General features: G+C 68.9%; 106 protein-coding genes and 2 pseudogenes (2 of these 108 running past the window's edge). 76 read left to right on the top strand and 32 right to left on the bottom strand.

What is annotated here, in order from left to right; all coding sequences use genetic code 11:
* The 4 genes from secF to C8258_RS02175 all read left to right on the top strand — a co-directional run.
* A protein-coding gene (gene secF, locus C8258_RS02190) for a protein translocase subunit SecF (protein WP_106953613.1) crosses the window boundary here: on the top strand, positions 1-558 show its final stretch. It extends 645 nt beyond the left edge of the window; 558 of the gene's 1203 nt are visible here — the last part of the coding sequence; its start codon lies beyond the left edge, outside the window; it ends in the stop codon at positions 556-558.
* Positions 558-2294, top strand: a complete 1737-nt coding sequence (locus C8258_RS02185; protein WP_106953612.1) for an ABC transporter substrate-binding protein — start codon at positions 558-560, stop codon at positions 2292-2294. The genes secF and C8258_RS02185 overlap by 1 nt, the downstream gene beginning before the upstream one ends.
* Before the next feature lie 50 nt (positions 2295-2344).
* Positions 2345-2902, top strand: a complete 558-nt coding sequence (locus tag C8258_RS02180; RefSeq protein ID WP_369974701.1) for an adenine phosphoribosyltransferase — start codon at positions 2345-2347, stop codon at positions 2900-2902.
* 148 nt (positions 2903-3050) lie between these two features.
* Positions 3051-3464 carry a hypothetical protein gene (locus tag C8258_RS02175; protein ID WP_146161133.1) on the top strand — a complete coding sequence of 138 codons (414 nt, stop codon included), beginning with the start codon at positions 3051-3053 and terminating at the stop codon, positions 3462-3464.
* A gap of 36 nt (positions 3465-3500) precedes the next feature.
* Here C8258_RS02175 and C8258_RS02170 read toward each other — a convergent pair whose 3' ends face one another.
* Complete coding sequence (locus C8258_RS02170) at positions 3501-3803, bottom strand: hypothetical protein (RefSeq protein ID WP_051024720.1); 303 nt, start codon at positions 3801-3803, stop codon at positions 3501-3503.
* A gap of 157 nt (positions 3804-3960) precedes the next feature.
* Here C8258_RS02170 and C8258_RS02165 point away from each other — a divergent pair, with 157 nt between their 5' ends.
* From C8258_RS02165 to C8258_RS02155, 3 genes are all read left to right on the top strand, one after another.
* Positions 3961-4404, top strand: a complete 444-nt coding sequence (locus C8258_RS02165; protein WP_106953609.1) for a nitroreductase/quinone reductase family protein — start codon at positions 3961-3963, stop codon at positions 4402-4404.
* Positions 4405-4591: 187 nt separating this feature from the next.
* Positions 4592-6196 carry an ABC-F family ATP-binding cassette domain-containing protein gene (locus tag C8258_RS02160; RefSeq protein ID WP_106953608.1) on the top strand — a complete coding sequence of 535 codons (1605 nt, stop codon included), beginning with the start codon at positions 4592-4594 and terminating at the stop codon, positions 6194-6196.
* 295 nt (positions 6197-6491) lie between these two features.
* A complete protein-coding gene (locus tag C8258_RS02155; RefSeq protein WP_269750183.1) occupies positions 6492-8783 on the top strand; it encodes a bifunctional (p)ppGpp synthetase/guanosine-3',5'-bis(diphosphate) 3'-pyrophosphohydrolase in 2292 nt (763 codons plus the stop codon).
* Here the strand turns inward: C8258_RS02155 and C8258_RS02150 are convergent.
* Positions 8759-9637, bottom strand: a complete 879-nt coding sequence (locus C8258_RS02150; protein WP_106954007.1) for a DMT family transporter — start codon at positions 9635-9637, stop codon at positions 8759-8761. The genes C8258_RS02155 and C8258_RS02150 overlap by 25 nt on opposite strands.
* 914 nt (positions 9638-10551) lie before the next feature.
* Between C8258_RS02150 and C8258_RS02140 the strand changes: the two genes are divergently transcribed.
* From C8258_RS02140 to C8258_RS02075, 14 genes are all read left to right on the top strand, one after another.
* The gene (locus C8258_RS02140) at positions 10552-11694 is read left to right on the top strand and encodes a hypothetical protein (RefSeq protein ID WP_106953606.1); all 1143 of its coding nucleotides are present in this window, start codon (positions 10552-10554) and stop codon (positions 11692-11694) included.
* Between the two features lie 13 nt (positions 11695-11707).
* Positions 11708-12580: a hypothetical protein gene (locus tag C8258_RS02135; RefSeq protein WP_106953605.1), complete on the top strand. Its 873-nt coding sequence runs from the start codon at positions 11708-11710 to the stop codon at positions 12578-12580.
* Positions 12577-13221: a hypothetical protein gene (locus C8258_RS02130; protein WP_030513930.1), complete on the top strand. Its 645-nt coding sequence runs from the start codon at positions 12577-12579 to the stop codon at positions 13219-13221. The genes C8258_RS02135 and C8258_RS02130 overlap by 4 nt, the downstream gene beginning before the upstream one ends.
* Positions 13222-13327: 106 nt before the next feature.
* Positions 13328-13624, top strand: coding sequence for a hypothetical protein (locus tag C8258_RS02125; protein ID WP_030513931.1), 297 nt, complete (start codon positions 13328-13330; stop codon positions 13622-13624).
* Positions 13621-13884 carry a hypothetical protein gene (locus C8258_RS02120; protein WP_306304678.1) on the top strand — a complete coding sequence of 88 codons (264 nt, stop codon included), beginning with the start codon at positions 13621-13623 and terminating at the stop codon, positions 13882-13884. Before C8258_RS02125 ends, C8258_RS02120 begins: the two co-directional genes overlap by 4 nt.
* A gap of 99 nt (positions 13885-13983) precedes the next feature.
* Positions 13984-14817 (top strand): hypothetical protein, encoded by an 834-nt coding sequence (locus tag C8258_RS02115; RefSeq protein ID WP_106953604.1) that lies wholly within the window; start codon positions 13984-13986, stop codon positions 14815-14817.
* An 80-nt stretch (positions 14818-14897) separates the two neighbouring features.
* Complete coding sequence (locus tag C8258_RS02110; RefSeq protein WP_063064405.1) at positions 14898-16373, top strand: hypothetical protein; 1476 nt, start codon at positions 14898-14900, stop codon at positions 16371-16373.
* On the top strand, positions 16370-17860 hold the full coding sequence (locus tag C8258_RS02105) for an SCO6880 family protein (RefSeq protein ID WP_036502826.1): 1491 nt from the start codon (positions 16370-16372) through the stop codon (positions 17858-17860). Before C8258_RS02110 ends, C8258_RS02105 begins: the two co-directional genes overlap by 4 nt.
* Before the next feature lie 6 nt (positions 17861-17866).
* On the top strand, positions 17867-21259 hold the full coding sequence (locus tag C8258_RS33075) for a hypothetical protein (protein WP_233224820.1): 3393 nt from the start codon (positions 17867-17869) through the stop codon (positions 21257-21259).
* A gap of 35 nt (positions 21260-21294) precedes the next feature.
* Positions 21295-21564, top strand: a complete 270-nt coding sequence (locus tag C8258_RS02095; RefSeq protein ID WP_227463133.1) for a transposase — start codon at positions 21295-21297, stop codon at positions 21562-21564.
* 10 nt (positions 21565-21574) lie between these two features.
* The gene (locus C8258_RS02090) at positions 21575-23278 is read left to right on the top strand and encodes a M23 family metallopeptidase (RefSeq protein WP_106953603.1); all 1704 of its coding nucleotides are present in this window, start codon (positions 21575-21577) and stop codon (positions 23276-23278) included.
* Positions 23275-23895: a hypothetical protein gene (locus tag C8258_RS02085; RefSeq protein WP_233224819.1), complete on the top strand. Its 621-nt coding sequence runs from the start codon at positions 23275-23277 to the stop codon at positions 23893-23895. The genes C8258_RS02090 and C8258_RS02085 overlap by 4 nt, the downstream gene beginning before the upstream one ends.
* A 36-nt stretch (positions 23896-23931) precedes the next feature.
* Complete coding sequence (locus tag C8258_RS02080; RefSeq protein WP_106953602.1) at positions 23932-25767, top strand: type IV secretory system conjugative DNA transfer family protein; 1836 nt, start codon at positions 23932-23934, stop codon at positions 25765-25767.
* On the top strand, positions 25764-26150 hold the full coding sequence (locus C8258_RS02075) for a DUF4913 domain-containing protein (protein WP_233224818.1): 387 nt from the start codon (positions 25764-25766) through the stop codon (positions 26148-26150). Before C8258_RS02080 ends, C8258_RS02075 begins: the two co-directional genes overlap by 4 nt.
* 88 nt (positions 26151-26238) lie before the next feature.
* Here the strand turns inward: C8258_RS02075 and C8258_RS02070 are convergent, their stop codons facing one another.
* Both C8258_RS02070 and C8258_RS02065 read right to left on the bottom strand, forming a co-directional pair.
* Positions 26239-26808, bottom strand: coding sequence for a hypothetical protein (locus tag C8258_RS02070; RefSeq protein ID WP_106953601.1), 570 nt, complete (start codon positions 26806-26808; stop codon positions 26239-26241).
* Positions 26809-27007: 199 nt separating this feature from the next.
* Positions 27008-27874 (bottom strand): peptidylprolyl isomerase, encoded by an 867-nt coding sequence (locus tag C8258_RS02065; protein WP_106953600.1) that lies wholly within the window; start codon positions 27872-27874, stop codon positions 27008-27010.
* Between the two features lie 165 nt (positions 27875-28039).
* Here C8258_RS02065 and hisS point away from each other — a divergent pair, with 165 nt between their 5' ends.
* From hisS to C8258_RS02045, 3 genes are all read left to right on the top strand, one after another.
* The gene (gene hisS, locus C8258_RS02060) at positions 28040-29317 is read left to right on the top strand and encodes a histidine--tRNA ligase (protein ID WP_106953599.1); all 1278 of its coding nucleotides are present in this window, start codon (positions 28040-28042) and stop codon (positions 29315-29317) included.
* Between the two features lie 91 nt (positions 29318-29408).
* Positions 29409-30065 carry a hypothetical protein gene (locus C8258_RS02055; protein ID WP_106953598.1) on the top strand — a complete coding sequence of 219 codons (657 nt, stop codon included), beginning with the start codon at positions 29409-29411 and terminating at the stop codon, positions 30063-30065.
* A gap of 703 nt (positions 30066-30768) precedes the next feature.
* Complete coding sequence (locus C8258_RS02045) at positions 30769-31776, top strand: malate dehydrogenase (protein ID WP_106953597.1); 1008 nt, start codon at positions 30769-30771, stop codon at positions 31774-31776.
* A 25-nt stretch (positions 31777-31801) separates the two neighbouring features.
* Here the strand turns inward: C8258_RS02045 and C8258_RS02040 are convergent, their stop codons facing one another.
* The 3 genes from C8258_RS02040 to C8258_RS02030 all read right to left on the bottom strand — a co-directional run bounded on the left by C8258_RS02040 (position 31802) and on the right by C8258_RS02030 (position 34875).
* Positions 31802-32671, bottom strand: a complete 870-nt coding sequence (locus C8258_RS02040; RefSeq protein ID WP_106953596.1) for a TIGR03619 family F420-dependent LLM class oxidoreductase — start codon at positions 32669-32671, stop codon at positions 31802-31804.
* 209 nt (positions 32672-32880) lie between these two features.
* Positions 32881-34548 (bottom strand): hypothetical protein, encoded by a 1668-nt coding sequence (locus tag C8258_RS02035; protein ID WP_106953595.1) that lies wholly within the window; start codon positions 34546-34548, stop codon positions 32881-32883.
* A gap of 3 nt (positions 34549-34551) precedes the next feature.
* On the bottom strand, positions 34552-34875 hold the full coding sequence (locus C8258_RS02030) for a type VII secretion target (RefSeq protein ID WP_106953594.1): 324 nt from the start codon (positions 34873-34875) through the stop codon (positions 34552-34554).
* 176 nt (positions 34876-35051) lie between these two features.
* Here C8258_RS02030 and C8258_RS02025 point away from each other — a divergent pair, with 176 nt between their 5' ends.
* From C8258_RS02025 to C8258_RS02010, 4 genes are all read left to right on the top strand, one after another.
* Positions 35052-36044: an NAD-dependent epimerase/dehydratase family protein gene (locus C8258_RS02025; RefSeq protein WP_106953593.1), complete on the top strand. Its 993-nt coding sequence runs from the start codon at positions 35052-35054 to the stop codon at positions 36042-36044.
* Between the two features lie 90 nt (positions 36045-36134).
* The gene (locus C8258_RS02020) at positions 36135-37175 is read left to right on the top strand and encodes an Rv2578c family radical SAM protein (RefSeq protein ID WP_106953592.1); all 1041 of its coding nucleotides are present in this window, start codon (positions 36135-36137) and stop codon (positions 37173-37175) included.
* A 171-nt stretch (positions 37176-37346) separates the two neighbouring features.
* The gene (locus C8258_RS02015; protein WP_106953591.1) at positions 37347-39299 is read left to right on the top strand and encodes a 2-oxoacid:acceptor oxidoreductase subunit alpha; all 1953 of its coding nucleotides are present in this window, start codon (positions 37347-37349) and stop codon (positions 39297-39299) included.
* Positions 39296-40375, top strand: coding sequence for a 2-oxoacid:ferredoxin oxidoreductase subunit beta (locus C8258_RS02010; protein WP_106953590.1), 1080 nt, complete (start codon positions 39296-39298; stop codon positions 40373-40375). Before C8258_RS02015 ends, C8258_RS02010 begins: the two co-directional genes overlap by 4 nt.
* 90 nt (positions 40376-40465) lie before the next feature.
* On the opposite strand, the gene C8258_RS02005 is transcribed toward C8258_RS02010, so the two are convergent.
* The 3 genes from C8258_RS02005 to C8258_RS02000 all read right to left on the bottom strand — a co-directional run bounded on the left by C8258_RS02005 (position 40466) and on the right by C8258_RS02000 (position 42737).
* Positions 40466-41011 carry a hypothetical protein gene (locus C8258_RS02005; protein ID WP_106953589.1) on the bottom strand — a complete coding sequence of 182 codons (546 nt, stop codon included), beginning with the start codon at positions 41009-41011 and terminating at the stop codon, positions 40466-40468.
* A gap of 322 nt (positions 41012-41333) precedes the next feature.
* Entirely contained in the window at positions 41334-41687 is a 354-nt protein-coding gene (locus C8258_RS32155; RefSeq protein ID WP_146161132.1) for a hypothetical protein, read from the bottom strand.
* A 135-nt stretch (positions 41688-41822) separates the two neighbouring features.
* Positions 41823-42737 (bottom strand): neutral zinc metallopeptidase, encoded by a 915-nt coding sequence (locus C8258_RS02000; protein WP_106953588.1) that lies wholly within the window; start codon positions 42735-42737, stop codon positions 41823-41825.
* 225 nt (positions 42738-42962) lie between these two features.
* Between C8258_RS02000 and aspS the strand changes: the two genes are divergently transcribed.
* Positions 42963-44744, top strand: coding sequence for an aspartate--tRNA ligase (gene aspS / locus C8258_RS01995; RefSeq protein ID WP_106954003.1), 1782 nt, complete (start codon positions 42963-42965; stop codon positions 44742-44744).
* Between the two features lie 116 nt (positions 44745-44860).
* The gene (locus tag C8258_RS01990; RefSeq protein WP_106953587.1) at positions 44861-45832 is read left to right on the top strand and encodes a DUF389 domain-containing protein; all 972 of its coding nucleotides are present in this window, start codon (positions 44861-44863) and stop codon (positions 45830-45832) included.
* A gap of 6 nt (positions 45833-45838) precedes the next feature.
* Here the strand turns inward: C8258_RS01990 and C8258_RS01985 are convergent, their stop codons facing one another.
* A complete protein-coding gene (locus C8258_RS01985) occupies positions 45839-46891 on the bottom strand; it encodes a hypothetical protein (protein WP_106953586.1) in 1053 nt (350 codons plus the stop codon).
* A 249-nt stretch (positions 46892-47140) separates the two neighbouring features.
* Between C8258_RS01985 and C8258_RS01980 the strand changes: the two genes are divergently transcribed.
* Positions 47141-48310 (top strand): phosphotransferase family protein, encoded by a 1170-nt coding sequence (locus C8258_RS01980; protein WP_030513960.1) that lies wholly within the window; start codon positions 47141-47143, stop codon positions 48308-48310.
* A gap of 1 nt (position 48311) precedes the next feature.
* Here the strand turns inward: C8258_RS01980 and C8258_RS01975 are convergent, their stop codons facing one another.
* On the bottom strand, positions 48312-49271 hold the full coding sequence (locus C8258_RS01975) for a TauD/TfdA family dioxygenase (RefSeq protein WP_106953585.1): 960 nt from the start codon (positions 49269-49271) through the stop codon (positions 48312-48314).
* A gap of 67 nt (positions 49272-49338) precedes the next feature.
* On the opposite strand from C8258_RS01975, the gene C8258_RS01970 reads away from it, so the two are divergent.
* The 7 genes from C8258_RS01970 to C8258_RS01940 all read left to right on the top strand — a co-directional run bounded on the left by C8258_RS01970 (position 49339) and on the right by C8258_RS01940 (position 57710).
* On the top strand, positions 49339-49929 hold the full coding sequence (locus tag C8258_RS01970) for a TetR/AcrR family transcriptional regulator (protein ID WP_106953584.1): 591 nt from the start codon (positions 49339-49341) through the stop codon (positions 49927-49929).
* 29 nt (positions 49930-49958) lie between these two features.
* Positions 49959-51302, top strand: coding sequence for a replication-associated recombination protein A (locus C8258_RS01965; protein ID WP_106953583.1), 1344 nt, complete (start codon positions 49959-49961; stop codon positions 51300-51302).
* A gap of 62 nt (positions 51303-51364) precedes the next feature.
* Positions 51365-54031: an alanine--tRNA ligase gene (alaS, locus tag C8258_RS01960; protein WP_106953582.1), complete on the top strand. Its 2667-nt coding sequence runs from the start codon at positions 51365-51367 to the stop codon at positions 54029-54031.
* On the top strand, positions 54031-54639 hold the full coding sequence (gene ruvX / locus C8258_RS01955; RefSeq protein ID WP_106953581.1) for a Holliday junction resolvase RuvX: 609 nt from the start codon (positions 54031-54033) through the stop codon (positions 54637-54639). Before alaS ends, ruvX begins: the two co-directional genes overlap by 1 nt.
* On the top strand, positions 54632-56356 hold the full coding sequence (gene mltG, locus C8258_RS01950; protein WP_106953580.1) for an endolytic transglycosylase MltG: 1725 nt from the start codon (positions 54632-54634) through the stop codon (positions 56354-56356). Before ruvX ends, mltG begins: the two co-directional genes overlap by 8 nt.
* A complete protein-coding gene (locus C8258_RS01945) occupies positions 56346-57188 on the top strand; it encodes a shikimate dehydrogenase (RefSeq protein ID WP_106953579.1) in 843 nt (280 codons plus the stop codon). Before mltG ends, C8258_RS01945 begins: the two co-directional genes overlap by 11 nt.
* A 48-nt stretch (positions 57189-57236) precedes the next feature.
* A complete protein-coding gene (locus C8258_RS01940) occupies positions 57237-57710 on the top strand; it encodes a B-4DMT family transporter (protein WP_233224817.1) in 474 nt (157 codons plus the stop codon).
* 60 nt (positions 57711-57770) lie between these two features.
* Here the strand turns inward: C8258_RS01940 and aroB are convergent, their stop codons facing one another.
* The 4 genes and pseudogenes from aroB to C8258_RS01920 form a co-directional block, all read right to left on the bottom strand.
* A complete protein-coding gene (aroB, locus tag C8258_RS01935) occupies positions 57771-58907 on the bottom strand; it encodes a 3-dehydroquinate synthase (protein ID WP_106953577.1) in 1137 nt (378 codons plus the stop codon).
* Between the two features lie 656 nt (positions 58908-59563).
* Positions 59564-60079, bottom strand: a pseudogene (locus C8258_RS33070) (shikimate kinase); the annotation flags it as partial.
* Between the two features lie 56 nt (positions 60080-60135).
* A complete protein-coding gene (aroC, locus tag C8258_RS01925) occupies positions 60136-61356 on the bottom strand; it encodes a chorismate synthase (protein WP_106953576.1) in 1221 nt (406 codons plus the stop codon).
* Positions 61357-61400: 44 nt separating this feature from the next.
* Complete coding sequence (locus C8258_RS01920; RefSeq protein ID WP_233224816.1) at positions 61401-61973, bottom strand: prepilin peptidase; 573 nt, start codon at positions 61971-61973, stop codon at positions 61401-61403.
* A 165-nt stretch (positions 61974-62138) separates the two neighbouring features.
* Between C8258_RS01920 and C8258_RS01915 the strand changes: the two genes are divergently transcribed.
* The 5 genes from C8258_RS01915 (at position 62139) to C8258_RS01895 (ending at position 65452) form a co-directional block, all read left to right on the top strand.
* Positions 62139-63275, top strand: coding sequence for a Xaa-Pro peptidase family protein (locus tag C8258_RS01915; RefSeq protein WP_106954002.1), 1137 nt, complete (start codon positions 62139-62141; stop codon positions 63273-63275).
* Positions 63276-63355: 80 nt separating this feature from the next.
* Entirely contained in the window at positions 63356-63919 is a 564-nt protein-coding gene (efp, locus tag C8258_RS01910) for an elongation factor P (RefSeq protein ID WP_036502667.1), read from the top strand.
* Positions 63920-64018: 99 nt separating this feature from the next.
* Complete coding sequence (gene nusB, locus C8258_RS01905; RefSeq protein WP_051024705.1) at positions 64019-64528, top strand: transcription antitermination factor NusB; 510 nt, start codon at positions 64019-64021, stop codon at positions 64526-64528.
* A complete protein-coding gene (locus C8258_RS01900) occupies positions 64528-64785 on the top strand; it encodes a YciI family protein (protein ID WP_106953574.1) in 258 nt (85 codons plus the stop codon). Before nusB ends, C8258_RS01900 begins: the two co-directional genes overlap by 1 nt.
* A gap of 109 nt (positions 64786-64894) precedes the next feature.
* A complete protein-coding gene (locus tag C8258_RS01895; protein WP_036502719.1) occupies positions 64895-65452 on the top strand; it encodes a hypothetical protein in 558 nt (185 codons plus the stop codon).
* A gap of 14 nt (positions 65453-65466) precedes the next feature.
* On the opposite strand, the gene C8258_RS01890 is transcribed toward C8258_RS01895, so the two are convergent.
* On the bottom strand, positions 65467-66444 hold the full coding sequence (locus tag C8258_RS01890; protein WP_106953573.1) for a zinc-binding dehydrogenase: 978 nt from the start codon (positions 66442-66444) through the stop codon (positions 65467-65469).
* An 89-nt stretch (positions 66445-66533) separates the two neighbouring features.
* Here C8258_RS01890 and C8258_RS01885 point away from each other — a divergent pair, with 89 nt between their 5' ends.
* Positions 66534-67106 carry a TetR/AcrR family transcriptional regulator gene (locus C8258_RS01885; RefSeq protein WP_106953572.1) on the top strand — a complete coding sequence of 191 codons (573 nt, stop codon included), beginning with the start codon at positions 66534-66536 and terminating at the stop codon, positions 67104-67106.
* On the opposite strand, the gene C8258_RS01880 is transcribed toward C8258_RS01885, so the two are convergent.
* Both C8258_RS01880 and C8258_RS01875 read right to left on the bottom strand, forming a co-directional pair.
* Complete coding sequence (locus C8258_RS01880) at positions 67096-68340, bottom strand: SLC13 family permease (protein ID WP_106953571.1); 1245 nt, start codon at positions 68338-68340, stop codon at positions 67096-67098. The genes C8258_RS01885 and C8258_RS01880 overlap by 11 nt on opposite strands.
* 65 nt (positions 68341-68405) lie before the next feature.
* Entirely contained in the window at positions 68406-69548 is a 1143-nt protein-coding gene (locus C8258_RS01875) for a serpin family protein (protein ID WP_106953570.1), read from the bottom strand.
* 295 nt (positions 69549-69843) lie between these two features.
* On the opposite strand from C8258_RS01875, the gene C8258_RS01870 reads away from it, so the two are divergent.
* A complete protein-coding gene (locus C8258_RS01870) occupies positions 69844-70395 on the top strand; it encodes a DUF4334 domain-containing protein (RefSeq protein WP_106953569.1) in 552 nt (183 codons plus the stop codon).
* Between the two features lie 4 nt (positions 70396-70399).
* On the opposite strand, the gene C8258_RS01865 is transcribed toward C8258_RS01870, so the two are convergent.
* From C8258_RS01865 to C8258_RS01855, 3 genes are all read right to left on the bottom strand, one after another.
* Complete coding sequence (locus C8258_RS01865) at positions 70400-71140, bottom strand: HD domain-containing protein (protein ID WP_106953568.1); 741 nt, start codon at positions 71138-71140, stop codon at positions 70400-70402.
* 48 nt (positions 71141-71188) lie between these two features.
* On the bottom strand, positions 71189-71815 hold the full coding sequence (locus tag C8258_RS01860; RefSeq protein WP_106953567.1) for an alpha-ketoglutarate-dependent dioxygenase AlkB: 627 nt from the start codon (positions 71813-71815) through the stop codon (positions 71189-71191).
* Between the two features lie 81 nt (positions 71816-71896).
* The gene (locus C8258_RS01855) at positions 71897-72763 is read right to left on the bottom strand and encodes an alpha/beta fold hydrolase (RefSeq protein ID WP_233224815.1); all 867 of its coding nucleotides are present in this window, start codon (positions 72761-72763) and stop codon (positions 71897-71899) included.
* 208 nt (positions 72764-72971) lie between these two features.
* Between C8258_RS01855 and pyrR the strand changes: the two genes are divergently transcribed.
* The 14 genes from pyrR to C8258_RS33065 all read left to right on the top strand — a co-directional run bounded on the left by pyrR (position 72972) and on the right by C8258_RS33065 (position 89126).
* Entirely contained in the window at positions 72972-73634 is a 663-nt protein-coding gene (pyrR, locus tag C8258_RS01850) for a bifunctional pyr operon transcriptional regulator/uracil phosphoribosyltransferase PyrR (RefSeq protein ID WP_036502651.1), read from the top strand.
* Positions 73631-74596, top strand: coding sequence for an aspartate carbamoyltransferase catalytic subunit (locus C8258_RS01845; RefSeq protein WP_106953565.1), 966 nt, complete (start codon positions 73631-73633; stop codon positions 74594-74596). Before pyrR ends, C8258_RS01845 begins: the two co-directional genes overlap by 4 nt.
* Before the next feature lie 109 nt (positions 74597-74705).
* Positions 74706-76046 carry a dihydroorotase gene (locus tag C8258_RS01840; RefSeq protein ID WP_106953564.1) on the top strand — a complete coding sequence of 447 codons (1341 nt, stop codon included), beginning with the start codon at positions 74706-74708 and terminating at the stop codon, positions 76044-76046.
* Positions 76046-76561, top strand: a complete 516-nt coding sequence (locus C8258_RS01835) for a hypothetical protein (protein WP_036502645.1) — start codon at positions 76046-76048, stop codon at positions 76559-76561. Before C8258_RS01840 ends, C8258_RS01835 begins: the two co-directional genes overlap by 1 nt.
* A 37-nt stretch (positions 76562-76598) precedes the next feature.
* Positions 76599-77717, top strand: a complete 1119-nt coding sequence (gene carA / locus C8258_RS01830) for a glutamine-hydrolyzing carbamoyl-phosphate synthase small subunit (protein ID WP_063009054.1) — start codon at positions 76599-76601, stop codon at positions 77715-77717.
* The gene (gene carB, locus C8258_RS01825; protein WP_106953563.1) at positions 77717-81043 is read left to right on the top strand and encodes a carbamoyl-phosphate synthase large subunit; all 3327 of its coding nucleotides are present in this window, start codon (positions 77717-77719) and stop codon (positions 81041-81043) included. Before carA ends, carB begins: the two co-directional genes overlap by 1 nt.
* Before the next feature lie 14 nt (positions 81044-81057).
* The gene (locus tag C8258_RS01820) at positions 81058-81441 is read left to right on the top strand and encodes a hypothetical protein (protein ID WP_106953562.1); all 384 of its coding nucleotides are present in this window, start codon (positions 81058-81060) and stop codon (positions 81439-81441) included.
* Entirely contained in the window at positions 81438-82262 is an 825-nt protein-coding gene (gene pyrF / locus C8258_RS01815) for an orotidine-5'-phosphate decarboxylase (protein ID WP_036502638.1), read from the top strand. The genes C8258_RS01820 and pyrF overlap by 4 nt, the downstream gene beginning before the upstream one ends.
* Before the next feature lie 614 nt (positions 82263-82876).
* Positions 82877-83197 (top strand): integration host factor, actinobacterial type, encoded by a 321-nt coding sequence (gene mihF, locus C8258_RS01810; protein ID WP_030513994.1) that lies wholly within the window; start codon positions 82877-82879, stop codon positions 83195-83197.
* A gap of 7 nt (positions 83198-83204) precedes the next feature.
* The gene (gmk, locus tag C8258_RS01805) at positions 83205-83786 is read left to right on the top strand and encodes a guanylate kinase (protein ID WP_039779181.1); all 582 of its coding nucleotides are present in this window, start codon (positions 83205-83207) and stop codon (positions 83784-83786) included.
* A gap of 63 nt (positions 83787-83849) precedes the next feature.
* Positions 83850-84125, top strand: a complete 276-nt coding sequence (gene rpoZ, locus C8258_RS01800; RefSeq protein ID WP_106953561.1) for a DNA-directed RNA polymerase subunit omega — start codon at positions 83850-83852, stop codon at positions 84123-84125.
* 53 nt (positions 84126-84178) lie between these two features.
* On the top strand, positions 84179-85396 hold the full coding sequence (gene coaBC, locus C8258_RS01795) for a bifunctional phosphopantothenoylcysteine decarboxylase/phosphopantothenate--cysteine ligase CoaBC (RefSeq protein WP_063063006.1): 1218 nt from the start codon (positions 84179-84181) through the stop codon (positions 85394-85396).
* A gap of 200 nt (positions 85397-85596) precedes the next feature.
* Positions 85597-86811 carry a methionine adenosyltransferase gene (gene metK, locus C8258_RS01790; protein WP_036502629.1) on the top strand — a complete coding sequence of 405 codons (1215 nt, stop codon included), beginning with the start codon at positions 85597-85599 and terminating at the stop codon, positions 86809-86811.
* Between the two features lie 74 nt (positions 86812-86885).
* On the top strand, positions 86886-89126 hold the full coding sequence (locus tag C8258_RS33065) for a primosomal protein N' (protein ID WP_233224814.1): 2241 nt from the start codon (positions 86886-86888) through the stop codon (positions 89124-89126).
* A 43-nt stretch (positions 89127-89169) separates the two neighbouring features.
* Here C8258_RS33065 and C8258_RS01780 read toward each other — a convergent pair whose 3' ends face one another.
* Entirely contained in the window at positions 89170-90009 is an 840-nt protein-coding gene (locus tag C8258_RS01780; protein ID WP_106953999.1) for an NAD(P)H-binding protein, read from the bottom strand.
* Between the two features lie 73 nt (positions 90010-90082).
* Between C8258_RS01780 and C8258_RS01775 the strand changes: the two genes are divergently transcribed.
* The 6 genes and pseudogenes from C8258_RS01775 to C8258_RS01750 all read left to right on the top strand — a co-directional run bounded on the left by C8258_RS01775 (position 90083) and on the right by C8258_RS01750 (position 95616).
* Positions 90083-90664, top strand: a complete 582-nt coding sequence (locus C8258_RS01775; protein ID WP_106953560.1) for a TetR/AcrR family transcriptional regulator — start codon at positions 90083-90085, stop codon at positions 90662-90664.
* A 99-nt stretch (positions 90665-90763) separates the two neighbouring features.
* Positions 90764-91420: a PadR family transcriptional regulator gene (locus C8258_RS01770; protein WP_369817501.1), complete on the top strand. Its 657-nt coding sequence runs from the start codon at positions 90764-90766 to the stop codon at positions 91418-91420.
* Between the two features lie 54 nt (positions 91421-91474).
* Positions 91475-92346, top strand: a pseudogene (locus C8258_RS33550) (esterase/lipase family protein).
* Positions 92347-92413: 67 nt separating this feature from the next.
* On the top strand, positions 92414-92974 hold the full coding sequence (gene def, locus C8258_RS01760; protein WP_106953559.1) for a peptide deformylase: 561 nt from the start codon (positions 92414-92416) through the stop codon (positions 92972-92974).
* The gene (fmt, locus tag C8258_RS01755) at positions 92975-93898 is read left to right on the top strand and encodes a methionyl-tRNA formyltransferase (protein WP_106953558.1); all 924 of its coding nucleotides are present in this window, start codon (positions 92975-92977) and stop codon (positions 93896-93898) included.
* 335 nt (positions 93899-94233) lie between these two features.
* Positions 94234-95616, top strand: a complete 1383-nt coding sequence (locus C8258_RS01750; RefSeq protein WP_106953557.1) for an RsmB/NOP family class I SAM-dependent RNA methyltransferase — start codon at positions 94234-94236, stop codon at positions 95614-95616.
* A 13-nt stretch (positions 95617-95629) separates the two neighbouring features.
* Here C8258_RS01750 and C8258_RS01745 read toward each other — a convergent pair whose 3' ends face one another.
* Complete coding sequence (locus C8258_RS01745; RefSeq protein WP_106953556.1) at positions 95630-96829, bottom strand: YeiH family protein; 1200 nt, start codon at positions 96827-96829, stop codon at positions 95630-95632.
* A gap of 103 nt (positions 96830-96932) precedes the next feature.
* Between C8258_RS01745 and C8258_RS01740 the strand changes: the two genes are divergently transcribed.
* Positions 96933-97856: a LysR family transcriptional regulator gene (locus tag C8258_RS01740; protein WP_106953555.1), complete on the top strand. Its 924-nt coding sequence runs from the start codon at positions 96933-96935 to the stop codon at positions 97854-97856.
* Here C8258_RS01740 and C8258_RS01735 read toward each other — a convergent pair.
* Positions 97830-98756, bottom strand: a complete 927-nt coding sequence (locus C8258_RS01735) for an RNA polymerase sigma factor SigF (protein ID WP_106953554.1) — start codon at positions 98754-98756, stop codon at positions 97830-97832. The two genes, C8258_RS01740 and C8258_RS01735, sit on opposite strands and share 27 nt — an antisense overlap.
* A complete protein-coding gene (locus C8258_RS01730) occupies positions 98756-99178 on the bottom strand; it encodes an anti-sigma factor (protein ID WP_036502614.1) in 423 nt (140 codons plus the stop codon). Before C8258_RS01730 ends, C8258_RS01735 begins: the two co-directional genes overlap by 1 nt.
* Positions 99179-99301: 123 nt before the next feature.
* Between C8258_RS01730 and rpe the strand changes: the two genes are divergently transcribed.
* Positions 99302-99964 carry a ribulose-phosphate 3-epimerase gene (gene rpe, locus C8258_RS01725; RefSeq protein ID WP_036502611.1) on the top strand — a complete coding sequence of 221 codons (663 nt, stop codon included), beginning with the start codon at positions 99302-99304 and terminating at the stop codon, positions 99962-99964.
* Here the strand turns inward: rpe and C8258_RS01720 are convergent.
* Positions 99936-100403, bottom strand: a complete 468-nt coding sequence (locus C8258_RS01720) for a hypothetical protein (RefSeq protein WP_063009045.1) — start codon at positions 100401-100403, stop codon at positions 99936-99938. The genes rpe and C8258_RS01720 overlap by 29 nt on opposite strands.
* Positions 100404-100893: 490 nt before the next feature.
* Between C8258_RS01720 and C8258_RS01715 the strand changes: the two genes are divergently transcribed.
* The 4 genes from C8258_RS01715 to C8258_RS01700 all read left to right on the top strand — a co-directional run bounded on the left by C8258_RS01715 (position 100894) and on the right by C8258_RS01700 (position 103863).
* A complete protein-coding gene (locus C8258_RS01715) occupies positions 100894-101514 on the top strand; it encodes a riboflavin synthase (RefSeq protein WP_106953553.1) in 621 nt (206 codons plus the stop codon).
* Positions 101515-101595: 81 nt separating this feature from the next.
* Positions 101596-102846 (top strand): bifunctional 3,4-dihydroxy-2-butanone-4-phosphate synthase/GTP cyclohydrolase II, encoded by a 1251-nt coding sequence (locus tag C8258_RS01710; protein ID WP_036502604.1) that lies wholly within the window; start codon positions 101596-101598, stop codon positions 102844-102846.
* Between the two features lie 29 nt (positions 102847-102875).
* Positions 102876-103355, top strand: coding sequence for a 6,7-dimethyl-8-ribityllumazine synthase (gene ribH / locus C8258_RS01705; protein ID WP_036502603.1), 480 nt, complete (start codon positions 102876-102878; stop codon positions 103353-103355).
* Positions 103356-103359: 4 nt separating this feature from the next.
* Positions 103360-103863, top strand: coding sequence for a PH domain-containing protein (locus C8258_RS01700; protein ID WP_083870829.1), 504 nt, complete (start codon positions 103360-103362; stop codon positions 103861-103863).
* Between the two features lie 4 nt (positions 103864-103867).
* Here the strand turns inward: C8258_RS01700 and ggt are convergent, their stop codons facing one another.
* Complete coding sequence (ggt, locus tag C8258_RS01695; RefSeq protein WP_106953552.1) at positions 103868-105811, bottom strand: gamma-glutamyltransferase; 1944 nt, start codon at positions 105809-105811, stop codon at positions 103868-103870.
* A gap of 100 nt (positions 105812-105911) precedes the next feature.
* On the opposite strand from ggt, the gene C8258_RS01690 reads away from it, so the two are divergent.
* On the top strand, positions 105912-107381 hold the full coding sequence (locus C8258_RS01690) for an amino acid permease (RefSeq protein ID WP_106953551.1): 1470 nt from the start codon (positions 105912-105914) through the stop codon (positions 107379-107381).
* A gap of 27 nt (positions 107382-107408) precedes the next feature.
* Here the strand turns inward: C8258_RS01690 and C8258_RS01685 are convergent, their stop codons facing one another.
* Positions 107409-107822, bottom strand: a complete 414-nt coding sequence (locus C8258_RS01685; protein WP_106953550.1) for a DUF3291 domain-containing protein — start codon at positions 107820-107822, stop codon at positions 107409-107411.
* Positions 107823-107910: 88 nt separating this feature from the next.
* Positions 107911-108714, bottom strand: a complete 804-nt coding sequence (locus C8258_RS01680; protein ID WP_106953549.1) for an ABC transporter ATP-binding protein — start codon at positions 108712-108714, stop codon at positions 107911-107913.
* Positions 108715-108964: 250 nt separating this feature from the next.
* Between C8258_RS01680 and C8258_RS01675 the strand changes: the two genes are divergently transcribed.
* Positions 108965-111013: an MFS transporter gene (locus tag C8258_RS01675; RefSeq protein ID WP_106953548.1), complete on the top strand. Its 2049-nt coding sequence runs from the start codon at positions 108965-108967 to the stop codon at positions 111011-111013.
* A gap of 100 nt (positions 111014-111113) precedes the next feature.
* Here the strand turns inward: C8258_RS01675 and C8258_RS01670 are convergent, their stop codons facing one another.
* A complete protein-coding gene (locus tag C8258_RS01670; RefSeq protein WP_106953998.1) occupies positions 111114-111812 on the bottom strand; it encodes a haloacid dehalogenase type II in 699 nt (232 codons plus the stop codon).
* Positions 111813-111977: 165 nt separating this feature from the next.
* Between C8258_RS01670 and C8258_RS01665 the strand changes: the two genes are divergently transcribed.
* Both C8258_RS01665 and C8258_RS01660 read left to right on the top strand, forming a co-directional pair.
* On the top strand, positions 111978-112697 hold the full coding sequence (locus tag C8258_RS01665) for an MBL fold metallo-hydrolase (protein ID WP_106953547.1): 720 nt from the start codon (positions 111978-111980) through the stop codon (positions 112695-112697).
* 147 nt (positions 112698-112844) lie between these two features.
* A complete protein-coding gene (locus C8258_RS01660) occupies positions 112845-113411 on the top strand; it encodes a hypothetical protein (RefSeq protein ID WP_106953546.1) in 567 nt (188 codons plus the stop codon).
* On the opposite strand, the gene C8258_RS01655 is transcribed toward C8258_RS01660, so the two are convergent.
* On the bottom strand, positions 113408-115114 hold the full coding sequence (locus tag C8258_RS01655) for an FAD-binding dehydrogenase (protein WP_106953545.1): 1707 nt from the start codon (positions 115112-115114) through the stop codon (positions 113408-113410). The two genes, C8258_RS01660 and C8258_RS01655, sit on opposite strands and share 4 nt — an antisense overlap.
* A gap of 91 nt (positions 115115-115205) precedes the next feature.
* Between C8258_RS01655 and C8258_RS01650 the strand changes: the two genes are divergently transcribed.
* Positions 115206-115343, top strand: the beginning of a protein-coding gene (locus tag C8258_RS01650) for a winged helix-turn-helix domain-containing protein (RefSeq protein ID WP_106953544.1). 1149 nt of this gene lie beyond the right edge of the window; the window shows 138 of its 1287 coding nt (coding positions 1-138); it begins with the start codon at positions 115206-115208; its stop codon lies beyond the right edge, outside the window.

The raw sequence follows: 115343 nt of genomic DNA, 5'->3' as shown, positions 1-115343 counted from the left end.
TCGATCGTCGGCTTCGAGGTGACGCCCGCCGCGGTGATCGGTCTGCTGACCATCCTGGGCTACGTGCTCTACGACAACGTCGTGGTGTTCGACAAGGTCGAGGAGAACACCCGCGGCGTCCTGCATCTGACCCGGCGCACCTACGGTGAACAGGCCAACCTCGCCGCCAACCAGACGCTGATGCGTTCGATCAACACCACGGTGATCGGCATTCTGCCCATCGTCGGCATGCTGGTGATCGCGGTCTGGCTGCTCGGTGTGGGCACGCTGAAGGATCTCGCGCTGGTGCAGCTGGTCGGCATGATCGTCGGCGCCTACTCGTCGATCTTCTTCGCCGTGCCGCTGCTGGTGTCGATCAAGGAACGCTTCGGCCCGGTGGCCGCGCACACCCGCAAGGTGCTCGCCAAGCGTGCCGCCGGCGAGTCCGGCCGCACGGGTGAGACGCCGGCCCGTCGCGCTTCCGGTGTCCCGGTGGCCACCCGCACCCGCGACAGCGGTTCCGCCGCACCGAGACCCGGTGCCCGGCCCACCGGGAAGCGGCACAAGAGAACCCACTGATGAGGCGAAGGGGGTCGGATCGCGTGCGGCGGACGCTCCGGCGGACATTCGGTGTGATCGCGGCCGGTGCACTGGTCACCGGCGTGATCGCGGGTTGTTCCAGCAAGAACCAGGTGCCATCCATCGGATATGCCGTCGACGCGGTGCCGGCCACCTACAACGGCGGAAGTTCTGCCGGTGTCGCGGGCGGTTCCGCGGCGCTGTTCTCCCGCGTGCTGACCGGGTTCTTCTACACCGGTCCGGACGGCCAGCCCGTCGCCGACACCGATGTCGGCACCGCCAACGAGGTGGCCGGCGAGGCGCAGACCATCCGGTACCGGCTCAACCGGGACGCGGTCTACTCCGACGGGGTGCCCACCTCGTGTGACGATCTGGTGCTCGAATGGGCCGCGCGCAGTGGGCGGTTCACCAAACCCGGCCCGGGTGGCGCGATTCCGCTGTTCGACGCCGCCTCCACCACCGGCTATTCCGATATCGAGCGGGTCGAATGCCAGCCCGGCTCGAAGGACGCGACCGTGGTTTTCCGGCCCGACCATCACTTCCTGGCCTGGCAGACGCTGTTCAACGCCGGTGATCTGATGCCGGCGCACATCGCCGCCAAGGCCGCGGGTGTGCCGAATGTGGTGGCGGCTGTACAGTCCGGCGACCAGGCCGCACTCGATCGGCTGGCGCAGTTCTGGAACACCGGCTGGAATCTGAAATCCGGTGACATCAACGCCGATCTGCTGCCGTCCTCGGGGCCGTACCGCATCGAGTCCTACAGCGACGGCGACGGTTTGGTGCTGGTGAAGAACGAGAAGTGGTGGGGCAACAAGCCGGCCACGCCCCGCATCGTGATGTGGCCCAAGAACGCCGATCTGAAGAAGAGGATCTCCGACAACTCCGTCGAGGTGGTCGATATCGGGGCGGGCTCGGTGAAAGACCTGAGCCTGAACAAGTTCTCGGTGAATCAGGAACCGGGTCGCGGTGCCGAGCAGCTGGTGCTGTCCACCGCGGGTGTCTTCGCCTCCGCCGACGCGCGGCGCGCGTTCGCGCTGTGTGTCCCGCGGCAGGCGTTGTTCGACACACTCGGGCATCCGGGTTTCGACGACAAATCCGGCCTGGGCTCCGGCCCGCTGAATTCTCGTACGGTACAAGCTGATTCGGTGTACTACCCGGCGATCACGGGGCCGGCGGACAAATATCGCGTGGGCGACGCGCCGGGTGCGCAGCGGGGTCTCGCGGCGGCCGGGGTAGCCAACCCCACGATCCGCATCGGTTATCGCAGCCCGGACGATCGCCGTGCCCGCACCGTCGCGATGATCGGTGATGCCTGCAAGGCGGCGGGTGTGACCGTCGTCGACGCCGGTGCGGCGGACTTCACGCCCGCGGAACTGGGCGCCGGCAAGGTGGACGCCGTACTCGGCGGCACCGCGGCGGCCGTGGGCCCGGCCGGTTCGCTGCCGGGGATCGAGGCGACCGCGGCGCTGCGCACCGGTCAGGGCGTGAATTTCGGGCGCTTCGGCAACGGGCGTTACGATGCGATCGCGGATCAGCTTGCGGCGGACGACAATTCGGTGACGGTGTTGAATCTCGACACCGAGGCCGAGAATCTGCTGTGGAACGAGATGCCGTCGATCCCGCTGTTCAACACGCCTCGGACCGTCGCGTTCGGGAAGGGCCTGGAGAACGGGGTCGCGAGCCCCACCAAGGCCGGTGCGGGCTGGAATATGGACCGCTGGGTGTTGCGGCGGTGAGCGTCCTCGGACGCTGGATGAGGGAGCGGGTGTAGATGAGTAAGCACACGATGGTGGAAACGGCCGAAACCGCGGAGGAGAAGGTCGCGCGGACCGCCGAGGTGGTCGGACGACTGACGCGCTGGCACGACGATTTCCCCACCCCCGGTGTGCGTTTCGCGGACCTGACTCCGGTGTTCGCCGACGCCGAGGGCTTCCACGCGGTGATCGAATGCCTGGCCGCCTGCGCTCCCGACGCCGATCTGGTGGCCGGGGTGGACGCGCGCGGATTCCTGCTGGGCGCCGGTGTGGCGGCGCTGCTCGGGACCGGTGTGGTGGCGGTGCGCAAGGGCGGCAAACTGCCGCCGCCGGTGCTCTCCCGCGAGTACACCCTCGAATACGGCTCCGCCGCATTGGAGATTCCGGCCGACGGCATCGAACTCACCGGCCGCAAGGTGTTGCTGCTCGACGACGTTCTCGCCACCGGCGGCACGCTGGCCGCCGCCGCGGAACTGTTCCGCACCGCCGGGGCGCAGGTGGCCGCGGCCGCGGTGGTGCTCGAGATCGGCGAACTCGGCGGGCGTGCTCGCCAGGGCGACTATGCGCTGACCTCGATCGTGCAGGTGTGAGTCGCGTGTCGGTTGTAGGGCGCGCGCGGGGATCGTTATGCTGACGCGCGGCAAGGGACCCGGATGAACGACCGACGGACGATCGCATGAACGAGTACCGCAGTGCGCGCGACAGTGCCGGAACAGGACACGCCGACCGGTGGTGGCGATGAGCCGCAGCCGGCGTACCCGCATCGGGGCAGCGCTCGCGGGTGCCGTGGGCGTCGCGTTCGTCGTCGGCGGCGCGACCGCTGCGGCTACTCCTTCGGTGGCGCTGCGGGGCGGCGCCACCATCACGGCCCGGGTCACGGGGGAGAAGGCCGGGCAGACCTGCCGGATCACCGGTTCGGGCATCGATATGCCCTGGCGTACGGTCGGTTCCGACGGCTCGGTGGAACTGGACAGCGGACCCGTTCCATCGGGGCGGCACAACGCTCGGGTCGTCTGCCGGGATCCGCGCACGGGCGCGGCCTCACAGCATGCGGTGGGTAAGGAAGAGGACGTCTTCACCGGCCATTGGGCTCCGGCCTTCGAATTCCTCCACCATCATCGGATGGAATTCCTTACCCCGCACGAACGCTGATACCTTCCGACGTCGAGTCGATCCACTTCCGCGGGCTCAGATCCGCGCCAGCAGGCGCGCGATGATCCCGGTCACCACGAGCCAGAACACCGCTGCCAGGCCGTAATTGATGATGACGTCCCAATCGTGGGAGCCGGTGTTGAACAGGCCCGGGAAGAACAACGCCAGCGGTTCGGCCAACCCTTTGATGAAGGTGAAGAACCGGTTGGTCTGGTTGGCGTCGAAGATCTGCAGCAGGATGTAGACGATCTCGATCAGTGCGAGGACACCGCCGATCGTGCTGACGATCGCCGCCAGCCCACCCGTGCGGTTTGTCCCATAGGTTCTATATCTGTACATGTCGGCCGAATACCCGCTTGACGGCGTTGAACGCAGCCGATTTTGTCCAGAGGTCTGGACTGTTCAGAAATGTGAGCGCTGCTCTTGACAGAGGGGTGCCGGTGCACGATGATTGAGTCATCGAAGAGAGCATTGCTCACAAAAGCGAGGAGTAGTCATGAACGCCACCCGGTACATCGCGCCCACCGGTATCGACCCGATCATGAATCGGATGTTCAACGTCCTGCCGAAATGGGGCATCAGCGTGATGGGATCCCGGCTGCTGGCCGTGCGCGGTCGCACCTCCGGGGAGTGGCGGACCACGATGGTCAATGTCCTGCAGGATGCGGACGGGACCCGGTATCTGGTCGCTCCTCGTGGTCGCACCCAGTGGGTTCGCAATATCCGCGTCGCCGGCGGCGGGGAGCTGCGGCTGGGCCGCAAGACCGAGGTGTTCACGGTGACCGAGGTCGCCGACGCCGACAAGGTGCCGGTGCTGCGGCTGTATCTGAAGAAGTGGGGCTGGGAGGTCGGCAAATTCTTCGAGGGCGTGACCGCCGATGCCACCGACGCGGAACTCACCGCCATCGCACCGGGCTTCCCCGTCTTCCGGATCAACTGAGCCACAACGCCTTCCGTCGCCGGTGACGGATATCACCGGCAATGTGATCTTGCGACTCCTTCGCCGGTTCGCTAAAGTTGTCGAGTCTTGTTTCCGTTGATCGGAGTCGTGCCGTTGCTCTTCTGAGGTAGCCATCGCGTGGCCCGCACTTCTGCGCGCCATTCCCGCCGCCCTCAGGAGCACGCATATGTCTATTTCGGCGATTGCGCTGTCCGATCTCACCTTCACCTGGCCCGACGGCACCCCGGTGTTCGACGGTCTCGACGCGGTGCTCGGACCCGGCCACATCGGTGTGGTGGGGAGTAACGGAGCCGGGAAATCCACCCTCTTGCGGCTGATCACCGGGGAATTGCGCCCTGTCCGCGGTTCGGTGACGGTCGCCGGGCGGCTCGGATATCTGCGCCAGGACCTCGGGTTGGCCGCAGGTCAGCGCGTCGACGCCGTCCTCGGTATCGGTGGCGTGCGGGCCGCGCTGCACCGCATCGAATCCGGCGCCGGTACCGACGCCGATTTCGACCGTGTCGGAAACCGCTGGGATGTCGAGGAATCGGCGATCGCGCTGCTCGGCCGGCTGGGCCTGAACTACCTGGCCGACGATGTGGCACAACTGGATCGGCGCCTGGAGACCCTGTCCGGTGGCGAGACGATACTGCTCGGACTGGTGGCCGAACTGCTGCGCGAGCCCGACGTGCTGTTGCTCGACGAACCCACCAACAATCTGGATTCCGTTGCCCGCCAACGGCTTTACGATGTGGTCGAGGGCTTCGCCGGCACCGTGCTGACCGTCAGCCACGACCGCGAACTGTTGCGACGGGTCACCACCGTCGCCGAACTGCGCCGCGGTGAGATCCGCACGTTCGGCGGTAATTTCGACGATTACGAGCAGATCGTCGAGGCCGAACAGGAGGCCGCTCGCGCGGCGATCCGCGATGCCCGCAGCGATGTGCGCAAACAGTCGCGGGAACTGGTCGAGGCCAGGATCAAACTGGACCGGCGCCTGCGCTACGGGCAGAAGATGTGGGACACCAAGCGCGAACCGAAGATCGTGATGGCCGAGCGCAAACGGCAGGCGCAGGTCTCGGCCGGCAAACTGCGCAACAACCACATCGCCAAGGTGGATGAGGCTCGATCGACCCTGGAACAGGCCCAGGAACTGCTACGCGACGATCGTGAGATCCGCGTCGACCTGCCCGGAACCAGGCTGTATCCCGGTCAGGACGTGGTGGCGTTGGAAGAGGTGCGGCTGGCCAACGGGCCGGTGGTCACGCTGCGGGTGAACGGTCCCGAACGTATCGCGCTCACCGGGCGCAACGGCGCCGGTAAGACCACGCTGCTGCATCGGCTCGTCGCGGAACCGCCGAAGGTGCCGTGGCGGCTGCTGCCGCAGCGGCTCGACATCTTCGACGAGCGGTTGTCGGTCTTCGACAACGTGTCCGCCGCCGCTCCGCACGCCGGTGCCGAACGGATTCGCGCACAGTTGGCGCGGTTCCTGTTCCGCGGCGGCGACGCCGATGTCGCGGCGGGCGCGCTCTCGGGTGGTGAGCGGTTGCGGGCCGCGCTGGCGATGCTGCTGCTCGCCGAACCGGCACCGAAACTGCTGCTGCTCGACGAGCCCACCAACAACCTGGACCTGCCCAGTCTCCGCCACCTCACCGAGGCGCTGACCAGCTTCGAGGGGGCGATGATCGTGGTCAGCCACGACCCGCGCTTCCTCGACGAGATCGGCGTCACCCGCCGGCTGGACCTCACCGCGGACGGGTTGGTGGATGAAACGGGCTCCGGAACCGGTTGAACGAACGGGGCGGGTCGAGCCGGACCGGTGCGCGCACGGGAAAACTCCTACTAAAGTGGGTGTTCTGGGCTGTTGAAGCGGTCGGCTAGGGTGTGGCGATCGAGGCGTGAGAGGTGGTGGCATGACTCAGCATCTGGAGAAGGCGAATGCCGGGAATTCGGCGGCCGGTGATGCCGCGCCGGCTGCCGCACCGGCGACTCCGCCGGCCGCCCCCGCCGCACCGCGTCCCGCTGCGCCGAAGTCCGGCGCCGACCGAGGCGGTCAGCCGCCGGCCTCGTCCCCGTCCCCGCGCAACATGCCGATGAAGCAGCCGGGCACACCGGCCGCGGTGCCGAGTTCGGCCTCGCGGCGGGTGCGGGCCCGGCTGGCTCGCCGGATGACCGGGCAGCGGGGTATCGCCGCGGTCAAGCCGGTGCTGGAGCCGTTGGCGACCGTGCACCGGGAGCTGTATCCCAAGGCGAATCTGCAGTTGCTGCAGCGCGCCTTCGACGTGGCCGACGAGAAGCACTCCCACCAGTTCCGCAAGTCCGGTGACCCGTACATCACCCACCCGCTGGCGGTGGCCAACATCCTCGCCGAACTGGGGATGGACACCACCACGCTGGTGGCCGCCCTGCTGCACGACACCGTCGAGGACACCGGCTATTCGCTGGACGAGCTGACCGCGGATTTCGGTTCCGAGGTGGCCCATCTGGTCGACGGCGTGACCAAGCTGGACAAGGTCAACCTGGGCGCGGCGGCCGAGGCCGAGACCATCCGCAAGATGATCATCGCGATGGCCCGCGATCCGCGGGTGCTGGTGATCAAGGTCGCCGACCGGCTGCACAATATGCGCACCATGCGCTTCCTGCCGCCGGAGAAGCAGGCGAAGAAGGCGCGCGAGACGCTGGAAGTCATTGCGCCACTGGCACATCGGCTCGGTATGGCCACGGTCAAATGGGAGCTCGAGGATCTGGCGTTCGCGATCCTGCACCCGAAGAAGTACGACGAGATCGTGCGGCTGGTGGCCGACCGGGCCCCGTCCCGCGACACCTACCTGGCGCGGGTGCGGGCCGAGATCGTCAACACGCTGGCGGCGAGCCGGATCAACGCGATCGTCGAGGGCCGGCCCAAGCACTACTGGTCGATCTATCAGAAGATGATCGTCAAAGGTAAGGATTTCGACGACATCCACGACCTGGTCGGCATCCGGATCCTGTGCGACGAGGTGCGGGACTGCTACGCCGCGGTCGGTGTGGTGCATTCGCTGTGGCAGCCGATGGCGGGCCGGTTCAAGGACTACATCGCGCAGCCGCGCTACGGCGTGTACCAGTCGCTGCACACCACGGTGGTGGGCCCGGACGGCAAACCGCTGGAGGTGCAGATCCGCACCCAGGACATGCATCGCACCGCCGAGTTCGGCATCGCCGCGCACTGGCGCTACAAGGAGACCAAGGGCAAACATTCCGGCGACGCCGCCGAGGTCGACGATATGGCCTGGATGCGGCAGCTGCTGGACTGGCAGCGGGAGGCCGCGGACCCCGCGGAGTTCCTGGAGTCGCTGCGGTTCGACCTGAAATCCCCGGAGATCTTCGTGTTCACGCCGAAGGGCGATGTGATCACGTTGCCGCAGGAATCGACTCCGGTCGACTTCGCCTACGCCGTCCATACCGAGGTGGGCCACCGCTGCATCGGCGCGCGGGTCAACGGCCGGTTGGTGGCGCTGGAACGGCAGCTGGAGAACGGTGAGGTCGTCGAGATCTTCACCTCGAAGGCGCAGAACGCCGGTCCGAGCCGGGACTGGCAGAACTTCGTGGTGTCGCCGCGGGCGAAGGCCAAGATCCGGCAGTGGTTCGCCAAGGAACGCCGCGAGGAGGCGCTGGAGGCCGGTAAGGAGCAGATCTCCAAGGAGGTCCGCCGTTCCGGTCTGCCGCTGCAGCGGCTGATGAGCGTGGACGCGATGTCCGCGCTGGCGCACGAGCTGCACTATGCCGACATCTCCGCGCTGTACGCGGCGGTGGGGGAGAACCAGGTTTCGGCGCATCACGTCGTGCAACGCCTGATGGCGCAGCTCGGTGGCGTCGGCGACGTGGAAAACGAACTGGCCGAACGGAGTACGCCGTCGACGCTGCCGGCGCGGCAGCGCACCATCGGCGACGCCGGCGTCGAAATCCCCGGTGCCCCCGGTACGGTCGCGAAGCTGGCCAAATGCTGTACCCCGGTGCCGGGCGACGAGATCATGGGCTTCGTGACTCGCGGCGGCGCGGTGAGTGTGCACCGGACCGATTGCACGAACGCGGATTCGCTACGCGCGCAACAGGAACGGATCATCGAGGTCAAGTGGGCGCCGTCGCCGTCGTCGGTCTTCCTGGTGGCGATTCAGATCGAGGCGCTGGACCGCACCCGGCTGCTGTCGGATGTGACCAAGGTGCTGGCCGACGAGAAGGTCAACATCCTGTCCGCGTCGGTGATGACCTCCGGTGACCGGGTGGCGATCAGCAAGTTCACCTTCGAGATGGGCGATCCCAAGCATCTCGGGCATCTGCTGAACGTGGTCCGCAACGTGGAGGGCGTCTACGACGTCTACCGGGTGACCTCGGCGGCCTGATCCGCGGGCGGCAGTTCCGCCTGGGCTCGCGACAGCTGGACCGCGGCCACGCACATCACCAGTACCGAGGCGATGACGACGATGGTGCCGGCCGTACCGGTCCGTAGTCGCTCGTCCAGCACGGTGAGTCCGAGGAACGCGGCGCCGAGCGGTTCGGCGACGGTGAAGGCCGGTAGCGAGGCCGACAGCGCCCCGACCTGGTAGCCGCGCTGTTGCAGATAGAGCCCCACGATGCCCGCGGCCACCAGGGTGTACGTCTGCCAGCTGGTGAGCGCCGTGGTGAGACCGTGTCCGAACAGCTGGATGACGTGCTGGGTGAGCGCGGCGGAAACGCCGAACAGCAGACCGGCCGCGGTCCCCAGCATGAGTGCCTGCAATCCGGTCACCCGGATCACCACCGCGATCACGACCGCCGCGGCGACCACGCCGAGAACCAGAATCAGCGGCCACATCCAGGTCGACCACGGCGCGTCCGAGATGCCCTCGGTGGGATCGCCGACGACGAGGAAGCAGGCCAGTGCGGCCGAGAGCGCGACCGCGTGCGCCCACATGACCGGCGTGACCGGGCGGCGGCTGTAGTGCGCGGCCAGCGGTAACGCGAAGACCAGTGCGGTCACCAGAATCGGCTGCACGATCAGCACCGATCCCAGCGCCAGCGCGACGACCTGGAACACGAAGCCGCCGGCGTCGCCGATGATGCCGGCCCACCAGCGCGGATTGCGAACGAGCTGGGCAACCAACGCGTCACCGGCCGGCACGTCGGCCGCCGCGCGTTGCTGGGCGACCGCCGACACGGCGAACAGCACGGCGCCGATGAAGGCGCAGACGACCGCGGCGACGGGAAAGTTGCTCACCCGATCAGTCTGCCGCCCGCGACCGGCGGCCACGGCATCGGGCTCGGTGAACCGATCCGGGCGGTGTGATGCGGGGCCGGTGAAAGGCCCGGGGGAGCGCGAGACAGGCGAATGCACCGGCATCGGGCGGCGCGGTCCACCGGAATAGCCGGAATGCCCGGAACGGGTGAATGGCAATTGTTCGGCAACCTATTTCGCGGGGTGTCCGGAGTTGCGGCGAGTTGCCCTCGGCCAGGCCCGAATTGCGCATTCGCCGCGGTGTTGCCGAGGCTTCGGACGGCGGTCGATCCCGGTCGGTCGGCCGGTCCGCAGCGAATCCTTCGCGCAGGTAGGAAGGTTCGGCGACGGCGATCGCGGATGTGCTCGCGCACCGACGGAGGACCTGCACTCCGAGCCGGATTCTGTTACGGTTTATTGCGTTTCGGGGTGCGCGCGATGTTCGGCGACAACTCGAATCCACATGATGATCGCCGGACGGGTCGCAGTGGCACTCGACCCTCAGAACTGTTGCAGACAGCGGGTTTAAAGGGGGTCAGATCGTGCTGACCGTGCTGACATGCTCGGCGGCGACCGTACCGGTCGCCTCGGGCCTTCGCCGCGGATGTGGCGCACCCACATTCGCGCCGGCCCTCGATCGGGCGTTCGAGATATCCCGGTTCACACCCCTTGAACTGCGTGGATATGGTATCGCCCGAATCTCGGCGGCGTCGGACGGCGCGTCGAGTTCGCCGAATTCGTCGGGTACGGGACAATTTCCGTTCGGGAAGGGCCTCGGTGACGCCGCACCCGGTGGTGTGCCGTCGGCGCCGTCCCACGGCGGTACCGCTGACAACAACTACCCGTTCTCCACGAACTGATCGCCGAGAGGGTCCGACGATGCTGTACGACGTGCCCGGCTCCGCGGGGATGAGGGAATGTTGAAGCCGTACAAAGAAGTCCAACGGTGGTTCCCGGCGCTGGAACCCGAACACGCCGTGCCCGCGGCCGCGCCGGGGGAATCCGACGCCGTCGACGACGAGGCGGACCCTGGAGCGGCGCGGTATCCGCACTACATCCGCGACACCGAGCCCGAACCGTTCGACATTCCGTTCGCCGACGAACCGACCACGCGACGCAGCGAATTCGTCGGGGGCTGGACCGACTGGGTCGGCAGCCACGCGCCCGGACCCGACGACGACTATCCCGTCCACGAGGGTGAGGTGCTGCGCCTGCCCCGCGACGCCGAGAGCGGCGAGGGCCGGACCCGTGGCCGCCGCCGGACGCGGGCGGCCGGTGCCGACGGCGACGATGCGGAGGGATCCGGGGCGCGTTCGCCGGTGGACGATTCCGACGAGCGCGACGACGTGGACACAGACGACGTGGACACCCCCGAGTGGATTCTGCCGCCCCGGCGCGAGCACGGCGACGGCGGCGCGGGCCGGATCGTGCGCCGCGCCCCGGGCCCGGCCTCTCCGGCCCTGCGCGACTACATCCGCCCGAGCCGGTTGCGGGTCGCGCTCGTCCTCGCGGTAGCCGTGTTATTGCTGGCGGTCGCAGCCGTTTTCGCGCTGTACCTGCTGCGCTCCGGTGACGACGGGAAACAGTCGATGGCGCCGCTGCCGGTACGGCCGGCGGTGGGCGAAGAGGCACCGATGCTGCGGCTCACCTCGGCGTTCGGCGCCGATTCCGGCGCGCGGGTGGGTTCGGCGGCGCACTGCCCGACTGAACGGTCCGCGCGCGTGGTGCGCGGCGCCGAGGTCGGCGGCACCGATTCCGGGCCGGACGCGATCATGTGGTTCCAGCACGCGTTCTACGTCGAACGCTCGGCCGAGCGAGCGCGCGAGGTGGTGGCGCCGAACGCGGCGGTCTCACCGGCGCCGGTGATCCAGCGCGGCATCGCCTCGGTGCCGCTGGGCACCGACTATTGCGTGCGGGTGGTCACGTTGGACGAGAACAGGTATTCGGTGGAGGTGACCGAACGGCGGCCGGGCGCGACCCCCGCCACCTACGACAAGCAGTTGGTGACCACCGCGGTGGTCGGCGGCCGCACCCTGATCACGGGCATCACGGCCGGGTAAGAGGAGAGCTGAGATGGGACAGGACTGGAGCCGATGGCTCGACGAGACGTCCGACGCGGACGTCGCGGCGAGCTCGCGACCGCGTGGACGGGCGCCGGTGGTCCGGTTGCGCAAGGGTCGGCGTGACGACGGCGAGGGTGGCGGCCTGCCGCGCCCGATTCTGGTCGTCGGCGGCTGCGGAGGGGCCGGAACCACCACCACCGCACTGGGACTCGCGGGTGAACTGGGCGCGGAGGCCGCGGCGGTGGCCGTGGACGCCACCGTCGCCGGCAGCGATCTGGCCCTGCGCGGCGCCGACGAACATCTGAGTCCGATCAGTCTGCAGCAGTGGCTGTACGGCCGCGGTGACGACGAACCGGCGCCGCTGAAGGAATGTCTCTCCCAGGCGAGCTCCGGTATCGGCCTGCTATGGCGCGACGCCTCCCCGCTGCGCCGCCGCGCCACCTATCTGACGGTCGCCCGGGCCGTCGCCGACGCCGGCTTCACCCCGGTGTACGACGGCGGCAGCCCGATCGCCGCCCGTCAGCTGCGGCCGCTGCTCGAGGACGCGGAAGTGGCTCTGGTGCTGTCGATTCCGGCGCGCGCCGACGCGGCCAACCGTTTGCGGGTCACGCTGGAATGGCTCGACGACGAGTTCGGCGGCCACGCCGAGGGGCAGGGCGGTGGCATCGTCGGCGACACCACCATCGTGATCTCACATCAATTGCCCGGCAACGACTCTCGAGTGGCCGATCACCTGCGCGAACATCTCACCGGCTGGGTCCGCGACATCCGCGAGATCCCCTACGACACCCACCTGGCGCGCGGAGAGCTGGTGCGCCACAACGCACTCGACGCCGAAACCCGGAGGGCGTACCGGCGGCTGCTGAGTGGGATGGCATCATGACCGCGGCCATGAAGGAACCTCGCTCATCCGAAAACCCGCCTGCGGCAGGCGTTGTCGCACCGGCGGAGTCCCGTCGCGCGCCCATCTGGGACCGCCCGGTGCCGGGCGCCGGGCGGGCGCCGCTGGTGTGGTTGCTGGGGGTGCACGGCGGCGCGGGAGCCAGTACCCTCGCGCATGTGCTTGCGCCTGCGGCGGATTCGCACCGGCGCTGGCCCGGTGTGTTCGAACGCGAATCACCTTTCGTGGTGCTGGTCGCCCGCGAGACCATCGCCGGGCTGACCCGCGCCCATGATCTGCTGCGCCAGCACCGGGCCGGACTCGCCGGGCCGAGCGAGGTGCTGGGCCTGGTGACCGTGGCCGCGCGCCCGGGCCGGATCCCGGCCGAGATCCGGCGCTACCGCGATGTGGTCGGCGCATTGGCCGGGGAGGTGTGGCAGATGCCCTGGATCGAGGAGTGGACGCTGGTCGAACCCGATCAGCTGCCGGTGTGGTCGCCGAGCGACCCGCCGCCACAGCAGCGCAAGCGCAAACTCGATCCGCTGCAAGAAGTTCCGCACGAGGTGGACGCGCTGGGAATGAGCATCGTCGACCTGGTGCGGGAGACGGTCGGCGCCGGTTCGCAACAGGAGGAGCAACGATGATCGTGCCCGGACGTTGTGCTGCCGCGACCACGCCGACAGCTGTTTCCGACGGTGTACCTCCGGTACCCGGCTTTGTATTCCGATCACCTATTGAGAAGGACGCTCGATGAGTACCATCCTGGCCGCTGTACACGAGACGTACGGCGTTGTTCTCGCTCAGGTCGGGAACCCGACACCCGAGACGCCGCCGGCCGCCGACAAGCTCATGAAACTGGTGCGCTACTTCACGTGGTTCGTGCTGCTGTCGGGCATCCTGGGCATCACCTACGCCGGTGGCCGCTTCGCCTGGGAGAAGTGGACCGGCGGCGGGCTGGAGTCGCCGAAGATGGTGGCGGGCGCCATGATCGGCGGCATCGTCGCCACCAGTGCGGGCACGATCATGAACGCAGTCATCGGGTCGTGAGGGGCGCCGCGATCGTGCTGGCCTACAAGCAGATGCCCGCGGACGTGATCGAACCGATCATGCAACTGATCAACTGGTTACTGTGGTGCGTGCTGTTGCTGTGCCTGGCCTGGATGATCATCTCCGCGGGCCGGCTGTGGTCGGCGATGCGCGACGACATGGCCGTCAACGACGCCTCGCACGGCATCGTGATGAGCCTGATCGGCGCCATCGTGGCCAGTTCGGCAAGTGCGATCGCATTGACCCTGCTTCCTGCGTGAGCCGGTGACAGATTTCCGCATGCCCGCCGATGACACCACGGCGACAACCACATTCGACGAAACGACAGTCGACGACGACCCGCGACGGGAGGTGACGGTATGAGCAACAAGGACACCTACGACGAGCGCAGCGGCATCTCCTTCGGTGTCATCGTCTCCGCGGCCGTGATCGCCCTGATCGTGATCGTCGGCGTCTTCGTCTACGTCGGCCGTGACACCTCCTCTTCCGATGCCCGGCAAACGGATCCGCCGCCCTCGCCCGTCGCGGGCTCGGGTGCGACCGGATTCGCCGAACCCGATACGGACCTGTTCCGTCGCCGCGTCGATATACCCAACAATCCCGCGGGACAACCACTTCCGCAGAACCCCGCACAGCAGCACGACTCGTCGGATCCGGACTGGCTGACCGCGGCACCCGCCGGCACCACCGAACCACGTGGCTGGCAGCGGGTCTACGGCGCCTCGGTGCCGTTCTCCACCAGCGACGGTCCGACCCGGATCGACGACAAGGGACTGGCCGTCGGCTATTCCCACACACCGCAGGGGGCGGCATTGGCGGCGGCGCAGATCACCTATCGGCTCAACGCACGGCCCGGCGACCGGGATCTGTACGTGCGTCAGGTGCGGGTCTCGGCCCAGCAGGTCGCGGCCTACGACAAGGCGCGCGGTGACGGCAAACTGCCCGATCAGCAGCCGGCGCGGATCACCAAGTACCTGGTCGCCCCCGACGCCTTCCAGATCGAGAACTACGCCGACGATATGGCGATCGTGCGGCTCGCCGCCCGCGGGCCGGTCAACGACGGCAAACAGATGTGGGCGGCGATCCGGCTGGTCATGGTGTGGGACAACGGAGATTGGCGACTCAAACCCACCGACAGCAGAGCCACGCCGAGCGAATACGTCGACACCCTGCAGGGGTGGACCCGATGGTGAGCACAGCGATTTCGAGAAAGGCACGAGAGTCAGCCGATGGTCCGGATCGATTCCCTGCGACGCATCGAGGAGTGGATCTCATGGTGAGGCGCATCGTCACGATCTTCGCGGTCGTGTTCACCGTCATGATCGCGACCCCGACGGTGGCCTACGGGCAGACCTACGGATTCGACCCGACCTGCAACGAGATCCACGACGATCTCGACGGTCTGGGCCTGCCCGGCATATCGCTCGGCGACGCCGCCTCCGCGGCGTGCAAGGCCGGCAATGCCGCCACCCATCCCGGTGATGCCGCGAACGCGGTGAAGGACAAGGCGTGGGATTCCACCTTCGGCAAGGTGGTCGACTCGTTGATGAACGGTCTGGGCGAGGCGCTGATCCTGGCGCTGACCTTCTGGATGAAGGTGCCCAACGATCGCATCAGTGACGGCGGAGCGCTGTTCCAGAAGATCAACGACTACACCTATCAAGCGCAGATCCTGCTGCTGATCGTGTCGGTGATCCTGTCCGGCGCCAGACTCGCCGAAGCCAGACGCGGTGCGGCACTGAGCGAGGCCGCGGAATCGTTCCGGATGTTCGCCCGGGTGATCTTCAGTTCCTGGATGCTGGGCGCCGTGGTGGTCGCGGGAACGCAGGCCTCGGATCGCTTCTCGCAGTGGGTGATCGAGGACGCGACCAACGGCAATGCCCGCAGCCTCGCCGAGCTGATGGTGAAAACGTCCAAGCTACAAGCGTTTTCGCCCGGCCTGGTGCTGATCATCGCGATCGTCGGCCTGCTCGGCGCGCTGGCGCAGATCGTGCTCGCGATCGTGCGCCAGGGCATGCTGGTGGTGGCCGCGGGCGTGCTGCCGCTGGCCGCGGCGGCGTCGGGCACCAGTACCGGACGGCAGGCATATCCGAAGCTGATCGGCTGGATCATCGCGTTCATGCTGTGGAAACCGGTCGCCGCGATCGTCTACATGATCGCCTTCGTCACCGCGGGTGACACCAACTCGACCACGCCGACCTCGGGTCTGCCCGACGCAGATCAGGCGCAGCGGATGCTGGTCGCGATCGTGCTGCTGTGCAGTGTCGCTTTCGTCCTGCCCGCTCTGATGCGACTGGTCACCCCGGCGGTGGCGATCGTCGGCAGTGGCGGTTCGGGTCTGGCCGCCACCGGTGGTCTGCTGCTGGGTGCGGCGGCGCTGGGTGCGGTCGGCACCAAGGCGGTCGGAGTGCGCGGCCAGGCGGCGGCCGGCGCGCCGGGATATGTGGGCCGCAACGGCGGTCAGCGTCCGCCCGGCGGTACCGGCCGCGGCGGCAGTCCACGGCCCGTGCCGCCGCGCGGCCCGCGCCCGGGCGGCGGTGGCGGGGGTCAGCAGGCGCCCGCGAGTCCGCGCGCCCCCGGCGGTGCGGCGGCGGTACCATCCGGCGCGTCGCGAGTCATGAACAACATCGCGACGGCCCGGGCCGCGGGCGCGCATCTCAACCGCGCCGACGAAGCCATGGGCGATATCGCCGGTGACCGCTGGGCCAACCGCGCACCCGACCTCGGCAGGAGCACCATTCCGCGATGACGACGACCGACACCTACGAGCGCCGCTCGTACGGGCTGTGGCAGAAGCCCCGCAGCGCAGGCCTTTTCGGGTTGCGCTGGGGGGAGACGGTGCTCGGCTTCGTCGTCGTCATCACCGCCCTGATGACGGCGCTGGTCGCCGGGCCGAAACCGGCGCTGTTCGTCGCGATCATCGGCCTGGTCGTGATGGTTCCACTGGTGTGGCGGACGGGGGGCCGCTCCGGTTACGAGACGGGATTGATGATGTTCCATTGGTTGCGCGGCCGCAGCAAGGGCGAGCACGTCTATCGCGGCGGCCGGTTCTCCCGCATTCCCGGCGGCGTCGCGCGCCTGCCCGGACTGATGGCGCCGTCACGGCTGTACGAGGGAATCGACGCCGGCGGCTACAGCTTCGGGATGATCCATCTGCCGCAGTTCGCGCAGTACACGGTCGTGCTGCGGGCCTGGCCGCAGGGACACGAGGCGGTCGACCAGCCGGTGATCGATCGGTGGGTGTCCGCCTGGGGCACCTTCCTGGCCTCGCTGGGACAGACCTCCGACATCGTCGCGGTGGTTCCGGTGATCGACACCGTCCCGGAGACCGGAAACCGTTTGCTCACCGAGGTTTCCACGATCACCCGGCCGGAATCGCCGGCGCTGGCCCAGCAGGTGATGTACGAGCTGGCGACCGAATTGCCGCAGGAGCGCGTGCAATTGCTGCCGCGGGTGGCGCTCACGTTCAAGGCCACCACCGCCGAACGACGCAAGAATCCGGCCGAGGAGGCCGTCGAGATCGGCCGCCGATTGCCGGGGATCTGCGCGGCGCTGGCCGAAGCGGGCGTACGCGCGCAGCCGATGTCGGCCGACGAGGTGATCTCGTTCATCCGCCGCAGCTACGACCCGGCCGCGCAGGCCGATCTGGAAGTGGCCGCCGGCGAGATCGGCGGGCACGGGCTGGATTGGGCCGACGCGGGCCCGATCTCGCACGAGGAACGCTGGGACCAGTTCATCCACGACGGCGGCCGCTCGGTCACCTGGGAGATGGACGCCGCACCCGAGGGCGCGGTCGACGAGCGGGTGTTGCAGCGGCTGCTGGCGCCGAATCCGGAGGTCCCGCGCAAGCGGATCGCGATCGTCTACCGGCCGCATTCGGCCGCCGACGCCGCCGAGATCGTGGACGACGACTACAAGAACGCGCTGGTCGCGCAGCAGAGCGAACGGGGCGTGGTCTCCGCCTCGGCGACGCTGCGGGTCGGCGCCACCCAGCAGGCGCGCGAGGAACAGGCGCGCGGCCATGGTGTGACCCGGTTCGGCGCGCTCGTCACCATCACCGAACCGCTGCGCGGTGATCTGCCGCGGATCGAAGCGATTACCCGCGACCTGTCCACACAGGCCCGGTTGAAGATCCGGCGTTGCTACCGCTACCAGGCGGCGGCCTTCGCGGCCTCACTCGGCTGCGGGGTGATCCTGCCGGAACACGCGAGTATTCCCAAGGCATTGGCGGGGTGAGCGCAGATGGCAGGTGAGCACGAGCCACCGGTCCGCTACCGGGGCGAACCACCGCGCTACAGCGAGCGGGTGGTGGATCCGGAGAACCCGGTCCAAGCCCGGCCGCGCACGCGGACGGCCCACGACGACGAGTGGGGCGTCGAGGCCTACGCGCCCGGCTTGCCCCGCTCGGAATACGGTGGCGCACCTGCCGATTGGGACGACGTACCGCTGCGCCCGGCGCGGCGGCGAGCACGACGCGAGGAGGGCGAACACGCCCGCCCGGACCCCGCTGCGCCGCCGGAACGCGGTGGGCGTGCGACGGGGCACTCGCGCACGGGTGCCGGTGTCGACGGTGCGGGACGCACCCGAGGCGCCGCGGCTCCCCGGCGGGAGACCGAACGCCGCCCGGCGCCCGAATCGGGTGCGGGCGAGGGTGCGCGCTCCACGCGCAATACCGAATACGATGCGCCACAACGCCGTCCGGGCGGTGACCGGATCTCCGACGAGCGCGGCTCGGGAAGCCCACGCCGGCGCGGTGACGACGCGGCGAGGCCCGGATCCGCCGGCGAGCGTTCGATGCGGCGGGCCGAGCCGGAGCCCGGCCGCCGTCGTCCGGCGAACGGCGACCGGGACGGATCGGTCGGGCGCGACGAGAACCGTCGCGGGGCAGGCGATGCGAGTGGCGCCCGCGGCCGTGCGGGCGGGGATGCGATCGAGTCCGAGCGGAACCGAGGCGGCCGGTCGACGTCGGAGTCGGCACGCAACCGGTCGGCCGACGGCCGGGAAGCCGAACGGTCGAGCACGCGCCCGCGCCGTGCTGCCGGATCGGACGGCAGTTCAGCGCCGCGAAGGGCGTTGCCGGAGAACGCCGAGACGGGCAACGACGTCGCGACGACCGGCGCGACGGGGCCGCGAACCAGCAGCCGGGCCGCGCGCGTGCAGGACAGCGCAGATCGCGAAGGCCATGGGGCCGAACGCGATACGGTTACCCCGCCGACAGCGAACGGCCCTCGACGGCAGGGGGCCGGTGCGACCCAGCCCTCGCCGGGCAACGCGAACTCGCCGACCGCGACGCGCCCGGTGCCGAGCCACCACGACTCGCCGGACCAGGGTGCGGATCTCGTGGACGGCGACCGCGCCGCGCGGGCCGAGGAGGCCGAGCGGGGCGAGTCGCCCGCTGACGACTTCGCGGACAGCGCCGAATCCGTGCGCTCCCGTGCGAGCGGTCCAGCCGACACGGCCGGCGGTGTCTCCGCCGACGACGGGATCGCGGCCCGCTCCGGCGGTGAGCCGACTGCCACGTCATGCGGCGCCGACGACGATGCGGCGCACGACAATTCGGCCGGGGCACGTACCCGGCGCCGGGTGGGCGGGCCGGAGGACCGGCCCGACGATCGAGAGATGTCCTATGCGCATGGCACCCCGCAATCGGCCGAGCTGCCGGCCGGATTCGACCAGGTATCGCCCGAGACGCGCGGAGGGCGCTACATGACCGGCGACTACGAGCCGGCGCCGCGGCGGAGTACGCGTACCGAATACGGCGCAGGAACGGCGCGCCGGCGCACGGAGACGCCGCCCGCCCGGCGCACGGGCCGGGGTCAGCGCACACTGCGTGATCGCAACGGCTCGAAAATGGCCTCCTACGAACAGCTGTCGCGGGCGTCCCGAGCGGATGCCGAGGCGGGCAACCGGCGGGATCGGCGCAGCAAACCGGTCAAGAAGAAGAATCAGGGCCCGCCTCTGCTCGACGATGCGGCCCGGGCGCGGCTGGAGGCGGTGGCCCGCGAGGGCGCCGGATTGCGCGCCGCGTGGGCGGCGTTCCGGATCCGGACCGACGACCTGCGCCGCGTCAACGCCGCGGCCCGCATCGAATCGGTCGTCGAGGACGGATTCGACCGTGGCACGGCACAATTGACCGATCGCGGCTATGTCGGAGCCGGCGGCGGCCGGATGAACGTGGTGGGCCGCCCCGTCGAATACCGCGCCACCACAGCGCAGGTCGCCGGCCTGTGGCCGTGGTCGGTCGGCGCCGGCGCACCGCTGATCGGCACTCCGCTCGGCTCGCATCTGCACACCGGCGCGCCGGTGTGCTTCGACCCCATGAACTGGTTCATGCGCGGCAGCTTCATCACCGCGCCGAGCCTGTTCGTGCTGGGGCTCAACGGTTTCGGTAAATCCTCGCTGGTGCGCCGCATCGTGCTCGGCGGTGTCGCCCAGGGGATCACGCCGCTGATCCTGGCCGATGTGAAACCGGACTACCGCAAGCTGGTGGAGATGGTCGGCGGCCAGGTCATCGACCTCGGCTACGGGCACGGCAAACTGAATCCGCTCGCGGGTGGTGTGCTGGGCTCGATCGTCCCGTTGCTGGACGACCTGCCCCAGTTGCAGTTGCAGGTGACCCAGGAACTGCGGGCCCGCCAGGTCACGTTGATCGCCGGTCTGGTCGAACTCGTGCGTGGCGCCCGCGTGCGTGACTACGAGGAGACCTTGATCTCCACTGCGCTGCGCATCCTGTACCGCGAGGGCAGTGGCTTCGCGCCGGAATCACCGCCCATCATGGAGGATCTGCTCGAGGTGGTGGTCGGCGGCGGCCAGGAGCTGATGCTCGACGCCGGCGCCGACAACACCGAGGAATACCACGAGGCCACCAAGGGTTTGCGGCGGTCGCTGCGGGCGCTGACCCAGGGGCCGTTCGGTGCGGTCTTCAACGGTCAGACCACCACGCCTATCGACACCTCCTCGGTGGCGGTCTGCATCGACGTCTCGCACATCCCGACCGGGGACAAGAAGCTCAAAGCCGGTGTGATGCTCGCCTGCTGGGCCGACGGGTTCGCGTCGGTGGAGGCCGCGCACGTCCTCGCCGACGGCAAACTGGGGCCGCAGCGGTATTTCCAGGTCGTCATGGACGAGCTGTGGCAGGTGCTGGGACTCGGTGACTTCATGGTCGACCGCGTCGACGAACTGACCCGACTGCAGCGCGGCATGGCGACCTCGCTGATCATGATCAGCCACACCATCAAGGACCTGCAATCGCTCGGATCCGAGGCTGCGATCGCCAAGGCGCTGGGCTTCCTGGAACGCGCGCGCGCCAAGATCTTCGGCGCGCTGCCCCCCGAGGAGATCAACCGGCTGGACTCGACGATCCCGTTCACCTCCGCCGAGGAGGAGATGGTCACCAGCTGGTCGGCCCCGCAGGCGCTGACCGGCGAGGCGCTCAAACCGGGGCAGGCCCGCCCGCCCGCGCCCGGCACGGGAAAGTTCCTGCTCAAGATCGGTGAGGATCGCCGCCCCGGCATCCCGTTCCACATGGAGTTCACCGTGTCGGAAAAAGAGAGCGGAATCCACGAGACCAACCAGCGTTTCAGCGAATTCACCGAATCCACGGCCCGGCGGGGCGACGAGGGGAGTGCCGCGTGATGCCGCACAGGTCATACCGGAGAGTGTCGCCGCAGGTGCGGAAGGCGGCGGTGGAACAGGTCGTCGCGCTCACCGACAAACTGCGCAGCGAGTCGGAGGCCTGCCGGGTCGTCGCCGAACAGATCGGCGTGCACACCAATTCGGTGCGCAACTGGGTGCGTGCCGCGGAGGGGCCCAGCCTGGAACGGATGGACGCCGTGGCCCTGCGCCGCAAAGTGGCGCTGCTGCAACAGCAGTTGGCGGCCGCGGCGGAAATGAATCGCACCCTGGTGGAAACCCTGAACGAAACTCGCCGCGCGACATGACGGGTGCGCGGTGAACGCGAGAACCCTCACCGCCCTCGTGCTCGGCGGTGTCGTCTCTCTGATCACTCTCGTGGTGGTGATCGTGCTGCCCTCCTCGGAGGATCTGTGCGCCGATCAGCCGACCACGCCCGGTTCGGGACTGCCGGCCACCTCCGGCGCGCCGTGGGCGGCGCGGGCGCCGGAGTCGGGTTCCACCACACCGACGGCGACTACCGACCCGCGCGGCTCGACGACGGCGACCCCTAGTGTGGCGGACGTTCCTGCGGCACAGGCAAATCCGAGTGTGACGGGCGCGCCGTCGCTGGCCGCGGGAATCGCGCCGATCCGGCGCACCTGGCCGCTGCCGGGTGGATCCTTCACGGTGTCGGACACGTTCGGCGCCCGTGGCGGCACCCATCTCGGCGTGGATCTGGCCGCGCCGGACGGCACCCCGGAGTTCGCGGTGGCGGACGGTGTCGTCGTCGCCGCCGGTCCCGCCTCGGGTTTCGGCAACTGGATCGTGATCGACTCCGTCGACGTCAACGGCCGCCCCTTCTCCGCCGTCTACGGCCACGAGTGGGCGAGCGGGGTGAAGGTGCGGGTCGGGCAGCGGGTGCGAGCCGGTCAGGAGGTCGGCGCGGTCGGATCGGCGGGCGAATCCACCGGTCCGCACCTACATTTCGAGATCGTGCCCGGCGGGCGCCTGACGGGCGGGCATCAGATCGATCCGCTGCCGTGGCTCGACGGCGCGTTGACGCCCAGCGGTGGTGGCGCGTTCCCGTATTCGGCGAACCCGCTGTGCAGCCGGGGATTCGGCAGCGCCGGCGGTGCACTCGCCGACGGCAAGGTGCCGCCGGAGCTCGAAATCTGGTATCGCCGCGCGGGTTCGCTGTGCCCGGAGATCACCGCCTCGGTGCTGGCGGCGCAGGGCCGTCAGGAATCCGGATTCCAGCGCGGGCTCACCTCGCCCGCCGGCGCCGAGGGGCTGGCCCAGTTCCTGCCCACCACGGCCCGGGCCTCCGATCCCGACGACGGGCGCCCGTACCTGCTCGACGCCGACGGCAACGGGCAGGCCAGCCTGTGGGACGACGGCGACGCGATCATCGCCCAGGGGCGTTACATGTGTTCGATCGCCCATCAGGTCGAGCGGTGGATCGGCGAGGGCAAGGTGCACGGCGATGTGGTGCCGCTGTCGCTGGCCGCTTACAACGCCGGCGAGGGTGCGGTCCTCGCCTCGGGTGGAATGCCCAATCAGGTGGCCGCGCACTTCTCCGAAACCCGGCCCTACGTCACGAATATCCTCGCCATGGAGGCGCAGTACCGGGCGCCCGGATCGATGGGCCGATTCCAGCCCGGCCACGGTTCGGCGGGCGCCGACATCCTCGCCGCGGCCCAGCAGTGGATGGGCGCCCCGTACGTGTGGGGTGGCGGTGGTCCGCAGGGGCCGACCGGCGGTGGACTCGACGGTCCGGGCCTGACCTCGGCCGCGGTGTTCGCGGCCTCCTCGGGCGCGAAGACGTTGCCGCAGACCGCGGAACAACAGTGGGAGGCGGGGGCCGAGGTGCCGATGCGCAACGCCCAGCCGGGCGATCTGGTGTTCTCCCGCTTCGGGTTGCGCGGCCCGGCCGAGGTCGGCATCTACGCCGGCGGCGGCCGGATGATTCGTGCCGCCGATCCCTCGGGCGTGAGCGAGGCGCCCGTCCCCGGTGACGCGCGGTTACGGAGGGTGTTGTGACGACACGACGCGGTGCGGGACCGATAACCTGGAGACAGCGCCCGGCGTTCCGGGCGCCGGGCCGCCGACCTACGGCACGGGCCGTCTACGCGAACCTGGTGGTGATGCTGGTGGTGAGCGTCGCACTGCTGTCCGGCTGCGCGGGAGGGTCCGAGCAGGCCGGACCACCGGCGTCGGCCACGTCGACGCCGCGTCAGCTCGAGGCCGCTCCGGCACCGGATCCCGGCACTCCCGACGGTGTCGCCGTCGCCGCCCTGCGCGAGATCTTCACCTGGTATCCGGCCACCGAGACGCAGGGAGCGTCGCTGGCCCGGGCGCGGAAGTGGCTGGGCCCCAGCCTGCTTCGCACGCTCGACGCACCGCCGGGCCAGGAGACTCCGAAACCGACACTGCGCTGGGCCGAATGGGGGCGTTCGGGCGTGCGCGTGGAGGCCTTCACCTTCGCCTCCGGCGAACAGGCCCCGGGCAACGGCGATTCGGACCACCAGCAGTTCAAAATCGGTATCGAGCAGACCGCCGTCCACTCCGACGGTTCCCGCGAGACGCTACCCCCCACGACGGTGATCGCCACCGTCGTCCGCACCCCCGACGGCTGGCGGCTCGACGGATTCCGTTGAGCCACGGCCACATACTCGGTCACCTCAGGAGGCGAGATGGCGAAGAAGGTGAAGGACCCGGCCGATCCGGGACCGGACCTCGCCCTGTATCTGATCTACATCGGTTTCGCGGTGGTCGGCACCCTCTGGGCCGCACTGCATCTGGGCAACAAGCTGTCGACGGTACCCCAGGACGTACCGATCAACCCGATCGCCTGCATCGCGAAGATCGCCCGCGGACAACTGGAGTGGCCGACCGCCTCGACGGTGATCGTGCTGCTCGTCGTGCTGGTCGTCGCCGGCATCGTGTTCATGCGGCGGGAGATGAAGAAGCGCCGCAGCCGCGGGAAGCTGCCCGTCGACGACAAGGCGCAGTACATGGGCAGCGGCGGCGCGATCGCGGCACTCACCGAGGCCGGGGTCCGGGACAAGGCCCGGCAACTGGGCGTGCGGCTCGGCTACGAGGATTCGCCCGGCGTGCCGATCGGTGTCGGGGTGATCGACGGTGTGATGCTGTTCGGCTCCTACGAGGATCTGCATCTCGACATCTGGGGTCCGCGCCAGGGTAAGACCAGCGCCCGGGTGATTCCGGCGATCCTGTCCGCGATCGGCCCGGTACTCGTCACCTCCAACAAGCGCGATGTGGTCGACGCGACTCGAGATGTGCGTGAGAGCAAGGGGTCTCGTACGTACGTCTTCGACCCGCAGGGCGTGGCGGGCGAAGAGCATGCCCTCTGGTATTGGGATCCGCTGGGCTGGGTGGACGCCCGACACGAAGGATGTGAGATGCGCGCGGCCCGGCTCGCCGGTCACTTCGCCGATGCCGACGATGGCGGTGACGGTACCCCCGACAGCTTCTTCGACCCGGAGGCCGAAGATCTGCTCGCGGGTATGTTCCTCGCTGCGGCCGTGGCCAACCGGCCGATCACCCAGATATGGGACTGGGTGACGGATCCGACTGACACCGAGTCGGTCCAGTTGTTGCGCGCTGCCGGGCACCATTACGTGGCCTCTGGTCTCGCGCAGCAGTACAACGCCTCCGAACGCGTCCGTGACAGCATCTTCGGCACGGCGAAGAAGATGGTCCGTTGTCTCAAGTTGTCCAATGTGCATCAGTGGGTGACGCCGGGCGCCGACCGCTACGCATTCGATGAGTGGGACTTCCTGAACCGCAACGGAACCCTGTACTGCCTCTCGTTGGAGGGACGCGGTTCGGCCGGCCCGTTGGTCAGTGCTCTCACCGAGGCGGTTGTCGACGTCGCGATGCGCAAGGCGACCCATGAACACCTCGGTCGGCTTTCCATTCCCTTGCTCGCGGTGCTCGACGAGGCGGCCAATATCGTGCGCTGGAAGGATCTGCCCAAGCAGTACAGCCACTTCGGATCTCGCGGCATCGTCGTGATGACCGTCCTGCAGTCTTGGGCGCAGGGCGTGCGCTGTTGGGGACAGCCCGGGATGGAGGCGCTGTGGGCCGCCGCCAATATCAAGGTCCTCGGACCCGGCGTGGACGACATGGGGTTCCTGGCCGCCCGCTCCGAGGCGATCGGCGACTATGACTCGATATCGTCGTCGGTCTCGGAATCCAAAGGCGGAAAGAGTTATTCGCGTTCGCTCGGCTCCTCGCGAACCCTCAACGCGAATGCACTGGCAACCCTGCCGCGCGGCCGCGCCGTGGTGTTCTCCTCTGGTGCGCCTGCGGTTCTCGTGCGCACCGTGCCGTGGTGGGAAGGGGAGTACGCTGCCGAGGTGCGCAAGTCGATCGAACAGCATGATCCGCAGCGTCGCACCACGATGAGCGACCTCGTGGGCGAGCGGACCGTACTCGACGGCGGTTCGATGCCCGGTGAGCCGCCCGCAACTTACGGACAGCCCGAGGAGGTTCGCCCGCTGTGAACGACCAGCCCGAGGAAATGATCTACTCGAATGTGGTCGAGTTCGTGGAGAACTTCCTGAGCCTCATCTATCGGCGCCAGGTCACCGACCTCACCGATACGGTGTGGTGCCCGGAGTGGTGGAAGCACGCAGAGGCGGCCATGCGGCTCGAAGCACTGTGGCGCGCATGGGAATACCTGCGCCAGGACGGCCAGACCGGGATGAGTGTCTGGTTTCTCGAACATGCCGACCCACATATGAACAAGCTGTTCGATCCGCGCGGGCCGTTCAAGTACTGCAGTGTGCGCAACGGCCACAAGGATATGCTCAGCCCCCTCCCGCTCACTCCGCCCCAGCAGGGCATGTTCGGTGAGCCCAGCGCGGCCGATCCGAACAAAGGCTGATTCGCCGCCCCGGCTGATCTGCCCGGGCTTCGGGAAAAGACTGTGCCGCCACCCCTCTCGGGGTGGCGGCACAGTCGTGAGCGAGAGGTCAGCGGGATCGATCGCGGCCGCGTTCGCGTTCGCGTTCGCGGATCCGCTCGTCGTGTTCGCGCGCCCGGGTGACCCGAGGTGGCTCCGAGGGCCGGGTGCGAACGGCGGCTTGCGGTGGCTGGGCCTGGCTGACATCCATGAGCATGCGCACCGCTGCCAGTTCGGGCGCGACTCCCACCCGGGACAGATGGGCCGCGAGCGCCTGCCGACGCTCGGGGGAGTCGTACCGGGTGAGTTCCCGTTCGCGCGCCGGCCGGCGCTCGGTATGGGTGCGCGCGACACGCGCACGTTCACGGCCCTTCTCCAGCGAGATACCCCGTTCCAGAGCGGGGCGCTCGAGCATTCGGGCCAGTTCCAGGTTGCGCGGATCCTTCGCCTTGGCTTCGCGGGCCTCGCGCAGCAACCGCTCGCGGGTCTCCTTGACCCGCTCCTGGGTGACCTTCACGCGCGCTTCGGCTTCTCGCTGACCACGTTCGCGGGTGCGCAGTGCGACCAGTGTCGCAAGCTGCAACATTTGCCTCATCAAAGCCGCTGTCTCGCGGCCGATGTCGTCGAGTTCCTCGGCCATTGCCTGCTCCCCGATGCTGCAGTTGTCTCTGTGGACGATTCTGATGCTTCGTATCGGACTCCGCCACACGAACGGTCGATTCGCTGCGGCGGCGCCCCACCTTCAGCGCAGTCCGTTCTACGAGATTACCAGCGCGGAGCAGGGCAGCCTAACCCCGGATCCGGTCCATCGCAGGCGGATCCGGGGCCGCGCCGGGGGTTCAGCTCAGTTGCATCGTCTTCACGGTGACCGGCTGCTTCGGCGCGCCGTCGCCGGTCGAGGGATCCTCGACACCGTCCTTGGCGATGGCGTCGAGCGTCTTCAGCCCGGCCTCGTCGACGGTGCCGAAGATGGTGTACTGCGGCGGCAGCTGGGAATCGCCGTAGACGAGGAAGAACTGGCTGCCGTTGGTGTCGGGGCCGCTGTTGGCCATCGCCACCACGCCGCGCTTGTATTGCACCGGAACGCGCTGCGCGTTGGGGTCGCCGGGGGCGAATTGGTCGGTCGGGTATTCGTTGGGGAAGGCGTAGCCCGGCCCGCCGTTGCCCTGACCGCTGGGATCGCCGCACTGCAGCACCTTCAGCCCCTCGCCGGTGGTCAGGCGATGGCAGGGGGTGCCGTCGTAGAACTTCTGCTGCACCAGGCTCACGAAACTGTTGACCGTGCAGGGGGATTCACCCGCGTTGAGCGAAATGCCGATCGGCCCGCGGTTGGTGTCGACGGCGACCTTCGGGGAGCCGGTGGTCGAGACCTCGGTCTGCTCGGGCTTGTGCACCGGTTTGGCGGCCTGCCCCCCATCGGCGTAGGAGCAGCTCACCGTCGCGGTCTTCGGCTTGGCCTCCGGCGGCGCCGCGGCCTGCGGGGTGGACGAGAGCGAGGCGTCGGGGGTTTTCGCCGCGGCGTTGGGGGTGTCGTCGCCGCGGGTCAGGTAGTAGATCCCGACGCCGGCCGCGACGACCACGACCACACCGAGCGCCGATCCGGCGATCGCCAGCTGCTTACGCTTGCGCGCACGCTGCGCCTGTCGCTCCAGTCGGCGTTCCAGCTTGCGCTTGGCCGCCGCTCGTCGCTGTTCGTTGGTCGGCACTGCCCGGTCCTCCCGTGTCGGTTGCGTATCGGCATAAGAGTGTGCCATCACTTCCTGAGACGACCCCTAACTTCCCCCGATCGTTCCGTACAATTGCCCAGCTCGGCTCGGTGGAGGGCGAACCGGTTGGACTTGCCGTGTCCGGGTGGGGGAAACTGGACCATTGTGACCAAGACCAGCAGCTTCACCGCCCCGAAAGGGATTCCGGATTATGTGCCGCCCGCCTCGGCGGAGTTCGTCGCCGTACGGGACGGCCTCGTGCGCGCCGCGCGACTGGCCGGATACGGGCATGTGGAGTTGCCGGTCTTCGAGGACACCGCGCTGTTCGCGCGTGGGGTGGGCGAATCGACCGATGTGGTCACCAAGGAGATGTACACCTTCGCCGACCGCGGCGAACGCAGTGTGACCCTGCGGCCGGAAGGCACCGCGGGTGTCATGCGGGCGGTGATCGAACACGGACTCGACCGCGGCCAGCTGCCGGTCAAACTGTGCTATTCCGGCCCGTTCTTCCGCTACGAGCGGCCCCAGGCCGGTCGCTACCGGCAGTTGCAGCAGGTGGGCGTGGAGGCGATCGGCGTCGACGATCCGGCGCTGGACGCCGAGGTGATCGCCGTGGCCGACGCGGGCTTCCGGTCGCTGGGACTCGAGGGCTTCCGGCTCGAGATCACCTCGCTCGGCGACGAGACCTGCCGGCCGCAGTATCGGGAACTGCTGCAGGAATTCCTGTTCGCGCTGCCGCTGGACGAGGACACCCGCCGGCGCGCCGAGATCAACCCGCTGCGGGTGCTCGACGACAAGCGCAAGGAGGTCCGCGCCCTGACCGCCGACGCGCCGCTGATGCTCGACCACCTCTCCGACTCCGCGAAGGCCCACTTCGAGCAGGTACTGGGCCACCTGGACGCGCTCGGCGTGCCGTACGTGATCAATCCGCGCATGGTGCGTGGCCTGGACTACTACACCAAGACCACCTTCGAGTTCGTCCACGACGGCCTGGGCGCGCAGTCCGGTATCGGCGGCGGTGGCCGCTACGACGGGCTGATGGCGGAACTGGGCGGCCAGCCGCTGTCCGGAATCGGGTTCGGTCTCGGCGTCGACCGCACCATGCTGGCGCTGCAGGCCGAGGGTAAGGCCGCGGCCGAACCGGCACGGGTCGACGTGTTCGGCGTGCCGCTGGGGGAGGCCGCGACGGCCCGGCTGGTCGTGCTCGCGGCCGAACTGCGCGCGGCCGGGATCCGGGTCGATCTGGCCTACGGTGGACGCGGCGTGAAGGGCGCGATGAAGGCGGCCGACCGGTCCGGTGCGGCGTTCGCGCTGGTCCTCGGCGACCGTGATCTGGCCGACGAACAGGTGGGCTTGAAGGACCTCGGCTCCGGCGACCAGCGTCAGATCCCGCTCGCCGAGGTCGTGGAGCAGGTGTCGGCGGCGCTGGCCGGGCAACGGTAGTACGGTCCGAGGATGTCTCGAATCCCGTGGCGCACATCGGTTTCCGGTCAGCGGCCGGTCCGGCCCGGCGCACGCGGATGAGCGCGGCCTCGTGAACGACGCGAATTCCGCGGCGCCGCAACCGGTCGGCCTCGACCTCATCGCCCCCGAGCTGTACGCGCCGATGCTGCGGCGGCTGGCGCTGGGCGCGATCGGCGCGGGTGTCGTCGTCGGCGTGGTGGTGGGGCTGGTCGTGAGCTGGCCGGCCGGTGTCGTGGTCGGCGGGGTGCTCGGCGCGCCGACGGCGATCTACGCGCTGGCGGTCCGGCGGCGGCGAATGTGGTTGTCGGGCACGGTGATCGAGGCTCGGACGCTGGTGGGCCGGCGACGGCTCGACGTCGCCGCGGCGACGGGTGTCGAGGTGCTCGTGTACCCGGGGCGGCTGAGCCGGATCGCGCTGCGGATCACCGCCGGTGGCCGGACCCAGACCGTGCCGCTGGCGATGTACACCGATGCCGGCAGCGGACGCGAACTGCACATCCTGGGGTTGCGCACGCTCGCCGACGCGCTCTCGTCCGCGGAGCTGGCCGCCGCGCTGGCATTGTCCGGATTACTGGTCGGGCAGTTGCGGGCCGAGGCTCGTGACGCCGGGCTGGAGGAGCGGCCGCTGTATCGGGCGGTGCAACTGGTGCGGGCGCGCGACATCGTGCAGCCCGTGCGGCTGAGCGACAGCGATATCGCGACGCTGAGCCGCGACACCACCTCCTGATCGCTGTTCGGGATGAATCGGACATAATTCGTCGCTCGGGGGGCGGTGCGGACGATATGCGGTCACGGTTTCGTAACGGGGTCGCGAACGGATGAATGGAAGCGCGTTTCAGCATTCCTCCCGGTGGGCAATCTTTCGGCTTACTTCGCTGACCCTGAAACTGGGCGTCTGGCCAGGTCTGTGACCACACCGGTATCCCGCAATCCCTGGTTGACGCTTTTCATGTCTGGAAATACTGGGGCGCACAGCGAACACTGAGAGTCGCAAGTTTATTCAGGATCGGAGTAGTTCGAAAACGAAGGGTTCGCCATGCATACCATCAAATTCCGCAAAGCAGCCGCGGTTGCCGCCATCGCAGTGGCCCTCGGTGCTGTCGTAGCCCCCGCCGCGTCTGCCGCGACCCCCTCGGGGACCTCTCCGACGGCGAGCGACATCGACGGTTCCGTCGCGATCTGCTTCCCCTTGGGCAGTGTCGTCTGGTGCATCTGAGCTGTCGCGAGAAGGGGTGCCGCCGGAGGGGTGGCACCCCTTCCGCGTGTGCGGGGACGGACGAGCCCGCCGGACGGATCGTCGAAAACGATTGCGGGACGCCAGGGAACCGCTCGAGCTGTCTGGTTGCTCACGGTGCGGGGGTCGGGCCGGTGAAGGTCGCTAGGGTGAAGATCGAATCCGGCCGTCGAGTTCTCGTGAACAAGGAGTTGTCGTGAGCAATGCCGCCCGCACGCCCGTGACCGTCACCGTCACCGGAGCCGCCGGTCAGATCGCCTACGGGCTGCTGTTCCGCATCGCCTCCGGCGCCATGCTCGGGCCGCGGACACCGGTGCGGCTGCGGTTGCTGGAGATCCCGGCGGCCGTCGGCGCCGTCGAAGGGGTGGCGATGGAGCTCGAGGACGGCGCTTTCCCGCTGCTCGACTCGATCGACATCAGCGACGATCCGTGGGTGGGATTCGACGGCGCCTCGGTCGCCGTCCTGGTCGGCGCCCGCCCGCGCACCGCCGGGATGGAGCGTTCGGATCTGCTGGCGGCCAACGGCCCGATCTTCACCGATCAGGGGGCCGCCATCAACGCCAGTGCGGCCGACGATGTGAAGGTGCTGGTGGTCGGAAATCCGGCCAATACCAACGCCTTCATCGCGATGAGCAATGCGCCGGACGTGCCGGCGGCGCGCTTCACCGCGCTGACCCGCCTCGACCACAACCGGGCCATCGCCCAGCTCGCGGCGCGCAGTGGCGCCCCGGGCTCGTCGATCACGCGAATGACGGTGTGGGGCAATCACTCCGCGACGCAGTATCCGGATATCAGCCACACGCTGATCGGCGGGCGGCCGGCCGATCGCGTGATCGACGATCCGGCCTGGGTGCGCGAGACCTTCATCCCCACCGTCCAGCAGCGCGGTACTGCGATCATCGCCGCACGCGGAGCGTCCTCGGCGGCCAGTGCGGCGAGTGCGGCCATCGACCACATCCACGATTGGGTGCTGGGCACCGCGGCCGGTGACTGGGTGTCGATGGCGGTGCCCTCCGACGGCTCCTACGGGGTGCCGGAAGGGCTCATCAGCTCGTTCCCGGTGACGTGCGCCGGTGGTGAGTACTCGATCGTGCCGGATCTGGAAATCGGCGAATTCTCGCGTGAGCGTATCGATCTCAGCGTCGCCGAACTCGCCGCCGAGCGCGAGGCGGTGATCGATCTCGGCTTCGCCAAGCGCGGCTGAGCCGATCGACCGCTCGCGCCGCCGATCACACCTTGGCGATGACCTTCTCCGCGTACTTCTCCAGATGCGCGATCTTGTCCGCGAGCGGTTCGGTGTCGTCGCCGGCGACGTACGGGTAGCGGAAGCCGACGATCACATCGGTGACGCCCTTGTCCTCGAGCCGCTTGATGCCGTCGGTGGTGTAGGCGTCCAGCGAGGCCGCGTGGATCTCGAACGGCGTGGATGCGTCACGCTCGGAACGCAATTCGTTCAGCCGGGCGAGCATGCGGTCGAGATCCTCGGGATCGCCGCCGGCGTGCATCCAGCCGTCGCACAGGCGCACGGCGCGTCGCAGCGCGGCATCGCTGTGCCCGCCGACCAGGATCGGCAGCGGTTCGGTGGCGCCCGGGGTGATCTTGATCTTCGGGATGTCGTAGAACTCGCCGTGGTATTCGAAGTACTCGCCGCGCGAGAGGCCGCGGACGATTTCGATGCATTCGTCCATGCGCTTGCCGCGCCGCTCGAACGGCACGCCCATGATCTGGAAGTCCTCGGGCCACGGGCTGATGCCGACGCCCAGCGAGAAGCGGTTGCCGCTGAGGTAGGCGAGAGAGGCGGCCTGTTTGGCCACCAGCACCGGCGGGCGGATCGGCAGCTTCACCACGAAGGGCGTGAACCGCAGCGTCGTGGTCACCGCGGCCAGCGCAGCGGAGAGGATGAACGCCTCGATGAACGGCTTACCGTCGAGGAATTCCCGGTTGCCGTCCGGGGTGTACGGGTAGGTCGAATCCGACTCCGCGGGATAGGCGACGCTGTCGGCGATGGTCATACTGTGGAATCCGGCCGCCTCCGCGGCCTGTGCCAGCGGTCCGTAGTGCGCCGGATCGGTCATCGCCTCCGCGTAGGTGAAACGCATCGGTGGTCCTCTCGGGTGTTGCCGATATGAAACTAGAACAGATTCTAGTTGTGCTGGCGATCCTAGTGGGATAGGCAGTGCGTTGTCCCGAGTTCGGCCACTGATCGGTCGAATGAACCTGTTCTAAGTCCGGCTCCGGGCGCGGAATGGCCCGGACCATGCGGTCCGGGCCATTCCGGTGCGATGATGCGGCTGCCACGCCGCGGCGATCAGAGCTGGTCGTTCTCGTAATCGCTGATGAGCTCGTCGGAATGGGTCTGGCCGATGACCTCGGGCGTGGTCTCTCCCAGCGGGCCGGTGAGGTCGGTGTTGCCGGTGAGGCTCTGATAGTTCTGCACCGTGCGGCCGCGATCGTCGTCGGCGTTGCGCTGCCCGGCAGCACCGGGTGTGCCGCCGCCCATGAAACCCGAACCGGGCGTGCCCTGGCCGGGCATACCGGGCATGCCGGGGCCGAACGGCATCCCCGGGATCCCGGGGCGGCCGCCCGGCACCGCGGACCCGAGGCCGGGCTTGGCCGCCGCGCCGCCACCGGACGCGGTGCCGCCGAGTCCTCCGGTGAGGCCGCTCAGCGCGCCACCGCCACTCATCGAACCCGGGTGCGCGCCGTTACCGCCGAAGGCGCTGGCATGCGTCGAAGTCCCCGACAGCCCGGAGCCGCTCAGGTCACCGAGACCGGCGGCCTGAGTGTCCGCGCCGCCGCCCGACAGCAGGCTCTGGGCCTGCTCCACGATCGGCTGGCCGACGTTCTGCGCCACCGCCTGCGCGGCATCGGCCGCCTGCGGTGCGTACTGGCCGGCGAGCTGGTTGACCACGTTCGCCAATTGGCCTGTGTAGCCGCCCAATTCGCCTCGGGTGGCGTTCACGATCGTGACCGCCTGGCCGAGATGTTCGGTGGCCGCTGCGATCAGCGTGGCCTGGCCCGGCGGAGTGAAGGCGACGGGAGCGAGCGCGCCGGCCTGGGTCGCGAAGGACTGGGCGACCTGAGTGAGCTGGACGTTGCCACGCTGCACCACCGCCGCGGCCTCGTCGGTGAGTTTCGAGATGTCGAAGCCACGCTGGCTGGCGTCCTCGCCGTGGGCCTGCACCTGCTGGCCCGCGGTCTGGGCGCTGGTGGCCGACTGGCCCTGCCAGACCTGCTCGACCGACTTCATCGCACCCATGCCGATCTGCATGGCGCTCTGGATGACCTGCGAGGACTGGCTGAGCAGATCGGCCGGATTGAGCGCTCCCATCACACCGGTGCCGAAACTCGACAGTAGGTCGAGGAACGGTTTGAACAGCACGTCGATCCCCGGCAGCGCGGGCAGCGCCATTCCGCTCATCAGCGCGGCCACCGGATCGGCGGGCATGGGCGGCAGATTCGCCGGCACTGCCGCGGCGACCGGGGCGGCGGCCTGCTGGACCGCGCCGGCGGCACCGCCGAGTGCGGCGGGCGCCTGATTCAGTGCGGCCTGGGCGCCGTCGAGCACGTGCTGCGCGCCGGGTACATCGCCGAGCGCACCGGCGGCCTGATGCAACACGTCGTGGCCCGCGCCGAGCAGTGGCGACGCGGCGTCGCCCAGCACTCCGGCGTGGCCGTCACCGGCATCGGGGGCGCCGGAACCCCCGCCGGGCAGGTGCGGAGCGCCGATTCCGTGGGAACCGTTGTCCTCGAACTCTTTCCGCGCGGTGGTGAAGGCCGGTGCCGAGGCGGGCGGCGTATCCGGCGGCAGCTGCGGTAGCGGGATATCGGTGATCGGGCCCTGCTGTGCGGCCGAGGCCGGCCCTGCGTCCGGGATGGAGGCCGGTGCGGCGGGCGCGATCGGCGAAGTGCCGGCCGCGGGGGCGGCCGGTGCGGCGATGACGCCGCTGTCGGTACCGGAACCGATGGTGTGCACCGATCAGCCTCCGATCGCGTTGCCGATGGCGCCCAGGGCGCCGGCGGCGGCTGCGTCGTTGTCGCCGAGGATCGCGACGGTGCCGAATGCGGACTGCCCCAAGTGATTACATTTGGCCGACAGGTCGTTGACATCGCTGCAATGCAGGACCTGCGCCGCGGCGAACATCGCCAGGTAGTCGGCGCCGATGAGCCCGAAAACGGGCGTCATCGCAGCTATGTGCGTCGCGGTGTCCATATCGGCCGCGCCGGCGATTTCGGTTCCGATGCTCTGATGTGTCGCCCCGAACGCGCTGATCGCGCTCTGGTCGGCGGTGAGATCGCTCATCGAACTTGCCCCCCAATCATCGTGGTCAACTCAGTCGTCAACGTCGAACAAGCCTCGGCGACCGGGCGTCGACCGGAGGCTGGGCTGGGCTCAATATAACCGACCCGGCCGACGCGATTCGAGTCCGAAAAACTAGAACTTGTTGCAAATTAGAACGGGTTCTATATTCTCGTCGCATGAAGGTCGCAGTCACCGGCGCAGCCGGCTTCCTTGGCACGAATCTGCTTCACCAACTGGTGGAGCGCGGTCACGAAGTGACCGCCATCGACCGGGTTCGGCCCTCCGGCGCAACGGATCCGAGTGTGACCTGGGTGAGCGGCGACGTACTGGACCCGGCGTCGATGCGTTCGGCTCTGGCCGGAGCGGAGGTGGTCTACCACCTGGTCGCCGTGATCACCCTCGCGCATCGCAACGACCTGGCCTGGCGGGTGAACACCGAAGGTGTGCGCGTGGTGGCCGAAGCCGCGCTGGCGGTCGGCGCCCGGCGCATGGTGCACGCCAGTTCGATCCACGCCTTCAACCAGTACAGCTGCGGCGGCCGCATCGACGAGAACGCGCCGCGCTCCGTCGATCCGGCGTTGCCCGTGTACGACCGCTCCAAATTCCAGGGCGAGGTCGAATTGCGTGCGGTCGTCGACCGCGGGCTGGACGCCGTGATCTGCAATCCGACCGGCGTCTACGGCCCGGTCGACCACTCCGACTCCCGGATCAACACGACGCTGTGGGATGCCGCGCGCGGGCGGGTGCCGGTGATGATCGGCGGCGGATTCGATCTGGTCGACGTGCGTGATGTCGCCACCGGCCTGATTCTCGCCGGCGAGCGCGGGCGCACCGGCGAGAACTATCTGCTTTCCGGGGCGATGGTGACGATGCTCGAGGTCACCCAGCTCGCCGCCCAGGTCAACGGGAAGCGGGGCCCGCGCTTCGCCATTCCGGCCAAGGTGATCTCCGGGGCGCTGCCGGTGCTGGAACCGATCGGGAAGATGCTGGGCAGCGACCGGGTCTCGCGGGCGGCGATGGGAGCGCTGCTGTCGGCACCCGAGATCGACGGGACCAAGGCGCGGACCGAACTCGGCTACCTGCCCCGGCCGACCGAAGAAACCGTGCGTGACCTGGTGGCGTTCTACAAGGGCGAGTCGGTGCGCACGGTCGCGAGCAGTATGGCCTGACGGTTCTTCCGGGACGGCGCCGCGGCAGGAACGGGGTGCGTGCGCGGCGCGGTCCTTGACATCGAATCGAACGGGTGTTCGACTGAACGGGTGCGATGGCAGAACCAGAACCCGGCAGCCGACGACGGCGCGCTCCCAGGGCTGGAGCGTGCCGGATTCGTTCGCAGCGTGCAGACGCCGGACTTCGAGGGCGTCACCTTCCACGAAGTGCTGTGCAAGAGTGCGCTGAACAAGGTGCCGCAGCGCTCGGCGGTGCCGTTCGAATGGACGATCAATCCGATGCGCGGCTGTTCACACGCCTGCAGGTACTGCTTCGCCCGTCCCACTCACGAATATCTGGACCTGGACGCCGGGCGTGATTTCGACACCCAGATCGTGGTCAAGACGAACGTGGTCGCGGTGCTGCGCCAGGAATTGCGCCGCCGTTCGTGGCGGCGCGACCCGGTCGCGCTGGGCACCAACACCGATCCCTATCAGCGGGCCGAGGGGCGTTACCGCCTGATGCCGGGGATAATCGCCGCCCTCACCGACGCGGAGACACCGTTCTCCATCCTCACCAAGGGCACGCTGCTGCGGCGGGACCTGCCGCTGCTGGTGGAATCGGCCCGGGTGGTCCCGGTGAGCCTGGCGGTGTCGATCGCGACGGTCGACGAGGACCTGCATCGCGCGGTCGAGCCGGGTACGCCCGGCCCCCGGGCGCGGCTGGAACTGGTGCGGTCGCTGGCCGAGGCCGGATTCGACGTGAATGTGATGGTGGCTCCCGTCATCCCGTATCTCACCGACGACGTCGACCATCTGGACCGATTGTTCGGCGCGATCGCGGCGTCCGGCGCGGCGCGGGCCACCGTGCTGCCCATGCATCTGCGCGGAAGTACCCGGGGCTGGTTCCTGGAATGGCTGGCCGAACATCACCCGGCGCTGCTGCGGCGATACCGGCAGTTGTACGGTCGTGGGGCGTACGTCACACCGGAGTACTCTGCGTGGTTACGGCAGCGAGTGGATCCGCTGCTGGCCCGGTATCGGCTCGATCGGCACCGGGACCTACCGGCGGGCCGGGCCGCGGGCCCCTCCGAACCGGACGGTGACGTGCAGGCAATACGGTCCGACCCGCAGTTGGCGTTGTTCGGTTGATCGCTCCGCCGGATACCGGCGGACCCACCGGCCCCTGGGGGCCCGGTCGCTCGCGGCCGAAATTCGTTGTACCGCATGCTCGCCGGGTTGTTCGTTCCACGAATTCTCCGGCGAGCCGCGGAGTAACTTGGCGTGTGGTACCTCATCCCTACGAGGAAGTGATGCAGGCGCATGGTGTCGAATCAGGGCGTTGACGGCCCCACCGGCAGCGAAAAATTGGAGAAGGTCGTCATCCGCTTCGCCGGTGATTCCGGCGACGGTATGCAGCTGACCGGAGACCGATTCACCCACGAGGCGGCCGCCTTCGGCAACGACCTCGCCACCCAGCCGAATTTTCCGGCCGAGATCCGCGCACCCCAGGGCACACTCCCCGGGGTGTCGTCGTTCCAGATCCAGATCGCCGACTACGACATCCTCACCGCCGGCGATCAGCCCGACGTGCTGGTGGCCATGAATCCGGCCGCGCTCAAGGCGAACATCGACGATCTCGCACGAGGCGCGACGGTCATCGTCAATACCGACGAATTCACCAAACGCACCCTCGCGAAGGTCGGCTACGAACGAGATCCGCTGACCGACGACAGTCTCGGTGACTTCGTGGTGCATCGGGTGCCGATGACGTCGCTGACACTGACCGCCACCGAACCGGCCGGGGTCGGCAAGAAGGACGGCCAGCGCGCGAAGAACATGTTCGCCCTGGGGCTGCTGTCGTGGATGTACGGCCGCCCGCTCGGCGGTACCGAGGCCTTCATGCGCGAGAAGTTCGCCGCCACACCGGAAATCGGCGAGGCGAACGTGCTGGCGTTCCGGGCCGGCTGGAACTACGGCGAAACGACCGAAACCTTCGCCACCACCTACGAAGTCGCGCCCGCCGCGCTGCCGCCGGGCACCTACCGGCAGATCACCGGCAATACCGCCCTCGCCTACGGCGTGATCGCGGCCGGGCAACTGTCCGGGCTGCCGGTGTTCCTCGGCACCTATCCGATCACGCCGGCCTCCGACATCCTGCACGAACTGAGCAAGCACAAGAACTTCGGCGTCACCACCTTCCAGGCCGAGGACGAGATCGCGGGAATCGGTGCGGCACTGGGTGCTTCGATCGGTGGCGCGCTCGGCGTGACCAGTACCTCGGGTCCCGGGCTGGCGCTGAAAAGCGAGACCATCGGCTTGGCGGTGATGACGGAACTGCCGTTGGTGATCATCGACGTCCAGCGCGGCGGCCCCTCCACCGGCCTGCCCACCAAGACCGAACAGGCCGATCTGCTCCAGGCGCTGTACGGGCGCAACGGCGAATCGCCCGTCGCCGTGGTGGCGCCGCGCTCGCCGGCGGACTGTTTCGCGGCCGCGGTGGAGGCGGCGCGCATCGCGCTCACCTACCGCACCCCGGTACTGCTGCTGTCCGACGGTGCCATCGCCAACGGCTCCGAGCCGTGGTCGATTCCACGGGTCAGCGACCTCGAGCCGATCGACCCGGCATTCGAACCACCGGCAGAAGAGGACGCCGCGGACGGGCACCCGTTCCAGCCCTACGCGCGCGACCCGGAAACCCTGGCCAGGCCACTGGCCAGGCCAGGAACCGGCGGCCGCGCTCACCGGATCGGCGGCCTGGAGAAGGCCGACGGCAGCGGCAACATCTCCTACGATCCGGCCAATCACGAACTGATGGTCCGCCTGCGTCAGGCGAAGATCGACGGCATCGCGGTGCCAGACCTCGAGGTCGACGACCCCGACGGCACCGCCGAGCTGCTGCTGATCGGCTGGGGCAGTTCCTACGGCCCGATCGGCGAGGCGTGCCGGCGGGCGCGCCGCCGCGGCGTACCGGTCGCGCAAGCGCATCTGCGCAACCTCAACCCGCTGCCCGCGAACACCGGCGAGGTGTTGCGCCGCTATCGCCGGGTGGTCGCGCCGGAGATGAACGGCGGCCAGCTGGCGTTACTGCTGCGCGGCAAATATCTGGTCGACGTGCAGCCGTGGACGAAGGTGGCCGGGACCGCCTTCTCCGCACAGGAGCTGGTCGGCGTGATCGACGCGGCACTGGACGGATCGATCGGCGAGCTGGAACAGAACAAGGCCTTCGATGCCCGGGCCCGGGCGACCTATCGCACGACAGGGGGATACCGATGACCATCATCGACACCTCGCTCATCGGCGCCGATCTCGGCCTGTCCGGCGTCTCCGGAGTACCCGGCGCGGACGGGCCGCAGAAGGTCAAGGACTTCACCTCCGATCAGGAGGTGCGCTGGTGCCCCGGATGTGGTGACTACGTCATTCTCGCGACCGTGCGCGGTTTCCTCGCCGAGCTGGGCCTGCGGCGGGAAAACCTGATGTTCGTCTCCGGCATCGGATGTTCCAGCCGGTTCCCGTACTACCTGGACGCCTACGGCATCCACTCCATTCACGGCCGTGCCCCTGCGATTGCCACCGGACTCGCGGTGACCAGGCCGGATCTGTCGGTCTGGGTCGTCACCGGCGACGGTGACGCCCTCTCGATCGGCGGCAATCACCTGATCCACGCGCTGCGCCGCAACGTGAACATGACGATCCTGCTGTTCAACAACCGGATCTACGGCCTGACCAAGGGCCAGTACTCACCGACCTCCGAGCCGGGGAAGGTGACCAAGTCGACGCCGCTCGGCTCGATCGACCACCCGTTCAACACGTTGTCGGTGGCGCTGGGAGCCGAGGCGAGTTTCGCCGCGCGCGCCCTCGACTCCGACCGCGCCGGCCTCACCGAGGTGCTGCGCGCCGCGGCCGAGCACCGCGGCACCTCGTTCGTGGAGATCCTGCAGGATTGCCCGATCTTCAACGACGGCTCCTTCGACGCGCTGCGCCGCGACAACGCCGAATCCCACCTGATCCGCTTGCGGCACGGGGCACCGATCCGCTTCGGCGCGGACGGCGAATTCGCCGTGGTGCGCAACGGTTTCGGGCTCGAGGTGGTCGCTGCGTCGGAGGTCGCCGAGAGTGAGATCGTGGTGCACGACGCGCAGTGCGAACGGTCCGAATACGCCTATGCGCTCTCGCGGTTGACCTCTCAGGATCTGACTCACGTCCCGATCGGCATCTTCCGCGACGTCACCCGTCCCACCTACGACGACGGGGTCCGGGCGCAGACCGCGGTGGCGGTCGAACGCGCACCGGTCGGACCGCAGTCGCTGCAAGACCTGCTCACCGGCCGCGAGACCTGGACCGTCGGCTGATCGAAGGGGCCGGCGGCCCGCAACGATTGCGCCCCTGAGCTTTTCGGCGCCCCGATCGCGAGGACGCGATCGGAACCGTAGGGGTCGGAATCAGCGGTCGGCGACGAACGCGTCGACCAACTTCTTGCACAGGTCCGCGAAGCGGGTGCGGTCCGCTTTCTGGGCGTCGGTGAGTCCGTCGGTGCCGCCGGGGGAGTACACCACCAGGTGCACGTCCTGGTCGGGTGTGGCGCCCAGGAAATCGAGCAGGGTGGACCCGCCGCTGCCGTCCTTGGGCATGCCCAGATCCGCGGCGGCCAGTTTTTTCGCCTCCTCGGCGGCGGCATGGACCGCGTCGAGGGAGACGTGTCCGTTGCGCTGCTGCGGCGCCTTGTCGGCGGGACGGTCCGGATCGGCGGCATCGGGGCTGTTCACCGCATGCCCGTCCGAATAGACGAGCAGCGTCGGCGCCGGCGTCACCCCGGCGTGCTCCCCGCCCGGAATCGTGGTCAGCGCCACCGACAGTCCGGCCGTGGGTTCGTCGGCCACGGCCGTCATCGCGCCGCCGGCAACCGTCAGTGCCGCGGCGCAGACCGCCACCACCGCCCGCACACCCGGCAAACCCCGTCTGACGCCACGGAATTCGCGCGTACCCATCACTGCTGCCCTCCATCCGTCTCGGTCTCGCCGACCATTGTCAACCGCACCGCTACCGACATCCGGCCGACCTGCCCTACGCCGCGCGGACGCCGACCTCCGGACGCACTGTCTCACAAACAAGATTCTTCGCCGGTGCGTGGGCCCGCGCTCAGCGCAGCGTCGGCGGGTTGTTCAGCTCCGATGCCGAGAACGTGGCACATTCCGAGACCTAGCTGGTACGGCGCCCACATGTATCGAGCCTCGGAAACACTATGGGAATATGCAGGTGGACGCTCGTCAACCGGATGGGTTTGACGGGCGTCCACCTGATGTAATTCCGCTAGCCCGAATGATCGGAATTCGGCGGTCGTTGACGTTCTTTCTTGTCGTATACGCTCTTTGTCGCGAATGGCGCCATGGCCCGTGATGCCAGTAGTTGACCCAAAGTTCGACGGTAAGATGACAGGACGATTGTGCTGGCGAGCAGGGCGGCCGAGGCTGTTGTCGCCAATGGCGAGATGCTCATGCCGAACGGATGAAATGAATCGTGAGCCATCGACATGAGAGAATTGCCACTATCATGGCCGGGGGGATTGGGGTCGCCGTACGGCGGATCCTGCGGGCAGCCATCCGGATAGTGCCCGTTTACGCTGACGCGGCACGGGTCGATGTCATGGCCGTCATTGAATGTCACGAGTCCCCCTGTAGTCGATGTGAATGCGACAGTGTAACAGCTTAGGTCTCCGCGCCCAGTGTCGCAAGCCCTGTCGCGAGCTGAACTGTATTGAATATGTTGGAGACCAACGGGTTTCGTCGCTGGCTCGATAGTTCACCGAAGCGTCGGTGGGTTGTCGAGATCCGAAGCGGAGAAGGTGTCACAGGCCCGAATCTGGCCGGTGCGATATCCGGAGAGAAACCACTTCTGGCGTTCGGCGGAAGAGCCGTGTGTCCAACCTTCGGGATTGACGCGTCCCGTCGCGGCTTTCTGGATCCGGTCGTCTCCTACTGCTTGCGCGGCCGACAGCGCATCACGAATATCGTTATCGCTCAGTGTCTCGACGAAGGGTGCTCCGCCGGAGGGGTCGGGTTGCTTATCGGCATAGTAGGCCCACATTCCCGCGTAGCAGTCTGCCTGCAGTTCGAGTCGAACGGAACCTGATTGCGGTCCCTTCGGATCATGCTGAGCTCGTCCGGAATCGCCGAGGAGATTTTGAATGTGGTGACCGAACTCGTGCGCCACGACATACTCCTGTGCAAGCGGCCCACCACTCGCGCCGAACTTGTCCACCAACTCTTGAAAGAAGCCGGTGTCGAAGTATGCTGTCCGGTCGGCAGGACAATAGAACGGTCCGACGGCGCTTGTAGCGTTGCCGCACCCAGTAGAGATCGAGCCGGTGAACAGTTTGACTTGTGGCTTCCGGTAGGATTTGCCGGTTTGCTTCGGGAGTTGCGCGGTCCACACAGTGTCGAGGCTCTGCTTGGTGGCAATCACCCGACACTGAGGGAGTCTGGGATTGTTGGCGTCAGCGCCGGTCTTGCACATCGAAAAGTCGATGGTGCCTCCAGCCCGGTTATTGCCGTCAGTGAGGCTGTTGAATATTTTGCCGGCCTCCCCGCTGCCGCCGAATACCAATGCGAGGACCAGCAGGATGAGTCCTCCTCCGCCGCCGATGACCATCTTGGGACCCATTCCGCCTGATGAAACCCCGCTCGTGTCGAGTTCCATACCTTCGTTGAAGGTCATCGTTGCTGCTCCTGTGGATCGAGTGGGCTGCTCGGCGCTCGGTCAGCCGAAACAACCTCTACAGCTTGGCATGAGCGTGCGCGGCTCGGGAGACGAGTGGCGTCGTGTCCACCGAGTGACACCGGGAGTCGGATATCGGTTTCCGTCCGGACGACGCGCCTCACTACCATGGGGGCGCACCAGGTCATCCCGTGCCCGGTGCACCGTGTCGTCGAAAGGATTCCCGTGCTGCGCACCCACTTGGCTGGTTCGCTGCGAAGCGAGCACGCCGGTCTGACCGTCACCCTCACCGGCTGGGTGGCCCGGCGGCGAGACCACGGTGGCGTGATCTTCATCGATCTGCGCGATGCGTCGGGGGTCGCGCAGGTGGTCTTCCGCGAGGGTGTGCCGGCCGAACAGGCCCACAAGCTGCGTGCGGAGTACTGCGTGCAGGTCACCGGTGTGGTCGAGGGACGTCCGGACGGCAGCGAGAACCCGAACCTGCCCACGGGTGCGATCGAGGTCAATGTCACCGAACTCGTGGTGCTCAACGAGGCCGCGCCGCTGCCGTTCCAGCTCGACGAGCAGCCCGGCGAAGAGGCGCGCCTGAAGTATCGCTACCTCGATCTGCGCCGCGAGGGCCCCGCACACGCCATCCGGCTGCGGTCGAAGGTCAACGCCGCGGCCCGCGAGGTGCTGGCTCAGCACGCGTTCGTCGAGGTCGAGACCCCGACGATGACGCGGTCCACCCCGGAGGGCGCGCGTGACTTCCTGGTGCCCGCCCGGCTGCAGCCCGGCAAGTTCTACGCCCTGCCGCAGAGCCCGCAGCTGTTCAAGCAGTTGCTGATGGTCTCGGGGGTGGAGCGGTACTACCAGATCGCACGCTGCTACCGCGACGAGGATTTCCGCGCCGACCGCCAGCCCGAATTCACCCAGCTCGACCTGGAGATGAGCTTCGTGACGCAGGAGGATGTGATCCTGCTGGCCGAGGACATCCTGGTCGCGCTGTGGAAGCTGGTCGGCCACGAGATCCCCACGCCGATTCCGCACATGACCTACGCGGAGGCGATGCGCCGCTACGGCAGCGACAAGCCGGATCTGCGCTTCGGCATCGAGATCACCGAATGCGCCGAGTACTTCAAGGACACCTCCTTCCGGGTCTTCCAGGCGCCGTATGTCGGCGCGGTCGTGATGCCGGGCGGAGCGAGCCAGGCGCGGCGCCAGCTCGACGCCTGGCAGGAATGGGCCAAGCAGCGCGGGGCGAAGGGCCTGGCCTACATCCTGGTCGGTGAGGACGGCACCCTCGGCGGCCCGGTCGCCAAGAACCTCTCCGACGCCGAACGCGAGGGCCTGGCCAAACACGTCGGCGCGGCGCCGGGCGACTGCATCTTCTTCGGCGCCGGAGAGGCGAAGTCGAGCCGGGCGCTGCTGGGCGCGGCGCGTGGCGAGATCGCGCGCAAGTGCGGCCTGATCGACGAGGACGCCTGGGCGTTCGTGTGGATCGTGGACGCCCCGATGTTCGAGCCCACCGCCGACGCCACCGCGAGCGGCGATGTGGCACTCGGACATTCGGCCTGGACCGCGGTGCACCACGCGTTCACCTCGCCGAAGCCGGAATCCATCGACACCTTCGACACCGACCCGGGCGCGGCGCTGGCCTACGCCTACGACATCGTCTGCAACGGCAACGAGATCGGCGGCGGCAGTATCCGCATCCATCGCCGCGACGTGCAGGAGCGGGTGTTCAAGGTCATGGGCATCAGCCACGACGAGGCGCAGGAGAAGTTCGGATTCCTGTTGGACGCCTTCGCCTTCGGCGCGCCGCCGCACGGCGGAATCGCCTTCGGCTGGGATCGCATCACCGCGCTGCTTGCCGGTGTGGATTCGATTCGCGAGGTCATCGCGTTCCCGAAGTCCGGTGGCGGCGTGGACCCGCTGACCGAGGCGCCGGCGCCCATCACCGCGCAGCAGCGCAAGGAAGCCGGCCTCGACGTGGTGCTCGACGAGCACGGCAAGCCGAAGGCCTGATCCGGAACCGGATGTGCCGCCGCGGTTGTGGGCGGTCGCGGCCGCGCACCGGTTAGTCTGCAGATCGTCCGGCGCCACCCGGTGCCGGACGATCGTGCCGACGACAGGGGACTGGGGTGCTGCACCTGCGGGCGGTCTGCCCACCGGAGTCGACCGACGCCGCGGTGACCGCGCTGCGGGCCGAACCCGGCGCCACGCTCATCACCGTGCAGCGCGGCGCCTCGGTCGAGCCGCCCGGTGATCTCGTCCAGGCCGATATCGCTCGCGAATCGGCCAACGATGTGCTGGCCGGTCTGCGTGGGCTGGGCATCGGCGACTACGGCGGCATCATGCTCTCGCCGGTGGAAACGGTGCTGTCGGCCCCGGCCGACCGCGCGGTCGAGGCGGCGCCGGGTGATCCGTCGGATGCGATCGTCTGGGAGGAACTGCTCGCCCAGACCCACGAGGAATCGACGCTCAACCCCACCTTCCTGGCCTTCATCACGATCGCGTGCCTGCTCGCCGTCGTCGGCGTGGCCACCGATTCGCCGGTGACGGTCGTCGGCGCCATGGTGGTCGGACCCGAGTTCGGGCCGCTGGCCGCCGTCGCGGTCGCGGTGGTGCGCCGGGACTTCCGCCTGGCCCGCCGCTCGATCCTGGCCCTGCTGATCGGCTTTCCGGTGGCGATGGGGATCGCGACGCTGGCGTCGCTGGTGTGGGAACAGTTCGGCTGGATCACCGTCGACCGCATCCACGCCATCCGCAACGTGGACTTCATCTACGAGGTGGGCCCGTTCTCGCTGGTGGTCGCGCTGTTGGCGGGTGCGGCGGGGATGATGTCGCTGGTGACCGCGAAATCGGCGGCGCTGGTCGGCGTGTTCATCTCGGTGACGACGATTCCGGCGGCCGGTTTCGCCGCCGTCGCCGCCACCGTCGGCGAATGGCACAAGGCATTCGAGTCGATCGGCCAGCTGGGCGTGAACATGGTCGGCATCGTCGTGGCGGGCATCATCGTGCTGCAGTTGCGTCCCCATCACGGGCATGCGCTCGGCCCGCCACGTCCGAAGCAACGGAACATCTTGTCGCGCTGGTGGTTCGGCGACGAATGAGACCGCTCAGGCGATCAGGCCGCCGGTGAGCATCCGGTAGGAGTAGGTGACCGCGATGACGGTGAGCGGTCCCACCACCAGCAGTCCGATGCCGCACAGCGCCGTGGCGACGATCGTCAGCGCGGCGACTGTCAGGGCCAGCAGCAGTGTCGGCACGAAATTCGAGACCACCAGCTGCACACTGGATTTGATCGCGCTGAACGGATCGAGATCCTGGTCGATGACGTAGTGCAGCGAGAACATGCACAGATAGCCCACGACGAGTGCCGGCACGATGCACAACACCGCGCCGACGCAGGCCGCCACGAAGACGAGCAGAGCGGTGATCAGCACGTTGCCGGCGTTGACGAAGCTGAAGAACGACGCGAAATCCGGTGGCGTGCCGTCGGTTTCGTACAGGGCGCCGCGGATCATCGCCGCCTGCAGCAGCCAGACCACGACGGCGGCGAGCAACCCGATCAGCACCACCGGCATCAGCGAATTCACCTGCGTGACGTTCACCACGACCGTCACCATCAGGTAGGCGACGAATCCGACGAGCGTGATCGCGATCCACGGAATCGGATTGGCGCGGAAGCGATCCCACGCGAAGCTGAGCGCCCGGCCGACATTGAGCGTCGGCGCAGCGGCGTATCCCGGCGGCGCGCCGTACCCGGGCGCGCCCTGCGGCGGCATGCCGTTATCCGGTGCGCCCCAGGTCGGATCGGCGGGCGGCGGATAGGCGCCCGGCGGGACGCTACCGGGCGGGCCGTAGGTGGGGCCGGGCTGCCCGTGCGCTCCGGGCGGTGCCACCGGGGGCACCCCACCCGGGGTGACCTGGGGCGGCTCGCCCGGGGTGCCGCCGTACTGTGGGTTGCCGTACTGCGGTGCGCCGGAGCCCTCGAACTGCGGATATCCCGCGGCTCCGGCCATGTCGGGCCGGCCCGGCGTTGCGGGATGTTCGCCTGGCCCGGCGCCGGGTCGTGCGGGACCGGTGGGATGCTGCCCGGGCCGGCTCTCCGGTCGCCGTTCACCGCCTTCGCCGGTGTCGCGGGGTGCGGACTGCGGGGAGTCGGTCATCGTCGGACCTTTCGAATCACCTGGGTTCTGGTGCGGCACACTGCAGTTGAGTTTTCGACACAACCGGACACGGCCGGGCGTGTCAAGCGACGGGCCGCGGCATCGGGCCGGATCCGCGACCCGGCCGACGATGAGCGTAATGAGCATCTCGGTCCGGTCGCAGCCGCTCGGCGGGGACACGCCGACGACGCGCGAAAGGTTGCCGATCCGCTCGCTGAAAGTGACCTGGAGCGAGTAACTTGGTTGGCGATGACCGCACTATTGGCCGAACGCGCCGCCGAAGTCGTGTCCGCGGCACAACAGTTGCTCACGAAGCGCATGGGTGCTGCGGTGAAGCTGAGCGATCCGATCGAACTCAGCGGCAGTGGCAGGACGACGGTGCTGCGCGTACGCGTAGCGGAGAACTCGTTCTCACTTCCTCGCACCCTGATAGTCAAGCAGGTCCGTGGCGCCGCACAGGAGCGCCGGATCGGCGGGCTGGCGCCCGGGGTCGCGAGCATAGACTCGGCGTTCCTGCGCGAGGCGGTGTCCTACCAGTTCACCACCGCACTCAGCAGCGAGCACCGTCCCGGCGCCTATCTGCTGGCCCACAGCCTGCCGGATCGGCTGCTGATCCTCAGCGATCTGGGCGAGAACATGTCGCTCACCTCGGTGCTGCAAACCGGCGCCGAACCCGCCACCCGCAACGCCCAGATGGCGTTCGCGCAGGCGCTGGGCCGTATGCACGCCGCCACGGTCGGCCGGGAGGCCGATTTCGTGGCGCTGCTGCGGCGGGTGGAAGTGGTGCACCGGGTCGACGGCATCGCCCAGCAGGCCGAGGCCGCGATCGGTGAGGTACCCGGAATGCTGGCCCGCGAGGTCGGCATCGACGTGCCGGGCGAGATCGCGGAACGCATCGTGCGGGGCAATCGCCTGTTCTCCGCAGGCCGCTTCCGCGCGTTCAGCCCCTCGGACCTGTGTCCGGACAATGTGATCCTCAACGACGAGGGTGCCCGGTTCCTCGACTACGAATGGGGCGGTTTCCGCGACGCCACCCTCGACATCGCCTACGCGCTGGTCTCGTTCCCGGGCTGCCTGTGCGATTTCGAACTCTCTCGCGAGCGCGCGCATCAGATGGTGGAGGCCTGGCGCTCGGAGGTCGTGGGTGTGTGGCCCGCGCTCGCCGACGACGACCTGCTGGCCGAACGCATCCTCGAGGCCCGGCTCATCTGGGTGTGGCTGACAACCTTCTGGTTCCTGCCTGCCGATCACACCCGCATCGCCGCGGCCCGCGAACACGGCCTGTCGGTGCCGCGCTCGGCCGCTCTGATCAACCGCTGGGCGGCGCTGGCCGAGGATGCGCGCTGCACCGGCGATGACACACTCGGCGACTTCGCCGAGCATGTCTCCGCCACCCTCGAGGAACTCTGGGAGGAGTGACTCAGCGGGCCGGTCGCGGTCCCACGATCGAGGCCCGTTCCATGATTCGCGTCTGCGGCCAGTAATCGCTGGCGGCGTAGTGCTGCACGGCCCGGTTGTCCCAGAAGGCGACGGTGTCGGGCTCCCAGTGCAGCCGCACCTGGTGTTCGGGGTAATCGGCCTGGCGGCAGAGCCGGTCCAGCAGGTCGTGGCTCGCCTCGGGATCCATGCCGTCGATCCGGTCCACGAAGATCCGGTTGACGTACAGGTGCCGGCGTCCGGTCGCCTCGTGTGTGCACACCACGGGGTGGCTGACCGGCGGATGCTGGGCGCGCAGCGCCTCCTGCGCCTCGGCGGTCTGCCCGCGGCCGAAGGCGCGGGTGTAGTCGTGTGTCGCGGTGAGGTCGTCGATCCGAGCCCGCGTCTCGGCGTCGAGGGCCTCGTAGGCGGCGTACATATCCGAGAACAGCGTGTCGCCGCCGATCTCGGGAACGGCGACGGCGTGCAGGATCGCGCCCATCGACGGCTGCGGCCGCCAGGTCACGTCGTGATGCCAGATGTTCTCGACACCCGCCATGGTCGGTGTCTTCTCGAAGCGGACCAGCTCCGGCTGCTCGGTGTTGGACGGGATGAACGGATGCACCTCGAGGGTGCCGAAGCGTGCCGCGAACGCGACGTGGCGGGCGGGCGTCAGCGGTTGCTCGCGGAAGAACAGCACCTTGTACTCGTGCAGTGCCCGGCGCAGTTCGGCGATCACCTCCGCGGGCAGCTCCCGGGTCAGATCCACGCCGCTGATCTCCGCGCCGAGGCTGACGCCGACCTGCCGGGCGTCGAAATGCTGCCAGTGCAGTGCGGCCAGGCGGTCGCGTTCGGCGACCAGATGGGTGAACGGGCCCGCGATCAGCGGAAATCCCGGCAGGGGAAACGAGCTCACAGGGTAGTGCGTACGCGGTTCGGTCTCCGCGGCGGTGGTCTGCGTCATGGCGGTTCCTTCGGCGATCGGACGACTGTAGTCGATTGACTACACCGGTATTCGCTACTGTAGCCCGATGTCCGAGAACCCGCCATCGACTCCGCGTCGCGACGACTCCGGCGCCGCACCGGTCGGTCGCGACGCGGTCGTCGCGGCGGTCACCGAGGCCGCCGCCGACCTGTTCGCCGAACGCGGCCCGGCCGCGACCTCGATCCGCGACATCGCCGAGCGTGCCGGGGTCAACCACGGCCTGGTCTTCCGGCATCTGGGCGCGAAGGATCGGCTGGTCGGGGCCGTGCTGAGCTATCTCGGGGAGCAATCGGGCGCGCTGGCCGCCGCCGGGCAGCTCACCGCCACCGATCCCCGGCTGCGCCGCCATCTGACCGTGCTGGCCCGCTGCATCCTCGACGGCTATCCGGTCGGCGAGCTGCAGGAACAGTTCCCCGTGATGGCGATGCTGATCGAGCATCTCCGGCCGCAGATGGGAAGCGACCGCGCGGCCGGACTGGCGGTGGCCCATCTGGCCGCCTTCACCATGGGCTGGCAGCTGCTCGAGCCGTTCCTGCGCAGCGCCGCCGGCCTGCGCGAGCTGACCGATGCCGAACTGCGGGCGTCGATCGAGGCGCAGGCCGGGCGAATTCTGCGCCCCGACCCCGCGTCGCCCTGAGTGTCGGTGCTCATCGGTACCGTCGAGGCGTGAGCGAAGGGTTGTTCGAGGCGCCGGAGGTGGAGGACGTGTCCAGCGCATCCGTCGCATTGCCGCCGGCGGGCAGGATGTCGCCGCTGGCGGTGCGGATGCGGCCCGCGAACCTGGACGAGGTGGTCGGCCAGCAGCATCTGCTCGGCCCCGGATCGCCGCTGCGCCGGTTGATCGAGGGGTCGGGTGCGGCATCGGTGCTGCTCTACGGCCCGCCCGGGACGGGTAAGACGACGCTGGCCGCGCTCATCTCGACCGCGACCGGCCGTCGGTTCGAGGCGCTCTCGGCGTTGTCGGCGGGCGTCAAGGAGGTGCGCGCGGTCATCGAGCTGGCGCGGCGGCGGTTGCTCGCGGGGGAGCAGACCGTGCTGTTCATCGACGAGGTGCACCGGTTCTCCAAAACCCAGCAGGACGCCCTGCTGGCCGCGGTGGAGAACCGGGTGGTGCTGCTGGTCGGGGCGACCACGGAGAACCCGTCGTTCTCGGTGGTGTCGCCGCTGCTGTCGCGGTCGCTGGTGTTGCAGTTGAAGTCGTTGTCGGACAACGATATTCGCACCGTACTGCGTCGCGCGATCGACGATGAGCGAGGTTTGGCCGGGCAGTACACCGTCACCGAGGCGGCGCTCGACCACATCGTCCGCATCGCCGGCGGCGACGCGCGGCGATCGCTGACCGCCCTGGAGGCCTCGGCGGAATCGTCGCTGGACGGCACGGTGGACGTGGATCTGGTGGAGGCCAGCGTCGACAAGGCCGCGGTTCGCTACGACCGCGCCGGCGACCAGCACTACGACGTGATCAGCGCGTTCATCAAATCGCTGCGGGGGTCCGATGTCGACGCGGCGCTGCACTATCTGGCCCGGATGATCAGCGCGGGCGAGGATCCGCGCTTCATCGCGCGGCGATTGATGATCCAGGCGTCCGAGGACGTCGGCATGGCCGATCCGACCGCCCTGCAGACCGCGGTCGCCGCCGCGCAGGTGGTGCAGCTGGTCGGTATGCCGGAGGCGCAGCTGGCGCTCGCGCACGCCACCATCCACGTGGCCACCGCGCCCAAATCGGGTGCGGTCGCGGCGGCCATCGGCGCGGCCATGTCCGATATCGCGGCCGGTAAGGCCGGTGCGGTGCCACCCCACCTGCGCGACGGGCATTACGCGGGCGCGGCGAAACTGGGCAATGCGCAGGGCTACAAATACCCGCACGACCACCCGGACGGGATCCTCGCCCAGCAGTATCCGCCCGACGAACTGGTCGGCGCCGACTACTACACCGCGACCGATCACGGCTATGAGCGCGAGATCGGGCCGCGGGTCACCAAGTTGCGGCGGATCGTCCGAGGGCGCTGAGGCACGGGCGCGCCCACGACCGCTGAAAACCGGCTGGACCGCGCCCGGTAGGCTGGATATTCGTGCAGACCCACGAGATCCGACGGCGTTTCCTGGACCACTTCGTCCGTGCCGGCCACACCGAGGTACCCAGTGCCTCGTTGATCCTGCCGGACCCGAACCTGCTGTTCGTCAATGCGGGCATGGTGCAGTTCAAGCCGTATTTCCTGGGCCAGGAGGCGCCGCCGTTCGCGCGCGCGACCAGCGTGCAGAAGTGCGTGCGCACCGGCGATATCGAAGAGGTGGGCGTCACCACCCGCCACAACACTTTCTTCCAGATGGCGGGCAACTTCTCCTTCGGTGACTACTTCAAGGAAGGTGCCATCACCTTCGCCTGGGAACTGATCAGCAAATCTCAGGAGGAGGGCGGATTCGGCTTCGATCCGGAGCGGATCTGGGTCACCGCCTACGAGAGCGATCCCGAGGCCGCCGAGATCTGGCACCGCGTCGCCGGAATCCCGACCGAACGCATCCAGTTCCGCGACGGCAAGGACAACTACTGGGATATGGGCGTGCCCGGTCCCGGCGGACCGTGCTCGGAGATCTACTACGACCGCGGACCCGAATACGGCGCCGAGGGCGGCCCGGTCGCCGATGAGGATCGCTACCTCGAGATCTGGAATCTCGTGTTCATGCAGGACATCCGCGGCGAGCAGAGCCCCAAGCTGGGCTATCCGCCAGTGGGGTCGCTGCCGAAGAAGAACATCGATACCGGTATGGGCATCGAACGCGTGGCGATGCTGCTCCAGGGCGTGGACAACGTCTACGAAACCGATCTGCTACGCCCGATCATCTCCAAGGCCGAGGAGCTGACCGGTAAGAGCTACGGCGTCGAACACGCCGACGACGTGCGCTTCCGCGTCATCGCCGACCACGCCCGCACCTCGGCGATGCTGATCGCCGACGGCGTCAACCCGGGCAACGACGGCCGCGGCTACGTGCTGCGCCGCTTGCTGCGCCGGATCGTGCGCTCGGCCCGGCTGCTGGGCGCCGAGAAGCCGGTGATCGGCGAATTCATGAAGGTCGTCAGCGATCTCATGTCGCCCTCGTACCCCGAACTGGCTACCGACTTCACTCGCATCGAGACCGTCGCCGTGGGTGAGGAGACCGCCTTCCTCAAGACGCTGAGCACCGGGTCGAAACTGTTCGACGACGCGGTCGCCGAGGTGAAGGCCACCGGCGGGCGCACCCTCGCGGGCAGTGAGGCGTTCACCCTGCACGACACCTACGGTTTCCCGATCGACCTGACCCTGGAGATGGCCGCCGAGGCCGGGCTCGAGGTTGATGAGTCGGGCTTCCGCACACTGATGGCCGAGCAGCGGCAGCGCGCCAAGGACGATGCGCAGGCGCGCAAACACGCCCACGCCGACCTGTCGATCTACAAGGAACTGGTCGACCGGGGCGCCACCGAATTCACCGGATTCGACGAACTGGCCACCGAGGCGCGGGTTCTCGCCCTCATCGCCGACGGTGTGCGGGTCCCCACCGCGACCGCCGGGCAGGATGTCGAGGTCATCCTCGATCGCAGTCCGCTCTATGCCGAATCGGGTGGTCAGATCGCCGACCGCGGCAGTCTCACCGCTTCGGGCACGGAACTGCGCGTCAACGACGTGCAGAAGATCGCCAAGAAGCTGTGGGTGCACAAGACCACCGTCGAGCGCGGGCAGATCACCGAGGGCGATGCCGTACTCGCTCAGGTCGATCCGGCGTGGCGGCGCGGCGCCACCCAGGGCCACTCCGGCACACACATGGTGCATGCCGCGCTGCGGCAGGTGCTGGGCCCCAACGCGGTTCAGGCCGGTTCGCTGAACAAGCCCGGCTATCTGCGGTTCGACTTCAACTGGCAGGGCCAGCTCTCGGAGTCGCAGAAGGCCGATATCGAGGCCGTGTCCAACGACGCGGTCGGCTCGGACTTCCCGGTGAACACCTTCGTCACCGATCTGCCCAAGGCCAAGTCGATGGGCGCGCTGGCACTGTTCGGCGAGAACTATGGGTCCGAGGTGCGGGTCGTCGAAATCGGCGGGCCGTTCTCGATGGAACTGTGCGGCGGCACCCACGTCGAACATTCGTCGCAGATCGGGCCGATAACACTGCTCGGTGAATCGTCGGTCGGTTCCGGTGTGCGTCGCGTGGAGGCGTTCGTCGGGCTGGATTCCTACAAGTATCTGGCCAAGGAGCGGGCCCTGCTGGCCGGTGTGGCCGCCTCGCTGAAGGTGCCGTCCGAGGATGTGCCGGCCCGGGTCGAGCAACTGGTGGAACGGCTGAAGGTCGCCGAGAAGGAACTCGAGCGCACCAAGGCCGCGGCCGTACTGTCGCAGGCCGGAAACTACGTCGAGCAGGCCCAGCGCGTCGGCAAGGTGCTGCTGGTCGCGGCCGCGGCCCCGAAGGGCGTCGGCGCGGGCGATCTGCGGACCCTGGCCACCGATATCCGCGGCCGGTTCGGCAGTGAACCGGCGGTGGTCGTGCTGCTCGGCAACGCCGACGGCAAGGTCCCGTTCGTGGTCGCGGTGAACAAGCCCGCTCAGGAACTCGGTGTGAAGGCCGGCGATCTGGTCGGCAGCTTCGGTCCGAGTATCGCGGGCCGCGGCGGCGGTAAGCCGGAGATGGCGCAGGGCGCCGGCTCGGATCCGTCCGGTATCGAGGCCGGCCTGGCCGGCGTGCGCGCGCGGGTGGCCGAGATCGCCGCCTGATGGACAATTCCGAGAATTCGGAGCCCTCGGAACCGGAGCCGTCCCCATCGGGGGCGGCTCCGGAAGCCGGGGCCGCCCGGCCGGACGACATCCCGGCCGAACGCCCCAGCGCGCGGACCGATCCCGGTCGCGGCCGGCGGATCGGCATCGACGTGGGAACCGTGCGCATCGGAGTGGCCGCCAGTGACCCGGACGGGATCCTGGCGACGCCGGTGGAGACGGTCCCGACCGTCAAGGGTGGAAAACGAGGTCCGGCAACCGATCTGATCCGGGTAGCCGAGATTGTGCGGGAATACGAGGCGGTCGAGGTAATCGTCGGTCTGCCACGCACATTACGTGGGGCCAGTGGCTCGTCCGCACAGTTGGCCGCTCGATTCGCGCGACGTTTGCGGGACATGATTCCTGGTGTGCCGATACGACTTTCCGACGAACGTTTGACTACGGTGTCAGCTGCACGTGCATTGCGGGACAGTGGAGTTCGCGCGCGCGGCCGGCGGCAGGTCATCGACCAGGCGGCTGCCGTGTCGATCCTGCAAGGGTGGTTGGACGAACGGAGTGCGGTGTTGAACTCGGCCGGTGCAGACGAGGCCAGGTGGTCGGATGAGTGACCGCTGGTCCCGGGCCGGAGATCGCTCGCGCCGGCGCGCCGACGAGCAGCAGCGGCGCTACCGGCGCGGCGGTGCGCACCGTAGCGCCACCGACGAGTGGGACGACTACGAGGACGACGACACCGCCGTCATTCCGCGCTACGTCGACGAGGACGAACCGGCCGCGCACTACGCCGATCCCGCCGCGGGATACGACCCTCGGTACGGCCACGAGCTCGCCGACGCCGGATACGCGGATCCCGATTACGCCGACCCGGATTACGCCGACGACTACGCCGAACCGGAGTACGAGCGGACCGGCCGCAGCGGCCATCGGTATCGCCGCGACGAGTACGACTCCGAGACCGATATCGAACCGATCGCCGTCGAGGAGCCGGAACCGGCGCCCGCCGCCAGGCGCGGCACCCGCGCGAACGCGGCCCCGCTGCGGGAGGCGCAGCGGGGGAGCCGGCGCGGTGCCGCCGCGAAGTCCGCCGGGGAACAGAAGGCGCGCGGCGCGAGTCGGCCGGCGCGGTCGGGCTCATCCGGGCGCGGTCGTCGCACCCGCGTGGCCTCCCGTAAGGCTGCCGAGCGGCAGCGCCGGCGCCGGAATCTGGTCGTTCTGGGCTGCGTGTTCGTCGTTCTGTTCGTGGTGGCCGGTGGCTACGCCGGATACAAGTTCATCCGTTCCATGGGCGGACCCGAGGATTTCGACGGATCGCCCGGCCCGCTGGCCGTGGTCCAGGTGCACACCGGTGACACCGCCGAACAGATCGCCCAGACCATGGTCGAGAAGGGGGTCGTGCGCAGCAGTGGGGCCTTCTATCAAGCGGCCATGCGCAATTCGGGCATTACGTCGGTGCAGCCGGGCTATTACGCGGTGCCGACACACAGCAAGGGCGTCGACGCGGTCGCGGCCCTGCTGAAGAAGACTTCCCGGGTGGGCAATGTGGTGGTCTCCGAAGGGCGGCGGCTGCACGACTCCACCGATGTGAACACCGGCGCCCGCAACGAGGGCATCTACCGCAAGATCGCCGACGCCAGTTGCGTCGGGACCGGTGCGGACAAGAAGTGCGTCACCTACGAACAACTCGATGCCGCCGGGGCCACCGCCGACGCGACCGCGCTGGGCGTTCCGGCCTGGGCCGTCGACGCCGTGCGCAAGGTTCCCGATCGCACCCGCCAGCTCGAGGGGATGATCGCCGCGGGCGCCTGGGACTTCGATCCGTCCGGCACGCCCGAGCAGATTCTGGCGCAGCTGGTGAGCGAGAGCGCCGCAGGCTATGAGACGACCGGACTGCTGCAGTCGGGGGCGACGAACAAACTGAATCCGTACCAGACGCTGATCGCGGCCTCGTTGGTCGAACGGGAAGCGTTGCCGCAGGACATGACGAAGGTGGCGCGGGTGATCGTGAACCGGCTCGCGGTCGATCAGCCGCTGCAGCTCGATTCCACGGTCAACTACACCCTCGACCGCACCGAGGTCGCCACCACAGACGCCGACCGCGCACGCAAGACCCCGTGGAACACCTACGCCATGCCGGGGCTGCCGGCCACACCAATCTCCTCACCGTCGCTGGATGCCCTGCGCGCGGTGGAGAGTCCGGCGCCGGGACCGTGGCTGTACTTCGTCACCGTCGACAAACAGGGGACCACGATGTTCACCGAGAGCTACAGCGAACATCTGCGCAACATCCAGCGCGCCCAGCAGAGCGGAATTCTCGACAGTGGCCGATAACGGAACGGCGGCGCCGGCATCGGGACGCAAGGCCGCGGTGCTGGGCAGCCCGATCGCGCATTCGCGGTCACCGCAACTGCATCTGGCCGCCTATCGGGCGCTGGGTCTGGACTGGACCTACGAGCGCATCGAATGCACCGGCGAGCAACTGCCCGGCCTCGTCGACGGGCTGGATTCGGACTGGGTCGGGCTGTCGGTGACGATGCCGGGCAAGGTCGCGGCACTGAATTTCGCCGGCGAGCGGACCGAGCGTGCCGTTCTGGTCGGCTCCGCCAACACCTTGGTGCGCACGGCGAGCGGGTGGCGAGCCGATTGCACCGATGTGGACGGCGTGCGCGGCGCGCTGCAGGGCGGCGGCGTGGAATCGGTGCGCCGCTCGGTCGTGCTCGGGGCGGGCGGCACCGCGCGACCGGCACTGCTGGCGCTGTCGGAACTCGGCGCCGAGACGGTCACCGTGGTCGCGCGCGACGCCGAGCGGGCCGAACCGACCCTCGCCCTGGCCCGGCAGCTCGGGATGGCGACGGAGTTCTCCGATTTCGACGCCGATCGGGTGCGCGCGGCGTGTGCGCGCGCCGACGCGGTGGTCAGCTCGGTACCGGCCGCCGGTGCGGCGGTGGTAGCCGACGCGGTCGCGACGGCGCCGGTGGTGCTGGACGCGATCTACGACCCGTGGCCGACGCCGCTGGCCACGGCCGTGCGGCGCGCGGGACATACCGTCATCAGCGGGTTACAGATGCTGTTGAATCAGGCTTACGGCCAGGTCGAACAGTTCACCGGCCGGCCCGCGCCGCGGGCGGCGATGGCAGCGGCTCTGGATCTTCGTGACTTCTAGAACGGGTTCCAATTCGATGACGTCACAACACAGGCTAAGGTGATCGACATGAATTCGTGGGTGTTGCGCGCCATAGTCCTGGGTGCGCTGACCGTCGTACTGCGAACCCTGCTGGGTTTCGGCATGATCTACTCGCCGACCAACGGCTCGTGGATGCGCATCCTGTGCTTGATCGTGCTGGTCGTCGCGGGCGTGGCCTGGGGGCTGATCGACGGTCGCAGTGATCGGCGGGCCAATCCCGATCCGGAGCGCGGCGGTGCCGACCTCACCATGCGGTGGCTGAAGGCCGGCGTGGTCGGTGGTGTGGGCAGCGGGCTGGTGGCGTGGCTGCTGGATTTCGTGCCGAAGTTCGACCTCGGCGACAACGGTCTGCTGTTCGAGTTGACGGCCGGTGCCTCGTTCATCGTGCTGATGATCTTCATTCCGGCGATGGTCGGCGTGGCGATCGGCCGCATCCTGGTGGGCCGGGATCGGCGCAAGGGCGAATCCTCGGTACCTCCGGCGGCGGCCTCCCCGGCCTGAGCGCCGACTGATCGGCTCATCCGGGCCGCGGATCGTCTCCGCGGCCCGGATTTTCGTGTCCTAGAGCAGAATTCCGCCGGCTGGGCTGTCCTCGCGGGCGATGGTCGCGTAGGCGGCGGCCAGCAGCGATGGGTCGGGACCCTCCAGGCGTCCGGGTTTGGCCAGACCGTCGAGAACGACGAATCGAAGAATGCCCGAGCGGGTCTTCTTGTCGGTCTGCATACTTTCCAGCAGCTGCGGCAGTGCGTCGGCGTCATAGGTGGTCGGCAGGCCGACGCTCTCCAGGATCGCGCGATGGCGATCGGCGGTGGCGTCGTCGAGGCGCCCGGCCAGCCGGCCGAGTTCGGCCGCGAAGACCAGACCCACCGACACCGCCGCGCCGTGGCGCCACCGGTAGCGTTCCCGGCGTTCGATCGCGTGGCCGAGGGTGTGCCCGTAGTTGAGGATCTCGCGCAGGCTCGCCTCCTTGAGGTCGGCGGCCACCACATCGGCCTTCACCTGGATCGCGCGGCGGACCAACTCCGGCAGCACATCGCCCTTCGGGTCCAGGGCGGCGGCGGGGTCGCGTTCGATCAGATCGAGGATGACCGGATCGGCGATGAATCCGGCCTTGATGATCTCGGCCATTCCCGCGACGATCTCGTTGGGCGGCACCGTTTCGAGGGTGACCAGATCCACCAGCACGGCCGACGGCTCGTGGAAGCAGCCGACCAGGTTCTTGCCGGCCTCGGTGTTGATTCCGGTCTTGCCGCCGACCGCCGCGTCGACCATCGCGAGCAGTGTGGTCGGCACGTGGACGACCTTCACGCCTCGCATCCAGGTGGCGGCGACGAATCCGGCCAGATCGGTGGCCGCACCGCCGCCGAGGCTGATCACGACGTCCTGCCGGCTCAGGCCGATGCGACCGAGCACCTCCCAGCAGAAGCCGGCGACCGGGAGATCCTTACCGGCCTCCGCATCCGGAATTTCGATGCGATGCGCGTCGAGGGTGTCACCGTGCGGGCCGACGGCCTGCTCGGCCAGCGCCTGCCGCACCGCCTCCGCGGTCTCGGTCAGCGGCGGCTGATGGAAGATCGCCACTGTCCGCACTCCCGGATGGCGGGCGACCTGCTCGACCAGTTCGCCCAGCAGCCCCCGGCCGATGATCACCGGATACGGATCGGCGGTACGGACCTCGATGCGGGTGGGCTCGCTCATGTGTGCTGCTCCGATTCCTCTAGTGCTCGTCGTGTGCGTGCCCGGCGGGCGCGGGCGCGCCGGGACCGACCGGCCCCGGCCGTCGCGTCGTGCGCGTTCTGCGCGGCGTCACCCGCGAGACGTGCGGCGGGCGGCGATGTTTCGTCGGCTACGGGTGCCGGCCGTGCCTTCGGGCCGGAGCGGACCGGGCGCGCCGGTTCCGGATGCGGTGCCGCGGTCGCGCCGGGATTGTTGCTCGTGCCGGGAGGGCCGGCGGCGCGGGTGGCAGTGCGGCGCACCCGTCCCGGCCGTGCATTCGGCGGTGCGGCAGGAGGTTTCGCGTCCGCACTGCCCGGCGCCGGTTCGGCGGTGACGGTGGGGCGGTCCGGGGCCGGCCCGATGGGCGCCGTCTCGGGCGGGGTGCCGGTCCGGTTGCGGGAGTGCCGGCGGCCGCCGCGGCGGGAACGCCGTGCTCGGCGCCGCGGCTGAGTGCGGTCGGTCTCGGGCGAATCCGTCTGTGCGGCTTCGGTTTCGCCGGATGTGGCTGTGGGCTGGGTGGCGTCGGCCGCGGCGCGCGTGCGGCGACGGCGCCCCCGGGAACGGGAGCGGCGAGTGCCGGTGGGTTCGGTGCTCGCCGAATCCTGTTGCGGCGCCGGGGTTTCGGTCGGCTCGACGCCGAGTTTGGCCAGAATGGCACGGACGACGCGGCCGGGGCTGCGGCCGTCGGTGCGAATCCGGATGGAGGCCACCTCGCGGTAGAGCGGGCGCCGCACGCGCATCAGTTCGCGATATTTCGCGCTCGGATCGTCGCCGTTGAGCAGCGGCCGATTCGTCGACGCCCCGGTCCGGCGCAGTCCCTCGGACACGCTGATCTCCAGGTACACCACCGTGCGCCCGCGCAACAATTCTCGCGTCGCCGCGGACAGGATCGCGCCGCCGCCGAGGGAGACGACGCCGTGTTCGGCGAGGATCGCGCGGCGTACGACGCGTTCCTCGATGCGCCGGAATTCCGGTTCGCCGTCGGTGGCGAAGATGTCGGGGATGCTGCGACCGGTGTCCTGTTCGATCCCGGCGTCGGTGTCGTAGAGCGAGACGCCGAGTTCGCGGGCGAGTTTGCGCCCGATCGTGGACTTACCGGCACCGGGCGGGCCGATGAGGATCACGCTGGGCCGGCTGGGGTCGCTGCGAACGATCACGACGGCTGTCCCGGGCGCCGGACCCGGGCGGTGCCGCGCGCGGGATCAGCCATTCATGCCTCCGACGCCACGACGCCCGGGATGTGCGGGCGGGTCTGGACACGCTTCTGGTACGTCGTGAGGTTGTCGACGGTCTCGGCGAGGGAATCGCCGCCGAACTTCTCCAGGACGGCCTGGGCGACCACGAGCGCCACCATGGCCTCGGCGACGACACCGGCGGCGGGCACGGCACAGACGTCGGAGCGCTGATGGATCGCCACGGCCTCGTCACCGGTGGCCATATCCACGGTGGACAGCGCGCGCGGAACGGTGGAGATGGGCTTCATCGCCGCGCGCACGCGCAGGGCTTCGCCGTTGGTCATACCGCCCTCGAGGCCACCGGCGCGGTTGGTGGAGCGCAGCACCCCGTCGGGGCCGGGACGCATTTCGTCGTGGGCGGCGCTGCCGCGACGACGTGCGGTCTCGAATCCGTCGCCGACCTCGACACCCTTGATGGCCTGAATGCCCATCAGGGCCGCGGCCAGCCGCGAATCCAGGCGCTGTTCGCCGCTGACGAACGACCCCAACCCGACCGGCAGTCCGGTGACCACGACCTCGACGACGCCGCCGAGGGTGTCGCCGTCCTTCTTGGCGGCCTCGATCTCGGCGATCATCGCGGTTTCGGCCTCGGGATCGAATGCGCGGACCGGGCTGGCGTCCACGGCCTCGAGATCGGCGGCGGTGGGCACGAAACCCGGGCGGGCCGCCGCGGTGCCGATCGAGACCACATGGGAGACGACGTCGACGCCGAGGGCCTGGCGCAGGAACTGCCGGGCCACCGTGCCGGCGGCGACGCGGGCGGCCGTTTCGCGGGCGCTGGCGCGTTCGAGCACGTTGCGGGCGTCGTCGAAGCCGTACTTGAGCATCCCCGAGTAGTCGGCGTGGCCGGGGCGCGGGCGCGTCAGCGGAGCGTTGCGGGCCAGTTCGGCCAGTTCGGCCTCGTCGACGGGGTCGGCGGCCATGACCTCGGTCCACTTGGGCCATTCGGAATTGGCGATCTCGATCGCGACCGGGCCGCCCATGGTTTTGCCGTGGCGGATACCGCCGATCACGGTGACCTTGTCGGCCTCGAACTTCATCCGCGCGCCGCGCCCGTAGCCCAGTCGCCGCCGGGCCAGTTGCGCGGCGATATCGGCCGAGGTCACCTCGACACCGGCCACCATCCCCTCGACGATGGCGACAAGAGCGGGACCATGAGACTCACCAGCAGTAATCCAGCGCAACACGACCTCCATCTTTCCACGTCACAACGGTTCCCCGGACATCGGTGTCCGCGCGGCTACACCGTGGGCCACAGTGCCGCAACGGTAGCCAGGCACATCGCGGGCCCGTGGGGCACGGTGAGCGAGGCGCCGAACACACCGCGACGACGGTCCGAATCGCCGGGCGCGGCAGGGCGGTCGCCGGGAGCCGCGGGCCCGATCGCGGTGCCGTCCCGGACGCGCGCGAACAGCCTGCCGGCGTCGCCGGCGGCGCGAGCGGCCACACCTGCCGCGACCAGCACGCCGATCCCGGCCGAGGCGGTCAGCAGGGGCGCTCCGATCGCGGCCCACACCCAGCAGGACGGCCCGCCGCACGCCGCGGCCGCACCGGTGCCGAGCGCCAATTTCACATCTCCGGCCCCGCAGGCCGCCGGAGCGATCAGATGGGTCAGCAGATACGGCACGGCGAGCAGCAGCGCACCGGCGATCGCGGCGGTGGTACGGCCGGTCGAGGCCGCGAACATCGGCACGACCGCCGCACCCGGCAGGGTGAGCGCATCGGGCAGGCGCTCGCTCCGGATATCGATCACGCTGAGCGCAACGCACCAGACGATCAGGGTGAGGTAGGCGGCGGTGGTCATGGCAGCCATCGTCTCTCCTCGGCGAGAGCCCACCCCTGCCCGCGAACCTGAAATGTGGACAACCGCAACAGTTGTGAACACCCGGCGGGTAACACCCGCTCGCCGCCGGTCGCGGCCGTGGGCGCGGGAGACGGCGTGACGGCCTCGCAACACGACAGCGGTAGCGTGGCAGCCATGTCTGCTGATGACGGTGCCCGGCGTCCCGACCACGCTGCGCGTCGGGCCGGGTTGCGAGACCTGTTGGTGGAGAACGGGGTCGATGCCCTGCTGGTGACCGATCTGGTGAATATCCGGTACCTGACCGGCTTCACCGGTTCCAATGCCGCCCTGCTGGTGCACTCCTGGGACGGCAGCCAGGTGGGCGAGGACGGGGAGCGGACCGTCATCTGCACCGACGGCCGCTACCTCACCCAGGTCGGCGAACAGGTGCCCGACGTGCGCGCCGAGATCGCTCGCGCCAGTGCGCGGCGGTTGGTCGAACTGGCCGGGGAATGGCAGATCGGCCGGGTCGGCTTCGAAAGCCACGTGGTGACGGTGGACCAGCACCGCGGCTTCGTCGAGCAGGGCAGCGGGCTCCAATTCGTTCCCGCGCCCGGTCTGGTCGAGCAACTGCGCACGGTCAAGGACGACTACGAGGTCGAGCAGTTGCGGGCGGCCTGTGCGGCCGCCGACGCCGCGCTGGCCACTCTGCTCGAACGAGGGGGCCTGCGCCCGGGCCGCACCGAGCGCCAGGTCGCGCGTGAGCTGGAATGGCTGATGTTCGAGCACGGCGCCGACGCGATCGCCTTCGAGACCATCGTGGCCGCCGGCGCCAATTCCGCAGTGCCGCATCATCGCCCGACCGGCGCGATCCTGGCCGCCGGTGATTTCGTGAAGCTCGATTTCGGCGCGGTGGTCGGCGGCTACCACTCGGATATGACGCGCACCCTGGTTCTCGGCGAGCCGACCGATTGGCAGCGCGAGATCTATCAGCTCGTGTACGAGGCACAACAGGCCGGCCGCGAGGCGCTGAAGCCCGGTGTGTCGTGCGCGGCGGTCGATGCCGCGGCCCGCTCGGTGATCGAGTCGGCCGGGCACGGGGACCTGTTCGTGCACGGCCTCGGCCACGGCGTCGGACTGCAGATCCACGAAGCGCCTCCGGTCGCCAAAACCGCGACCGGTACACTTCTGGATGGCGTGGCGGTGACCGTCGAGCCAGGTGTGTATTTCCCCGGCCGCGGCGGAGTTCGCATCGAGGACACGCTCGTGGTTCGTGCGGGGGGTCCGGAATTGCTCACCCACACCACCAAAGACCTCACCGTGGTCGACTGACCCCGGCTGCCCCACCGGGCCGGGCCCTACGGCCCGGCCTACAGAACGTCGAACAGTACTAACAAGGAGATCCGAGGACAGTGGCGGACACCAGCGACTTCAAGAACGGCCTCGTGCTGAAGATCGACGGTCAGCTCCAGCAGATCATCGAATTCCAGCACGTCAAGCCGGGTAAAGGTCCCGCGTTCGTGCGGACCAAGCTGAAGAACGTGCTGTCCGGCAAGGTGGTCGACAAGACGTTCAACGCCGGCGTGAAGGTGGAGACCGCCACCGTGGACCGCCGGGACATGACCTACCTGTACCACGACGGGTCGGACTACATCTTCATGGACGGCGAGACCTTCGACCAGATCGGCATCGACGAGCGGACCATCGGCAAGGGCGCCGGCTTCCTGCTGGAGAACATGACCGTGCAGGTCGCCACCCACGAGGGCGCGCCGCTGTATGTCGAGCTTCCGGTCACGGTCGAACTCGAGGTCACCCACACCGAGCCCGGCCTGCAGGGCGACCGCTCCAGCGCGGGCACCAAGCCCGCGACCCTGGAGACCGGTGCCGAGGTGCAGGTGCCGCTGTTCATCAACGTCGGCGACAAGCTGAAGATCGACTCGCGCGACGGCGGCTACCTGGGCCGGGTCAACGCCTGATCCTGGCGGATCCACCGGCCCGGCGCCGGAACCATGGGCGGCGCGCGCGTACCGGCTTTCGGTATCGCACGCGCCGCCGTCGACACTGCGAACGGGATAATGGTGATCGTGGCTGATCAGCCCGTGGACAAGAAGTCCACCCACAAGAAACTCGGAGCCCGGCACAAGGCCCGCCGCCGGGCCGTGGATCTGCTCTTCGAGGCCGAGGCGCGTGACGTCGACCCGGCCGATTTGGTCGTGGAGCGTCTGGACCTGGCCGGCCGCGACGAACAGGTCGCGCCGGTAAATCCCTACACCCGCACCCTCGTCGAAGGCGTCGCCGACGATCTGGACCGCGTCGACGGCACCATCGAGTCCTATCTGCAGGACTGGACCCTGGGCCGGTTGCCCGCCGTGGACCGCGCCATTCTGCGGGTGGCAGTGTGGGAGTTGTTCCACGCCAACGACGTTCCGCCCGTGGTGGCGGTCGACGAGGCCGTCGAGCTGGCGAAGGAACTGTCGACCGACGATTCGCCCGCGTTCGTCAACGGCGTGCTCGGCCGCATCGTGTCGCTGGCCGACCAGGTACGCGCCGCCGCGGCCGCGACCCGCCGCGACGGCGGGGAGTGATGATCAAATATCTCGTTCTCGCGACGCGCACCTCGGCCTGGTCCGATGCGGTCATCGAACCGCACCGCGAATGGCTGGCCGACGTGCGCGCGCGAGGTCAGCTGGATTGCACCGGCCGCTTCACAGACGGCAGCGGCGGGGCATACCTGGTGCTGGCCGAAGATCTCTCGGCCGCACGGGAATTGGTGTTCACCGATCCCATCCACACCACCGGTGCCTCCGAGCTGACGATCCACGAATGGGAGATCACGGGCTGAGTCGCGCTCGCGGCTCCCGCTCCTGAATCGGACAAACCCGCTAAATTTCCCGGAGCCCCGCCGGGCCCGCATACTGTTCCGGTCACTTGACCTAGAAAAGGTGGAACGGATGCGGTTCAATTCGGCGACAGCGCGTGCGGCGCTGCGTCTCGCCCCGGCGATCGTCGCGGCGGTAACCCTGGCCACGACCGGTTGCTCGGCGGTGGAAAAGGGTGTCGACAAGGGGGTCCAGGTCGCGAAGGATCACAACAAATCCGATACCGCCCGCGCCAAGGTCGGTGACTGCATCAACGTGATCAACGCCTCGGCTGTCGATTCCGATACCGAACCGGTCGCCTGCACCTCCGACAAGGCCGTCTACAAGGTCGCGCAGGTGCACAACGACAAGGTCGACTGCGGCGCCGATTTCACCTCGTACGAGGAAACCCTCAACGGCGGCACGCTGGCATATCTGTGCCTGGCGCCGAATTTCAAAGCGGGGCTGTGCTACGCGGATTCGCCGCTCAGTGGCTACAAGTACGCCGACTGCACATCCCCGGAGGCGAGTTTCCGTGTCGCCCAGCGCATCGACGGACAATCCGACGACACGCTGTGCGGCCCGGAGTCCGACAGTGTGATCACACTGTCGGATCCGCAGACGACATTCTGTCTGGCGCAACCGAAGTGAGCGCGGTCCTGCGCTCAGGCGGTCTCGGGACGCAGCACGATCGTGCCGAAGGTCGCACGCTCGTCGACCCGCCGATGGGCCTCGGCCGCATCCGCCAGCGGTAGGACGCTGTCGATCAGCACGGTGAGATCGCCGGCGGCGGCGAGTTCGAATGCCGCTGCCCGCTTCGCCGCCACCCCGGCCAGCCACTGCGGTCCGGAGCAGCCGGTGAAGGTGAGTCCGCGCATGATCAGATCCATGGTCGTTACCTGGGCGGGGGCGCCGGACAGCCAGCCGTAGCCGAGCATCCGGCCCCGCAGTGGAGTCATGAGATCGAGGACGGCCGCGGCGCTCTCGCCACCGATCGAGTCGAAAACCACGTCGACAGTGGTGTTGTCGAGGCGCTCGCCGAGATGCCGCGGCCAGTCCGGATCGCGGTGGTCGACGACCGTGTGCGCGCCGAGTTCGCGGGCGCGCTCGGTTTTGGCCGCCCCGCCGGCGGTGGCGATGATGTGCGCGGCGCCGGATCGGGCCGCCAACTGGGTGAGGTAACCGCCGATGCCGGTCGCCGCGGCCTCGATCAGGACGGTTTCGGTTCCGGTGAGTGCCGCGGCCTCCAGCAGGGCGAGGGCCACCGATCCGCTCATCGCGACCGCCGCGGCGGCATCACTCGACAATCCGTCCGGGATGCGGACCGCGGATTCGGCGGGGGCGCACATCCATTCGGCATAGCTGCCGAAGTCGTTGCGCGCCAACAGGACTCGCTGTCCTTTCCATTCCGGGTCGACGTCGTCGGCGACAGCGGTGACGACGCCGACCGCCTGGGTCCCGAACACGGTGGGCGTCGGCTTCAGCGTCGGGTACATGCCCGAACGCAACATCGTCTCCGGGTACAGGACGGGCACCGCCTCCACTCGGATCAGCACCTCGCCGGGCTGAGGGCTGGGCTCGTCCACGTCGCGCGCGACGAGGACCTCCGGGCCGCCGACCCCGGTCATTACGATTGCCTGCATATCGACCTCATAACTTGACTAACGGTCCAGGTATTCCGTCGGGAAGAATATGGACCGTCGGTCAAGTTTGTCAACGACTGGAGTGCACAGTGGCGCAGCAGCGCAGAGAACGAGCCGATGCGGTGCGCAACCGCCGTGCGATCCTCGACGCGACTCGGGCACTGCTGGCCGAGGGTGGGGCCGAGGCCGTGACCATGGACCGAGTGGCGGCCACGGCGGGAGTCGGCAAAGGCACGGTGTTCCATCGTTTCGGCTCGCGCGCCGGACTGCTGCACGCGATGGTCGCCGAACCGGCCGAAACGCTGCGGGTGGCGATCACCGACGGTCCGCCGCCGCTGGGTCCGGGCGCGCCGGCGGGGGAGCGGCTGCTCGCCTTCTTCGACGCGATGGCCACGATGGTCGCCGACAACGTCGAACTGATGGTCGCCGCCTACCGCAGCGTGCCCCCGCATCCGCGCACCTCCGAATTCCACGCCACCTGGGCGGAGCACATCACGAAGCTGCTGACCGAGGCGCGTCCGGACCTCGACGCCGAGGCGGTCGGCCACCTGCTGTTCGGCATGCTGGGCAGCGATTACGCCCTCGCCGCGGTGCGCGAGGGCGAGAGTACGAGATTGCGAGCGGCCGTGCGGCAGGTGGTGCTCGCCGTGGTCAGCCCGTGAGCAGAACGCCGCCCACCGCACCCGCGGTCGCGACCACCGCCAGCGCCAGCCCGGTGCAGACGAACCGCACCGGCGGCACCCGGACTGCGTGGGAGCGGCAGAACTCCAGGCACAGCAGCGTCGCCAGCGAGGCCCACGGGGTGGCGATCGCGCCGACGTTGGTCCCGATCAGCAAGGACAGCAACTGGTTTCGGTGCTCGGGCGGTATCACCGCCTCACCCGCGGTGTAGGCGGGCAGGTTGTTGACGATATTCGACAGCCCGAGGCCCGCCCCGGCCGCGCGGTAGGCCCCGGCCGCACCGGAATCCGTGCCGATCAGCGCGGCCATCAGATCCGAGAGTCCGTAGCGGCCCAGAGTCGGGATGACCAGGAACAACCCGATCACGAAGATCAGCAGTTGCCACGGGATCAACGACGGCCGCAGGGCATCGCGGTCGAACACGGCGAATCCGGCGATCGCGAGGACGGCCGCTGCGAGTGCGGCGTAGCCGATATGGTCGCCGACGAACGGAATCGCCAGGACGAACAGGGCGCAGGCGCCGCCGGCCGTGGCGAACAGCGCCCGTTCCCGCGCATTTTCCAGCCGGATCGGGGGCGGTGCCACGTAGCGATCGGAGCCGCGGCGGCCGCGCCGCCAGTACCAGATCCACAGTGCCGCCATGGTCGCGGCGAGCGAGATCAGCTGGGGCAGCCACATTCTGGCCGCGAAGCCCGTGGCATCGAGTCCGATGCGGTCGGCGGCGAGCAGATTGGTGAGGTTGGACACCGGCAGCAGCAGGCTCGCGGTATTCGCCAGCCATAACGTCGTCATGGCCAGCGGCAACGGGGGAATCCGCGCGGGCCGGGCCAAGGCCAGCATGACCGGTGTCAGCAGGACCGCGGTGGTGTCGAGGTTGAGCACCATCGTCGTCACGGCCGCGAAGCCGACGCAGAGCACGAACAGCGCCGGATAGCGCCCCCGCCCGGCGATCGCGATCCGATGGGCGATCACGTCGAAAACCTGTGCGCGCCGGGCCAGATGGGCCAGCACGATGACGCTGCCGAGGAACAGCAGCAGCGGTCCGATCCGGCGCATATTCGCCTCGGCGTCGGCGCGCGGCAGCCATCCGGTCAGCACGCACAGGACACCGGCCGCGAGGACGGCGATGCGGATCCAGTCCAGCACACGCGGTGCGGAGGCTTCCTCCGGCTCCGGGTCCCGCGCGTTGCGCTCGGGCGCCACCGGTTCGGACATCCGGCCATCATCGCACCACGGCGCACGCCGGCGCGTGCCGGTCCGCTTGCCTCCAGCGGGGCGGTTCACGACGCGGGAGTGGCGATCCAGCCGGCCACGATCACCAGCCCGGTGGGCCGGTGGACGCCGAGGAAGCCGAAGGGACGGTCGAAGTTCACCGCGATCATCAGCGCGGCGGCCGGCGCCGGTGGCATGCCGGTCGGTTCCATGAGGACCGCGGTGACGGCCGCGGCCGCGAAACCGTCGGCGGTGAACCGGGCGCAGACGTCCTGGGCGGCCGCCGTCACCCGCAGCGCGACCGGCGAGAGGCCGGGGAACGGATTGTCCGCGGCGGTGGTCGCCGCGGTCAGGCCGAACAGCTCCGGTGCGTGCAGCAGGTCGTGGGTGGATCGAACGGCGAAGGGCGGCACCTGGATTCGCAGGGTGTCTGATACCGCGGTCACCTGCCGGATCTCGAGCCCGGGAGCTGCGGTGCCGAGTCCGGGCCGTCGCGTCTCCACCGAACCGTCGAGTGCCCTCAGCCCGGCCGCCAGCACCGCCGGGGCGGTGACACCGTCCGCGCCGAGCAGCAGATGCACATCCAGATCGGACGCGCCGCGCACCACGACGCGCGAGACGGGTGTGCCGGCCAGCAGCACGGCGGCGTCGCCGAGGTCGGTGCTGTAGCGGGCGAGGGCGGGCCCGCGGTGGCCCCGCCACGGACCGCTCGACGGTTCCAGCACATCGGCGTGGAAGCTCTGCCGCCACGCGGTGCGGGCGACGACGGCAGTGGCCAGCGCGCATGCGGTCGCCGCGCCGATCTGGGCGGGGAAGCGGTCGATCAGGCCGTCGGTATGGCGACGCGCCCAGTCGTCGAGCCCGTCCGGGCCGCGCAGCGCGGCGATCGTCCCCGGTGGCAGGGTGCGAATCCACTCGTCGCGTAGCGCGATATCGTCGCGCACCCACACTCCGAGTGCCGCACGCACCGATTCGGCGGCCTCGATCCGGCGCAGCAGGGTGATCGCGGCGTCGTGGGCGGAGCCCGCGGGAATGCCTGCCGCCGCGGTGAGTTCGCCGCGGGCCGGCTCGCCGGCCGTCGCGGCCAGGAGTGCGAGCAGCGGCCAGATCCCACAGCCGGACAGGACGAAATCCCCGGAACCCGCTGCAGCGCACCACTTTTCGGTGAGATCGTTGGCGGCGGCCACATCGGGTGCGAGGCTCGGCTGCATGGGCGAAAGCCTACCGAGTGGCGCCGACAGCAGTGCGCCCCTGCCGGGGTGTACGTGGGCGGCAGGGGCGCGTCCGGAGCCTGATGGTCCGGACGATCGGCCGGAACCGATCTGCTCGCGAGTCTGGCTCCTCAACCGCACTCGAGGTCCAGCCCTCCGGTGCGTGGTCTGCGTCACGGCCACGGAAACAGTGGCCGAAACTAGGTCTTCGTGGCCGAACGTGTTGAGGTTGTCCCGGCCGGTGTGTGCCATCCTTCCGAGGCGGAACGGTCCGCGAGAGGTCCAGGAGGTAGGGATGGCTGGTGCCGGTACGGCCCGTCTGGCGGAGCTTCGCGCGGGTCGTGCGACCCCGGAGCAGGCGTGGCAGCTGTACGACAGCCTGCCGGAGGTCGCGGTCACCGAGATCACCACCGGCCGCTGGACCGGCGACGAACTGGACACCGGACATCCGTGGGCCGGTGTGCTCGTCGAATCCGGCTGGTACGGAAAGCAGTTCGACTCCCCCGACGAGGTGCAGCCGCTGTTGTTCGCCGGGCCGGACGGACGGATCTTTCCGGTCGATCCCCGCCGGGTGCCGCTGGGGCTGGCCGGAACCCTGCCGGCGGCGGGATTCCGGGCGGCGCGGCGCATACTGCCGGCCTTGCGCCCGCTGCTGCGGACCCGCGCTTATCGCGCGCGCCTGCGCGAGATCGAATTCCGCGGCAAGGTCAGCGCGGCCATGATCTACGACCATCTGCCCATCGTCGACATCTTCCGTCGCGTCGACGAGGACACCCTGCTCGGTGTGATGGATATGCGCGGGCTGAACGACCCGTACTTCTTCATCCTGCGCCGCGACCGCTGCTGACCGCTCAGTCGTCCCCGGCGGCGAGTATCACGTCGAAGCGGGCGTCGGCGGTGTCGAGCTGTTCGAGAATGTGCTGCTTGACATGCGGCGCCAGTGGCGTGTCCGGACGGGTGATCAGTTCGCGGTAGACCGCGGTGAGCGGCCGGTATTTGGTGGCGAGTTTCGACATGACGGCCTGTTCGTCGGCGTAGAGGATGCCGACACCGTTGTCGGTGAAGTCGGAGATCTTCACCACCCGGGCCCACGGATCGCGGTCCAGGCTCGCGGCGACGTGGTCGCGATATCGGATATGCCGGTCCTCGTCCGCATCGTGAGCCGGATTGGTCACCGCCGCAACGAGATTCGATACGCGTTCGCCGAAGCGCCGGGTCAGCACCGCGAGTGCCGCCGCGGCGGAGTCCTCGTCCGGATCCTGCTCACCGCGGAGGGCGACCAGGTCGGTGGCGTGATCCTCGACCGCGTCGTGCAGGAGTCCGGCGAGCACCAGATCGGTGTCGTGCACCTCGTAGTGGCTCACGATGCGGATCGCCACTCGCAGTAGATGATTCAGATACGGCTCGCGGCCGTAGTTGTCGTCGCGGTGCAGGTAGGCCACGAATTCCAGTGCCGCGTCGACCCGTTCGGGATCGGCCAGTTTGCGCTGCGACTCGAGCAGCAGCCGCTGCCGCAACCCTTCCTCGCCGTGCACATCGCTGAGTGTGTGCAACGGCATGGCCGCCAGAATTCCCGCCCCGATGGACTCCATCCGCCCAATCTAGCGGGCCGCGGTGACAATCCGCCGTCGCCGGGTTTGTCAGCGGACCCCGCGCGGACGGAATTGGATGCTGATCCGCGGACCCACCGGCCGCCGCGTCTTCGGCACCGCATGTTCCCAGGTGCGCTGGCAGGAGCCACCCATCACGAGAAGATCGCCGTGCCCCACGTGAAAGCGAATGCTCGCCCCACCGCCGCGCGGCCGCAAAAGCAGGGCCCGCGGCGCGCCGATCGACAGGATCGCGACCATGGTGTCGTGGGTGGAACCGCGGCCGATAGTGTCACCGTGCCAAGCCACGCTGTCCTCACCGTCGCGGTAGTAACACAGGCCGGCCGTGCGGAAGGGTTCGCCGAGTTCCGGGCCGTAATGGCCGCTGAGCGCGGCGCGGGCGTCCTCCAGGATCGGATCCGGCCAGGGCTCGTTCTCGCCGTAATGTCGCAGCAGTCGGGGCACGTCCACCACGCGGTCGTACATCGGGCGGCGGTCGGCTCGCCACGGCACGCGAGTGGCCAGCCGTTCGAACAGTTCGTCGGCTCCGCGCAACCATCCCGGCAGCAGGTCGACCCACGCACCCTCGGTCAGCTGGGTGCGGCGCACGCCGTCCAGCGGTCCCAGCTCGATATCGCCGAAGCCGTCGAACAGCGATCTCTGCAGCGGTGTCGACATGCGTTCGAATCTACGTTCTATCGAACATATGTTCAAGCATCGGGGTGTGCCGGTGTCCGGCGCCGATCCGGGCGGCCCGGATCAGCTCAGGTGTGCACGCACGAAATCGACCACCGCATCGGAGAATTCGTCGTTGACATCGCTGGCGGCGGTATGCGCGGCACCCGTGATCTCGACATACTCCATCTGCGGCACCAGCGCGCGGAAGTCGGCGACGCCCTGTTCACTGACCACGTCCGACAGTCGTCCGCGCACCAGCAGCACCGGGATCTCGAGCGCGCGGGCCGCATCCTCGAGGTCGCTGGTCTGCAGCTCGATGTCCTCCGGCCGGCTCGACATCATCGCCGGATCCCAGTGCCAATACCAGCGCCCGTCCTCGCGCAGCCGCAGATTGCGCCGCAGGCCCTCCGGGTTGCGGGGCCGGCGGCGGTGGGGCAGGTATTCGGCCACCGCATCGGCGGCTTCCTCCAGGGAGGCGAAGCCTTCGGGATGGCCGCCGAGGAAGTTCATGACTCGTTCCACGCCCTTGTGCTCCGGGCGCGGCACGACATCGACCAGAACGAGTCCGGCGATGCGCTCCCGGCCGGGGCGGGCGGTCGCCAGCAGTGCGGTCAATCCGCCCATGCTCGCACCGACCACGATCGCGGGCCGGTCGAGTTCGGCGAGGATGTCCAGGAGGTCGGCGGTCATCGCCGTGCGCGAGTAGTCGCCGTCCGGAGCCCAGTCGCTCTCGCCGTGACCGCGGGCGTCCAGCAGGACGGCGTGCATTCCCACCTTCGCCAGCGCGGCGCCCGATTCCTTCCACGAGTGCCGGGTCTGGCCGCCGCCGTGCAGGAAGACCGCCAGCGGGCCGTCGGCCGGCCCCCAGCTCTCCCCGGCCAGGGCGATGCCGCCGTGGCCGCTGAAGGTGATCCGGCGGGGCTCGGTGAAGTCGGCTTCGTTGCTCACCCTCCGAGCATCCCACATCCGGTTTACGCTGTATGAAACAGTCCCGGCCAACGGTTGTGCCGCCTGCGTGATGCGTCGGCATAGCCGCAGGTGGCGGGGCTCACAGCGAGACCCCCGCCGACGGGAGGCCGGGGCGGCGCTGCTACGCTCAGGCATCGAAAAGACATCCTTTAACGGACCGTCCGGTGAGGCGGGGAAGGAGGTCGGCATGGCCGTGCCCGAAGAGCGCGGCGGCCGCGTCGCGCCCGAAGACCGGGCCGCCAGGTCGAGCGCTGCCGAATATTCGCAGCGGCACGACCCCGAGTGGGTCCGCGCCGGGCGTGAACTGTTGTCCGCCCCCGATGTCGGCCGGACCATCGCGCGCATGGCGCATCAGATCATCGAGAAGACCGCGCTGGATTCGTCGGATCCCGAGGCGCCCCGGGTGGTGCTGATCGGCATCCCCACCCGCGGCACCACCCTGGCCGCGCGGCTGACCGATCGCATCGAGGAATTCTCCGGCGTGCGTCCCGCACTCGGATCCCTCGACATCACGCTGTATCGCGACGACCTGCGCAACCGCCCGCATCGCCCGCTGGAACGGACCTCGGTCCCCGAGGGCGGCATCGACGACGCGCTGGTCGTTCTCGTCGACGACGTGCTGTTCTCCGGTCGCAGCGTGCGCTCGGCGCTGGACGGTCTGCGCGATCTGGGCCGCCCGCGCGCGGTGCAGCTGGCGGTGCTGGTCGATCGCGGCCACCGGGAACTGCCGATCCGCGCCGACTACGTCGGCAAGAACGTGCCCACCTCGCGCAGTGAGGACGTGTCCGTCCTGCTCAGCGAACACGACGGTCACGACGGCGTCTATCTGCATCAGGGGGATGAGCGGTGAGGCATCTGCTCTCGGTCACCGATCTCGACCGCACCACCGCCACCGAACTCCTCGACGACGCCCAGCGCTTCGAACAGGCGCTGCTCGGCCGTGAGGTCCGCAAACTGCCCACCCTGCGCGGCCGCACGGTGATGACCGTGTTCTTCGAGAACTCCACCCGCACCCGGGTCTCGTTCGAGGTCGCGGGCAAATGGATGAGCGCCGACGTCATCAACGTCAGCGCCTCGAGCTCCTCGGTGTCGAAGGGCGAGTCGTTGCGCGACACCGCGCTGACCCTGCACGCCGCGGGCGCCGACGCGCTGATCGTGCGGCATCCGTCCTCCGGGGCGGCCCATCAGATCGCCCGCTGGTTCGGCGAATTGGACGCCGGTTCGGGTGGCTACACCGGAACCGGTCCCGCGATCGTCAACGCCGGCGACGGCACGCACGAACATCCCACCCAGGCCCTGCTGGACGCGCTGACGCTGCGGCAGCGGCTGGGCGAGCTGGCGGGCAAGCGCATCGTGATCGTCGGCGACATCCTGCACAGCCGCGTCGCGCGGTCCAACGCCTTCCTGCTCGACACCCTCGGCGCCGAGGTGGTGCTCGTCGCGCCGCGCACCCTGCTGCCGGTCGGGGTCGAGCAGTGGCCGGTGCAGGTCTCGCATTCGCTCGACGCGGCGCTGCCCGGCGCGGACGCGGTGATGATGCTGCGGGTGCAGGCCGAGCGGATGAACGGCGGCTTCTTCCCGTCGGCCCGCGAATATTCCATCGCCTACGGACTGAACGAGCGGCGCATGGCCTTGCTCGACAACGACGCGGTCGTCCTGCATCCGGGTCCGATGCTGCGCGGTATGGAAATCGCCTCGGCGGTCGCCGATTCACCCAGAGCCGCAGTGCTGCAACAGGTCACCAACGGTGTGCACATGCGCATGGCGGTGCTGTTCCGCCTGCTGGTCGGCGCGGGGGAGGCCGTCGCATGAGTGGTACAGGGCCGGAGGCGGCAGCCTGCGTAACCCCGCAGGCCCCCACTCATGCGTATCGACACCGCATGAGCGTGAGCATGAGCTTCGACGTGGAAGGTGAGGGCGCGTGAGCGATCTGGTTATCCGGGGCGTGCGGCCCTACGGCGAGGGCGAGCCGGTCGACGTGCTGGTGCGCGACGGTGTGATCGTCGCGCTCGGCGCGCGATCCGGTGCGGCCGTCGACGGCGTCGAGGTCGCCGCCGATGCCGAGGTGCTGGAGGCGGACGGCCGGATCCTGCTCCCCGGCTTCGTCGACCTGCACACCCACCTGCGCGAACCCGGCCGCGAGGACACCGAGACCATCGAAAGCGGTTCGGCCGCAGCGGCATTGGGTGGCTACACCGCCGTGTTCGCGATGGCCAACACCTATCCCGTGGCCGACACCTCGGTCGTCACCGATCACGTGTGGCGGCGCGGGCAGGAGGTCGGGCTGGTCGATGTGCATCCGGTCGGCGCGGTGACCGTCGGCCTGGCAGGCAAGCAACTGGCCGAGATGGGCACCATGGCCGCCGGTGAGGGCCGGGTGCGGATCTTCTCCGACGACGGGCACTGCGTCTACGACCCGCTGATCATGCGCCGCGCGCTCGAGTACGCGAAATCTCTCGGCGTGCTGATCGCCCAGCATGCCGAGGAGCCGCGGCTCACCCAGGGCGCCGTCGCGCACGAGGGCCCGAACGCCGCCCGGCTGGGCCTGGCCGGCTGGCCGCGCGCGGCCGAGGAGTCGATCGTGGCCCGCGACGCGCTGCTGGCCCGCGACGCCGGAGCCCGGGTGCACATCTGCCACGCCTCCACCGCCGGCACCGTCGAACTGGTGAAATGGGCCAAGGCGCAAGGGATTTCGATCACCGCAGAGGTCACCCCGCATCATCTGCTGCTCGACGACTCGCGGCTGGAGACCTACGACGCGGTGAACAAGGTCAATCCGCCGCTGCGGGAGGCCTCCGACGCCCAGGCGCTGCGCAAGGCCCTGGCCGACGGGGTGATCGACTGTGTGGCCACCGACCACGCCCCGCACGCCGAACAGGAGAAGTGCTGCGAGTTCGCCGCCGCCCGTCCCGGCATGCTGGGGCTGGAGACGGCGCTGTCGATCATCGTCGAGACCCTGGTCGCTCCGGGCCTGCTCGACTGGCGCGGGGTGGCGAAGGTGATGAGCGAGAACCCGGCCCGCATCGCCGGGCTCGACGATCAGGGCCGCCCGATCGCGGTCGGCGAACCGGCCAACCTGACCCTCGTCGACCCGGATGCGTCGTGGACCGTGCGGGCGCGGGAGCTGGCGAGCATTTCCGACAACACGCCGTACGAGGCGATGACCCTGCCCGCCAAGGTCGCCGCCACGATGCTGCGCGGGCGGATCACCGCCCGCGACGGAGTGGTGACGACCGCCCTGGCGGGGAGAGTAGGGCAATAATGGAGCGAACACTGTGGGTGATCGGGCTGGCTGTCCTGTTCGTCCTGTTCCTGTGGTTGATGTACCGCTCCTGGCTCGTGCGGGCCCGGAAGCAGGCCTCCTCGGTCGGGGAGCTGCCGACGGTGCCGGCGGATCTGGGCGCGCAGGTGCTCGAGCCGACGACCGGTCTGTACACCGGTACCACGTTGGCTCCGAGCTGGCAGAACCGCATCGTGGTCGGAGATCTGGGCTTCCGCGCCACGGCGGAGCTGACTCGCTTCGAACGCGGGATCCTGCTGGAACGCGACGGCGCGGAGGTGATCTGGATTCCGCAGGAGTCCATCACCGCGGTCCGCACCGAACGCGGCCACGCAGGCAAGGTGATGACCGACAATGGTGTGCTGGTTATTCGCTGGAAACTGCCGACTGGAACCGAGGTCGATACCGGGTTCCGCGGCGACGACAAGACGGTGTATCCGGCCTGGACGGCCATATCCGCGACGGGACAGACCGGCGCGGCGACGGGAGACGAATAAACGTGAAGGCTGGATTTCTGGTGAACGAGGTGAGCGAATGAGCGACCGCGCCGCGGTGATGGTGCTCGAGGACGGACGGGTGTTCCGGGGCCGGCGGTTCGGCGCCGAGGGCGAGACGCTGGGCGAAGCGGTGTTCTGCACCGCGATGACCGGCTATCAGGAAACCTTGACCGACCCCAGTTACCACCGCCAGATCGTGGTGGCCACCGCCCCGCAGATCGGCAACACCGGCTGGAACGACGAGGACGACGAGTCCAACCGCATCTGGGTGGCCGGGTACGCGGTCCGTGACCCCGCGAAGCGGGCCTCGAACTGGCGCGCGACCACGACCCTGCAGGACGAGCTGGAGCGTCAGCACATCGTCGGCATCGCCGGGATCGACACCCGCGCGCTGGTGCGCCACCTGCGCACCCGCGGTTCGATGAAGGCGGGCATCTTCAGCGGTGACGCCGCCGCGGCCTCGACCGAGGAGTTGCTGAGCCGGGTCACCGGTCAGGCCTCGATGCTCGGCGCCGATCTGGCCGGGGAGGTCTCCACCGACGGCGTGTACACCATCGAGCCCGCCGGTGAGCACCGGTTCACCGTGGTCGCGGTCGATCTGGGTATCAAGACCAACACCCCGCGGATGTTCGCCGAGCGCGGCATCCGGGTGCACGTGGTGCCCTCCGGCGTCACGCTGGACCAGATCAAGGAGCTGAAGCCCGACGGCGTCTTCCTCTCCAACGGCCCCGGCGACCCGGCCACTCAGGACGATGCGGTCGAGCTGACCAAATCCGTTCTGGGCGAAGGACTTCCGCTGTTCGGCATCTGCTTCGGCAACCAGATCCTGGGCCGCGCGCTGGGCTTGAGCACCTACAAGATGAAGTTCGGCCACCGCGGCATCAACGTCCCGGTCATCGATCACACCACCGGCGCGGTCTCGATCACCGCGCAGAACCACGGCTTCGCGCTCGAAGGGGAGGCCGGGCAGCGCTTCGACACCCCGTTCGGGACCGCCGAGGTCAGCCACACCTGCGCCAACGACGGCACCGTCGAGGGGGTGCGCCTGGTGGACGGTCGCGCGTTCTCGGTGCAGTACCACCCGGAGGCCGCCGCGGGGCCGCACGATGCCGCCTACCTGTTCGACCGCTTCGCGGGTTTGATGGAGGAAGCCTGATGCCACGTCGCACCGACCTGAACCACATCCTGGTGATCGGCTCCGGGCCGATCGTCATCGGCCAGGCTTGCGAATTCGACTACTCCGGCACCCAGGCGTGCCGGGTGTTGCGGTCCGAGGGCCTGCGGGTGTCGCTGGTGAACTCCAACCCGGCGACGATCATGACCGACCCGGAATTCGCCGACTCCACCTACGTCGAGCCGATCACCGCGGAATTCGTCGAGAAGGTCATCGCCAAGGAGCGTCCCGACGCCATCCTCGCGACCCTGGGCGGTCAGACCGCGCTCAACACCGCGGTGGCGCTGCACGAGAACGGGGTGCTGGAGAAGTACAACGTCGAGCTGATCGGCGCCGACTTCGAGGCCATCCAGCGCGGTGAGGACCGCCAGAAGTTCAAGGACATCGTCGCCAAGGTCGGCGGCGAGTCGGCGCGCTCCAAGGTGTGCTACACCATGGACGAGGTGCGCGAAACCGTTGCGGAACTGGGCTTCCCGGTCGTCGTGCGGCCGTCGTTCACCATGGGTGGCCTGGGCTCGGGTATGGCCTACAACGACGACGATCTCGACCGCATCGCCGGCGGTGGCCTGGCCGCCTCGCCCACCGCGAACGTCCTCATCGAGGAATCGATCCTCGGCTGGAAGGAATACGAACTCGAGCTGATGCGCGACGGCCGCGACAACGTGGTCATCGTCTGCTCGATCGAGAACGTGGACCCGATGGGCGTGCACACCGGAGACTCGGTGACCGTCGCCCCGGCCATGACCCTCACCGACCGCGAATATCAGAAGATGCGCGATCTCGGTATCGCGATTCTGCGCGAGGTCGGCGTCGACACCGGCGGCTGCAACATCCAGTTCGCGGTGGATCCGCGCGACGGGCGCCTGATCGTCATCGAGATGAATCCGCGCGTCTCGCGCTCGTCCGCGCTGGCGTCCAAGGCCACCGGTTTCCCGATCGCCAAGATCGCGGCGAAACTGGCCATCGGCTACACGCTCGACGAGATCGTCAACGACATCACCAAGGAAACCCCGGCCTGTTTCGAGCCCACGCTCGACTACGTGGTCGTGAAGGCGCCGCGGTTCGCGTTCGAGAAGTTCCCGGGCGCCGACCCGACGCTGACCACCACCATGAAGTCGGTCGGTGAGGCGATGAGCCTGGGCCGCAACTTCTCCGAGGCGCTCGGCAAGGTGCTGCGCTCGCTGGAGACCAAGGCTGCCGGGTTCTGGACCCAGCCCGACGGCCGCTGGACCGATGTCGCCGAGATCCTCGACGATCTGCGCGTGCCGACCGAGGGCCGGCTCTACCAGGTGGAGCGCGCGCTGCGGCTGGGCGCGAGCATCGAGGACGTCGCGCAGGCCTCGGGCATCGACCCGTGGTTCGTTGCCGAAATCGCCGGACTGGTCGAGCTGCGCGCCGAGATCGCCCAGGCGCCGGTGCTCGACGAGCCGCTGCTGCGCTACGCCAAGCACAACGGCCTGTCCGATCGCCAGATCTCCGCGTTGCGACCGGAACTGGCCGGTGAGAACGGAGTGCGGGAACTGCGTCACCGCCTCGGCATCCGGCCGGTCTACAAGACGGTGGACACCTGCGCCGCAGAATTCGAGGCCAAGACGCCGTACCACTACTCGAGCTACGAACTCGATCCGGCCGCCGAGACGGAGGTCGCGCCGCAGCTCGAACGCGAGAAGGTGATCATCCTCGGTTCCGGGCCCAACCGCATCGGCCAGGGCATCGAATTCGACTACTCCTGCGTGCATGCCGCGCAGACGCTGTCGCAGGCCGGGTATGAGACGGTCATGGTCAACTGCAACCCGGAGACCGTCTCCACCGACTACGACACCGCCGACCGCCTTTACTTCGAGCCGCTGACCTTCGAGGACGTGCTCGAGGTGTACCACTCCGAATCGGAGTCGGGCCGGGTCGCCGGGGTGATCGTGCAGCTCGGCGGGCAGACGCCGCTGGGTCTGGCGCAGCGGCTCACCGACGCCGGGGTGCCGGTGGTCGGCACCTCCGCGGCGGCGATCGACCTGGCCGAGGATCGCGGCGAATTCGGCGACGTCCTGGTCGCCGCCGGTCTGCCCGCGCCGAAGTACGGCACCGCCACCACGTTCGAGCAGGCCAAGCAGATCGCGGCCGAGATCGGGTATCCGGTGCTGGTCCGCCCGTCGTATGTGCTGGGCGGGCGCGGTATGGAGATCGTCTACGACGAGAATTCGCTCGAGGGCTACATCTCCCGCGCCACCGAACTGAGCCCGGAACATCCGGTGCTGGTCGACCGCTTCCTGGAAGACGCCATCGAGATCGACGTCGACGCGCTCTGTGACGGCGAGGAGGTCTACCTCGGCGGCGTGATGGAGCACATCGAGGAGGCCGGTATCCACTCCGGCGACTCGGCGTGCGCGCTGCCGCCGATCACGCTGGGCCGCAGCGATATCGAGGCGGTCCGCCGCTCGACCGCCGCACTGGCCAAGGGCATCGGCGTCAAGGGCTTGCTCAACGTCCAGTACGCGCTCAAGGACGACGTGCTCTACGTGCTCGAGGCCAATCCGCGCGCCAGCCGGACCGTGCCGTTCGTCTCCAAGGCGACTGGCGTGCAGCTGGCCAAGGCCGCCGCACGGGTGATGCTGGGCACGACCATCGCCGAATTGCGCAAGGAGGGCATGCTGCCCGCCGAGGGCGACGGCGGGCACGCGCCGATGGATGCCCCGGTCGCGGTGAAGGAAGCGGTGCTGCCCTTCCACCGGTTCCGCCGTCCTGACGGCACCGGCATCGATTCGCTGCTGTCGCCGGAGATGAAGTCCACCGGTGAGGTGATGGGTATCGACGCCGATTTCGGTACCGCCTTCGCCAAGAGCCAGTCCGCGGCCTACGGTTCGCTGCCGGTCGCCGGTACGGTGTTCGTCTCGATCGCCAATCGCGACAAGCGGGCCATGGTGTTCCCGGTCAAGCGGCTGCACGATCTGGGCTTCCGGATCCTCGCCACCGAGGGCACCGCGGAGATGTTGCGGCGCAACGGGATTCCGTGTGAGCGGGTGCGCAAGCAGTCCGATCCGGTGCCCGCGTCCGGCAACGGCGAGCCGATCGAACCGTCGATCGTCGATCAGATCAAGGACGGTGAGATCGACATCGTGTTCAACACGCCTTACGGTAACTCCGGGCCCCGCGTGGACGGTTACGAGATTCGTACCGCCGCGGTGGGCGCCAACATTCCGTGCATCACGACGGTTCAGGGTGCGGCTGCAGCCGTACAGGGCATCGAAGCAACCATCAACGGCGGTATCGGGGTGCGCTCGCTGCAGGAGCTGCACGCCGTATTGCGCGGCTAAGAGGAGAGATAACGGTGGGAGCCATCGGTTTCGGCGCGGGAGTCCGGCCCCCGGGGGCCGGTCGGGCGACGACTCGGCGAATTCGGGGATTCGGCGCGGCGGAGGCGGCGCCGCCGGGAGGCGGTGACATCCGCCGGATGCGCAACGTCGGCGGTTACAGCACGGTCGGTTTCCGGGCGATCCCGCCGATCGGGCGCAGGCCGGCGCCCGACGCCGACGCCGAGGCGGACGCGCTCACCGACGCGGTGCTGGCCCGCGCGGACGAGGTTCTCGCCCAGGCCGACGAACTGCTCGCCTACGGCGGTGAGGACGCCTACGCCGAATCCGGGGCCGCCGGTGCGCAGACACCGACCGCTCATGCCGGGGACGAGCTGGCGGGCGCCGGGGCGAGCCGGTGACGCCGTTCGGCCTGCGGCTGGCCGACGCGATGGGCCGGCTGGGCCCGCTGTGCGCCGGTATCGATCCCCATCCGCAGTTGCTGCGTGCCTGGGGACTCGGCGAGGACGTCGAGGGCCTGAAACGGTTCTCCGACATCTGCGTCGAGGTGTTCGCGGGCCGGGTGGCGCTGGTGAAACCCCAGGTGGCGTTCTTCGAGGAGTACGGCTCCGGCGGGATCGTGGTGCTCGAGGACACCATCGCCGCGCTGCGCGAGGCGGGCACGCTGGTGCTGGCCGACGCCAAGCGCGGCGATATCGGCTCGACCATGGCCGCCTATGCGCGGGCCTGGCTGGGCGACGGTCCACTGGCCAGTGATGCGGTGACGGTATCGCCGTACCTGGGCTTCGGTGCGCTCTCACCCGCGCTGGACGCCGCGCGGTCGGCCGGGCGCGGGGTCTTCGTCCTGGCGGCCACCTCGAATCCGGAGGCCGCCCAGGTGCAGCGCGTCAGCGCGGCCGACGGTCGTAGTGTCGCGCAGATCATGATCGACGAGGCGGCCGGTTGCAACGCCGGGGAAGAATTCGGATCGGTCGGCGTCGTGGTCGGCGCGACCCTCACCGAGCCGGTCGACGTGAGCAAGCTCAACGGTCCCGTACTGATGCCCGGCGTCGGCGCCCAGGGCGGGGGAGCGGAGTCGATCCGCGCGCTGATCCCGTCCGACCGGTTCGCGGCCGTGGTCCCCAACGTCTCCCGGGAATTGCTCGGCGCCGGGCCCTCGGTCGCGGCGATGCGCACCAAGATGCACAAGCTCGCCGACGAATTCGCCTTCCTGCAGTCCTGATCCGTTCCGCCCGGGTTCGACGCGAGCCGTCGCGCGCCCGGGCGGAATGCATCCGCGACTCGCCGCCGTGCCGGGGACCGATTACCCCTTTGGAAGGCGACCGGTCTGTTTGCGTTTGCGGCTCGTTCGCGCGCGGGGGTGCCCGTTCCCGGGTGGAAGTTACACATACGTGTTTTTCCGGCTCAGCGGCCCTTCCGGAGTGTCTTACGGCCCTGTTCCGCGTGTCGCCGACCGGTGCCGAGCGTGTCCGTGCCGCCGCGCCACACCGCGACACGCTGGGGTAAAAATTCGCGACACGCGGAGAATTTTCAGAAAGTTCCAGGTCGCGCGATTACGGGTCGGTTACGGCCGCATCCAGCCGGCCTCGAATCCACCGGCGAACCCGTCGAAAGCAAGATAACCCCAGGTCATGGGCATGTTGACGAAATACTGCGGACCGTCGCCGCGACCGGGCGCATTCGGTCGCGTGACCTGCCCGGTAACGGGCCCGATAACGCGAATCGGGCGCTGACCTGGGGGGTGGGTTCGCAATCGGAGCGCCGCGTGGGTACGGTCGCTGAGACCACCGGGTTACCGGAGGTAGATCTAGCAATGAACGATGAGACGGAGGAACCGTGGCCCTTCCCCAGCTGACTGACGAGCAGCGCGCCGCTGCTTTGGAGAAGGCGGCTGCCGCTCGCCGCGCTCGGGCAGAGCTCAAGGAGCGCTTGAAGCGTGGCGGCACTGACCTGAAGACGGTCCTGAAGGACGCCGAGACCGACGAGGTCCTCGGCAAGATGAAGGTATCCGCGCTGCTGGAGGCCCTGCCCAAGGTCGGCAAGGTCAAGGCGGCCGAGATCATGAGCGAGCTGGAGATCGCGCCGACCCGCCGCCTGCGGGGCCTGGGCGACCGGCAGCGCAAGGCGCTGCTGGCGAAGTTCGACTTCGAAGCCTGATCCGAGGGTGGTCGAACACACACAGAAGGGTCGGCTGGTAGTACTGGTCGGCCCCTCGGCCGTCGGCAAGTCCACCGTGGTCCGTTGCGTCCGGGAACGGCTGCCGGAACTGGTGTTCAGTGTGTCGGCCACCACCCGGGCCCCCCGGCCCGGGGAGGTCGACGGCCGCGACTACCGGTTCGTGACCCGTGCCGACTTCGACACCATGATCGAAGAAGGCGAATTACTCGAATGGGCCGACATTCACGGCGGCCTGCAACGGTCGGGTACCCCGGCCGCCCCGGTGAAGGCGGCACTGGCCGCCGGGAAACCGGTCCTGGTGGAGGTGGACCTCGCCGGCGCCCGCTCCGTCCGAGCGGCGATGCCCGAGGCGCTGCTGGTCTTTCTGGCCCCGCCCAGCTGGGAGGAACTCGTGGCCCGGCTGACCGGCCGCGGCACCGAATCACCCGAGGTGATCGAGCGCCGGCTCGCCACCGCGAAGACCGAACTCGCCGCCTGTGACGAGTTCGACATCGTGATCGTGAACGACGACGTGACCACGGCCTGTGAGCAGTTGGTATCGTTGTTCGTTAGCACAAATTCGAGATGACCGCGGGCGATCCGCGAACTCGTCTCGACCGCAACTCCCCATCGACCCGCAGGAGCCTCCCTAGTGAGCGACACCAAGCCCGTGCCCGCCTACGACACCCCGGTCGGCCTCACCAACCCGCCGATCGACGAGTTGCTCGAGCGCACGTCGTCCAAGTACGCGCTGGTCATCTACGCGGCCAAGCGGGCGCGTCAGATCAACGACTACTACAACCAGCTCGGTGACGGCATCCTCGAGTACGTGGGTCCGCTGGTGGAGCCGGGCCTGCAGGAGAAGCCGCTCTCGGTCGCCATGCGCGAGATCCACTCCGACCTGCTCGAACACACCGAGGGCGAGTGACCCTCCGGTCGTAACCCGCTGTCTCTCCACCGGACCGAAGAGGCCTGATTCAGATGCGAATCGTTGTCGGCGTGGGCGGCGGGATCGCCGCCTACAAGGCGTGCTCGCTGGTGCGCAAGTTCACCGAGACCGGGCACGACGTCCGAGTCATTCCCACCGAGTCCGCACTGCAGTTCGTCGGTAAGGCCACCTTCGAGGCACTGTCGGGCAATCCGGTGCACACCGGGGTTTTCGCCGATGTGCCCGAGGTGCCGCATGTGCGCATCGGCCAGGAGGCCGATCTGGTGGTCATCGCTCCGGCCACCGCCGATCTGATGGCGCGCGCCGCCTCCGGCCGCGCCGACGATCTGCTTACCGCCACCCTGCTCACCGCCCGATGTCCGGTGGTCTTCGCTCCCGCGATGCACACCGAGATGTGGGAGCATCCGGCCACGATCGCGAACGTCGCCACGCTGCGCGCCCACGGCTCGACCGTGATGGAACCCGCCTCCGGGCGGCTCACCGGCGCCGATACCGGGCCCGGCCGCCTGCCCGAACCGGAAGAGATCTTCGCGCTGGCCTCGCTGCTGCTCGAGCGTTCCGACGCGCTACCGCGCGATCTGGAGGGGCGCCGCGTCGTCGTCTCCGCGGGTGGCACCCGCGAACCGCTCGATCCGGTCCGGTTCCTCGGCAATCGCAGTTCCGGGAAGCAGGGCTATGCCATGGCCCGGGTAGCCGCTCAGCGCGGCGCCCAGGTCACCCTGATCGCCGGCAACACCATCGGCCTGGAGCCGCCCGCCGCGGTCGAGGTCGTGCACGTGACGACCGCCGAGCAGATGGGCACCGCCGTCGACAAGCACTCCGTGGGCGCGGACGCGGTCATCATGGCCGCCGCGGTCGCCGATTTCCGGCCGGTCAACGTGGCCGCCGCGAAAATCAAAAAGGGTGCGCACGAACCGAATTCGATCGAGCTGACCAAGAATCGCGACATTCTGGCCGGACTGGTGCAGGCGCGGCGCGACGGGCAGCTCGGCGGCCTGGCGATCGTCGGTTTCGCCGCCGAAACCGGCGACGAACACGGCGATGTGCTGACCCACGCGCGGGCGAAACTGGCTCGCAAGGGGTGTGACCTGTTGGTGGTCAATGCCGTCGGCGAGGGTAAGGCGTTCGAGGTCGACAACAACGACGGCTGGCTGCTCGGGGCCGACGGCACCGAGCAGTCGCTCGATCACGGTTCCAAGGCGCTGCTCGCCAGCCGGGTACTCGATGCGCTGGGCCCGCTCTTGCGTTGAGCCGCAAGCTGTTCGACCGCGTCCCCGCCGTGGCGACGTGGTCGGGATACCCGCGGCGGCCGGTGCGAGGGCCCGGACGCCGCCGCTTCGCCCGGCCGTGGCAAGTTTGGAATAGTCTGAGGTAAAGGGTTGTGCGGTGACGCGAGGCCGCTACTGTCGCATCCCGACATGAGAAACCCGTTGAGGGAGAGGGAACAACTGTGCGCACGTCCGGTAGCCGGCTATTCACGAGTGAGTCCGTCACAGAGGGTCACCCGGACAAGATCTGTGACGCGATCAGCGATTCCATCCTCGACGCGCTGCTCACCGAGGACCCGCACAGCCGGGTGGCGGTCGAAACCCTGGTAACCACCGGTCAGGTCCATGTCGCCGGTGAGGTCACCACCGAGGCCTATGCCGATATTCCGACCATCGTGCGCGAGAAGGTGCTCGAGATCGGCTACGACTCGTCGGCGAAAGGCTTCGACGGCGCCTCCTGCGGCGTGAACGTCGCCATCGGCGCGCAGTCGCCCGATATCGCACAGGGTGTCGACCACTCCCACGAGGCGCGCGTCGGCGGTTCCGACGACGAGATCGAACGCCAGGGCGCCGGTGACCAGGGCCTGATGTTCGGATACGCCACCAAGGAAACCCCCGAGCTGATGCCGCTGCCGATCGCGCTGGCGCACCGGCTCTCGCGGCGGCTGACAGAGGTCCGCAAGTCCGGTGTGCTGCCCTACCTGCGCCCGGACGGCAAAACCCAGGTCACCATCGAATACGAGGGCGATCGTCCGGTCCGGCTGGACACGGTGGTGCTCTCGACCCAGCATGCGGCCGATATCGACCTGGACAACCTGCTGGCGCCCGATATCCGTGAGAAGGTCGTCGACGCGGTCCTGGCCGATCTGGAACTGCCCAACCCGCTCGACACCTCCGACATCCGGCTGCTGGTCAACCCCACCGGCAAGTTCGTCCTCGGCGGTCCGATGGGCGATGCCGGCCTGACCGGCCGCAAGATCATCGTCGACACCTACGGCGGTATGGCCCGTCACGGCGGTGGCGCCTTCTCCGGTAAGGATCCGTCGAAGGTGGACCGCTCGGCCGCCTACGCCATGCGCTGGGTGGCCAAGAACGTGGTCGCCGCCGGACTCTCCGACCGCGTCGAGGTCCAGGTGGCCTACGCGATCGGCAAGGCCGCCCCGGTGGGCCTGTTCGTGGAGACGTTCGGCACCGAGCAGGTCGATCCGTCGCAGATCTCGAAGGCGATCGGCGAGGTCTTCGACCTGCGCCCGGGTGCGATCATCCGCGACCTGGACCTGCTGCGGCCGATCTACGCGCCGACCGCGGCCTACGGTCACTTCGGCCGCACCGATATCGACCTGCCGTGGGAGCGCACCGACCGCGCCGACAAGCTGCGCGCGGCCGCCGGTCTCTGATCGGGTCCGCGCCTGCCGTGGCGGAAGCGGTAGAACCGACGGCGCCCTCCGTTGCGACGGAGGGCGCCGTTTGCGTGCCGTCCACCGATGAGGCGGCTGATCCGAACGTTCCGCTCGACAAGCCGATCGCACGGGTGCTGCCGTTGCTCGAACCCGCCCATCTGGACCGCGATTTCGATTATTCGGTGCCGCGGGAGATGGACGAGCTGGCCCAGCCGGGGGTGCGCGTGCGGGTGCGCTTCTCCGGCCGCCTGGTCGACGGCTACATTCTCGAACGGCTCACGCGCACAGAGCATTCCGGGAAGATTCAGCCGTTGCAGCGGGTGGTGTCGGGTGAGCGCGTGCTGACGCCGGAGATCGTTCGCCTCGTCTCCGCGGTGGCCGCGCGGTACGCCGGAACCCGCGCCGACGTGTTGCGGCTGGCGATTCCGCCGCGGCATGCGCGCACCGAAGCGGCCGAACCGAAACCGGTTGAGCTGCCGGAGATTCCAGCCGACTTCCCGGGGTGGTCGCGTTATGTGCACGGCGACTCCTATCTGACCGCGCTGCGGCGCGGAAGCGGACCTCGCGCGGCCTGGCAGGCGATGCCGGGGGAGCAGTGGCCGCGCCGGCTCGCGGAACTTGCCGCCACGACGGTCGCCGGAGGCCGCAGTGCGATCATCATGGTTCCGGACCAGCGCGACCTCGACCGGGTCGTGGCGGAATGTGCTGCGTTGGTAGGGGATTCGGTTGCCGGATTGTCGGCCGGGCTGGGGCCCGCCGCTCGGTACCGGCGCTGGCTCGCGGTGTTGCGCGGCGCGGCCCGGATCGTGGTCGGAACCCGCAGTGCGGTCTTCGCACCGGCTCACGACCTGGGTCTGCTGGTCGTATGGGACGACGGCGACGACACCTACGCCGAACCGCGCGCACCCTATCCGCACGCCCGTGAGGTGGCGATGCTGCGGGCGCACGAAACCGGCGCTGCCTTCCTGGTCGGTGGCTTCGCGCGGACCGCCGAGGCGCAGGCCATCGTCGAATCCGGATGGGCGCACGATCTGATCGCCGACCGGAAGACGTTGCGCGCCAATACTCCTCGAATCCATGCGCCGGGGGACAGCGACATCGCCCTGGAGCGCGACCCGATGGCGCGGGCCATCCGCATCCCGGGCACCGCCTTCGCCGCGGCGCGCCGGGCCTTGGCCGCCGGTGACCCGGTGCTCGTGCAGGTGCCTCGGCGCGGATACGTCCCGGCCCTGGCCTGCGCGAAATGCCGCACCCCGGCCCGCTGCCGGCACTGCAACGGCCCGCTGTCCTTGCCGGAGAGCGGTACCTGGGGCAGGCGAGACGTCCGGCCGAACGATAAATCCCGAGGCAACGCTTCCCGGGGTACGGCGCGGTCGGCAGATGACGCGACCGCGGCCGGCGGGGTCGGCCGGACGCTCGCCGGTGATCATCGCGTGGGACATGCCGGCGCACAGCGTCCGGACCTCTCCGGCCCGGGCACGGCCGCGGACGAACGCCGGCCATCGGTAGTTCCGTTGGGCAGCAAGGGGTCCGGGGATCTCGCTCAGAGCCCGAGCTGTCGCTGGTGCGGCAAGGTGGAACCGGCGTTCCGGTGCGGCACGTGCGGTTCACGGGCGCTGCGGGCGGTGGTGATCGGCGCCCAGCGCACCGCGGAGGAACTGGGCCGTGCCTTTCCCGATGTGCCGATCCGCGGTTCGGGCGGTACCGCGGTGCTGGATGCGGTGCCGGACGGCCCGCAGGTGGTGGTGGCGACCATCGGAGCGGAGCCCCCGGTGCCGGGCGGCTACGCGGTGGCGCTGCTGCTCGACGGCTGGGCGCTGCTCGGCCGGGCGGACCTTCGGGCCGCCGAGGATGCGCTGCGGCGCTGGATGTCCGCGGCCGCCCTGGTTCGCCCCACCGGCGAAGTGCTCGTGATGGCCGAACCGGCGTTGCCGACCGTGCAGGCGCTGGTGCGCTGGGATCCGATCGGCCACGCCCGCCACGAACTGGCTGCTCGCAGTGAGGTCCGCTTCCCGCCCGCGGTGCGCTTGGCCGCGGTGGACGGTACGACCGCCACCATCGGCGAACTTCTCGGTGAGACGGCACTTCCCGACGGTGTCGAAGTGCTGGGCCCGGTACCACTGCCGCCCGGCGCCCGCACGCCGTTCTCCGGCGACGCCGCGCCCGCCGAGGTCGAACGGATGATTCTCCGGGTCGACCGGCGGGCGGGTTCGGCGCTGTCGCGCGCACTGGCCGCCGCCCTCGCGGTGCGCAGCAGTCATCGCTCGGACGGTCCGTTGCGGGTGCAGATCGATCCGGTCGACATCGGCTGACGCGCAAGCGAATTCGTCGTGCCGGGCCAGGGCGCGGTGATGTTCAACGGAACATGTCGATATTGCGCCGCGCCCACGCCGAGAAGGGCCGCGGTGCCCGGCCGAGGACCGCCTCGACATCGCCGCTGACCCGCAGTTCCTCGGCAGTCGGCGCACCGATGATCGCCAAGGTGGTGTCGGCGGCGTCGGCGGGCATCACGGTGAGCAGTTGCGCGTACGCCTGCTCGGCTGTCTGCTCGACGAAACGCACCGGCTCGCCGAGGGTTTCGGCCAGGTCGCGCACCCGGTCACGCGGTGATTCGGGCGCGGGGCCGGTCAACACGTAGGTCCGGCCGGCGTGACCGGGCTCGCGCAGGGCGGCGGCAGCCACGGCGGCGATATCGTCGGGGTCCACGAAGGGGATCGCGACATCACCGAACGGGGCGGTGACCGTTCGCTGCGTGCGCACGGCGTCCGCCCACATCGCGACGTTCGATTGAAAACCGCTCGGCCGCAATATGGTCCATTCCAGCCCCGAGTTCTGGACGGCGACCTCGACCTGCTTTCCGAACTGTCCATGCGAGGCGCTGTCGGGCCGGGTTCCGACGCCCTGGGACGACAACAGGACGATGCGCCGCACTCCCGCATCCCGCGCCGCGGCCAGCACTGCCGGCACGTCTGCCGCCAGCGACCCCGGCGCGAGCAGCAGGAACAGCTGTTCCGCACCGTCGAGGGCTGCCGTGATCTCGCCCGTATTCGTCAGGTCGGCCGCGATGTGCCGCACGCCGTGGGGGAGGTCGTCGGGACGGCGGCGGGATACGGCGGTCACCTTCTCACCGGCTTCGGCGAGCATTCGCACCAACGGCCGTCCGACGTTACCGGTCGCTCCGGTTACCACGATCATCTTCACTCCTAAGTTAGTTGACTGACTAACATGACCGTACGGCATCGTCGGTCGGGTGTCTATAGTCAGTTGTATGACTAACTCAGTCGACAGCATGCGGGCCGGTGGTAAGCGCGAACGGCTCGCGGCCGCGGCCGCCGAGGTCTTCCATCGGCAGGGAGTGGAGAAGACGACGATCGCCGACATCGCCAGGGCCGCCGATGTGCCGGTCGGCAACGTGTACTACTACTTCAAGACCAAGGATCAGCTGATCCAGGCGGCAATCGGCGCTCACGCTCAGACCCTGGACGGCTTCCTCGCCGAACTCGATCGGGAACCCCGGCCGGTCGATCGGGTGCGGGCGTTGATCCGGTCCTGGGTCGATCAGCGCGATCTCGCGGCCCGATACGGTTGCCCGTCCGGAACCCTGGCCACCGAACTCGACAAACGCTCCGACGGAATGGAGCAGGAGCTCGCCGAGGTGATGGGCGTCCTGCTGGCCTGGGTGCAGCGGCAATTCGAGGAGATGGGCCGCGCCGACGCGCGCGAACTGGCCGTCGCGCTGATTGCCTCCTATCAGGGAATTTCCTTGCTCACCAACACCTTTCGCGACCCGGAACTGATGCGAACGGAAGGCGATCGGCTGGAACGCTGGATCGATTCGCTCGCGGCCTGAACCACGCCTTCTGCTGTGGCGCGTCCCATACTTGTCAAAGATGCATTGCCGATATATCGTTGATTGCGTCAACGTAAGACAATGCCTGAGGAGGCAATCATGGAACGCATGGAGAATATGGACAGGTTCGGTCGCGGCCGCCGTCGCGGACCCCGGCCGGACCCGCAGGAACGCGGCGGACACGAACAGTTCCGTCGCCACCCGCGCGGACACGGCTTCGGACCCTTCGGCCCGGATTTCGGGCCCGGATTCGGTCCGGGCGGTCATGTCGGCCGCGGGCGCGGTCGCGGTGGGCGCGGACGGCGCGGAGATGTCCGCGCGGCGATCCTGCTGCTCGTGCAGGAACGGCCGATGCACGGCTACGAGCTGATCCAGCAGATCCGCGAACGTAGCGACGACATCTGGCGGCCCAGCCCCGGTTCGATCTACCCGGCGCTGTCCCAGCTCGAGGACGAGGGCCTGGTGATCATCGAGAAGGTGGCCGGTCGCAAAACCGCGAAACTGACCGACGCGGGCGCCGAGTACGTCACCGAACATCGCGACGAACTGGGCGATCCGTGGCAGGACGTCCGCGAGGGCGTCGGCGATCAGGCGCTGGACCTGCGCGAACTGGTCGGCCAGCTGATGGGTGCGGTCGGACAGGTCGCCCGCGCCGGCACGCCCGAACAGGCCGGTAAGGCCGCAGAGGTCCTCACCGAGGCCCGGCGTTCGATCTACCGGATCCTCGCCGACGACGACACCACCGCGGCCGAGTGAGGCCGATCCAGTGGCCCGTCACACGCACCGGTCCACGCGGCGCAGAATCGAAGGATGGGACGAGGCCGGAACCGCCGAGACGGGGGCCTCGCGTGGCGTAGGGCACTCGCGACGGTGGCGGCGTGCGAGTCGGTGTTCGGCGGCAGCGCGAACGCCTGGGCCGAACCGCCCCCGTCCTCGCCGCCGGGCGACCATCTCGCCGCCTCGCGCTATCCGAAAGCGCACCCCGGCGCCACGCCGTGGGGCACCAACGATTTCACCTGCCGGCCGAGCGCGCGGCATCCGCGCCCGATCATCCTGGCCCACGGGACCGACGCCACCGCCTACACCGACTGGGGCGGCATCGGCCCGCAGCTCGTCGCCGCGGGCTTCTGCGTCTTCGCCCCGAACTACGGCGGCAAACCGGATGCCACGAGCTACGGCACCGAGGATCTATGGGCGTCCTCGCGACAGTTCGGCGACTTCGTCGACCGCGTCCTGACCGCCACCGGCGCCGGCAAGGTCGACCTGGTGGGATTTTCTCAGGGCGCCAACATCACTCGCTACTACATCGACAAACTCGGCGGCGCTCCCCGGTCACGTCGCTGGCGGCTGTGCAGCAGGCGCAGGGCTCACCGTTCATCCGCGAACTCGACGCCGGCGGCGACACCGTGCCCGGTGTGCGATACACCACCGTCGGCAGCCGCGTCGACGAGATCATCCAGCCCTCTACCAACATCGCCCTGACCGGCCCGGGCGCGCGCAACATCGTGTTGCAGGATCTGTGCCCCATCGACCTGACCGGGCATTTCCACATGGTGTACGACCCGTACGTGCAGCAGCTGCTGCTCACCCTGCTCGACCCCGAGCACGCGCCGCTGCCGCAGTGCGCCTACGTGCCGCTGGGCACCGAAATCGGTGAGGTGATCCTGGGCGCGCATTCCTGACGAAACGGATTTCCGGCCGCCCGTAAACTGGGGCGACCGCAATGTCGTCTCGCCCGGGAGTGTGCCTGTGACAATCCAGCCCGTTCGCCTGTTCGGCGATCCCGTCCTGCGCGCCCGCGCGGACGAGGTCGACGCCTTCGACAGGGACCTCGAGCAGCTGGTCACCGACCTCACCGACACCATGCACGCCAGCGGCGGCGTCGGCATGGCCGCGCCGCAGATCGGTGTCGGCCTGCGGGTGTTCGTCTACGACACCGGTAATGCCGCCGGACACGTCGTGAATCCGGTGTTCGAGGTCCTCGGCACCGACGAGCAGACCGGCCCGGAGGGTTGCCTGTCGATTCCGGGGCTGCGCTACGACGTGACCCGTGCCCACCGCGTGGTCGCGCGCGGAGTCGATATGCACGGTGAGCCGGTGAAATTCGAGGCCGAGGGGCTGCTGTCCCGCTGCGTGCAGCACGAAACCGATCATCTCGACGGCGTGCTGTATCTGCAGCGGCTGGAACCGGCTACCCGCAAGCAGGCCATGCGTGCGGTGCGGGAATCGGAGTGGTTCGTCGCCGGTAAGACGGTGATGTCGGCGGCCGAGGTCGCCGGCAGCCGTCCCGAGTCCGGGCGGGGCGAGTAGATGCGCCTGGTCTTCGCGGGGACTCCCGAACCGGCCGTGCCGTCCCTGCGGCGGCTGCTCGAATCCGAGCGCCACGAGGTGGTGGCGGTGGTCACCCGGCCGGATGCGGTGGCCGGACGCGGTCGCAAGGTGACACGCTCGCCGATCGGTCGGCTGGCCGACGAATACGGCATTCCGGTGCTGACCCCGCGCAAACCTTCGGAGCCGGAATTCGTTGCGGCACTGACGGATCTGAAACCCGACTGCTGTCCGGTGGTGGCCTACGGCGCGCTGCTGCCGCGGGTGGTGCTCGACATCCCGCGCCACGGCTGGGTCAACCTGCACTTCTCGCTGCTGCCCGCCTGGCGGGGCGCGGCACCGGTGCAGGCGGCGGTCCTGGCCGGCGATGAGATCACCGGCGCCTCGACCTTCCGCATCGAGGAAGGTCTGGACACGGGGCCGGTCTACGGCGTGGTCACCGAACGCATCGGCACCACCGATACCGCCGGCGCCCTGCTGGAGCGGTTGTCGGTCTCCGGTGCGCAACTGCTCGAATCCACCCTCGACGGAATCGAGGACGGCACCGTCCAGGCCGTGCCGCAATCCGGTGAGGGTGTCTCCTATGCGCCCAAGGTGGAGGCCGACGAGGGACACATCCGCTGGGATCAACCGGCGCTGGCGGTCGGCCGCCGAATTCGCGCCGTCACTCCCGCGCCGGGCGCGTGGACCGAAATCGACGGTAAGCGACTGAAACTCGGCCCGGTCGAACTTGTCGAGGACCAACTGCCCGAGCGGGTGATCGAGGTCCGGAAGTCCGGTGTCTACATCGGCACCGCCACCACCGCGGTGCGCTTGGACCAGGTGCAGCCCCAGGGCAAACGAATGATGCCGGCCCTGGACTGGGCCCGCGGCGCACGCCTGGAGCCCGGCGCGGTGGTCGAGTGACCGGCCCACGCGGAGGATACGACCGGGACCGTGACGGGCGGCGAGCCGACGATGCGCGCCGCGGAAAAGGCCGGGCGGACAACGATTCTCGGCGTCGCGGCGACGCGGAGAGAGGTTCGGGCGGCCGGGGTGGTGACGCTGCCCGGGCTCGCCGGGGCGAGGGGCGCGATTCGTCGGACGACCGTGGACGACGCTCCGGCGCGAGTAGTGCTCGCGGTGCCGGGGGCGCCGGAAAAACGTCGCGGGGTGCCGACCCGAAGCGGGGCGCGCGTCAGGATTCGTCTCGCGGCGACGATTCGGCTCAGGGCGCGGACTCTCGTCGTGCGGACCGTGATGTGCGGCGGACCGGTCGCCCCGCGGCCGGGCCCCAAGGACGACGCGGTGTGGTGGGTGACGCTCCCAGGCTGGTCGCCCGGGATGTGCTGCGGGCGGTGCGTGAGCGCGACGCGTACGCCAATCTCGTGCTTCCCGTCCTGCTGCGCGAATACGGACTGTCCGGGCGCGACGCGGCGTTCGCGACCGAACTCGCCTACGGCTCCTGCCGCGCGATGGGCGTCCTCGATGCGGTGATCGCCGAATGCGCGGGACGTCCGATCGCGGAGATCGACGGCCCGCTGCTCGACGTCCTGCGTCTGGGCGTATATCAACTGCTGCGGACCCGGGTGGGATCGCACGCGGCGGTGGATACGTCGGTCGATCTGGTGCGCACCGAATCCGGAAGCGGCAAAGCCGGTTTCGTCAATGCGGTACTCCGCCGGGCGGCCGCGCGGACACCGGAGCAGTGGGTGGAGGATCTCGCGCCGCGCGATCCGATCGGCCGCGCGGCATTCGAATTCGGGCATCCGGTCTGGATCGCGCAGGCCTTCGCCGACGCACTCGGCGCGCGGGCGGGAGAGCTGCGCGATCTGCTCGCCGCTGACGACGAACGGCCGATCGTGCACCTGGTGGCGCGGCCCGGCGATATCACCGCCGAGGAATTGGCGCTGGTCAGTGGTGGTGAGGAGGGCCGCTGGTCACCGTATGCGGTGCACCTGGACAGCGGTGACCCGGGACAGCTGGAAGCGGTGCGCGAGGGTATGGCCGCGGTCCAGGACGAGGGCAGCCAGCTCGTCGCGTTGTCGCTGACCCGGGCGCCGCTGCTCGGTGCGGACGGCGGGCGCTGGCTCGATCTGTGTGCCGGCCCCGGCGGTAAGACCGCCCTGCTGGCCGCTCTGGCCGATATCGACAGGTATCGAGTCGACGCCGTCGAACCCGCCGAACACCGAGCCGAGCTGGTGCGCAAGGCCACTCGCGGCCTTCCGGTCAGTGTGTATGTGGTCGACGGCCGCGACTCCGGGCTGGAACCCGGTTACGACCGCATCCTGGTCGACGCGCCGTGTACCGGACTGGGCGCGCTGCGCAGGCGCCCGGAGGCGAGGTGGCGGCGCACCCCGGCCGATGTGCGCGACCTGACCACCCTGCAGAGCCAATTGCTCACCGCCGCATGGGATCTGCTGCGCCCGGGCGGTGTGGTGGTGTATTCCACCTGTTCCCCGCACCTGGCCGAAACCGTCTCGGTCGTCTCCGATTTCGTCCGCCGATCCGACGCCGAACAACTCGACACCCGCACGCTGCTGCCCGGAGTCACCGACACCGGCGACGGTCCCGCAGCTCAGCTGTGGCCCCACCGGCACGGCACCGACGCCATGTTCATGGCCGCTCTGCGCAAACCGTTCTGACACCACGGTTTGCTCAGCCGGCCAGAACCGCGCCGGTGAGCGCGATGCCGGCCACCCACACGGTCGACAGGAGCGCCAGGATCAGCGGGCGCGGCCCGACGCGGCGCAGGGCGGCCAGGCGTACACCCGCGCCCAGGGCGAACATGGCGGCGGTGAGCAGCGCGGTCTGGAGCAGTTTGGCCATGCCGAGTACCGATTCGGGCAGGAGCCCGGTGGTGCGCAGTGCGGCGCAGGCCAGGAAGGCGACGACGAACAGCGGGATCAGAGGCGGCCTGCGGGTGCCGGGCGCGGTGTCCTCGCGCCGCCGGACCTGCCAGCCGATCACCGCCAGCACCGGTGCCAGCAGGACCACCCGCGCCAGTTTGACCACGACCGCGACGGTCAGCGCGGCACCGCCGATCGCGCCGCCGGTCGCCACGACCTGCGCCACTTCGTGCACGGACCCACCGGCCCAGATCCCGGCGGTGCGATCGTCGAGGCCCAGAGCGCTCGACAGCAGGGGCAGCGCGCCGATCATGATCGTGCCGAAGACGACCACGAGCGCGATCGCGGTCAGCACTTCCTCGTCTTCGGCGTCGACCACGCCGTCCACCGCCGCCGCGGCGGCCGCACCGCAGATGGAGAATCCGCACGCGATCAGCAGTCGCTGCGTCCAGCTCAATCCCAGCAGCCGGCCCATGAACATCGTGCCGCCGATGCCGAGGGTGACGATCGCGACGACCACCGCGATCACGGCGGGGCCGAGGCCGAGAATGTCGGCGAATGTCAGCTGCAGGCCGAGCAGCGCGACGCCGACGCGCAGCAGCCGCTTCGCCGAGAACTGCAGCCCCGGCTGCACCCGCTGCGGCAACGGCGCGCAATTGGCGAGCACCGCCCCGACGACGATCGCCAGCAGGAGCGGGCTGACCGTGGGCGTGAACTGGGCGATACCCAGCACGAGCGCGGTGATCGCGACCGTCAGGGTCAATCCGGGGACGATCTCCGCCCAGCCGGCCGCGCCCGAGCGCCCGGCAGCGACTCCGCGTCGCCCGAGCCGGGCTCGCCACCGCTGGTGCAGCGTGCGGACGGAGGTCTGCGAGGAGGATTCGATACCGCGCTGCGAACCGACCGCGAGCTTGTCGGTATCACCGGTGCGGTCGGCCGTGCCCGGCTCGGTGGCGCCGGGCACGTCGTCGTCGGCCTCGGCCGCTCGCGAGGAATCCAGACTTGTCATGACGACAACGGTCTCGTGAATCGGTGGGGGCCGGTAGCGGCCGAAACGGCATCGCACTCATATCCTGGTGATATGAGTTGGCCACGCCACATATGATTGCGGTATGGCCGACGTACGCCCCGACCTGGGTTTCCTCGAGCTGCTGGTCGCGATCGACGACCACGGCAGTCTCGGTGCGGCCGCACGCTCGATCGGCATGGCGCAGCCGAACGCCAGTCGTGCGGTGCGCCAGTGGGAGCATCGGCTGGGCCTGGCCCTGCTGCGCCGCTCACCGCGCGGCTCCACGCTGACCCCCGCGGGAACCGTCGTCGTGCACTGGGCGCGCGAGGTACTGGCGGACCTGGACCGGCTACTCGACGCCGCCGCCGCACTGCGCACCGATCAGGAGGCCGAACTCACCGTCGCCGCCAGCATGACGGTCGCGGAATGTCTGCTACCGGGGTGGCTCGGTGCGTTCCGCCGCGGTCATCCGGATGTGAAAGTCCATCTGCAGGTCCACAATTCGCGCCAGGTGTGCGACCGGCTCGTGGCCGGGGAATGCGATCTGGGATTCGTCGAATCGCCGGCGGTGCCCGATGGGTTGCCGCATGTGACCGTCGCGCACGATCGACTGCTCGTCGTGGTGGATCCCGGGCATCCCTGGGCGCGCCGCCGCACACCGCTCACCGTCGCCGAGCTGGCCGCGACACCGCTGGTGGTGCGCGAACCCGGATCCGGCACTCGCAGCACCCTCGACGTCGCGCTGGCCGAATATCCGCGCGCCGAACCACTTCTGGAACTCGGCAGCGCCGCGGCCATCCGCACCAGCGTGCTCGGCGGCGTGGGGCCCGCGGTACTGAGCACGCTGGCGGTCGGCGACCAGCTCGAGCGCGGCGAACTGCGCGCGGTCACCGTCGCGGGCCTGGATCTGCGGCGCACCCTGCGCGCGGTGTGGCGTCCACCGCGCAAACTCGGCGGCCCGGCCGGACAACTGGTGTCCGCCATCGTGCACGCCCAGGCGTCACTCGCGGGCGCTCTGCTCCCGTAGCCGCGCAAGGGTTTTCGCGAGAATCCGGGAGACGTGCATCTGCGATATCCCCATCCGCTGCGCGATCTGGGTCTGCGTCATCGATTCGAAGAAGCGCATGGTGAGGATGCGTCGTTCCCGTTCGGGCAGGCCCGCGAGCAGCGGCCGGATCGCCACGTACTCCTCGACCCGGTCGAACTGTGACTCCTCCTCGCCGAGGGTGTCCAGCAGCGAGGCCTCGGTATCGCGGCCCACCGACACCGCGTCGATCGAGCTGGGCTGATACGCGTTGCCCGCGATGACGGCTTGGGTCACCTCGTCGGGATGGATGTCGAGTTCGGCGGCGATCTCCTTGGCGGTCGGGGAGCGGCCCAACGACTGCGAGAGCGTATCGATCGCCGAGCCGATGCGCAGATGGGTTTCTTTGACCCGCCGGGGAACTCGCATCGCCCAGGTGTTGTCGCGGAAGTAGCGCCGGACCTCGCCCATGATGGTGGGCACCGCGAAGGACAGGAAGTTCGAGCCGCGCGAGACGTCGAAACGGTCGACGGCGTGGACCAGTCCGACCCGAGCCACCTGCGTCAGGTCGTCGAACGGTTCGCCGCGGCCGCTGAATTTGCGAGCGATGTGGTCCGCCAACGGAATACAGCGAGCGATCAACTCGTCGCGCAGTTCGGCGCGGCGGTCGTCACCGGCCTCCGACAGCGCCTGGAACAGCAGGTTCACATCGTCGTATCCGGAAACCGAACCGGTGACCTCGGCGACCTCGTCACCGTCCTCTTCGTCGTCCGGGGTGGCCTCACCGCCGTCCGTGCGGCCCTCGCCGTCCTCGGCGCCGGTGTCGTCAGGGGATCCGCTCGCGGCCGTACCCGCGGTGTTCTCGGCGTCCTCGGCCTCGAACACGTTGTTCTCGTCGGCCACTACGCCTTCCCCCGGACCCGGCGAAATTCGACCACCGTCGGGTATCCGGAAATCGCCGAATCGAAGGGTTCCTGCGCGACGTCGATGCCGTCGGTGAGCGTCCGCAGCACATGCCAGCCGAAGCTGCGCTGGTCGGGCAGCTTCGAGGTGGCCGCGATCCCGGCCACCCGGACGAGCAGATCGTTGTCGCCGACGGTGAAGCGGCACTGCAGGGTGCTGCCGGGAACGGCGAGTTCGATCAGCGTCGAGCACGCCTCGTCGACGGCCAGCCGGATATCGGCGACCTCGTCGAGTGTGAAATCGCTGAGCAGGACCAGTGTTTCGGCCAATCCGCGCACGATGGGCAGTTGCGACACGGTGGCCGCCACTCCGATTTCGACGGGTGTGCTGCGCAGTCCCTCTTCAGCCGACATGTTGATCACCCTACGAAGGCTACCCAACTTCGCGTCGCGCAATCGCCGACAGTGCCGAAAACCGGTGTGATCGACCCAGTACACTCACGCGCTGTGTCCCTCTCGAATTCCCACTTTCACCGGCCGTCGCCGATGATCGCGCCGTCCATCCTGTCCGCTGATTTCGCTCGTCTGGCGGAGGAGGTACGCGCCGTCGAGGGAGCGGACTGGCTGCACGTCGATGTGATGGACAACCACTTCGTACCGAACCTGACCCTCGGCCTGCCGGTGGTGCAGAGTCTGCTGAAGACCACCGACATCCCGCTGGACTGCCATCTGATGATCGAGGATCCGGCCCGCTGGGCGCCCCCGTACGCGGAGGCCGGTGCCTACAACGTGACCTTCCACGCGGAAGCGACCGACGATCCGGTCGCGGTGGCCCGGGATATCCGCGCCGCCGGCGCCAAGGCCGGATTGTCGGTGAAACCGAATACGCCCATCGAGCCGTACCTGGAAATTCTGCGCAATTTCGACACGCTGTTGGTAATGAGTGTCGAGCCCGGATTCGGCGGTCAGTCGTTCATTCCGCACGTGCTGGAGAAGGCGCGCGCGGTCCGCCGGCTCGTCGACAGCGGTGAATTGCGTCTGGTCGTCGAAATCGACGGCGGCATCAATATGGACACCATCGAAGCCGCCGCCGAGGCAGGTGTGGACTGCTTCGTCGCCGGGTCCGCGGTGTACGGCACGGACGATCCGGCCGCGACCGTGGAAGCCTTGCGCGAGAAGGTCATCGAGGAGCAGGCGGCGCGGCGCTGAGCCGAGCGGCCTCCACGACCGCGGCCATGGGGACGACCGCCTCGAGATGGTCGGGCGTCTGCACCCAGATCCGATAGCCGGTTCGTTCGTCCTCGGCCGAGGGCAGCACCACGTGACTACCCGTGCACGCGACCGTCGTGTACAGCCGGAACAGTTCGGCCGCAACGGATGTGCTGACGCCGGCGGAGCACGACGGGCCGGTGATGAAGGTCCAGCGCCGCGCCCGCGGATGGTGCACGACGGGAGTGACCAGTCCGGACTGGGTGAGCTGGCGCAGGACCCGCTCACCCACATCGGCCGGCATGGTGACCGCGCCGAATTGCTGCCCGATCTCGAGCACGATGTGCCGCGATGCGTCGTCCACCGACGCGGGCAGATGAAAGACGCGACGATACCGCTCGCAACGATCCGTGAGAGACGTATCGATCACCGTGGTCACGCCGCACCCCCATGAGGTTGTTGTCCAATGAACTGTTGGAATCAACTGCATAACAATATTGCTACCGAATTCGCCCTGGTGCAAGCGCCGGGGTTGAATTCGCAGTCACGTGGGTAACAAATTGAATTCGGCCGCGATCCGGGCCGGTAGAAGCCGGATATTCGACCGGTGGAAACCAAAATTCGATTCCCTTTTCCTGAAATTGTCCCGCTATTCCTTTTCGACATCCGGCGATGTGCCCGTCGCGCGGGGGAGCCGATCAACCCGCTCGGCGCGTCGCCGAAACGGCGCCCGGTTCGGCGCGCTTTTCCGGTCCGAAAGTCTTGAATGTCCGGCCGTGACCGGTCGGTAGGACAGCCGGATGTGCTCTGCTACAGCGCGTCGTTACGCTGATGACACTGCGGCCCACGGGGAATACCCCGGGCCGCCGGCACCGTTTGCGCTAGCGGACGCCCCGACGCGGTGGGCGCCGGGCTGACAGGAGATACGGATGTTCACAGGCATCGTCGAGGAGCTGGGGGAGATCGTCGCCGCCGAGCGGTCCGCGGACGCGGCCAGGCTCACGATTCGCGGCGCGACCGTAACCTCCGATGCCCGCCACGGCGACTCCATCGCGGTCAACGGCGTCTGCCTGACCGTGGTCGACGTGGTCGACGGCGACAGTTTCACCACCGACGTGATGGGGGAGACGCTCAACCGCTCCGGCATCGGCAAACTCGACATCGGGTCGAAGGTGAACCTGGAGCGCGCCGCGGCGGTGAACAGCCGGCTCGGTGGCCACATCGTGCAGGGCCATGTCGACGGCACCGGGGTCATCCTGTTTCGCACCCCTTCCGACAACTGGGAGGTCGTGCGAATCTCGTTGCCCGACAATCTTGCTCGCTATGTGGTCGAGAAGGGGTCGATCACCGTGGACGGCATCTCGCTGACCGTCTCGGCCCTCGGCGTCGACGAGGGCGGCGAACCCGGGCACCGCGACTGGTTCGAGGTCTCGTTGATCCCCACCACCCGCGAGCTCACCACCCTCGGCGCCGCGCCCGCCGGCACCACGGTGAACCTGGAGGTCGACGTCATCGCCAAATATGTCGAGCGGCTCCAGCAGCGTGGCTGACCGGGGCAACCGCGACGCCGTACCGGCGACCCGACCCAGTAGGCTCGAGTCGCACCTATTCCGAAGTGGAGCACAGCAGACGTGACCAGGTTCGACACCATCGAGCGCGCAGTCGCCGATATCGCCGCCGGTAAGGCGGTCGTCGTCGTCGACGACGAGGGCCGGGAGAACGAGGGCGACCTCATCTTCGCCGCGGAGAAGGCGACCCCCGAGCTGGTGGCTTTCATGATCCGATACACCTCCGGCTACATCTGTGTGCCGTTGACCGGTGCGGACTGCGATCGGCTGGGCCTGCCGCCGATGTATTCGATGAACCAGGACAAGCACGGCACCGCCTACACGGTGTCGGTGGACGCGCGAGAGGGCATCAGCACCGGCATCTCGGCCGCCGACCGCGCTACGACCATGCGCCTGCTGGCCGATCCGGCTTCGCGCGCCGACGAGTTCACCCGGCCCGGCCACGTCGTGCCGTTGCGCGCCAAGGACGGCGGGGTGCTGCGGCGGCCCGGCCACACCGAGGCGGCCGTGGACCTGTCCCGGATGGCCGGTCTGAGCCCGGCCGGTGTGATCTGCGAGATCGTCAGCCAGAAGAACGAGGGCGATATGGCCCGCACCGAAGAGTTGCGGATCTTCGCCGACGAGCACGAACTCGCGCTGATCTCGATCGCCGACATGATCGCGTGGCGCCGCAAGCACGAGAAGCAGGTGGAGCGGATCGCCGAGGCGCGCATCCCCACCAAGTACGGCGAATTCAAGGCCGTCGGCTACAAGAGCATCTACGACGACGTCGAACATGTGGCGCTGGTGCGCGGCGATCTGAGTGTCGACTCCGGTGACGACGTCCTGGTGCGTGTGCACTCGGAATGCCTGACCGGCGACGTGTTCGGCTCGCTGCGCTGCGATTGCGGCCCGCAGCTGGATGCCGCGATGGAGATGGTCGCCGCCGAGGGACGCGGTGTGGTGCTCTACATGCGCGGGCACGAGGGCCGCGGCATCGGCCTGATGCACAAGCTGCAGGCCTATCAGCTGCAGGATTCCGGGCACGACACCGTGGACGCGAATATCGAACTCGGCCTGCCCGCCGATGCCCGTGACTACGGCACCGGGGCGCAGATCCTGGTCGATCTCGGGATCAAGTCGATGCGGCTGCTCACCAACAATCCGGCCAAGCGGGTCGGCCTGGACGGCTACGGCCTGAGCATCACCGAACGGGTGCCGATGCCGGTGCGGGCCAATGCCGAGAATCTGCGGTATCTGCGCACCAAGCGCGACCGGATGGGCCACGACCTGGTCGGCCTGGACGACCTGGACCTCGGCGAGACCGCACAGTAGTCAGAATTCGTGAGAAGGGGTATCGGTCGATGAGCGGTACGGGTGTACCGGAGTTCGCGCTGGCGGACGCGAAGGACCTGAGGGTCGGCATCGTCGCCTCGCGGTGGCACACCACCATCTGTGATACGTTGCTCGCCAATGCCGAGCGGGTGGCCCGGGAAGCGGGCGTCGAGCAGATCACGGTGGTGCGCTGTGCCGGGGCGATGGAGTTGCCGGTGGTCGCGCAGGCGCTGGCCCGCACGCACGACGCGGTCGTGGCGCTGGGTGTCGTGATCCGCGGGGGGACACCGCATTTCGAGTACGTTTGCGATGCGGTGACCGCCGGGCTGACGCGGGTGTCGCTGGACGAGGGCACGCCGGTCACCAACGGGGTGCTCACGGTGAATACCGAGGAGCAGGCCCTCGACCGCGCGGGCCTGCCGGATTCGGCCGAGAACAAAGGCGAGCAGGCGAGTGCCGCGGCCCTGGATGCCGCGCTGACCCTGCGCGCGCTGCGCCGAGAAGCCTGAGCCGATGCCGCCGGTCGTACACCTGTTCAAACGCGGTCCGCAGCCCCCGGGCGCGGACGGACAGCAGTGGGATCTCGAGGTGCGTCCGCGCCGCGCGGTGCGCACCGCGCGCATCGTGGCGGCCGTGATCGCGGTGTTGTTCATCCTGGCCGGGGTGTTGTCGAGCAATTCGACGACCGGGGTGAACTTCCGCGGCGCCGACCAGGTGGCGATCATCTGCTTCGGATTGCTGCTGGCCGGTGCCGTGCTGCTGCTGACCCGGCCGCGGGTGCGCGTCGGACCGCAGGGCGTCGTCGTGCGCAACATCCTGGGCGACAACGAGTTCCGCTGGGCCGATATCCGCGGCGTCGCGATTCCGGACAAGAAGTCCTGGGCGCGACTGGAATTGGCCGGCGACGAATACGTTCCGATGCTGGCGATCCGCGTCAACGACAAGGATCACGCCGCCCGCGCGATGGATCGCTTCCGGGAACTCGGCGCGAAATACACCGCCGCACAGCAGGACTGACCGGTCAGCGGGCGTCGCCGAGGACGATGCCCTCCCGACGGGGATCCGCTCCGCCGATCCAGCCGCCGCTCTCGCGCTGCAGGGCGCTGAGCCCGCTGGACTGCGGGTCGACCGAGACCTGATGCCCCATCTCGCGCAGCTTCTGCACCAGCGGATCATGGGCGCCGTTGTCGGTGGCGTCGATCGCCGGATGTTCCCCGCCCACCCCGGTCACCGGTGTGTTCGCCGCGCCGAAGGCCACCTGCGAGACCGCCTGCTGCGGATCCAGATGCCAATCCAGCAGGCCCACGAGCGCTTTCACCACGAACTGGATGATCACCGAACCGCCGGGGGACCCGGCGACGTCGACCAGCTGACCGCGTGACCCGTCCGGCGTCCGATCGAAGACCAGGGTGGGGCTCATCGAACTGCGCGGCCGCTTCCCGGGCTGTACCCGGTTGGCCAGCGGCACACCGGCCGCATCGGCCGGCTGGGCACTGAAATCGGTGAGCTGGTTGTTCAGGACGAATCCGTCGACCAGATGGAACGAGCCGAACGCCGATTCGACGGTGGTGGTCATGGTCGCGGCGTTGCCGTACCGGTCCACCACGGAGATGTGGCTGGTGCCGTGTTCGGGTTGCTGCACGCCGGTGCCCAGCGGGACCGGGCCGAAGTCACCCGGCTGCGCGGTACCCATGGAATGGTTCGGATCGATGAGCGCGGCCCGCTGCTTCAGATAGTCCTCGTTCACCAGCGCGGCGGGTGAGCCGCCGGGCAGCGGAACGAAATCGGGATCGGCGATGTACTTGTCGCGGTCGGCGTAGGCCAGCCGTTCGGCCTCCGAGATCAGATGCACCGCTTCGGCTTTCGGGACGCCGCCGTTGCGGTCGAGACGGTCCGGGGACAGGCTGCCGAGGTCGAAATTCTGCAGAATCCCGAGGGTCGCGGCGACGGTGATACCCCCCGAGGACGGATTGGGCATCCCGCAGATCCGGTGGGTGCGGTAGTCGGTGCACAGGGCGGTGCGTTTCTTCGCCTGATACCGCGCGAGATCGTCGAGCGAGATCTGACCCGGGGTACGGCCACCGCTGGTGGTCGCGGTGGCGTCGACGATGTCGCGGGCGACCGCTCCGGTGTAGAAGGCGTCGGGACCGTCGGAGGCGACGGCGCTCAACGTCTTCGCCATGGCCGGATTGGCGAGGTGGAAGCCTCGCGGTTTGGGGGAGCCGTCCGGCTGCAGGAAGTACTGCCTGGCATTCGGGTCCCGGGCCAGATCCGGGGCCGACTGCGCGATCTGGCTCGCCATCCGGGCGCTGATGTCGAAACCGTTGTCCGCCAGCGAGATCGCGGGGCCGAACAGGTCGCGCCAGGACTGCTTGCCGTGGTCGCGATGGGCCGCCTCGAGCAGTCGCAGCACGCCCGGCACACCGATCGACCGTCCGCTGGCGCGGGTAGTCGGTTGCGGCATCGACTGATCGGTGTCGCTGATCCAGCGCAGATAGTTCTCGGTCGCGGCGGCGGGGGCGACCTCGCGACCGTCGTAGGCGTCGACCGATCCGGACGCGGCGTCGTAATAGAGCAGGAATGCGCCGCCGCCGATGCCGGAGGCCTGCGGTTCGACCAGGCCCAGTACCGTCTGCGCGGCGATCAGCGCGTCGGCCGCGGTGCCGCCGTCGGCCAGGACCTCGCAGGCGGCGTGGGTGGCCAGCGGGTTCGCGGTGGAGACCGCGAAGGTGTGGGTGCGAACCGGGGTCATACCGCTGCGGTAGCCGGTGGCGATCTCGGGATTGGTGGCCAGATTCGTCGCACTCGCCGCCGGTCCCGCCGCCGCCGTGATCGGGGTGCCGTCCGGACCTTCGACGCAGCTTCGACCGGCCTCGGAGGTGGTAGGCGAACAGCCCGTGAGCAGCCCGGTGGTCAGCAGCAGGGCGGCGCTCGCGCCGGCCAGAATCGCTCGCGTGCGCCTCATGCAGGCACTTTAACGCGCACCTGCCCCACCACGCCGGGCATCATTCCCACACCGGGTAACGTCGAGCCGCCCCGACCTCGACCAAGGGATCACCCCACCGATGAGCGAGATACCAGCACAGACGCACCTGTCCGCGGAGGACAGCGGCTACCACAAGAGCCTCAAGCCGCGGCAGTTGCAGATGATCGCGATCGGCGGCGCCATCGGCACCGGCCTGTTCCTCGGCGCCGGCGGGAGGCTGGCGCACGCGGGGCCGGGACTGTTCCTGGTGTACGCGGTCTGCGGTGTCTTCGTCTTCTTCATCCTGCGGGCGCTGGGCGAATTGGTGCTGCACCGGCCTTCGTCGGGGTCGTTCGTTTCCTATGCGCGCGAGTTCTACGGGGAGAAGGCGGCTTTCATCGCCGGCTGGACCTATTTCCTGAACTGGTCCATGACGGGCATCGTCGACACCACCGCGATCGCCACCTATCTGCACTACTGGGGCGCGTTCGGTGCGATCCCGCAGTGGGTGCTGGCGCTGATCGCGCTGTGCCTGGTGCTGAGCGTGAATCTGATCTCGGTCAAATGGTTCGGTGAACTCGAGTTCTGGGCGGCGCTGATCAAGGTCGTCGCGCTGGTGTCGTTCCTGATCATCGGCATCGTCTTCCTCGGCGGGCGATTCCGGGTCGACGGGGCCGCAACGGGTTTCGGGTTGGTCGCGCAGTCCGGTGGCTGGTTCCCGACGGGGGTGCTGCCGCTGGTCACGGTCGCCTCGGGCGTGGTGTTCGCCTACGCCGCGGTGGAGATGGTCGGCACGGCCGCGGGCGAGACCGAGAATCCGCAGCAGATCATGCCGCGCGCCATCAACTCGGTGATCCTGCGTATCGCCGTCTTCTATGTCGGCTCCCTGATCCTGCTGGCCCTGCTACTGCCCTACACCGCCTACCGTGCCGACGAGAGCCCGTTCGTCACCTTCTTCACGAAGTTGGGTGTCCCGCATGCCGGTTCGGTGATGAATCTGGTCGTGCTCACCGCGGCGTTCTCGAGTCTCAACGCCGGTTTGTACTCGACCGGCCGCATCCTGCGCTCGATGGCGGTCAACGGCAGCGCCCCCCGATTCACCGCACGGATGAACAGCCGGGGTGTGCCCTACGGCGGCATCGTGCTGACGAGCGTGATCGCTCTGGTCGGCATCTGGCTCAACTACATCGTGCCGGCGCGCGCCTTCGAGATCGTGCTCAACATCGCGTCGCTGGGCATCCTGTCCTCCTGGGCGACGATCGTGCTGTGCCAGCTGGCGCTGTGGCGGCGCTGGCGGCGTGGTGAGCTGGAACGTCCCGCGTTCCGCATGTTCGGCGCCCCGTATACCGGGATCGCGACCCTGGTCTTCCTGGCCGCGATGCTGGTGCTGATGGCCTTCGATCACCCGGTCGGCACCTGGACGGTGGCGAGTCTGGTGATTCTGATCCCGGCGCTGATCGTCGGCTGGTTCGCGGCTCGCTCGCGGGTATCGGAGGTGGCGCGGCTGCGGGAACCGCCCGAGGACGAACAGCCGGCCAGACTGTCGGAATCGGTCCCGGCCGACGATTGATCCGGCCGGGCGCGGCGGCGGGTCGTCTCAGAGAGTGGCTGTGCTGCTTCGCTTTTCGCGTTCCTCGGCGATGCGACGGCGAGCCTCGGACCAGTCGATCGGCAGGTCGGCGGCGGGGACGGACCAGAACACGAACGTCGATTCGCGCATCACCGCGCGGGCGCGCACGATGGCCGAGGCGTGCGGATCGGTGCGGGCGTAGGCGCGGATCGCCTCCTGATCGGTCCAGGCCGACAGGGTCCAGAACGTGCGGCGGCTGAGGTCGGCCTGCAGAGCGATGCCGAGGGCGCCGGGGAACCGGCGGGCCTGGCGCCGCAGCACGATCGAGGTCGCGAGGAATCTCGGCACGTGCCGCAGTGACCGGACTTCCAGCCGCGAGGCCATGACGTGGACGGTATCGGTGGTGGGCCGCTCGACGGTGACCCAGGGCAGTGTGGGCATGGCAGAGAACTTTCGACGAGGCGAGTGAATGCTGACGCCTGCCCAACATCGCATGTCCCACGAATCTTGTCAACGACAAGATTCGTGCTCAGGCGGGTACGCTGCGCTCCGCCCGCACATGCCAGCGTCCGTCGTCGGTGCGGGTCAGCCGGATCGGATGGTCGAAACAGGTACTGATATTGCCGCTCGTCAGCACCTCGTCCACGGGTCCTCTCGCCACGCAACGCCCCGCGCGCAGCAGGAGCGCGTGGGTGGTGGCCGGGGGTAATTCCTCGAGGTGATGGGTGACCAGGACCGACGCCAGCTCGGGATGAGTGGCCTGCAGCAGATCGATCCGGTCGATGAGCTGTTCCCTGCCGCCGACATCGAGGCCGGTGGCCGGTTCGTCGAGCAGGAGCAGTCGCGGCTCGGCGATCAGCGCTCGGGCGATGAGGGCGCGCCCGCGCTCGCCTTGGGACAGGGTGGGCCAGCGGGCGTCGCGGCGATGGGACAGTCCCATGAGTTCGATGAGCCGATCCGCCTCCGCATCCTCTTCGGGCGTCGGTGACCAGCGCTGCTTGATATCGGCGGTGCCGGTCAGTCCGGTCAGGACCACCTCGTGCGCGGTGAGGGGATAGGGCGGAGTGTGCCGCGGGTCGACATGGCCGATGGCCGTGCGCAATTCGCGCATATCCACCCGGCCCAGCCGATGGCCGAGGACGTGCACACTGCCGTGGGTGGGATGTTCGAACGCGCCGAGCATCTTCAGCAGTGTGGTCTTGCCGGCGCCGTTGGGGCCCAGTAGCGCCCAATGCTCGCCGGCACGCACGGTCAGCGACACCGCGGACAGAATCGGATTGCGGTTGCGCACGAAATCTACGGCGTCCACCTGCAGGATGGGGGAGTCGACCATGGGCCCCACGGTAGCAAACTCCTCAGACAAGCTGATAGGTCGTGGGGCTGCGCGAACAGCGCGGCGAACATCCCGCAACCGTCGACCGGTCGGTATGTGCCCCGCAATCGGAGCGGTCGGTTCGATCGAGTTGCCGGAAAAGTGATGTGGATCACGATCGGCCGCTACCCTTTTCCCACCCGGTGCTCGTGCGGAATCACAAGAGATTCGTCCCGCGACGAGATGCCGTGGTCAGAAAGGCATCTCGACCATGAGCTCGACCTCGACAGCAGCCGCTCCCACCCTGCTCACCGGATTGTGGCGGCGAAAACTACCGCACTATCCCGATACCCCCGCCCGCTCCTGGTATTTGACGCTCGTGGTGATCACCTCGATCGTGCTGTACTACCAGCTCTTCGTCGCGGGCGCGGTCGGAAATCAGCTGATCGCCTACTTCCACCTCTCCTTCGCCTATTTCGTGTGGATCTTCATCATCGGCGCGGCCTTCGGCGCCGCGGCCTCGGTGGCGGCGGGGCTGCTCGATCGCTGGGGGCGCGCCAATATCGTGGCCTACGGGGTGGTGATCTGTTCGCTGCTCACCCTGTTCGCGCTGCCGGCGACGACCACGAAGATGGCCTATCTTCTCGTCTACTGCGTGGTGAGCGTGGTCGAGGGTGCGGTGCTGGTGGCCACCCCGGCGTTGATCCGGGACTTCTCGCCGCAGCTGGGCCGCGCCTCGGCGATGGGATTCTGGACCCTGGGACCGGTGATCGGCGCACTGGTCACCAGCGAGATCACCGCCCGCACTCTCGACAGCCACCCGGACTGGCAGTTCCACTACCGGCTGTGCGGTGTGATCAGCTGCGCGGTCGCCGTCGTCGCGGTGGTCGGATTGCGCGAACTGAGTCCGCGCCTGCGTGACCAGGTGATGGTGAGCCTGCGGGATCGGGCCCTGGTCGAGGCGCGGGCCAAGGGGCTGGACGTCGAGGCGCTCGAGCGCGGGCAGTGGCGTCAGATGATGCGCGTCGACGTGGTCGGCTCGGCCTTGGCCATCAGCGTCTTCCTGGCATTCTTCTACACCATCGTGTCGTTCCTGCCGGTGTATCTGGCGACGAACTTCGGTTTCACACCGGCGCAGGCCAATGCGCTGGGTAACTGGTACTGGATCGCGAACGCGGTGGCGCTGGTGGTGACCGGCATCGTGTCCGACATCCTCAAGGTGCGCAAACCGTTCATGATCCTGGGCGCCCTGATCAGCATCGTCGGGCTGTACGTCTTCCTCGGCTATACCGATCATCCCGACACCGGCTATTACTCGTTCGCGGTGGTGATGATGGTCATCGCGGTCGGTGGCGGCATCGCCTACGCCACCTGGATGGCGAGCTTCACCGAAACCGTGGAGCGTCACAATCCGGCCGCGACCGCGGTCGGGCTGGCCGTGTGGGGTGGTGTGCTGCGCACGGTGGTGACCTTCACGCTGTTCGGTCTGCTGATGGTGGTCGACGCGGCCGGGCCGCTGGTCAACAACGGTCCGCGACTGCAGGAGATCCAGGCGCAGTACGGACCGCAGCTGGCGACCATCCAGACCGTCGGCGCCGAGACCATGACGCAACTCGGTCGCAATCCCGCCGATCCGGCCGCTCAGATGGCGGCGCTGACGAAGCTGACCGGCGCGGCGCCCGCCGACATCCAGGCCACGATCGCGTTGAACGCGCGCTATCCGCAGGAATTGGCGACACTGCAGGCGGTGGATCCGGCCACGCTCGGCGCCCTGGCGGTGAATCCGAACGATGCGCGGGCCGCCGGCGCCGCGGTCGGTCAGGTGGCGGCGAAGTTCGGCATCAGCCCGGCCGAAGCGGCGGGGCGGCTGGCCGCGACCCAGCAGGTGCCGCGTGAGCAGCTCGCGGTCGCGAGTACGGTCGGCCCGAAACTCGTTACCGCGCAATCGCAATTGCAGGCGGTGGCCACCGTGCCGGCCGATGATCTGGCCTATGTCGCCGCGCACGGCCCCGAGGTGAAACAGGCGGCCGCCGATTCGCCGGTGCAGTGGCGGCAGTGGTGGTGGATCTGCCTGATCGCCCAGGTGCTGTTCCTGCCGTTCGTGTTCCTGATGGCCGGGCGCTGGAGTCCGAAGCGGGCCGCCGCCGATGCCGCCGAACACGACCTGCGCGTACGTCAGGAACTCGTGGCGCTGGCGGAAACGGATGGTGGGAAGCCGACTGCGGCAGAGCCGGTCGCGGTCGCCGAAAGTGCGCCCGGCGCAGGTGAATCGGCGGAGGGGGAAGCCGCGCCGCCTGCCGAGCCGGCGCCCGCGGGGTAGTTCCGCGACGCGCATCGAGGTCCGGAACGGGCGGCGCGTACGTTCCGGACCTCGATGGCAGCGATCGTCGAATGCCGGCGTACGCGCTCGCCGATGCGGTTCAACACCCCAACTGGTCGGCCAGATCCTCGAAATCGGTGACGTTGAGGTCGAATTCGTCGCTGAACGCGGTGTCCGCCAGGGCCGGATCGCCGAATTCGAGCGGCCGTGCGACGAAGGCGGTCCGGAATCCGAGGGCGGCCGCGGCCCGGATGTCGTACTTGTGGCTCGCGACCATCATGATCTCGCCCGGCTGGGCGCCGAGGTAGTGCGCGGCCATGCGGTAGGTGCGGGGATCAGGTTTGTGCGCGCCCGCCATCTCGGCCGTGAACACGGCGTGCCACGGGAAATCGCAGTGCCGGGTGATGCTGACGACCGCGTCGACGTCGGCGTTCGACAACGTCGCGAGGGTATAGCGGCGTCGCAGGCGGGTCAGGCCCGGCACCGCATCCGGCCAGGGGTCCAAGCGTTTCCACGCGGAATTCAGTTCGGCACGGACGTCGGATGTCACCTCCATACCGCGCTCGGTGAGCAGGTCGTCGAGTGCGGTGCGATAGATCGAATCGACGCTGACCCAGTGGTCGCCGACCGCGGCGGTGCCGCGGAAATACGCTGCGCGCCAATCGTTCACGAACGCGGACCAGTCCCGGCCGGGATACCGCTGCCCGAGCAGTGCCGCGGCCGCCGCGAGGAGGGTGGAATGAAAATCGGTGGCGGTGCCCTGGACATCGAACAGCAGAGCCTTGGGCCGGTCGTTCATGATCGCGATCGTATCGGCGGCCGGGCGGCGAGCCGCGCGGCCGGCACTATCGACCGAGCCGTGTGATCTGGATAACATCTGACTCGGGGGTCGACTCGGAGACAGCGGGTCCGCGCCGCCGTAGGTGATCCCCCCGGCGTGCGAGGCCCGGATGGGAGCGAGACCATGCAGACCCGTACCGATGAGATAGCCGACCGGATCTACCGGATATCCACCTTCGTGCCCGAGGTCGGTCCGACCGGATTCAGCTTCAACCAATTTCTCGTGGTCGATGAGGAGCCACTGCTGTTCCACTGCGGCATGCGCGCGTTGTTCCCGCTGGTGAGCGAGCAGATCAACGCGATCGTGCCGGTCGAACGGCTGCGCTGGATCACCTTCGGCCACGTCGAGGCCGACGAATGCGGGGCGATGAACCTGTTCCTCGCCGCCGCGCCGCACGCGCAGGTGGCACACGGAATCCTCGGTTGTCAGGTCTCCCTCGACGATCTCGCCGACCGGCCGCCACGCCCGCTGGCCGACGGGGAGGTCATCGAACTCGGCGAACGGCGCGTCCGCCATATCGACACTCCGCACGCACCGCACAACTGGGAGTCGCGGGTGCTCTACGAGGAGACCACGGGGGTGCTGTTCTGCGGTGATCTCATGACTCAGGTCGGCGACGGGCCCGCACTCACCGAATCCGACGTGGTCGGTCCGGCCGTCCTGGCCGAGGACGTCTTCCGGGCGACGTCACTGGGGCCCGCGGTACCGGCCGCCCTGTACGGATTGGCGGAGTTGAATCCGGCGACCCTCGCGGTGATGCACGGCTCCAGCTTCGCCGGGGACGGCGCCGCCGCGCTGCGGGCACTGGCGGCGGACTACGAGAGACGCTTACTTCCGGCATGATCGGTTCCGCGCCGGATCGGGGCGCCTCGATCCGGCGCGCACCGGCGAGCGGGTGTATGCCGACGCGACACCGGGTATGCCGTAGGCGCGCCGAGCGGCGGGTACGGCCCTACACTCGGCACACACATTCGACGGAGGTGATCGGCGGTGCATCCCCAGGATCCGCGTGAGCAGCACACCACGCGGTACGAAAGCGGTTATCAGCCGGGCGGGTATCAGGAACCCGCCTACCAGCAGGATCCCGCTTACCAGCCCTACCGGACGCCGGGCGGAGCGCCGCACGCGCCCCGGCGGCCCGAGGTGAACGTGGGCATGTTCGCGGGCGGGGTGCTCGCCACCGCGGTCGTCACCGCGCTGGCGGCGTGGCTGTGCGCGTGGATCATCGACGTCGTCGCCACCCGTGCCACCGAGAGCGGCAAGTTCGGCGTCTGGAACCCGATGGCCGAGCAGGGCTACTGGTTCGCCGTGGTCGCGTTCCTGCGTGCCCTGCTCGCCAGCGTGCTCTGGTACCTGCTGCATCTGGGCACGCCGTCGCCGGACATGTTCTTCGCCTGGATCGTCGGGATCCTCATCGCGGCGGCGGTGGTCATTCCGCTGACGCTGTCCAGCGATATCTGGGTGGGAGTGTCCACCGCCATCGAACATCTGGTGATCGGCCTGCCGATCTTCAGCCTGACCCGCACCGTCGGCGCGAAGAGCCTGGAGCGCCCCTAACGCGGCATCCGGGCCAACGCGAGCCCGGCCGCGCGACCGGAGAAGATGCATCCGCCGAGGAAGGTGCCTTCCAGCGCGTTGTAGCCGTGGACGCCACCGCCGCCGAAGCCGGCGACCTCACCCGCGGCGTACAGGCCGGGGAAGGGGGCGCCGTCGGAGCGGATCACCTGCGAGTCGAGGTTGGTCTGCAGACCGCCCAGCGTCTTGCGGGTCAGCACGTTCAGGCGTACCGCGATCAGCGGACCGTGCGCGGGATCGAGAATGCGATGCGGTGCCGCGACCCGGCCCAGTTTGTCGCCGAGTGAGCGCCGCGCGTTGGCGACCGCCATCAACTGCGCGTCCTTGCTGTACTTGTTGTCCAGCTCGCGATCACGGGCGACGATCTGGTGTTCCAGTGCGGCGACGTCCAGTTGCGGGCCGCGCGCGATCTCGTTCATGCCGCGCACCAGTTCCGGCAGGGTGTCGGCGACGACGAAGTCCACGCCGTGCCGTTTGAACGCCTCGACCGGGCCGGGAGCACCCTTGGCCGCGCGGCTCTTGAGCGTGAGTTTGAGGTCCTTGCCGGTGATGTCGGGATTCTGCTCGGAACCCGAGAGCGCGAACTCCTTCTCGATGATCGACTGGGTGAGCACGAACCACGAGTAGTCGTAGCCGGTGTCGAGGATCGCCTTCATCGTGGTATTGGTGTCGAAACCGGGGAAACACGGTGCGGGCAAACGCTTTCCGTTCGCGTCGAACCACAGCGAGGACGGTCCCGGGATGATGCGGATGGCGTGATCGGGCCAGATCGGATCCCAGTTGTGAATGCCCTCGGTGTAGTGCCACATCCGGTCGCGATTCACGATGCGCCCACCGGCCGATTCGGAGATCGCGAGCATGCGACCGTCGACATGGGCGGGCACGCCGGAGATCATGGTCTGCGGGCAGGGGCCGAGCCGTTCGGTGGGCCAGTTCTTCCGGATCAGGTCGTGGTTGTGGCCGATGCCGCCGGAGGACACCAGCACCGCCGGAGCGCGGAATTCGAACTCGCCCACCGTCGTTCGCGACGAGGCCACGCCTCGATCCAGGTCGCTCGGTTCCAGCACGCTGCCCCGGACGCCGACGACCGCGTCGTCCTCGACGATCAGATCGTCGACCCGGTGCCGGAACGCGAATTCGACCAGTCCGCGCTGCTCCGCGGCCAGTACCGGTTCCAGGAAGACGCGCAGCACCTCCGGCCCGGTGCCCCAGGTGAGGTGGAAGCGCGGCACCGAATTGCCGTGCCCGTCGGCGGTGGCGCCGCCGCGTTCGGCCCAGCCGACCAGGGGAGTCACCCGCAAGCCGAGATCGTGCAGGTACTGCCGCTTCTCCCCGGCGGCGAACTCGACGTAGGCGCGCGCCCACTGGCGAGCCCAGTGGTCCTCGTCGTCGCGATCGAATCCCGCCGAACCCAGCCAGTCCTGCCAGGCCAGCGCGAAGGAGTCCTTGATGCCGAGGCGCCGCTGTTCCGGGCTGTCGACGAGGAACAATCCGCCCAGCGACCAGAACGCCTGCCCGCCGAGATTGTTGCGATTCTCCTGGTCGAGTACCAGCACCCGCCGTCCGGCGCGCGTCAGCTCGTAGGTGGCCACCAGTCCGGCCAGCCCGGCTCCGACGACGATGACATCCGGCTGTTGTGACGGTGCCACGGGCACTCCTCCGCATTCGGGGCGATTTGGATACATTCGTGTATCGAACGTGTTCAAGGTAGCAGATTCGAGCCGTCGCGAGCCCGGCTCCGGCATATCTGTCGGTGGGCCATGGCAGATTCGGTGCGTGCGCACCATCACCTCCGCCGCGGCCCGCCGGGCCGCACTCGCCGCCCAGGGATTCGCCACCGCTGCCCGCGACCGAGCGGACGGGTCCGGTGGCGCGAGCCGCCGGACCGTGCTCGGCGTCGTCCGCAATACCAAA

This window comes from Nocardia sp. MDA0666, from assembly GCF_003023875.1.
Classification (GTDB): Bacteria; Actinomycetota; Actinomycetes; order Mycobacteriales; family Mycobacteriaceae; genus Nocardia; species Nocardia aobensis.
The sequence above is the reverse complement of the archived record's forward strand: the minus strand, read 5'-3'. Positions and strand labels throughout refer to the sequence as shown.

Coding starts and splice junctions, on each gene's coding strand:
- C8258_RS02185 (WP_106953612.1), top strand. CDS start 558: ATGAGGCGAAGGGGGTCGGATCGCGTGCGGCGGACGCTCCGGCGGACA.
- C8258_RS02180 (WP_369974701.1), top strand. CDS start 2,345: ATGGTGGAAACGGCCGAAACCGCGGAGGAGAAGGTCGCGCGGACCGCC.
- C8258_RS02175 (WP_146161133.1), top strand. CDS start 3,051: ATGAGCCGCAGCCGGCGTACCCGCATCGGGGCAGCGCTCGCGGGTGCC.
- C8258_RS02170 (WP_051024720.1), bottom strand. CDS start 3,803: ATGTACAGATATAGAACCTATGGGACAAACCGCACGGGTGGGCTGGCG.
- C8258_RS02165 (WP_106953609.1), top strand. CDS start 3,961: ATGAACGCCACCCGGTACATCGCGCCCACCGGTATCGACCCGATCATG.
- C8258_RS02160 (WP_106953608.1), top strand. CDS start 4,592: ATGTCTATTTCGGCGATTGCGCTGTCCGATCTCACCTTCACCTGGCCC.
- C8258_RS02155 (WP_269750183.1), top strand. CDS start 6,492: ATGCCGATGAAGCAGCCGGGCACACCGGCCGCGGTGCCGAGTTCGGCC.
- C8258_RS02140 (WP_106953606.1), top strand. CDS start 10,552: ATGTTGAAGCCGTACAAAGAAGTCCAACGGTGGTTCCCGGCGCTGGAA.
- C8258_RS02135 (WP_106953605.1), top strand. CDS start 11,708: ATGGGACAGGACTGGAGCCGATGGCTCGACGAGACGTCCGACGCGGAC.
- C8258_RS02130 (WP_030513930.1), top strand. CDS start 12,577: ATGACCGCGGCCATGAAGGAACCTCGCTCATCCGAAAACCCGCCTGCG.
- C8258_RS02125 (WP_030513931.1), top strand. CDS start 13,328: ATGAGTACCATCCTGGCCGCTGTACACGAGACGTACGGCGTTGTTCTC.
- C8258_RS02115 (WP_106953604.1), top strand. CDS start 13,984: ATGAGCAACAAGGACACCTACGACGAGCGCAGCGGCATCTCCTTCGGT.
- C8258_RS02110 (WP_063064405.1), top strand. CDS start 14,898: ATGGTGAGGCGCATCGTCACGATCTTCGCGGTCGTGTTCACCGTCATG.
- C8258_RS02105 (WP_036502826.1), top strand. CDS start 16,370: ATGACGACGACCGACACCTACGAGCGCCGCTCGTACGGGCTGTGGCAG.
- C8258_RS33075 (WP_233224820.1), top strand. CDS start 17,867: ATGGCAGGTGAGCACGAGCCACCGGTCCGCTACCGGGGCGAACCACCG.
- C8258_RS02080 (WP_106953602.1), top strand. CDS start 23,932: ATGGCGAAGAAGGTGAAGGACCCGGCCGATCCGGGACCGGACCTCGCC.
- C8258_RS02070 (WP_106953601.1), bottom strand. CDS start 26,808: ATGGCCGAGGAACTCGACGACATCGGCCGCGAGACAGCGGCTTTGATG.
- C8258_RS02040 (WP_106953596.1), bottom strand. CDS start 32,671: ATGCGTTTCACCTACGCGGAGGCGATGACCGATCCGGCGCACTACGGA.
- C8258_RS02030 (WP_106953594.1), bottom strand. CDS start 34,875: ATGAGCGATCTCACCGCCGACCAGAGCGCGATCAGCGCGTTCGGGGCG.
- C8258_RS02025 (WP_106953593.1), top strand. CDS start 35,052: ATGAAGGTCGCAGTCACCGGCGCAGCCGGCTTCCTTGGCACGAATCTG.
- C8258_RS02015 (WP_106953591.1), top strand. CDS start 37,347: ATGGTGTCGAATCAGGGCGTTGACGGCCCCACCGGCAGCGAAAAATTG.
- C8258_RS02010 (WP_106953590.1), top strand. CDS start 39,296: ATGACCATCATCGACACCTCGCTCATCGGCGCCGATCTCGGCCTGTCC.
- C8258_RS02005 (WP_106953589.1), bottom strand. CDS start 41,011: ATGGGTACGCGCGAATTCCGTGGCGTCAGACGGGGTTTGCCGGGTGTG.
- C8258_RS02000 (WP_106953588.1), bottom strand. CDS start 42,737: ATGACCTTCAACGAAGGTATGGAACTCGACACGAGCGGGGTTTCATCA.
- C8258_RS01985 (WP_106953586.1), bottom strand. CDS start 46,891: ATGACCGACTCCCCGCAGTCCGCACCCCGCGACACCGGCGAAGGCGGT.
- C8258_RS01980 (WP_030513960.1), top strand. CDS start 47,141: ATGACCGCACTATTGGCCGAACGCGCCGCCGAAGTCGTGTCCGCGGCA.
- C8258_RS01975 (WP_106953585.1), bottom strand. CDS start 49,271: ATGACGCAGACCACCGCCGCGGAGACCGAACCGCGTACGCACTACCCT.
- C8258_RS01970 (WP_106953584.1), top strand. CDS start 49,339: ATGTCCGAGAACCCGCCATCGACTCCGCGTCGCGACGACTCCGGCGCC.
- ruvX (WP_106953581.1), top strand. CDS start 54,031: ATGGACAATTCCGAGAATTCGGAGCCCTCGGAACCGGAGCCGTCCCCA.
- mltG (WP_106953580.1), top strand. CDS start 54,632: ATGAGTGACCGCTGGTCCCGGGCCGGAGATCGCTCGCGCCGGCGCGCC.
- C8258_RS01940 (WP_233224817.1), top strand. CDS start 57,237: ATGAATTCGTGGGTGTTGCGCGCCATAGTCCTGGGTGCGCTGACCGTC.
- aroB (WP_106953577.1), bottom strand. CDS start 58,907: ATGAGCGAGCCCACCCGCATCGAGGTCCGTACCGCCGATCCGTATCCG.
- aroC (WP_106953576.1), bottom strand. CDS start 61,356: ATGGAGGTCGTGTTGCGCTGGATTACTGCTGGTGAGTCTCATGGTCCC.
- C8258_RS01920 (WP_233224816.1), bottom strand. CDS start 61,973: ATGGCTGCCATGACCACCGCCGCCTACCTCACCCTGATCGTCTGGTGC.
- C8258_RS01915 (WP_106954002.1), top strand. CDS start 62,139: ATGTCTGCTGATGACGGTGCCCGGCGTCCCGACCACGCTGCGCGTCGG.
- nusB (WP_051024705.1), top strand. CDS start 64,019: ATGGTGATCGTGGCTGATCAGCCCGTGGACAAGAAGTCCACCCACAAG.
- C8258_RS01900 (WP_106953574.1), top strand. CDS start 64,528: ATGATCAAATATCTCGTTCTCGCGACGCGCACCTCGGCCTGGTCCGAT.
- C8258_RS01895 (WP_036502719.1), top strand. CDS start 64,895: ATGCGGTTCAATTCGGCGACAGCGCGTGCGGCGCTGCGTCTCGCCCCG.
- C8258_RS01890 (WP_106953573.1), bottom strand. CDS start 66,444: ATGCAGGCAATCGTAATGACCGGGGTCGGCGGCCCGGAGGTCCTCGTC.
- C8258_RS01880 (WP_106953571.1), bottom strand. CDS start 68,340: ATGTCCGAACCGGTGGCGCCCGAGCGCAACGCGCGGGACCCGGAGCCG.
- C8258_RS01875 (WP_106953570.1), bottom strand. CDS start 69,548: ATGCAGCCGAGCCTCGCACCCGATGTGGCCGCCGCCAACGATCTCACC.
- C8258_RS01870 (WP_106953569.1), top strand. CDS start 69,844: ATGGCTGGTGCCGGTACGGCCCGTCTGGCGGAGCTTCGCGCGGGTCGT.
- C8258_RS01865 (WP_106953568.1), bottom strand. CDS start 71,140: ATGGAGTCCATCGGGGCGGGAATTCTGGCGGCCATGCCGTTGCACACA.
- C8258_RS01860 (WP_106953567.1), bottom strand. CDS start 71,815: ATGTCGACACCGCTGCAGAGATCGCTGTTCGACGGCTTCGGCGATATC.
- pyrR (WP_036502651.1), top strand. CDS start 72,972: ATGGCCGTGCCCGAAGAGCGCGGCGGCCGCGTCGCGCCCGAAGACCGG.
- C8258_RS01835 (WP_036502645.1), top strand. CDS start 76,046: ATGGAGCGAACACTGTGGGTGATCGGGCTGGCTGTCCTGTTCGTCCTG.
- carA (WP_063009054.1), top strand. CDS start 76,599: ATGAGCGACCGCGCCGCGGTGATGGTGCTCGAGGACGGACGGGTGTTC.
- carB (WP_106953563.1), top strand. CDS start 77,717: ATGCCACGTCGCACCGACCTGAACCACATCCTGGTGATCGGCTCCGGG.
- coaBC (WP_063063006.1), top strand. CDS start 84,179: ATGCGAATCGTTGTCGGCGTGGGCGGCGGGATCGCCGCCTACAAGGCG.
- C8258_RS01780 (WP_106953999.1), bottom strand. CDS start 90,009: ATGATCGTGGTAACCGGAGCGACCGGTAACGTCGGACGGCCGTTGGTG.
- C8258_RS01775 (WP_106953560.1), top strand. CDS start 90,083: ATGACTAACTCAGTCGACAGCATGCGGGCCGGTGGTAAGCGCGAACGG.
- C8258_RS01770 (WP_369817501.1), top strand. CDS start 90,764: ATGGAACGCATGGAGAATATGGACAGGTTCGGTCGCGGCCGCCGTCGC.
- fmt (WP_106953558.1), top strand. CDS start 92,975: ATGCGCCTGGTCTTCGCGGGGACTCCCGAACCGGCCGTGCCGTCCCTG.
- C8258_RS01745 (WP_106953556.1), bottom strand. CDS start 96,829: ATGACAAGTCTGGATTCCTCGCGAGCGGCCGAGGCCGACGACGACGTG.
- C8258_RS01740 (WP_106953555.1), top strand. CDS start 96,933: ATGGCCGACGTACGCCCCGACCTGGGTTTCCTCGAGCTGCTGGTCGCG.
- rpe (WP_036502611.1), top strand. CDS start 99,302: ATGATCGCGCCGTCCATCCTGTCCGCTGATTTCGCTCGTCTGGCGGAG.
- C8258_RS01715 (WP_106953553.1), top strand. CDS start 100,894: ATGTTCACAGGCATCGTCGAGGAGCTGGGGGAGATCGTCGCCGCCGAG.
- ribH (WP_036502603.1), top strand. CDS start 102,876: ATGAGCGGTACGGGTGTACCGGAGTTCGCGCTGGCGGACGCGAAGGAC.
- C8258_RS01700 (WP_083870829.1), top strand. CDS start 103,360: ATGCCGCCGGTCGTACACCTGTTCAAACGCGGTCCGCAGCCCCCGGGC.
- ggt (WP_106953552.1), bottom strand. CDS start 105,811: ATGAGGCGCACGCGAGCGATTCTGGCCGGCGCGAGCGCCGCCCTGCTG.
- C8258_RS01690 (WP_106953551.1), top strand. CDS start 105,912: ATGAGCGAGATACCAGCACAGACGCACCTGTCCGCGGAGGACAGCGGC.
- C8258_RS01685 (WP_106953550.1), bottom strand. CDS start 107,822: ATGCCCACACTGCCCTGGGTCACCGTCGAGCGGCCCACCACCGATACC.
- C8258_RS01680 (WP_106953549.1), bottom strand. CDS start 108,714: ATGGTCGACTCCCCCATCCTGCAGGTGGACGCCGTAGATTTCGTGCGC.
- C8258_RS01675 (WP_106953548.1), top strand. CDS start 108,965: ATGAGCTCGACCTCGACAGCAGCCGCTCCCACCCTGCTCACCGGATTG.
- C8258_RS01670 (WP_106953998.1), bottom strand. CDS start 111,812: ATGAACGACCGGCCCAAGGCTCTGCTGTTCGATGTCCAGGGCACCGCC.
- C8258_RS01665 (WP_106953547.1), top strand. CDS start 111,978: ATGCAGACCCGTACCGATGAGATAGCCGACCGGATCTACCGGATATCC.
- C8258_RS01655 (WP_106953545.1), bottom strand. CDS start 115,114: ATGTATCCAAATCGCCCCGAATGCGGAGGAGTGCCCGTGGCACCGTCA.